The 112,843-nt window shown below is 63.2% G+C and carries 106 protein-coding genes, 1 tRNA gene and 2 pseudogenes (1 of these 109 cut by a window edge); 71 read left to right on the forward strand and 38 right to left on the reverse strand.

Translation table 11 applies throughout. The annotated features are described in order from the left end of the window. Window positions 1–258: 258 nt before the first annotated feature. From FJ946_RS21810 to FJ946_RS21825, 4 genes are all read left to right on the forward strand, one after another. The gene (locus FJ946_RS21810) at window positions 259–1,005 is read left to right on the forward strand and encodes a cytochrome c biogenesis CcdA family protein (protein WP_140498969.1); all 747 of its coding nucleotides are present in this window, start codon (window positions 259–261) and stop codon (window positions 1,003–1,005) included. Window positions 1,006–1,162: 157 nt separating this feature from the next. Next, a complete protein-coding gene (gene glmU / locus FJ946_RS21815) occupies window positions 1,163–2,521 on the forward strand; it encodes a bifunctional UDP-N-acetylglucosamine diphosphorylase/glucosamine-1-phosphate N-acetyltransferase GlmU (RefSeq protein ID WP_140557818.1) in 1,359 nt (452 codons plus the stop codon). A 174-nt stretch (window positions 2,522–2,695) separates the two neighbouring features. After that, a complete protein-coding gene (gene glmS / locus FJ946_RS21820; RefSeq protein ID WP_140560900.1) occupies window positions 2,696–4,519 on the forward strand; it encodes a glutamine--fructose-6-phosphate transaminase (isomerizing) in 1,824 nt (607 codons plus the stop codon). A 93-nt stretch (window positions 4,520–4,612) separates the two neighbouring features. Further along, the gene (locus tag FJ946_RS21825) at window positions 4,613–5,365 is read left to right on the forward strand and encodes a DUF502 domain-containing protein (protein ID WP_140498963.1); all 753 of its coding nucleotides are present in this window, start codon (window positions 4,613–4,615) and stop codon (window positions 5,363–5,365) included. On the opposite strand, the gene recG is transcribed toward FJ946_RS21825, so the two are convergent. Further along, a complete protein-coding gene (recG, locus tag FJ946_RS21830; RefSeq protein ID WP_140564469.1) occupies window positions 5,317–7,425 on the reverse strand; it encodes an ATP-dependent DNA helicase RecG in 2,109 nt (702 codons plus the stop codon). The genes FJ946_RS21825 and recG overlap by 49 nt on opposite strands. 92 nt (window positions 7,426–7,517) lie before the next feature. Between recG and FJ946_RS21835 the strand changes: the two genes are divergently transcribed. From FJ946_RS21835 to FJ946_RS21845, 3 genes are all read left to right on the forward strand, one after another. Next, a complete protein-coding gene (locus FJ946_RS21835) occupies window positions 7,518–7,805 on the forward strand; it encodes a succinate dehydrogenase assembly factor 2 (protein ID WP_140498959.1) in 288 nt (95 codons plus the stop codon). Window positions 7,806–7,816: 11 nt separating this feature from the next. Next, window positions 7,817–11,314, forward strand: coding sequence for a transcription-repair coupling factor (mfd, locus tag FJ946_RS21840; protein ID WP_140564470.1), 3,498 nt, complete (start codon window positions 7,817–7,819; stop codon window positions 11,312–11,314). A 136-nt stretch (window positions 11,315–11,450) separates the two neighbouring features. Continuing rightward, window positions 11,451–12,824 carry a 3-deoxy-7-phosphoheptulonate synthase class II gene (locus tag FJ946_RS21845; protein ID WP_140515265.1) on the forward strand — a complete coding sequence of 458 codons (1,374 nt, stop codon included), beginning with the start codon at window positions 11,451–11,453 and terminating at the stop codon, window positions 12,822–12,824. A gap of 44 nt (window positions 12,825–12,868) precedes the next feature. Here FJ946_RS21845 and FJ946_RS21850 read toward each other — a convergent pair whose 3' ends face one another. Then, a complete protein-coding gene (locus tag FJ946_RS21850) occupies window positions 12,869–13,939 on the reverse strand; it encodes a GGDEF domain-containing protein (protein ID WP_140564471.1) in 1,071 nt (356 codons plus the stop codon). 326 nt (window positions 13,940–14,265) lie between these two features. Between FJ946_RS21850 and FJ946_RS21855 the strand changes: the two genes are divergently transcribed. Further along, the gene (locus tag FJ946_RS21855; RefSeq protein WP_140560904.1) at window positions 14,266–14,685 is read left to right on the forward strand and encodes a GFA family protein; all 420 of its coding nucleotides are present in this window, start codon (window positions 14,266–14,268) and stop codon (window positions 14,683–14,685) included. 77 nt (window positions 14,686–14,762) lie between these two features. Next, window positions 14,763–15,122, forward strand: coding sequence for a diacylglycerol kinase (locus FJ946_RS21860; protein ID WP_140557810.1), 360 nt, complete (start codon window positions 14,763–14,765; stop codon window positions 15,120–15,122). A gap of 22 nt (window positions 15,123–15,144) precedes the next feature. Here the strand turns inward: FJ946_RS21860 and FJ946_RS21865 are convergent, their stop codons facing one another. Continuing rightward, window positions 15,145–15,732 carry a DedA family protein gene (locus tag FJ946_RS21865; RefSeq protein ID WP_140498949.1) on the reverse strand — a complete coding sequence of 196 codons (588 nt, stop codon included), beginning with the start codon at window positions 15,730–15,732 and terminating at the stop codon, window positions 15,145–15,147. Continuing rightward, on the reverse strand, window positions 15,729–16,289 hold the full coding sequence (locus FJ946_RS21870) for a DUF1003 domain-containing protein (protein WP_140498947.1): 561 nt from the start codon (window positions 16,287–16,289) through the stop codon (window positions 15,729–15,731). Before FJ946_RS21870 ends, FJ946_RS21865 begins: the two co-directional genes overlap by 4 nt. Window positions 16,290–16,378: 89 nt before the next feature. On the opposite strand from FJ946_RS21870, the gene FJ946_RS21875 reads away from it, so the two are divergent. The 3 genes from FJ946_RS21875 (at window position 16,379) to FJ946_RS21885 (ending at window position 19,297) form a co-directional block, all read left to right on the forward strand. Then, window positions 16,379–17,095 (forward strand): DNA-3-methyladenine glycosylase I, encoded by a 717-nt coding sequence (locus FJ946_RS21875; protein WP_140560905.1) that lies wholly within the window; start codon window positions 16,379–16,381, stop codon window positions 17,093–17,095. 62 nt (window positions 17,096–17,157) lie between these two features. After that, entirely contained in the window at window positions 17,158–18,834 is a 1,677-nt protein-coding gene (locus tag FJ946_RS21880) for an NAD+ synthase (protein WP_140498943.1), read from the forward strand. 49 nt (window positions 18,835–18,883) lie between these two features. Next, window positions 18,884–19,297, forward strand: a complete 414-nt coding sequence (locus FJ946_RS21885; protein WP_140564472.1) for a GNAT family N-acetyltransferase — start codon at window positions 18,884–18,886, stop codon at window positions 19,295–19,297. 328 nt (window positions 19,298–19,625) lie between these two features. Here FJ946_RS21885 and FJ946_RS31280 read toward each other — a convergent pair whose 3' ends face one another. Continuing rightward, the gene (locus FJ946_RS31280; protein WP_224518946.1) at window positions 19,626–19,778 is read right to left on the reverse strand and encodes a hypothetical protein; all 153 of its coding nucleotides are present in this window, start codon (window positions 19,776–19,778) and stop codon (window positions 19,626–19,628) included. On the opposite strand from FJ946_RS31280, the gene FJ946_RS21890 reads away from it, so the two are divergent. Beyond that, the gene (locus tag FJ946_RS21890) at window positions 19,777–21,480 is read left to right on the forward strand and encodes an ABC transporter ATP-binding protein (protein ID WP_224518947.1); all 1,704 of its coding nucleotides are present in this window, start codon (window positions 19,777–19,779) and stop codon (window positions 21,478–21,480) included. The genes FJ946_RS31280 and FJ946_RS21890 overlap by 2 nt on opposite strands. Before the next feature lie 199 nt (window positions 21,481–21,679). Further along, window positions 21,680–23,053: a glutamate--tRNA ligase gene (gene gltX, locus FJ946_RS21895; protein WP_140564473.1), complete on the forward strand. Its 1,374-nt coding sequence runs from the start codon at window positions 21,680–21,682 to the stop codon at window positions 23,051–23,053. On the opposite strand, the gene FJ946_RS21900 is transcribed toward gltX, so the two are convergent. The 3 genes from FJ946_RS21900 to FJ946_RS21910 form a co-directional block, all read right to left on the reverse strand. Continuing rightward, window positions 22,971–24,167, reverse strand: a complete 1,197-nt coding sequence (locus tag FJ946_RS21900; protein WP_140564474.1) for a DUF2865 domain-containing protein — start codon at window positions 24,165–24,167, stop codon at window positions 22,971–22,973. The two genes, gltX and FJ946_RS21900, sit on opposite strands and share 83 nt — an antisense overlap. A 77-nt stretch (window positions 24,168–24,244) precedes the next feature. Beyond that, complete coding sequence (locus FJ946_RS21905) at window positions 24,245–26,569, reverse strand: NADP-dependent malic enzyme (protein ID WP_140498933.1); 2,325 nt, start codon at window positions 26,567–26,569, stop codon at window positions 24,245–24,247. 161 nt (window positions 26,570–26,730) lie between these two features. Continuing rightward, the gene (locus FJ946_RS21910) at window positions 26,731–27,510 is read right to left on the reverse strand and encodes an SDR family oxidoreductase (protein ID WP_140557802.1); all 780 of its coding nucleotides are present in this window, start codon (window positions 27,508–27,510) and stop codon (window positions 26,731–26,733) included. Window positions 27,511–27,626: 116 nt separating this feature from the next. Between FJ946_RS21910 and FJ946_RS21915 the strand changes: the two genes are divergently transcribed. Together FJ946_RS21915 and FJ946_RS21920 are read left to right on the forward strand one after the other, a co-directional pair. Beyond that, window positions 27,627–28,442, forward strand: coding sequence for a UDP-2,3-diacylglucosamine diphosphatase (locus FJ946_RS21915; RefSeq protein WP_140525384.1), 816 nt, complete (start codon window positions 27,627–27,629; stop codon window positions 28,440–28,442). A 129-nt stretch (window positions 28,443–28,571) separates the two neighbouring features. Continuing rightward, complete coding sequence (locus FJ946_RS21920; RefSeq protein ID WP_140564475.1) at window positions 28,572–29,786, forward strand: MFS transporter; 1,215 nt, start codon at window positions 28,572–28,574, stop codon at window positions 29,784–29,786. Here the strand turns inward: FJ946_RS21920 and dgcA are convergent. Beyond that, window positions 29,757–30,740, reverse strand: a complete 984-nt coding sequence (gene dgcA / locus FJ946_RS21925; protein WP_140564476.1) for an N-acetyl-D-Glu racemase DgcA — start codon at window positions 30,738–30,740, stop codon at window positions 29,757–29,759. The two genes, FJ946_RS21920 and dgcA, sit on opposite strands and share 30 nt — an antisense overlap. Before the next feature lie 77 nt (window positions 30,741–30,817). On the opposite strand from dgcA, the gene FJ946_RS21930 reads away from it, so the two are divergent. From FJ946_RS21930 to FJ946_RS21945, 4 genes are all read left to right on the forward strand, one after another. Further along, entirely contained in the window at window positions 30,818–32,005 is a 1,188-nt protein-coding gene (locus FJ946_RS21930; protein WP_140525381.1) for an ABC transporter permease, read from the forward strand. 1 nt (window position 32,006) lies between these two features. Further along, entirely contained in the window at window positions 32,007–32,825 is an 819-nt protein-coding gene (locus tag FJ946_RS21935; protein ID WP_140498922.1) for an ABC transporter ATP-binding protein, read from the forward strand. Between the two features lie 14 nt (window positions 32,826–32,839). Further along, window positions 32,840–34,213, forward strand: coding sequence for an MlaD family protein (locus FJ946_RS21940; protein ID WP_140564477.1), 1,374 nt, complete (start codon window positions 32,840–32,842; stop codon window positions 34,211–34,213). Window positions 34,214–34,307: 94 nt separating this feature from the next. Next, a complete protein-coding gene (locus FJ946_RS21945) occupies window positions 34,308–34,907 on the forward strand; it encodes an ABC-type transport auxiliary lipoprotein family protein (RefSeq protein ID WP_224618578.1) in 600 nt (199 codons plus the stop codon). Between the two features lie 32 nt (window positions 34,908–34,939). Here FJ946_RS21945 and FJ946_RS21950 read toward each other — a convergent pair whose 3' ends face one another. Both FJ946_RS21950 and FJ946_RS21955 read right to left on the reverse strand, forming a co-directional pair. Next, window positions 34,940–35,554 carry a 3'-5' exonuclease gene (locus FJ946_RS21950; protein ID WP_140515280.1) on the reverse strand — a complete coding sequence of 205 codons (615 nt, stop codon included), beginning with the start codon at window positions 35,552–35,554 and terminating at the stop codon, window positions 34,940–34,942. A 97-nt stretch (window positions 35,555–35,651) separates the two neighbouring features. Continuing rightward, a complete protein-coding gene (locus FJ946_RS21955) occupies window positions 35,652–41,804 on the reverse strand; it encodes a kinesin (RefSeq protein ID WP_140564478.1) in 6,153 nt (2,050 codons plus the stop codon). A 272-nt stretch (window positions 41,805–42,076) separates the two neighbouring features. Between FJ946_RS21955 and FJ946_RS21960 the strand changes: the two genes are divergently transcribed. The 3 genes from FJ946_RS21960 to FJ946_RS21970 all read left to right on the forward strand — a co-directional run bounded on the left by FJ946_RS21960 (window position 42,077) and on the right by FJ946_RS21970 (window position 44,229). Beyond that, complete coding sequence (locus FJ946_RS21960; protein WP_140525377.1) at window positions 42,077–42,445, forward strand: Hpt domain-containing protein; 369 nt, start codon at window positions 42,077–42,079, stop codon at window positions 42,443–42,445. Between the two features lie 98 nt (window positions 42,446–42,543). Next, window positions 42,544–42,864, forward strand: coding sequence for a 2Fe-2S iron-sulfur cluster-binding protein (locus tag FJ946_RS21965; protein WP_137931040.1), 321 nt, complete (start codon window positions 42,544–42,546; stop codon window positions 42,862–42,864). A gap of 330 nt (window positions 42,865–43,194) precedes the next feature. Beyond that, window positions 43,195–44,229 (forward strand): NAD(P)/FAD-dependent oxidoreductase, encoded by a 1,035-nt coding sequence (locus FJ946_RS21970; protein WP_140498912.1) that lies wholly within the window; start codon window positions 43,195–43,197, stop codon window positions 44,227–44,229. An 11-nt stretch (window positions 44,230–44,240) separates the two neighbouring features. On the opposite strand, the gene FJ946_RS21975 is transcribed toward FJ946_RS21970, so the two are convergent. Both FJ946_RS21975 and FJ946_RS21980 read right to left on the reverse strand, forming a co-directional pair. Then, a complete protein-coding gene (locus FJ946_RS21975; RefSeq protein ID WP_140498910.1) occupies window positions 44,241–45,716 on the reverse strand; it encodes an MDR family MFS transporter in 1,476 nt (491 codons plus the stop codon). 241 nt (window positions 45,717–45,957) lie between these two features. After that, on the reverse strand, window positions 45,958–46,575 hold the full coding sequence (locus FJ946_RS21980; RefSeq protein ID WP_181167580.1) for a DUF922 domain-containing protein: 618 nt from the start codon (window positions 46,573–46,575) through the stop codon (window positions 45,958–45,960). Window positions 46,576–46,678: 103 nt separating this feature from the next. Here FJ946_RS21980 and folP point away from each other — a divergent pair, with 103 nt between their 5' ends. The 3 genes from folP to folK are packed head-to-tail and all read left to right on the forward strand — an operon-like array spanning window position 46,679 to window position 48,404. Beyond that, entirely contained in the window at window positions 46,679–47,530 is an 852-nt protein-coding gene (folP, locus tag FJ946_RS21985) for a dihydropteroate synthase (protein WP_140498907.1), read from the forward strand. Between the two features lie 3 nt (window positions 47,531–47,533). Next, window positions 47,534–47,893, forward strand: a complete 360-nt coding sequence (gene folB / locus FJ946_RS21990) for a dihydroneopterin aldolase (protein WP_140498905.1) — start codon at window positions 47,534–47,536, stop codon at window positions 47,891–47,893. After that, window positions 47,877–48,404 carry a 2-amino-4-hydroxy-6-hydroxymethyldihydropteridine diphosphokinase gene (gene folK / locus FJ946_RS21995; RefSeq protein WP_140498903.1) on the forward strand — a complete coding sequence of 176 codons (528 nt, stop codon included), beginning with the start codon at window positions 47,877–47,879 and terminating at the stop codon, window positions 48,402–48,404. Before folB ends, folK begins: the two co-directional genes overlap by 17 nt. Here folK and FJ946_RS22000 read toward each other — a convergent pair. Together FJ946_RS22000 and FJ946_RS22005 are read right to left on the reverse strand one after the other, a co-directional pair. Continuing rightward, complete coding sequence (locus FJ946_RS22000) at window positions 48,396–48,941, reverse strand: DUF924 family protein (RefSeq protein ID WP_140525372.1); 546 nt, start codon at window positions 48,939–48,941, stop codon at window positions 48,396–48,398. The two genes, folK and FJ946_RS22000, sit on opposite strands and share 9 nt — an antisense overlap. A gap of 12 nt (window positions 48,942–48,953) precedes the next feature. Next, complete coding sequence (locus FJ946_RS22005) at window positions 48,954–50,789, reverse strand: monovalent cation:proton antiporter-2 (CPA2) family protein (RefSeq protein WP_140525371.1); 1,836 nt, start codon at window positions 50,787–50,789, stop codon at window positions 48,954–48,956. 263 nt (window positions 50,790–51,052) lie between these two features. Here FJ946_RS22005 and FJ946_RS22010 point away from each other — a divergent pair, with 263 nt between their 5' ends. Beyond that, window positions 51,053–51,319, forward strand: a complete 267-nt coding sequence (locus tag FJ946_RS22010) for a hypothetical protein (RefSeq protein WP_140547541.1) — start codon at window positions 51,053–51,055, stop codon at window positions 51,317–51,319. Window positions 51,320–51,405: 86 nt separating this feature from the next. Here FJ946_RS22010 and FJ946_RS22015 read toward each other — a convergent pair whose 3' ends face one another. From FJ946_RS22015 to FJ946_RS22030, 4 genes are all read right to left on the reverse strand, one after another. Continuing rightward, window positions 51,406–51,957: a hypothetical protein gene (locus FJ946_RS22015; protein WP_140498896.1), complete on the reverse strand. Its 552-nt coding sequence runs from the start codon at window positions 51,955–51,957 to the stop codon at window positions 51,406–51,408. A 90-nt stretch (window positions 51,958–52,047) separates the two neighbouring features. Then, on the reverse strand, window positions 52,048–53,169 hold the full coding sequence (locus FJ946_RS22020; RefSeq protein WP_140498894.1) for a YcjF family protein: 1,122 nt from the start codon (window positions 53,167–53,169) through the stop codon (window positions 52,048–52,050). Next, complete coding sequence (locus FJ946_RS22025) at window positions 53,166–54,644, reverse strand: YcjX family protein (protein ID WP_140564480.1); 1,479 nt, start codon at window positions 54,642–54,644, stop codon at window positions 53,166–53,168. The genes FJ946_RS22020 and FJ946_RS22025 overlap by 4 nt, the downstream gene beginning before the upstream one ends. A 62-nt stretch (window positions 54,645–54,706) precedes the next feature. Continuing rightward, on the reverse strand, window positions 54,707–55,210 hold the full coding sequence (locus tag FJ946_RS22030; RefSeq protein WP_140498890.1) for a histidine phosphatase family protein: 504 nt from the start codon (window positions 55,208–55,210) through the stop codon (window positions 54,707–54,709). Between the two features lie 271 nt (window positions 55,211–55,481). Between FJ946_RS22030 and dksA the strand changes: the two genes are divergently transcribed. Further along, a complete protein-coding gene (gene dksA / locus FJ946_RS22035; RefSeq protein ID WP_140498888.1) occupies window positions 55,482–55,898 on the forward strand; it encodes an RNA polymerase-binding protein DksA in 417 nt (138 codons plus the stop codon). A gap of 135 nt (window positions 55,899–56,033) precedes the next feature. On the opposite strand, the gene FJ946_RS22040 is transcribed toward dksA, so the two are convergent. Continuing rightward, window positions 56,034–56,771, reverse strand: a complete 738-nt coding sequence (locus tag FJ946_RS22040; protein ID WP_181167579.1) for a flagellar biosynthetic protein FliO — start codon at window positions 56,769–56,771, stop codon at window positions 56,034–56,036. A 244-nt stretch (window positions 56,772–57,015) separates the two neighbouring features. On the opposite strand from FJ946_RS22040, the gene FJ946_RS22045 reads away from it, so the two are divergent. Then, window positions 57,016–59,592, forward strand: a complete 2,577-nt coding sequence (locus tag FJ946_RS22045) for a response regulator (RefSeq protein WP_140564481.1) — start codon at window positions 57,016–57,018, stop codon at window positions 59,590–59,592. Between the two features lie 55 nt (window positions 59,593–59,647). On the opposite strand, the gene FJ946_RS22050 is transcribed toward FJ946_RS22045, so the two are convergent. Next, window positions 59,648–60,274, reverse strand: coding sequence for a TetR/AcrR family transcriptional regulator (locus FJ946_RS22050; RefSeq protein WP_140498884.1), 627 nt, complete (start codon window positions 60,272–60,274; stop codon window positions 59,648–59,650). 49 nt (window positions 60,275–60,323) lie between these two features. Between FJ946_RS22050 and FJ946_RS22055 the strand changes: the two genes are divergently transcribed. The 3 genes and pseudogenes from FJ946_RS22055 (at window position 60,324) to FJ946_RS22065 (ending at window position 62,247) form a co-directional block, all read left to right on the forward strand. Then, a complete protein-coding gene (locus FJ946_RS22055; protein WP_140564482.1) occupies window positions 60,324–61,166 on the forward strand; it encodes an oxidoreductase in 843 nt (280 codons plus the stop codon). 82 nt (window positions 61,167–61,248) lie between these two features. Next, a pseudogene (locus FJ946_RS22060) lies at window positions 61,249–61,368 on the forward strand (IS5/IS1182 family transposase); the annotation flags it as partial. Between the two features lie 156 nt (window positions 61,369–61,524). Next, window positions 61,525–62,247 (forward strand): DeoD-type purine-nucleoside phosphorylase, encoded by a 723-nt coding sequence (locus FJ946_RS22065; RefSeq protein WP_140515295.1) that lies wholly within the window; start codon window positions 61,525–61,527, stop codon window positions 62,245–62,247. Window positions 62,248–62,317: 70 nt separating this feature from the next. Here FJ946_RS22065 and FJ946_RS22070 read toward each other — a convergent pair whose 3' ends face one another. After that, window positions 62,318–62,623 (reverse strand): ribbon-helix-helix domain-containing protein, encoded by a 306-nt coding sequence (locus FJ946_RS22070; protein WP_140498878.1) that lies wholly within the window; start codon window positions 62,621–62,623, stop codon window positions 62,318–62,320. A 246-nt stretch (window positions 62,624–62,869) separates the two neighbouring features. Between FJ946_RS22070 and FJ946_RS22075 the strand changes: the two genes are divergently transcribed. The 3 genes from FJ946_RS22075 to FJ946_RS22085 all read left to right on the forward strand — a co-directional run bounded on the left by FJ946_RS22075 (window position 62,870) and on the right by FJ946_RS22085 (window position 65,487). Then, window positions 62,870–63,265 (forward strand): VOC family protein, encoded by a 396-nt coding sequence (locus FJ946_RS22075; protein WP_140564483.1) that lies wholly within the window; start codon window positions 62,870–62,872, stop codon window positions 63,263–63,265. A 72-nt stretch (window positions 63,266–63,337) separates the two neighbouring features. Beyond that, on the forward strand, window positions 63,338–63,868 hold the full coding sequence (locus FJ946_RS22080; protein ID WP_140515296.1) for a gluconate 2-dehydrogenase subunit 3 family protein: 531 nt from the start codon (window positions 63,338–63,340) through the stop codon (window positions 63,866–63,868). Between the two features lie 47 nt (window positions 63,869–63,915). Next, a complete protein-coding gene (locus tag FJ946_RS22085) occupies window positions 63,916–65,487 on the forward strand; it encodes a GMC family oxidoreductase (protein WP_140564484.1) in 1,572 nt (523 codons plus the stop codon). 66 nt (window positions 65,488–65,553) lie between these two features. On the opposite strand, the gene FJ946_RS22090 is transcribed toward FJ946_RS22085, so the two are convergent. Beyond that, window positions 65,554–65,952, reverse strand: a complete 399-nt coding sequence (locus FJ946_RS22090) for a hypothetical protein (RefSeq protein WP_140498872.1) — start codon at window positions 65,950–65,952, stop codon at window positions 65,554–65,556. Between the two features lie 313 nt (window positions 65,953–66,265). On the opposite strand from FJ946_RS22090, the gene urtA reads away from it, so the two are divergent. The 6 genes from urtA (at window position 66,266) to FJ946_RS22120 (ending at window position 72,450) form a co-directional block, all read left to right on the forward strand. Beyond that, window positions 66,266–67,576 (forward strand): urea ABC transporter substrate-binding protein, encoded by a 1,311-nt coding sequence (gene urtA / locus FJ946_RS22095; protein WP_140515298.1) that lies wholly within the window; start codon window positions 66,266–66,268, stop codon window positions 67,574–67,576. A gap of 106 nt (window positions 67,577–67,682) precedes the next feature. Beyond that, window positions 67,683–69,299, forward strand: coding sequence for an urea ABC transporter permease subunit UrtB (urtB, locus tag FJ946_RS22100; protein WP_140564485.1), 1,617 nt, complete (start codon window positions 67,683–67,685; stop codon window positions 69,297–69,299). Next, on the forward strand, window positions 69,296–70,525 hold the full coding sequence (gene urtC / locus FJ946_RS22105) for an urea ABC transporter permease subunit UrtC (RefSeq protein WP_140564486.1): 1,230 nt from the start codon (window positions 69,296–69,298) through the stop codon (window positions 70,523–70,525). Before urtB ends, urtC begins: the two co-directional genes overlap by 4 nt. Before the next feature lie 6 nt (window positions 70,526–70,531). After that, window positions 70,532–71,278, forward strand: coding sequence for an urea ABC transporter ATP-binding protein UrtD (gene urtD / locus FJ946_RS22110; protein ID WP_140564487.1), 747 nt, complete (start codon window positions 70,532–70,534; stop codon window positions 71,276–71,278). Window positions 71,279–71,347: 69 nt separating this feature from the next. After that, entirely contained in the window at window positions 71,348–72,043 is a 696-nt protein-coding gene (gene urtE / locus FJ946_RS22115) for an urea ABC transporter ATP-binding subunit UrtE (protein WP_140557767.1), read from the forward strand. Window positions 72,044–72,273: 230 nt separating this feature from the next. After that, window positions 72,274–72,450 carry a hypothetical protein gene (locus tag FJ946_RS22120; RefSeq protein WP_140498860.1) on the forward strand — a complete coding sequence of 59 codons (177 nt, stop codon included), beginning with the start codon at window positions 72,274–72,276 and terminating at the stop codon, window positions 72,448–72,450. A gap of 51 nt (window positions 72,451–72,501) precedes the next feature. On the opposite strand, the pseudogene FJ946_RS22125 reads toward FJ946_RS22120, so the two are convergent. From FJ946_RS22125 to FJ946_RS22165, 9 genes and pseudogenes are all read right to left on the reverse strand, one after another. Beyond that, a pseudogene (locus FJ946_RS22125) lies at window positions 72,502–73,652 on the reverse strand (GGDEF domain-containing protein). Between the two features lie 112 nt (window positions 73,653–73,764). Continuing rightward, the gene (locus tag FJ946_RS31285) at window positions 73,765–74,022 is read right to left on the reverse strand and encodes a hypothetical protein (protein ID WP_140564488.1); all 258 of its coding nucleotides are present in this window, start codon (window positions 74,020–74,022) and stop codon (window positions 73,765–73,767) included. 138 nt (window positions 74,023–74,160) lie between these two features. Next, window positions 74,161–74,973 carry a DUF72 domain-containing protein gene (locus FJ946_RS22135; protein ID WP_140515303.1) on the reverse strand — a complete coding sequence of 271 codons (813 nt, stop codon included), beginning with the start codon at window positions 74,971–74,973 and terminating at the stop codon, window positions 74,161–74,163. Window positions 74,974–75,015: 42 nt separating this feature from the next. After that, entirely contained in the window at window positions 75,016–75,486 is a 471-nt protein-coding gene (locus FJ946_RS22140; protein WP_140564489.1) for a GNAT family N-acetyltransferase, read from the reverse strand. Between the two features lie 28 nt (window positions 75,487–75,514). Continuing rightward, the gene (gene uvrA / locus FJ946_RS22145; protein ID WP_140498850.1) at window positions 75,515–78,436 is read right to left on the reverse strand and encodes an excinuclease ABC subunit UvrA; all 2,922 of its coding nucleotides are present in this window, start codon (window positions 78,434–78,436) and stop codon (window positions 75,515–75,517) included. A gap of 709 nt (window positions 78,437–79,145) precedes the next feature. Beyond that, window positions 79,146–79,427, reverse strand: a complete 282-nt coding sequence (locus FJ946_RS22150; RefSeq protein ID WP_140564719.1) for a hypothetical protein — start codon at window positions 79,425–79,427, stop codon at window positions 79,146–79,148. Between the two features lie 97 nt (window positions 79,428–79,524). Next, the gene (locus FJ946_RS22155; RefSeq protein ID WP_140498846.1) at window positions 79,525–80,130 is read right to left on the reverse strand and encodes an ATP-dependent Clp protease proteolytic subunit; all 606 of its coding nucleotides are present in this window, start codon (window positions 80,128–80,130) and stop codon (window positions 79,525–79,527) included. A gap of 31 nt (window positions 80,131–80,161) precedes the next feature. After that, a complete protein-coding gene (locus FJ946_RS22160) occupies window positions 80,162–80,665 on the reverse strand; it encodes an SRPBCC domain-containing protein (RefSeq protein ID WP_140515306.1) in 504 nt (167 codons plus the stop codon). Further along, entirely contained in the window at window positions 80,662–80,976 is a 315-nt protein-coding gene (locus tag FJ946_RS22165) for a metalloregulator ArsR/SmtB family transcription factor (RefSeq protein ID WP_140515307.1), read from the reverse strand. Before FJ946_RS22165 ends, FJ946_RS22160 begins: the two co-directional genes overlap by 4 nt. 236 nt (window positions 80,977–81,212) lie before the next feature. Between FJ946_RS22165 and FJ946_RS22170 the strand changes: the two genes are divergently transcribed. Genes FJ946_RS22170 through FJ946_RS22180 form a run of 3 tightly spaced genes read left to right on the forward strand, consistent with a single transcriptional unit; the run spans window position 81,213 to window position 82,627 of the window. Next, on the forward strand, window positions 81,213–81,725 hold the full coding sequence (locus tag FJ946_RS22170) for a single-stranded DNA-binding protein (protein WP_140498840.1): 513 nt from the start codon (window positions 81,213–81,215) through the stop codon (window positions 81,723–81,725). 40 nt (window positions 81,726–81,765) lie between these two features. Then, a complete protein-coding gene (locus tag FJ946_RS22175; protein ID WP_140525355.1) occupies window positions 81,766–82,179 on the forward strand; it encodes a DUF2306 domain-containing protein in 414 nt (137 codons plus the stop codon). Window positions 82,180–82,201: 22 nt separating this feature from the next. After that, window positions 82,202–82,627, forward strand: a complete 426-nt coding sequence (locus FJ946_RS22180; protein ID WP_140498836.1) for an OsmC family protein — start codon at window positions 82,202–82,204, stop codon at window positions 82,625–82,627. A gap of 5 nt (window positions 82,628–82,632) precedes the next feature. Here the strand turns inward: FJ946_RS22180 and FJ946_RS22185 are convergent, their stop codons facing one another. Together FJ946_RS22185 and FJ946_RS22190 are read right to left on the reverse strand one after the other, a co-directional pair. Continuing rightward, window positions 82,633–83,262 carry a MarC family protein gene (locus FJ946_RS22185; protein ID WP_140498833.1) on the reverse strand — a complete coding sequence of 210 codons (630 nt, stop codon included), beginning with the start codon at window positions 83,260–83,262 and terminating at the stop codon, window positions 82,633–82,635. A 173-nt stretch (window positions 83,263–83,435) separates the two neighbouring features. Further along, complete coding sequence (locus FJ946_RS22190) at window positions 83,436–83,972, reverse strand: hypothetical protein (protein ID WP_140564490.1); 537 nt, start codon at window positions 83,970–83,972, stop codon at window positions 83,436–83,438. An 87-nt stretch (window positions 83,973–84,059) separates the two neighbouring features. Here FJ946_RS22190 and FJ946_RS22195 point away from each other — a divergent pair, with 87 nt between their 5' ends. Both FJ946_RS22195 and gyrA read left to right on the forward strand, forming a co-directional pair. Next, complete coding sequence (locus FJ946_RS22195) at window positions 84,060–84,890, forward strand: AraC family transcriptional regulator (protein ID WP_140564720.1); 831 nt, start codon at window positions 84,060–84,062, stop codon at window positions 84,888–84,890. 183 nt (window positions 84,891–85,073) lie between these two features. Next, the gene (gene gyrA / locus FJ946_RS22200) at window positions 85,074–87,872 is read left to right on the forward strand and encodes a DNA gyrase subunit A (protein WP_140498829.1); all 2,799 of its coding nucleotides are present in this window, start codon (window positions 85,074–85,076) and stop codon (window positions 87,870–87,872) included. A gap of 67 nt (window positions 87,873–87,939) precedes the next feature. On the opposite strand, the gene FJ946_RS22205 is transcribed toward gyrA, so the two are convergent. Continuing rightward, complete coding sequence (locus FJ946_RS22205; RefSeq protein ID WP_140498827.1) at window positions 87,940–88,092, reverse strand: hypothetical protein; 153 nt, start codon at window positions 88,090–88,092, stop codon at window positions 87,940–87,942. 194 nt (window positions 88,093–88,286) lie between these two features. Here FJ946_RS22205 and coaD point away from each other — a divergent pair, with 194 nt between their 5' ends. The 7 genes from coaD to tgt all read left to right on the forward strand — a co-directional run bounded on the left by coaD (window position 88,287) and on the right by tgt (window position 92,864). Continuing rightward, the gene (coaD, locus tag FJ946_RS22210) at window positions 88,287–88,787 is read left to right on the forward strand and encodes a pantetheine-phosphate adenylyltransferase (RefSeq protein WP_140498825.1); all 501 of its coding nucleotides are present in this window, start codon (window positions 88,287–88,289) and stop codon (window positions 88,785–88,787) included. A gap of 110 nt (window positions 88,788–88,897) precedes the next feature. Continuing rightward, on the forward strand, window positions 88,898–89,392 hold the full coding sequence (locus FJ946_RS22215; RefSeq protein WP_224518951.1) for a peptidylprolyl isomerase: 495 nt from the start codon (window positions 88,898–88,900) through the stop codon (window positions 89,390–89,392). Between the two features lie 27 nt (window positions 89,393–89,419). Then, entirely contained in the window at window positions 89,420–89,932 is a 513-nt protein-coding gene (locus tag FJ946_RS22220; protein WP_140498821.1) for a peptidylprolyl isomerase, read from the forward strand. 12 nt (window positions 89,933–89,944) lie between these two features. After that, window positions 89,945–90,394, forward strand: a complete 450-nt coding sequence (locus FJ946_RS22225) for a DMT family transporter (protein ID WP_140515312.1) — start codon at window positions 89,945–89,947, stop codon at window positions 90,392–90,394. Then, entirely contained in the window at window positions 90,394–91,482 is a 1,089-nt protein-coding gene (queA, locus tag FJ946_RS22230; RefSeq protein ID WP_140564491.1) for a tRNA preQ1(34) S-adenosylmethionine ribosyltransferase-isomerase QueA, read from the forward strand. The genes FJ946_RS22225 and queA overlap by 1 nt, the downstream gene beginning before the upstream one ends. Next, a complete protein-coding gene (locus tag FJ946_RS22235; RefSeq protein ID WP_140525349.1) occupies window positions 91,472–91,741 on the forward strand; it encodes a hypothetical protein in 270 nt (89 codons plus the stop codon). The genes queA and FJ946_RS22235 overlap by 11 nt, the downstream gene beginning before the upstream one ends. Next, window positions 91,734–92,864, forward strand: coding sequence for a tRNA guanosine(34) transglycosylase Tgt (tgt, locus tag FJ946_RS22240; RefSeq protein WP_140564492.1), 1,131 nt, complete (start codon window positions 91,734–91,736; stop codon window positions 92,862–92,864). The genes FJ946_RS22235 and tgt overlap by 8 nt, the downstream gene beginning before the upstream one ends. A 4-nt stretch (window positions 92,865–92,868) precedes the next feature. Here tgt and FJ946_RS22245 read toward each other — a convergent pair whose 3' ends face one another. Further along, window positions 92,869–93,288, reverse strand: a complete 420-nt coding sequence (locus tag FJ946_RS22245; RefSeq protein WP_140498811.1) for a DUF4864 domain-containing protein — start codon at window positions 93,286–93,288, stop codon at window positions 92,869–92,871. Window positions 93,289–93,552: 264 nt separating this feature from the next. On the opposite strand from FJ946_RS22245, the gene FJ946_RS22250 reads away from it, so the two are divergent. The 16 genes from FJ946_RS22250 (at window position 93,553) to FJ946_RS22325 (ending at window position 110,386) form a co-directional block, all read left to right on the forward strand. Next, window positions 93,553–93,789 carry an Lrp/AsnC family transcriptional regulator gene (locus tag FJ946_RS22250; protein WP_010909609.1) on the forward strand — a complete coding sequence of 79 codons (237 nt, stop codon included), beginning with the start codon at window positions 93,553–93,555 and terminating at the stop codon, window positions 93,787–93,789. Window positions 93,790–93,959: 170 nt separating this feature from the next. Continuing rightward, entirely contained in the window at window positions 93,960–95,372 is a 1,413-nt protein-coding gene (locus FJ946_RS22255) for a circularly permuted type 2 ATP-grasp protein (protein WP_181165357.1), read from the forward strand. 188 nt (window positions 95,373–95,560) lie between these two features. Then, on the forward strand, window positions 95,561–96,502 hold the full coding sequence (locus FJ946_RS22260) for an alpha-E domain-containing protein (RefSeq protein ID WP_140525347.1): 942 nt from the start codon (window positions 95,561–95,563) through the stop codon (window positions 96,500–96,502). Between the two features lie 7 nt (window positions 96,503–96,509). Further along, a complete protein-coding gene (locus FJ946_RS22265) occupies window positions 96,510–97,304 on the forward strand; it encodes a transglutaminase family protein (RefSeq protein WP_140498806.1) in 795 nt (264 codons plus the stop codon). A 133-nt stretch (window positions 97,305–97,437) separates the two neighbouring features. Next, entirely contained in the window at window positions 97,438–98,169 is a 732-nt protein-coding gene (locus FJ946_RS22270; RefSeq protein ID WP_140498804.1) for a peptidase, read from the forward strand. 99 nt (window positions 98,170–98,268) lie between these two features. Next, window positions 98,269–99,678: an aspartate aminotransferase family protein gene (locus FJ946_RS22275; protein WP_140564493.1), complete on the forward strand. Its 1,410-nt coding sequence runs from the start codon at window positions 98,269–98,271 to the stop codon at window positions 99,676–99,678. 128 nt (window positions 99,679–99,806) lie between these two features. Then, window positions 99,807–100,574, forward strand: a complete 768-nt coding sequence (locus FJ946_RS22280) for a DeoR/GlpR family DNA-binding transcription regulator (RefSeq protein ID WP_140515319.1) — start codon at window positions 99,807–99,809, stop codon at window positions 100,572–100,574. 124 nt (window positions 100,575–100,698) lie between these two features. Beyond that, window positions 100,699–102,225 carry a glycerol-3-phosphate dehydrogenase gene (glpD, locus tag FJ946_RS22285; protein ID WP_140564494.1) on the forward strand — a complete coding sequence of 509 codons (1,527 nt, stop codon included), beginning with the start codon at window positions 100,699–100,701 and terminating at the stop codon, window positions 102,223–102,225. Between the two features lie 36 nt (window positions 102,226–102,261). After that, the gene (locus tag FJ946_RS22290) at window positions 102,262–103,341 is read left to right on the forward strand and encodes an ABC transporter ATP-binding protein (RefSeq protein ID WP_140564495.1); all 1,080 of its coding nucleotides are present in this window, start codon (window positions 102,262–102,264) and stop codon (window positions 103,339–103,341) included. Window positions 103,342–103,351: 10 nt separating this feature from the next. Continuing rightward, window positions 103,352–104,419 (forward strand): ABC transporter ATP-binding protein, encoded by a 1,068-nt coding sequence (locus FJ946_RS22295; RefSeq protein WP_140564496.1) that lies wholly within the window; start codon window positions 103,352–103,354, stop codon window positions 104,417–104,419. Then, window positions 104,420–105,286, forward strand: coding sequence for a sugar ABC transporter permease (locus FJ946_RS22300; RefSeq protein WP_140498792.1), 867 nt, complete (start codon window positions 104,420–104,422; stop codon window positions 105,284–105,286). It abuts the gene before it with no gap. 1 nt (window position 105,287) lies between these two features. Beyond that, on the forward strand, window positions 105,288–106,208 hold the full coding sequence (locus tag FJ946_RS22305; RefSeq protein ID WP_140498790.1) for a carbohydrate ABC transporter permease: 921 nt from the start codon (window positions 105,288–105,290) through the stop codon (window positions 106,206–106,208). Between the two features lie 2 nt (window positions 106,209–106,210). Continuing rightward, window positions 106,211–106,498: a DUF2160 domain-containing protein gene (locus tag FJ946_RS22310; protein ID WP_140498788.1), complete on the forward strand. Its 288-nt coding sequence runs from the start codon at window positions 106,211–106,213 to the stop codon at window positions 106,496–106,498. A gap of 82 nt (window positions 106,499–106,580) precedes the next feature. Beyond that, window positions 106,581–108,305 carry an ABC transporter substrate-binding protein gene (locus FJ946_RS22315; RefSeq protein WP_140498786.1) on the forward strand — a complete coding sequence of 575 codons (1,725 nt, stop codon included), beginning with the start codon at window positions 106,581–106,583 and terminating at the stop codon, window positions 108,303–108,305. 93 nt (window positions 108,306–108,398) lie between these two features. Then, window positions 108,399–109,892 carry a glycerol kinase GlpK gene (glpK, locus tag FJ946_RS22320; protein ID WP_140564497.1) on the forward strand — a complete coding sequence of 498 codons (1,494 nt, stop codon included), beginning with the start codon at window positions 108,399–108,401 and terminating at the stop codon, window positions 109,890–109,892. Window positions 109,893–109,918: 26 nt separating this feature from the next. Beyond that, window positions 109,919–110,386, forward strand: a complete 468-nt coding sequence (locus FJ946_RS22325; RefSeq protein ID WP_140564498.1) for a DUF6882 domain-containing protein — start codon at window positions 109,919–109,921, stop codon at window positions 110,384–110,386. A gap of 99 nt (window positions 110,387–110,485) precedes the next feature. On the opposite strand, the gene FJ946_RS22330 is transcribed toward FJ946_RS22325, so the two are convergent. After that, window positions 110,486–110,956, reverse strand: a complete 471-nt coding sequence (locus FJ946_RS22330; protein WP_181167578.1) for a BA14K family protein — start codon at window positions 110,954–110,956, stop codon at window positions 110,486–110,488. A 300-nt stretch (window positions 110,957–111,256) separates the two neighbouring features. Between FJ946_RS22330 and FJ946_RS22335 the strand changes: the two genes are divergently transcribed. Beyond that, window positions 111,257–111,332 (forward strand) — tRNA-Lys (locus FJ946_RS22335). Between the two features lies 1 nt (window position 111,333). On the opposite strand, the gene FJ946_RS22340 is transcribed toward FJ946_RS22335, so the two are convergent. Continuing rightward, entirely contained in the window at window positions 111,334–111,819 is a 486-nt protein-coding gene (locus tag FJ946_RS22340; protein ID WP_140564500.1) for a hypothetical protein, read from the reverse strand. Between the two features lie 167 nt (window positions 111,820–111,986). Between FJ946_RS22340 and FJ946_RS22345 the strand changes: the two genes are divergently transcribed. Then, window positions 111,987–112,843 carry the 5' portion of a glycosyltransferase family 4 protein gene (locus FJ946_RS22345; RefSeq protein WP_140564501.1) on the forward strand. It continues 202 nt past the right edge of the window, so only the first 857 of its 1,059 coding nucleotides appear in the window; the start codon lies at window positions 111,987–111,989; its stop codon lies off the right edge, out of view.

Consider the following 112,843-nt stretch of genomic DNA (forward strand, 5'->3'; position numbering starts at 1 on the left):
GATCTTGGTGCCGCCGACCTCGGCCTCCTTCCAGGCCTCTGCTGCGAAAGACGCGGCGGTGCTGAGCAAAAGCGCGGCCAACCCTAGTGTCACGGTTTTCATCGAAATCTCCCTGCTGATCCGAGGATGCGCGGCAATCGCGGCCTCGCTCGATCAACGCGCAGGTACCGACGTTTATTCCCGGGCATGCCAACACAATGGTGATTGGCAGAGGGGCCCGGGCGTCGCTATATCGGCCCGTAAAGTCGGAGTTCTGGAATGGCACTGGATATAGGCTATGTCAGCGCGGTCGGGGCAGGGGCGATCTCGTTCCTGTCGCCTTGCGTGCTGCCGCTGGTGCCGCCCTATCTCTGCTACATGGCCGGGGTGTCGGTCGACGATTTTCGCGGCAATGCCGGGGCAGCCGCCAAAGCCGGCGCCCGTACCGCGCTGCTTTATTCCTCGATTGCCTTCGTGCTCGGCTTCTCGACCGTGTTCGTCGCGCTGGGCGCCGGCGCCTCGAGCATCGGCCGCCTCCTGCGCGTCTGGCAGGAGCCGCTGGCAATGGGCGCCGGCGTGCTGATCATCCTGATGGGGCTGAATTTCCTCGGCATCCTGCGCATTCCGCTTTTATCGCGCGAGGCGCGTTTCCAGTCGCAGGGCAAACCGGCAAGCGCGGTTGCGGCCTATGTCATGGGACTGGCCTTCGCCTTCGGCTGGACGCCGTGCATCGGCCCGGTGCTGGGGCCGATCCTGACGCTGGCCGGCGGCCGCGAGACAGTGGGCGAAGGCGCATTGCTGCTCGCCGCCTATTCGCTCGGCCTCGGTATCCCATTCCTGATCGCGGCACTGTTTTCCGGCGCCTTCATGCGTTTCCTCGGCAAATTCCGCGTTCATCTCGGCCGCGTCGAGAAGGCGATCGGCGCATTGCTGGTCGTCGCCGGCGTGTTTTTCCTCACCGGCGGGGTGCAGGCCGTGTCGTATTGGCTGCTGGAGAATTTTCCGCTGCTGGGCCGGCTGGGATAAGGCTGTCGGTATCGGGTGCGCACAAGATTGAACCTGTGACCCGCTGATTAAGAGTCGGCTGCTCACCATCTCACCGGAATTTAACCGCATTGGTGCAGCATGGCGCCCACTGCTAGCATGATTTGATTCCCAACGCTTTTCCTATGGTTGTCCTTCCATGAACCAGAGAACATGCCTATCCGTCATCCTCGCCGCCGGCGAAGGCACGCGCATGAAGAGCGCGCTGCCCAAGGTGCTGCACCAGATCGCCGGGCTGCCGATGGTCGCGCATGTGGTCAAGGCGGCCGAGGCAGCGGGCGCCGGCGACCTTGCGCTGGTGATCGGCCACGGCGCCGAGGAGATGCGCAAGGCGGCGCAGAAATTCGCGCCGGAGGTAGAGGCTTTCGTGCAGGAAAAGCGCCTCGGCACTGCGCATGCGGTGCTTGCCGCGCGCGCTGCTATATCAAAAGGTTACGACGATATCCTCGTCATGTTCGGCGATACGCCGCTGATCGATCCGGACGCCCTCACGGCCGCGCGCCTGAAGCTGGCGCAAGGTGCTGCCGTCGTGGTCATCGGCTTCCGCACGGCGAACCCCACCGGCTATGGCCGCCTGATCGAAAAAGGTGGCAAGCTCGTCGCCATCCGCGAGGAAAAGGACTGCTCCGACGAGGAGAAGAAGATCACCTTCTGCAATGGCGGGCTGATGGCGATTGCCGGCAGCCAGGCGATGAAACTGCTCGACGCCGTCGGCAACAGGAACGCCAAGGGCGAATACTATCTCACCGATATCGTCGAGCTTGCCAGTAACCAGGGCCTCGATGTCGTCGCCACGGAAGCCAGCTTCGAGAATGCGCTCGGCATCAACAACCGCGCCGAGCTGGCGCAGGCCGAAGGCATCTGGCAGGCACGCCGCCGGCAGGAAGCGATGCTTTCGGGCGTGACGCTGATCGCACCAGAAACGGTGTATTTCTCGCACGACACCGAGATCGGCGCCGATACTATTGTCGAGCCGAACGTCTGGTTCGGGCCCGGTGTGAAGATTGCAGGCGGCGCCAGGATTCACGCCTTCAGCCATATCGAAGGCGCCATCGTCGCCGCTCATTGCGATGTCGGCCCCTTCGCGCGGCTGCGGCCGGGCGCCGATCTCAAACAGAAAGCCAAGGTCGGCAATTTCTGCGAGGTCAAGCAGGCCGTCATCGAGGAGGGCGCCAAGGTCAACCATTTGACCTATATCGGCGACGCGCGGGTGGGCGCCGGGGCCAACATCGGCGCCGGCACGATCACCTGCAATTATGACGGCTATCTGAAGCACTTCACCGATATCGGCGAGGGCGCCTTTGTCGGATCGAATTCCTCGCTTGTCGCGCCGGTCACCATTGGCAAGGGCGGCTATATCGCCTCGGGCAGCGTCATCACCGAAAGCGTGCCCGACGATGCGCTGGCCTTCGGGCGTGCCCGCCAGAAGACGATCCCCGGCAAAGGCAAGGAATTGCGCGAGCGCTTCGCGTCGGCCGCGGTTGCCAAAAAGAGGTAAAACCGGTCTTCAAAAACTGAACGATTGCAGTAACTGGATTGCAAGTGCGCTGTGTCATGATGCATGCGTACGAGACTGTTCCCATTACACGGAACGAAACGCAAAGTAACTTTCGCGAGAGCCCGGCAATCCGTAGATAGCGCCGGGTTCTGCCGGGGATTGGGGACTGTCTGCATGTGCGGTATCGTTGGAATTGTCGGCCATTCGCAGGTTGCGCCGCTCATCGTCGATGCGCTGAAGCGGCTTGAATATCGAGGCTACGATTCGGCCGGCGTCGCCACCATAGAGAAGGGGGCGCTTGGCCGCCGCCGCGCCGAAGGCAAGCTGGTCAATCTCGAGCGCAGGCTGAAGGACGAGCCGCTCGACGGCACGATCGGCATCGGTCACACCCGCTGGGCCACGCATGGCGTGCCGAACGAGACCAACGCGCATCCGCATTTCTCCAATGGCGTCGCCATCGTCCACAACGGCATCATCGAAAATTTCGCCGAGCTGCGCGACGAACTGATCCGCGACGGCTATTCCTTCTCGTCGCAGACCGACACCGAGGTCGTCGCGCATCTGGTGGCGCGGGAAGTCGCGAAAGGCTTGAAGCCGGTCGATGCCGCGCACAAGGCGCTCAAGCGGCTGGAAGGCGCCTTTGCGCTGGCGATCATGTTCACGGGCGACGAGGACCTCATCGTTGGCGCTCGCAACGGCCCACCGCTGGCGGTCGGCCATGGCGACGGCGAGATGTTCCTGGGCTCCGACGCCATCGCGCTTGCCCCGTTCACCAATTCGATCACCTATCTGGAAGACGGCGACTGGGCGGTGGTGCGCCGCAGCGGTGTCGCCATCTTCGACATTGACGGCGAAAAGGTCGACCGCAAGCGCCAGCAGTCGCTCTCGACCAGCTTCATGGTCGACAAGGGCAATCGCCGCCACTTCATGGAGAAGGAAATCCATGAGCAGCCGGAGGTGATCTCGCACACGCTGGCGCATTATGTCGATTTTGTTTCCGGCGTCTCCAAGCCGCTCGACCTGCCGTTCGACTTTGCTACGATTAACCGGCTGGCGATTTCGGCCTGCGGTACCGCCTATCTCGCCGGGCTGATCAGCAAATACTGGTTCGAGCGCTACGCTCGGCTCCCGGTCGACATCGATGTCGCCTCTGAATTTCGCTACCGCGAAATGCCGCTGTCGAAGAACGACGCCGCCTTCTTCATCTCGCAATCGGGCGAGACCGCCGACACGCTGGCCTCGCTGCGCTATTGCCGCAAGGCCGGCATGAAGATCGGCGCCGTCGTCAACGTGCGGGAATCGACCATGGCGCGCGAATCCGACGTCATCTTGCCGACGCTGGCCGGGCCGGAGATCGGTGTCGCCTCGACCAAGGCCTTCACCTGCCAGTTGTCGGTGCTGGCTTCGCTCGCCGTCCGGGCAGGCGTGGCGCGCGGCACGATTTCGCGGGACGAGGAAAAGTCGCTGGTGCGGGCGCTTTCCGAGGCGCCGCGCTATGCCAACCAGGTGCTCAAGCTCGAAGAGCAGATCGAACGGATCGCGCGGGACCTGTCGCGCTACAAGGACGTGCTCTATCTCGGACGCGACACCAATTTCCCGCTCGCCATGGAAGGCGCGCTGAAGCTCAAGGAGATCTCCTACATCCACGCCGAAGGCTATGCCGCGGGCGAGTTGAAGCATGGCCCGATCGCGCTTATCGACGAGAACATGCCGGTCATCGTCATCGCACCGCATGACCGCATCTTCGAGAAGACGGTGTCCAACATGCAGGAAGTGGCGGCGCGCGGCGGCAAGATCATCCTGATCACCGACGCCAAGGGCGCCGCGCAGGCGAGCGTGAAGACGATGGAGACGATCATCCTTCCGGACGTGCCGGAAATCATCTCGCCGATCATCTACGCGCTGCCGATCCAGATGCTGGCCTATTTCGCCGCCGTTTTCATGGGCACCGACGTCGACCAGCCGCGCAATCTGGCGAAATCGGTGACGGTGGAGTAGGCGTTTTTTAAACAGGTGCTTTAAAAACTTCGCAGTTCCAAAGCGCCTTCCGGTTCACTAGTGTTTGCGCTGCAACTCGCGCCCCGGTGAACCATGTCAGATGCTCTCAAGACCTCCGGCATGACCCGGCTGAGGAACTATTTCCTCACAGGCTTCGTCGTCTGCGCGCCGCTGGCGATCACCGCCTATATCGCGTGGTCCTTCATCGGTTGGGTGGATTCCTGGGTCAAACCCTATATTCCGGCACGCTACAGTCCCGATACCTATCTGCCGTTCCAGGTTCCGGGGTTCGGGCTGATCGTGGCGCTCGTCCTGATCACGCTGATCGGGTTCATGACCGCCAATATCGTCGGCCGTGCCATCGTCAATTTCGGCGAGCGCCTGCTTGGCCGCATGCCGCTGGTGCGGGGCATCTATCGCTCGCTGAAGCAGATTTTCGAAACCGTGCTGTCGAACAAAGGTGACATGTTCCGCCAGGTCGGCTTGGTCGAATATCCGCGCAAGGGGGTCTGGTCGCTGGTGTTCGTGGCCAGCGAAAAGGAAACCGAGATCAACCAGAAGCTTGACCAGGAAGGCGATCCGCTGACCGCTGTCTTCATGCCTTGCACGCCCAATCCGACGACGGGCTTCCTGATGTATGTGCCGAAATCGGACATCGTGCTGCTCGACATGACGATCGAGGATGGCGCCAAGCTGATCGTCTCGGCCGGGCTGGTGGCGCCGGAGGTGAAAACGAAGCTGGTGATGCTGAATGGCGAGCCGATCACGGGCACCCTGGCCAATCCGCCGCTCGGGCCTTATCCCGCCCGCAGGAGCCGCACCGCCTCGTCGCGGCCGAACAAGTAGAGCAGCAGGCGCAGCGCTTCGCCGCGCTCGGTCTGCAGGTCCGGATCACGCGACAGGATCAGTCTTGCGTCATCGCGGGCCGCTTCGAGCAGGTCCGCATGCGCCTCGATGCGCGCGACCTGGAAGCCCGGCGTGCCGGACTGACGGGTGCCAAGCAATTCGCCTTCGCCGCGCAGCTTCAGGTCCTCCTCGGCGATCACGAAGCCATCCTCGGTCTCGCGCATCACCGACAGGCGCCGCTTGGCCGTTTCGCCGAGCGGATCCTTGTAGAGCAATACACAGGACGAAGGCTTGTCGCCGCGCCCGACGCGGCCGCGCAACTGGTGCAGCTGGGCGAGGCCGAAACGTTCGGCGTGTTCGATGACCATGATGGTCGCGTCCGGCACGTCGACGCCGACCTCGATGACGGTTGTGGCAATCAGGATGCGCGTCTCGCCTTGCTTGAAGGCGCGCATCGCTTCGTCCTTCTCGGCGCCCTTCATGCGGCCATGGACAAGGCCGATCCGGTCGCCGAACAGCGGCTTCAAGGAAGCAAAGCGGTCTTCGGCCGACATCAGCTTTATCTCTTCGGATTCTTCCACGAGCGGGCATATCCAGTAGATTTTCTGGCCGCCGGCCACCGCTTCCACCATGCGATCGACGAGTTCGTCCAGCCGCTCAAGCGGCAGCGTGACGGTGCGGATCGGCTGGCGGCCGGCCGGCTTTTCCGTCAGCTTGGAGACGTCCATGTCGCCGAAGGCGGTCAGCACCAGCGTGCGCGGAATGGGGGTTGCCGTCATCACCAGCATGTCTGGCGCGTCGCCCTTGGCGGTGATGGCAAGCCGCTGGTGAACGCCGAAGCGATGCTGCTCGTCCACGACGGCAAGGACAAGATCGTGGAACGCCACCGTTTCCTGGAACAGCGCGTGCGTGCCGATGACGATGTCGATCTCGCCGCCGGCCAGTCCCGCCAGCGTTTCGGCGCGTTCGCGGCCCTTTTCGCGACCGGTGAGGATGGCCGTGCGCATGCCTGCCCGTTCCGCCAAAGGGGCGATCGTCGCCAGATGCTGGCGCGCCAGGATTTCGGTCGGCGCCATCAGGGCAGCCTGGCCGCCAGCCTCGACGGCACGCGCCATGGCCAGCAGCGCGACGACCGTCTTGCCGGAGCCGACGTCGCCTTGCAGGAGGCGCAGCATGCGCTCGGGGTCGGCGAGGTCTGCATTGATTTCGGCGAGCGCGAATTCCTGGGACGCGGTCAATGTGTAGGGCAGGGCCGCGCGCAGCTTGTCGACGATCCGGCTGTCGCCGGTGAGCGGCCGGCCGGACAGCCTGCGGACCCTCGACCGGACCAGGGCGAGCGACACCTGGCCCGCCAGCAACTCGTCATAGGCGAGGCGCCGCCATGCGGCGCCTTCGATGGCGACATCGATCGGGTCCGCGGGATGATGGATGCGGGCCAGCGCGTCACCGAAAGACGGGAAACTCTGGCGGCGCATGAAAGCACCATCCTGCCACTCAGGCAGTTCCGGCAGACGGCCGAGCGCCTGGCCGATGGCGCGGCGCAGCACCTTGGCGGACAGCCCCGCCGTGAGCGGATAGACCGGCTCGACCAGCGGCAGGTTTTCGGCGTCGCCGGCCAAGGCGATATGATCCGGGTGGACCATGGTCGGGCGCCCGTTGAACCATTCCATGCGTCCGGAGACCACGACATGCTCGCCCACAGGCATCGATTTTTCCAGATAGGCAGCATGGGCGTGGAAGAAGGTCAGCGCCACTTCGCCGGTATCGTCATGGGCGTAGACCCGGTAAGGCACCGACCTGTTGCCGCGCGGCGGCGGCTGGTGGCGGTCGATGCGCAGGTCGAGCGTGACAATGGCGCCTTCGGCCGAGCCGGCAATGCCCGGCCGGTTGCGGCGGTCGATGACGGTATGCGGCAGCACGAACAGAAGATCGCCGGCGCGCGCCGCTCGGTCGCCGAGATCGGCCGCGACGACTTTTTCGATCAGCGCACCGACCTTCGGCCCGACACCGGCGAGCGACGTGATCGGGACGAAAAGCGGGTCAAGGATGGAAGGACGCATGATGTCAGCTTATGTCGCGACGGCTGCAGCGCAAGGCTGACAGCCTCTTCTATCCACGCTATATGCGCCGCAGCAAGCGAGGATGCGGCACAATGACGGGAACGAAACGATCAAGCGAGGGGCTCGACGCCCGCCGCCGCAAGCTCTTGTTTCGCTCCTGGCACCGCGGCATGCGCGAGATGGACCTTATCCTTGGCACCTTCGCCGATGCTGAGATCGGCGCCTTGACCGGCGATGAAATCGACCAATATGAAAAGCTCCTCGATATTCCCGACACCGAGTTCCTGCCCTTGATCACCGGCGAACGTCCTGTTCCCGCCGAAATTGATTGTGCGGTCCTGCAAAAAATCATGGCTTCACGCCGGACAATGACCTTTTGAAGAACGCTTCCATGAGCCTCATTCCCACCATCGGCTTGCCGAAAGGCCGTGCCGGCCAGTTCATCGTCGACGGCGTCGCCGACGGCTATGAAGCCTTCGCGCTGGTGCAGGCGGCGCGCGAGATCGCGCCCGACAAGCCGGTGCTGTTCGTGGCGCGCGACGGGCAGCGCCTGCCGGCAATCACAGAGGCGCTGGCCTTTGCCGCTCCCGGCCTGCCCGTGCTGGAACTGCCCGCCTGGGACTGCCTGCCCTATGACCGCGTCTCGCCCGGCTCGGATGCGGCCGCCCGGCGGCTCGACGCGCTCGCCGCCATGATCGCGCTGGCGAGGAAGCCGCATCGCGCCGTCATTCTCACCACCGCCAATGCGCTGCTCCAGCGCATTCCGCCCGCGGATCTCATCGAGGCGCAGACCTTTCACGCCAAACCTGGCAACCAGATCGATATGAACGCGCTGGTGTCGCGGCTGGAGACATCGGGCTTCGAGCGGGTGCCGACGGTGCGCGGCATCGGCGAGTTCGCCGTGCGCGGCGGCATCCTTGACCTGTTCGCGCCTGGCTGGACCGAGGCGCTGAGGCTGGATTTTTTCGGCGATACGCTGGAATCGATCCGCGTCTTCGACGTGGCCACGCAGCGCACCACCGGGCAGCGCAAGTCCATGGCGCTGCAGGCGATGAGCGAGGTGGCGCTGACGCCCGAGACGATCAGCCGCTTCCGCCGCGCCTATATCGAAGCGTTCGGCGCGCCGTCGCGGGACGATGGGCTTTACGCCGCGGTCAGCGAAGGCCGGCGCTTCGCGGGCATGGAACATTGGCTGCCGTTCTTCTACGAGCGGTTGGAGACCGTGTTCGACTATCTGCCGGACACGCCTGTCGTTTTCGACCATCTGGCGCATGAAGCGCTTGCCGAACGCCACACGCTGATCCTCGATCATTACGAAGCGCGCAAGAAGCAGGCCGAAGGTGCGCTGAAGGACGCGGTGCCCTACAAGCCGGTGGCGCCGGACCTGCTTTACCTCTCGCCGGAAAATCTCGTCGCTTCTCTCGGACCGCGCGAAGCGATCGACTTCACCGCCTTCGACGCACCGGATGCGGGAGCAAGAAAGGTCTTCCACGCCGGCTCGCGCCATGGCCGCAGCTTCGCGGAAGAGCGCGCCGACCCCAACGTCAATGTCTTCGACGTCGTGGTGAAGCACATCGCCGACGAACGCGCGGCACGCCGCCGTGTCATCGTCGCCGGCTGGACGGAGGGCTCGCTCGACCGGCTCGGCCAGATTCTCACTGAACATCGTCTGGGCAATCTTGCGCCGGTGGCGACCTTGGCGGAGGCGGAGAAACTCGAGCCGGGGCAAGCGGCGTTGGCGGTGCTGCCGCTGGAATCCGGTTTCGAGACCGAAAGACTGGTCGTCGTCGCCGAACAGGACATTTTGGGCGACCGGCTGATCCGGCGCTCCAAGCGCAAGAAGCGCGCGTCCGACTTCATTGCCGAAGCCTCGGCCCTGTCGGCTGGCGACATCGTCGTCCATGCCGACCACGGCATTGGCCGCTTCATCGGCCTGCGCACAATCGAAGCCGTCGGGGCGCCGCATGATTGCCTGGAAATCCACTATGCCGGCGACGACCGGCTGTTCCTGCCGGTGGAAAACATCGAGCTCCTGTCGCGCTACGGTTCTGACACAGCCGAGGCGACACTCGACAAACTCGGCGGCGGCGCCTGGCAATCGCGCAAGGCGCGGCTGAAGAAACGCCTGCTCGACATGGCCGGGCAGTTGATCCGCATCGCCGCCGAACGGCAGATGCGCGCTGCACCCCCGCTGGTGCCGGCGGAAGGCCTCTATGGCGAGTTCGCCGCGCGCTTCCCCTATGAGGAGACCGATGACCAGCAGACGGCGATCGATTCCGTCAGGGACGATCTGGCGGCCGGCAAGCCGATGGACCGGCTGATCTGCGGCGATGTCGGTTTCGGCAAGACCGAGGTGGCGCTGCGCGCCGCCTTCATCGCGGCGATGGAAGGGTTCCAGGTGGCGGTCGTCGTGCCGACAACCCTGTTGTCCCGCCAGCATTTCAAGACCTTCTCGCAGCGCTTTTCCGGCCTGCCGATCCGCGTCGCCCAGGCATCGCGGCTGGTCGGCGCAAAGGATCTGGCAGAGACCAAGAAGGGCATTGCCGAAGGGACGGTGGATATCGTGGTCGGCACCCACGCGCTGCTCGGCAGCGCGATCTCGTTCAAGAATCTCGGCCTACTGATCATCGATGAAGAGCAGCATTTTGGCGTCAAGCACAAGGAACGGCTGAAGGACCTGAAGACCGACGTCCACGTGCTGACGCTGTCGGCGACGCCTATCCCGCGCACGCTGCAACTGGCATTGACCGGCGTGCGCGAACTGTCGCTGATCGCCACGCCGCCGGTCGACCGCATGGCGGTGCGCACCTTCATCTCGCCCTTCGATCCGCTGGTCATTCGCGAGACGTTGTTGCGCGAGCGTTATCGCGGCGGCCATTCCTTCTATGTCGTGCCGCGCATCAGCGATCTGGCGGAAATCCATGATTTCCTGAACCAATCCGTGCCGGAACTGAAGGTGGCGGTGGCCCATGGCCAGATGCCGCCGGGCGAACTCGACGACATCATGAACGCCTTCTACGACGGCCAGTACGACGTTCTCTTGTCGACCACCATCGTCGAATCCGGCCTCGACATCCCGACCGCCAACACGCTGATCGTCCATCGCGCCGACATGTTCGGCCTGTCGCAGCTCTATCAGTTGCGCGGCCGTGTCGGGCGCTCGAAGGTGCGCGCCTACGCACTGCTCACACTGCCGGCCAACCGCAAGCTGACCGACACCGCCGAACGTCGACTGAAAGTGCTGCAGTCGCTCGACACGCTGGGCGCCGGCTTCCAGCTCGCCAGCCACGATCTCGATATCAGAGGCGCAGGCAATCTGCTCGGCGAAGAGCAGTCCGGCCACATCAAGGAAGTCGGCTTCGAGCTCTACCAGCAGATGCTGGAGGAGGCGGTCGCGGAGGTGAAGGATTCCGGCGAGGTGCTGGATGGCGGCTGGTCGCCGCAGATCGCCGTCGGCACGGCGGTGATGATCCCGGAGAGCTATGTGCCGGACCTGCAGCTCAGGCTGGCGCTCTATCGGCGCCTCGGCGACCTCGAGAGCACCGAGGAAATCGATGCTTTCGGCGCCGAGCTGATCGACCGTTTCGGCCCGCTGCCGGAGGAGGTGAAGCATCTGCTCAAGATCGTCTTCATCAAAGCCCTCTGCCGCAAGGCCAATGTCGAGAAGCTCGATGCCGGGCCGAAGGGCGTGGTCATCCATTTCCGCAAGCGCGAGTTTTCCAACCCGGTCGGACTGGTCAAATTTATCGGCGAGCAAGGCTCGCTGGCAAAGATCCGGCCGGACCAAAGTGTCGTCTTCACCCGCGACTGGCCAACGGCGGAAAAGCGTTTGGCGGGCTCGGCTGTCGTCATGACGCAACTGGCGCGGCTGGTAGAGAAGGCGGCGTAGCCAGCCCGGCCCATTCGCCAGCGCTGAAATTCCGGTCTAGAATAGGAAATCGGCTTCGTGTATGGAGCCGCCACCCCACATGGGGGCTGGAAATGGCGGGCGAGGGTGCTTGCCGGAAAGAGCGTTGGGTGCAGCGATGACGAAATGGTCGCCGAATTCGTGGAGGGCAAAGCCGATCAAGCAGGTCCCTGCTTATCCGGACCTTGCCGCGCTGAAGAACACGGAGGCCCAGCTCGCCACCTTTCCGCCGCTGGTTTTTGCCGGCGAGGCGCGCAAGCTGAAGAAGCAACTGGCCAGCGTCGCTGCCGGCGAGGCATTCCTGCTCCAGGGCGGCGATTGCGCCGAAAGCTTTGCCGAACATGGCGCGGACAACATCCGCGACTTCTTCCGCGTGTTCCTGCAAATGTCGGTGGTGCTGACCTTCGCCGGTGCGCAGCCGGTGGTGAAGATCGGCCGCGTTGCGGGCCAGTTCGCCAAGCCGCGCTCGTCCGACAACGAGACCAAGGGCGAGGTGACGCTGCCGAGCTATCGCGGCGACATCATCAATGGCATCGAATTCGACCTCAAGTCGCGCATTCCCGATCCTGCCCGCCAGGAAATGGCGTACCGTCAGTCGGCGGCAACGCTCAATCTTTTGCGCGCCTTCGCGCAGGGCGGCTACGCCAGCCTGGAGAATGTGCATCGCTGGATGCTCGGTTTCGTCTCCGACAGCCCGCAGGCCGAAAAATACGAGTCGCTCGCCAATCGCATCACCGAGACGATGGATTTCATGCGCGCGGTCGGCATCACCTCCGAAACCAATTTCGCGCTGCGCGAGACTGATTTCTATACCAGCCATGAGGCGCTGCTGCTCGGCTATGAGGAAGCGCTGACGCGTGTCGATTCCACCTCCGGCGACTGGTACGCGACGTCTGGCCACATGATCTGGATCGGCGACCGCACCCGCCAGCCGGACCATGCGCATGTCGAATATTGCCGCGGCATCAAGAACCCGCTCGGCCTGAAATGCGGCCCGTCGCTGACGCCGGACGGCTTGCTGGAACTGATCGACCTGCTCAACCCCGAGAACGAGCCAGGCAGGCTGACGCTGATCGCGCGCTTCGGTTCCGACAAGGTCGCCGAGCATCTGCCGAAGCTGGTGCGGGCGGTGCAGAAGGAAGGCCGCAGCGTCGTCTGGTCGTCAGACCCGATGCACGGCAACACGATCGAGGCGGCCGGCTACAAGACGCGGCCGTTCGACCGCATCCTGAAGGAGGTGCAGACGTTCTTCGAGGTGCACCGCGCCGAAGGCACGCATCCGGGCGGCATCCATGTCGAGATGACCGGCAAGAACGTGACTGAATGCACCGGCGGCGCCCGCGCCATCACCGCCGAGGAATTGCAGGACCGCTATCACACCCATTGCGACCCGCGCCTCAATGCCGACCAGGCCATCGAACTGGCGTTCCTGGTGTCGGACCTGCTCAAGAAAAGCCACCCGGTGCAACACAAGCAGGTCGCCAACGGCTGACCCGTCCAAAGCAGTTCACAGGAAAAGCGCTTCCTGCCGAAAAATCAGTCTTGCTTGTAGAGCAGCCAGCTCTTGCCGGCGCGGCCCGCCATTGCCGAATGCCTGGTCACGCGGTTACGGCCGCTGACCTTTGAGCGGTAAAGCGCCCGGTCTGCCTTGCTGTAGAGGTCTTCAGGGCCCTCGGCTTCGGATGCCATGCAGATTCCCATCGAGACGGTGACGGTGCCGTAATTCATGCCGGTCTGGCTGCTGGTGAAAGGCGACTGCTCGATCAGCGCGCGAATGCGTTCGGCGATTTCGTAGGTGGCGTCCTCGCTTGCGCCCTCGACGATCAGCGCGAATTCCTCGCCGCCGGTGCGGGCGACGAACATGTCGGCGCGAATGCTGGTCTGGAATATATCGGCGATGATCTGGAGGATCTTGTCGCCGACGGGATGGCCGTACCTGTCGTTGATGTCCTTGAACCGATCGATGTCGGCGAGGATCAATGCATTGAACAGGATGCCTTTGTTGCTGTTGTAGATCCTGGTGATTTCCTTGTCGAAGGCGCGACGGTTCCAGATTTGCGTCAGGGGGTCGGTGTCGGCCAGGCGCTTGTATTCCTCGAGCTTCGACTTGACGCTTTCCAGTTCCGCGGTCTTGTCGCTGAGCGTCGAGGCAACTTGCCGGCCATGATCGATCGTCGAATGGGTGGCGACCGCCATGGCGTTGACGATCTTCTGCAGAACATCCGGCGACAGCAGGCTGTTTCTGCCGAGTCCGCTCGACGTTTCGTTGAGGATCCTGCCGTATTTCTCGATGTGGCTGCGCTCGCTCCTCAGCAGCGAAGCGATGTCCTCGAGTTCGTTGGCGATGACTTCCCTGGCATGCTCGACGATGCCGGAGCCATGGTTCTGGGCAAAGAAGGCGCGTCCGATCTGGTCGATGTCGTCCTGTGTCGGTCGGCCGCTCAGCGACACGACGGCAAGGCTGAGCTCGCGATTGGATCCGCTCAAGGCCTCGTAGAAGATCTCGTAGTTGCGTGGCAGGCCGAGCACGCCGAGCTGGCGCATTGTGGCCAGGACAGTGCTCGCAATATCGGTGCTTCGTTCGCTCTGGGCGGCTGCCGGCTGCATGTTCTGTTCACTCTTCCCCGGGAACACGCTGCGGCATTCGCAGGCATCCAATGTCGCCGACCTGGGGAACGCTGGCCATTCCAGTCCATCTTGCGAAGAAGGCGCGTCCCCACTCACGACTTTCGCTTGCGAGGATCATAGATGCAGCAGCGCTAAAGTTTCCTTAATCCGCTGAATCCGGCCTGTTTTTCGCTGATTCCGGCTTTACACGCCTTCATCCGTGAACAAACAATTCCCGAGCGCGCCAAATGCATGTCGCATTTTCTTGCGCGCAGCCACCGAAAAGCTGGGATCCTGTCAGCAGCGATTTCTTTTGGGATGGTGCGATGAGTGAAAATCATACGGGATCGTGTCTCTGCGGAGCGGTTCGCTTCAGGACACGAGGGCCGTTGCGCGGCGTCATCTATTGCCATTGCTCGCAATGTCGCAAGCAGAGTGGACATTTCTATGCCGCAACCAATGTCCCGGACGCCAATATCGATATCGACGGCGCCGACAACATCACCTGGTATGAGGCGTCCGCCTTCGCCGGGCGCGGTTTTTGCAAGACATGCGGATCGCTGCTTTTCTGGAAACCGCGGGACGACGCCTATGTTTCGGTTCTGGCGGGATCGTTCGATGAACCGACAGGCCTCAAGGGCCAATGCCACATATTCGTGGGTGACAAGGGCGATTATTATTCGATCGACGACGCGCTGCCTCAATTCGAGAAGTCGACCCCATCGGTGAAGGTCGCCGACGAATGAATTTTGGGCGAGCCAGCTTATTCCATTGATCGGGCCATTGCTTTATCCCGTGCCGGTGATTCGCAAAGGGGTTTGGCATGCAGCGGCTGATCGACGCTTATTTCAACTCGCTGCGGGCGTTCCGCAAGCTGGCTGCAACTGAAAAAGCTTTCCAGCAGGAGCTGGCGCTGCTCGCCCTTGCCCTTCCGATCGGCTGGTTCGTTTCGGTGTCGTGGCGCGGCTACGCGCTGCTGATCGGCGCGGTGCTGCTCCTGATCATGGTCGAGGTGCTGAACACCGGCATCGAAGCGGCCTGCGATGCCTTTAGCCGCGAATTCAATGTCGACATCCAGCTGGCCAAGGACTGCGGTTCGCTGGCGGTACTGATCTCCGTGGCGATCGTCGCCGGCGTCTGGGGCATCGCGATCATCGAGCGTATCGTCGGGCTGCCGATCTGAGCTTTCGACCGCCGGCCGGCGGTCAGTTTTCCCTGGCGCGTTCCTTTCGGGCGAAATGGCGGGCGATGAGCCAGGCGAGTACGGCCACGGCCAGGCCGATAGCCAGGCCCACCAATATCCGCTCATGGCGAAGCAGCGCCTGGCCGATGAAATGCTCGGCGCCCAACCCGAAGACATAGCCGATGGTGCTGAACAGCACCGCCCAGACTGCCGAGGAAATGGCGTTCAAGACGATGAAGCGGGGTGCGGCGATGTTCGACAGGCCGGCCGCGATGCCACCGACCAGGCGCATGCCATAGACGTAGCGGTTCGACAGCACGAAGATGTTGGGATGGGTGTTGAGCAGACGATAGGCGCGGCGGAAGCCGGGCCGCTTGCGCAACCCGACGACATAGCGATGGTCCGCGAAACTTCTCCCCAGGATGAAGAAGCAGGTGTCGCCGGCGAAGGCCCCAAGCGCTGCCACGACGACAGTCTGCCAGAGGACGAAGATATGCTGATGGGCGAAGAAGCCGCCGAGTATGGCGGCACTCTCGCCCTCCGCGACACAGCCCAGAAAAACGGCGATCAGCCCGTATTGTTCGATGAAATGATGGATCGCGTCGCTCATGACGGCGATTGCTGCGACAGCCTCTCGTCGATCCGCTTGACCAGTTCGGTCAGCCGCACGATCTCGTCGCGCATGCCGATGATCTGGCCGTGGCGCATTTCGTCCAGCTTTTCATGCAGCGCCATGATCTCGATCTCGGCCTTCAGATTGACCTCGTAGTCGTGGGCGGCATCGATGCGGTCGCGCTCGGTCTGGCGGTTCTGCGCCATCATGATCACCGGCGCCTGCAGCGCCGCGACCATGGACAGGACGAGATTGAGGAAGATGAACGGGTAGGGGTCGAAGGCGTCGCGCGCCAGAAGCCAGGCATTGGCTGATGTCCAGACGATCAGGAAGGCAATGAAGCCAAGGATGAACGACCAGGAACCGCCAATGCGGGCGATGCTATCGGCAAGGCGGTCGCCAAAGGTCTGGTGGAAGGCGACGGCCTTGTTGGTGTCCCTGGAGATCGTTGTGCGCTCGAGCGTCGACTGCAGCACCCGGTTCTCCAGGGCGCTGAGACCGTCCGGCTTTCGTCTCAGCCAGCGGTTCGCCAGATCGTCGATTGTCTTGTTCATGGCCGTCTCCAAGGGCTTGGCTGGCGATAGACGTAGAGGCTGCCGGCCCGCGCGGGAAGTGCTAGATTTGATGGGAACCGGAGGGACTTATGGTCGACTTCATGAAAATTCGCGCTCGCGCCGCAAAGCGCAAGGGCGGCGAGGAGGAACTGGTCTCGCTGCTCGGGCCGATTCCCGACAACGCCGCCGTGGCCGACATCGGCGATGACCGTATCCTGTCGACGATGGCCGAGCGCGTCTTCGCCGCCGGTTTCGTCTGGCGCGTCATCGAGCAGAAATGGCCCGGATTCGAAGAGGCGTTCCTGCGCTTCGAGCCGAAGCGGTTGCTGTTCCAGCCTGACGATTTCTGGCATGAACTGGCATCCGACCAGCGCATCGTGCGCAATCCGCAGAAGATCAAATCTGTTCGCGACAACGCTGCCTTCGTCGAGCGCGTGTCAAAAGAGCATGGCGGCTTCGGCACATTCCTCGCCGAGTGGCCCGCCGACGACCAGGTCGGGCTGATGGCCTATCTCGGCAAGCATGGGAGCCGGCTCGGCGGCAATACCGGCCAGTATTTCCTGCGCTGGCTGGGTTGGGACGCCTTCGTCATTTCGGCCGATATGGCGGCCGCCCTTCGCGATGCCGGGCTTGATATCGCCGAAAGCCCGACGTCGAAGAAGGATCTCGACAAGATCCAGGCCCAGGTCAACCGTTGGGTTGCGGATACCGGCCTGCCGCGCCGGCACATTTCGCGCATCCTGGCGATGTCGATCGGGGAGAACCATTCGCCGCAGGCGCTGCGCGACTATATGGGCAACGACTGATGTCGAAATTGGCCCAAGCAAACGCCATTGCGGGGCGAATTTTGCCGCGCTAAGTCAGCAGCATGACCAAGAAGCCCGACATACTGCGCATCGCCGTTGCCCAGCTCAATCCGACAGTCGGCGACGTCGCCGGCAATCTCGCCAAGGCCCGCGAGGCGAGGGCGGATGCCGCGCGTCAAGGCGCCGATCTCGTGCTCTACACCGAGCTTTTCCTCGCCGGCTATCCGCCTGAGGATCTGGTGCTGAAGCCGGCCTTCCTGAAGGCCTGCGAGCGGGCCGCGCAGGAGATTGCCGCCGACACCGCCGATGGCGGTCCCGGCGTCATCATCGGCACGCCGCTGAAGCGCAAGACCGGCACCCACAACTCGATCGTCTTCGCCGATGGCGGCAAGATCATCGCCGAGCGCTATAAGCTCGATCTGCCGAATTATGGCGAGTTCGACGAGAAGCGCGTCTTCCAGGCCGGACCGGAGATCCAGGGGCCCGTCAATTTCCGCGGCGTGCGTCTGGGAATCCCGATCTGCGAGGACATCTGGGGCGACATCGGCGTCTGCGAGACGCTGGCCGAGAGCGGCGCGGAAATCCTGCTGGTGCCGAACGGCTCGCCCTACTACCGCGCCAAGATCGATGTGCGCCACCAGGTCGTCATCCGCCAGGTCATCGAATGCGGGCTGCCGATGATCTATGCAAACCAGCTCGGCGGCCAGGACGAGCTGATCTTCGACGGCGCGTCGTTTGCCATAGGTGCCGACAAGCGGCTTGCTTTCCAGATGAGCCAGTTCGAGGAGGCGGTCGACATCACCACCTGGAGGAGACAGGGCGAAAACTGGGTCTGTTCGGAAGGACCGATGTCGAAGATCCCCGAACGGGAGGAGGCCGACTACCGCGCCTGCATGCTGGGCTTGCGCGACTACGTCAACAAGAACGGTTTCAAGAACGTCGTGCTCGGCCTGTCGGGCGGCATCGATTCGGCCATCTGCGCGGCCCTTGCCGTCGATGCGCTGGGCGAGGAGCGGCTGCGCGCGGTAATGATGCCTTACCGCTATACGTCGAAGGATTCGCTCAAGGATGCTGAAGACTGTGCCCGCGCACTCGGCTGCCGCTATGACATCGTGCCGATCTTCGAGCCGGTCGAAGGTTTCCTTCATGCGCTGACGCAGCTTTTCGAAGGCACCAAGGAAGGCATCACCGAGGAGAACTTGCAGAGCCGCGCGCGCGGCACCATCCTGATGGCGATTTCCAACAAATTCGGCTCGATGGTGGTTACGACAGGCAACAAGAGCGAGATGTCGGTCGGCTATGCAACGCTCTATGGCGACATGAATGGGGGCTTCAATCCGATCAAGGACCTGTACAAGATGCAGGTCTATGCACTGTCGCGCTGGCGCAACAGCCACGTGCCGCCGGGCGCGCTCGGACCGTCGGGCGAGGTGATCCCGAAGAACATCATCGACAAGGCGCCGTCGGCGGAACTGCGCGAGAACCAGACCGATCAGGATTCGCTGCCGCCCTATCCGGTGCTGGACGACATCCTCGAATGCCTGGTCGAGAACGAGATGGGCGTCGACGACATCGTCGCGCGCGGCCATGACCGGGCGACGGTGACGCGCATCGAGCACCTGCTCTACGTCGCCGAATACAAACGCCGGCAGGCGGCGCCCGGCGTGAAGATCACTAGGAAGAATTTCGGCCGCGACCGCCGTTATCCCATCACCAACCGGTTTAGGGACCGCGGCTAGACACCGTTTCCGGCCGAAATTCGCGTCATGCCGCAGGCGAGGGGTAGCGATGCCTGACTGTGAGATCAGCTTCGATCTGTCACGGATCGACTTCAGGGCGACATCCGACCTGTTGATGGCAAGCTATTGGGGCGGCGGGCGCAGCGACGAAACGCACCGCCGCGCCTTTGCCAATTCGCTCTGCGCCGCGGCTTATATCGACGGCAGCCAGGTGGGATTCGGCAGGGCGATCACCGACCGCACGGTGTTCGCCTATCTGGCCGATATCATCGTCTGGCCGCAGCATCGCGGGCAGGGCATCGGCTCGCGGCTGGTGCAGGCACTGATCGATCACCCCGAGCTCCGCACCGTTTCGCACTGGAGCCTATCGACCAGCGACGCGCATGGGGTTTATGAAAGACTGGGATTCAAGGCATCGACCGATGGCCGGTACATGCGCCTCGATCGTAAGCCGATCCGCTGACCAAGCGCCTTTGCCGTTGTTGCAAATTTATCCCAGTGCTTGGACCAGATGCCGTTTTTGGTGACCGCCAGCCTTGGCGATGCGATGAGGCATCTCTATAAGGGCCTCTCCGCGATTCCCTTTAGGGAGGACCGAATGCCAGGATTTGACATCGTTATGCGAGGCCGCGAAGCCTAGGTCCCGACCGGCGCGCCGCAGGGTTTTCACCCTCGGAACGGAGCCGGATCGAGAACAGGCCTTTGCCGATGCCGGTCGCCGCCTTCGGGCAAGTGGCCATTCATAACCGAACCTCCGCATTCCCGGGCATTGAGCCCCTTGCGCGGTTTTTTCAATTTTCGACCTTACCGGGATCGGGCTTTTTGCGCCCGAATGACATCATGGCTCGTTTTCGAATCGATTTGCGCGCAAGCGCCTTTCGCAGCGTTCTTGGCTTTACTTTCACCCACTGGCGGCGCCAGCCCTGGCGGCTTTCGCTGATCATGGCTGGTTTCCTGCTGTCGACGCTGGCCGATGTGCTGACGCCGCTCTATTCCGGCCGGCTGGTCGATGCCGTCGCCAGCAGCGCCGGCGCCGACGAGATCGCCTGGAATGCCGCGATGACCGCGTTTTCCATGCTGATGGCGTTGGCGCTGGCGGGTGTCGTCCTGCGCAATTTGGCCTTCATGGGGATCGTCGAACTGACGCTGAAGATGATGGCCGACATCGCCGCCGCCGCCTTCCACCGTGTCCAGCGCTTTTCCACCGACTGGCACGCCAACAGCTTCGCCGGATCGACCGTGCGCAAGGTGACGCGCGGCATGTGGGCGTTGGACCTGCTCAACGACACGATCCTGATCGCGCTGCTGCCGTCGATCGTCATGCTCGTCGGCTCGACGCTGCTGCTGGGCTGGTTCTGGCCGCTGATGGGAGCGGTTGTCGCCGCCGGCTCGGTGCTGTTCATCGCTGTCACGGCGATGCTGTCGCTTGGTTATGTCGCGCCGGCGGCCAGGCTCGCCAACACCTGGGACACGCGCCTTGGCGGCTCGCTGGCCGACGCGGTGAGCTGCAACGCCGTGGTCAAGGGGTTTGGCGCCGAGGAGCGCGAGGAGAACCGGCTTGCGAAGGTCGTCGCCAAATGGCGTGCCCGCACGCGGCGCACCTGGGTGCGCGGCACCATCAACGGTACCACGCAAGGGGTGCTGCTGCTGGTGATGAGAGCGGCGGTCATCGGCCTGGCGCTGATGCTGTGGTCGTGGGGGCAGGCAACGGCCGGCGACGTCGCCTTCGTGCTGACTTCTTTCTTCGTCCTGCAAGGCTATCTCAGGGATATCGGAACGCATATCCGCAACCTGCAGCGCTCGATCAACGACATGGAGGAACTGGTCGATTTCCAGTCCGAACCGCTCGGCATCGAGGATCGGCCCGGCGCCGGACCGATCCGCATCACGCAAGGGGGCATCGCCTTCGACGACGTCACCTTCCATTATGGCAGTCACCGTTCGCCGCTCTATCGCGATTTCTCGGTCGATATCGCGCCGGGCGAGCGGGTCGGGCTGGTCGGCCATTCCGGGTCGGGCAAGACGACTTTCGTCAAGCTGATCCAGAGGCTCTATGACGTGAACGCCGGCCGGATCCTGATCGACGGCCAGGACATTTCGGAGGTGACGCAGGCGTCGCTGCGCGCGCAGATCGCCATCGTGCAGCAGGAGCCGATCCTGTTCCACCGCTCGCTGGCCGAAAACATCGCCTATGCCCGGCCTGGCGCCACGCAGGCCGAGATCGAGCACGCCGCGAAGCTGGCGAGCGCGCACGACTTCATCGCCAACCTGCCGAAGGGCTACGGCACGCTCGTCGGCGAGCGCGGCGTGAAGCTGTCGGGCGGCGAGCGCCAGCGCGTGGCGATCGCGCGCGCGTTCCTCGCCGATGCGCGCATCCTGATCCTGGACGAGGCGACGTCGAGCCTCGATTCAGAATCGGAGGTGCTGATCCAGCAGGCGATGGAGCGGCTGATGGTCGGCCGCACCACGCTGGTCATCGCGCACCGGCTTTCGACGGTGCGGGCGCTCGACAGGCTGTTGGTCTTCGATCGCGGCAAGATCGCCGAGGAAGGCTCGCATGACGCGCTGATCCGGCTGCCGGGCGGCATCTACCGCCGCCTGTTCGAGCGCCAGGCGCTCGAATTGACCAAGGGACTTGTCACCTGATCGGGGATGGCCTCCGGCTCTGGCCCGGAGGCCATCCCATCAGGCGCCGGCGGCTTGACGGGCGGGCGGCGCGGGACATGTGATCGCGGGCGGAGCCGCGTCCGCCAAGTCTTTTCATTGCTTGCGCCATGTTCTATGTCTGCGGCACGGCACGGGGGCGCGTCTTGTCAATCACAAAAGCATCCGGTACGCCCCGCTCATGACAGTTACCGTTCGTTTCGCCCCTTCACCGACAGGCCGCATCCATATCGGCAATGCGCGCACCGCCCTGTTCAACTGGCTGTTCGCCATGAACCATAAGGGGCGCTTCATCCAGCGCTTCGACGACACCGATGTCGCGCGCTCGAAGCAGGAATTTTCCGACGCCATCCTTTACGACCTGCATTGGCTTGGCATCTTTCCCGACACCACCGAATACCAGTCGCGTCGCTTCGAGATCTATGACGCGGCGGTCGAGCGGCTGAAGGCGGCGGGCGTTCTCTATGCCTGCTATGAAACACCGGAGGAGCTCGACCTCAGGCGCAAGGTGCGCCGTACGCGCGGCCTGCCGCCGGTCTATGGCCGCGAAGCGCTGACGCTGACGTCGGAACAGATCGCCGAATATCAGGCCGATGGCCGCCGGCCGCACTGGCGCTTCCTGCTGCCCAATTTCACCGGCGATCCGCAGCAGCCGGAGCGCACCGAAATCCATTGGAACGACCTGGTGCGCGGGCAGGAAACCGTCGATCTCGCCTCGCTGTCGGACCCGGTGCTGGTGCGCGAGGACGGCACCTATCTCTATACGCTGCCATCCGTCGTCGACGATATCGAGATGGGCGTCAGCCATGTCATCCGCGGCGACGACCACGTCACCAACACCGGCGTGCAGATCGCGCTGTTCCGGGCGCTGGGTGCCGAGCCGCCGGAATTCGGCCACCACAATCTGCTGACCACCGTTTCGGGCGAGGGGCTGTCGAAGCGCACCGGCGCACTCTCCATCGAAAGCCTGCGCGAGGACGGCATCGAGCCGATGGCGGTCGCATCGCTGGCCGTGCTCGTCGGCACGTCGGAGAATGTCGCCGCCGCGCACGACCTGGCCGAACTCGCCAGCCGTTTCGACCCGGCTGCGACTTCGAAGTCGGCGGCAAAGTTCGACCCGGACGAGCTTTTCGTGCTCAACCGGACGCTGCTGCACCAAATGCCGTTCTCCGAAGCGCAGAATCGGCTGGTGGTGCTCGGCATATCGGGCGAGCAGGCGGAACCGTTCTGGCTGGCTGTGCGCGGCAATCTCGACAGGCTGGCCGATGCTGTCGGCTGGTGGCGCATCCTGCGCGAAGGGCCGCAGGAGAAGCTGGAATTTTCCGACGCCGATCGAGATTTTCTTCACCAGGCCATCGATCTGCTGCCCGAGGAGCCTTGGAACGGGACCGTCTGGAAGGACTGGACGGCCAAGATCAGGGAAGCGACCGGCCGCAAGGGCAAGGCGCTGTTCATGCCGCTGAGGCTCGCCCTTACCGGACTGACCTCGGGACCGGAGCTTGCAGATCTATTGCCGCTGATGGGTCGGGAAGGAACGTTGGCCCGACGACCCTGACCTTCCGCTGTTCCGGCGGCAACACCGAGACCGGCGATGTGACCGGTTTGACCGCAAGCCGCTTGATTGCGTCGCGGTCCAGCCCGCCTGCGGCGTTTGCCAGCGTCTCGGGATCGGCACCTGGATCGGGTTTGGAGGCAGGCACCGGAATGAACGGGGCGCCCTCCGTTTGCGGCCGCGACTGTTGCTGGCTTGGCGGATTGCCGCCGATGATCTGGAAGTTCTGCGCGGCGTTGCAGCCGCAGGCCGGCGGCCGCGACAGGTTGGGCTGCTTGTAAAGATAAGCCGTCGGCAGTTCGCTGTAGGGTCGGCCGGTGACCGACGATGTCATGTCGGCTGAATCGTCGCCCATGCCGCGCGAATAGAAGACCTGGATCTCGGTGCCGGGACAGCTCGATTCGCAGTTCTTCTGGTCGCGCTCGAAATCGCCGACCGAGGCGGCATTCGACATCGGGAAGAAGTAGCCGTCGCAGGTGCGCACGCAGGTGGTACGGAACTCGCCGCCGACGCCCGGAAAATCCGGTATGCCGGACCGGCCCGGCACGCGGCGGATATTGCGCTCCTCGTCGGGATCGTCAGATTGGTCGAGCGTATCGAGCCGGCGCGTGTCGCCGCCGAACAGCTGGTCGAACAGATTGCCGTTGCCTTGTTCCCGTTTCGCTTCGCGCAAGAGTTCGCGGCGGGGCGCCACCGCGTCCTCGCGGCAGCCATTGGTGTCGAGCGCGGCCAGGATGCGTGCGCGATCGCGCCGCGAACCGCCGCCGGCGAGGCGGGCGCGCTTGGCCTGCAAGCTATCGAGATTGGCGTTCATGCGCTCGATGGTGGCGTTGAACCCAGCGCATTGGCTGACATTGCGGCTGAATAGAGAGAAGCCGCAGCCGGCGCTGCTGGACTGGCCGCGCACCTTTGAAATCTGCTCGCGTTGCCGGTCGATCGCGGCGTCATATTTCCGGATCAGGGCCGGGCCGCCACTGCCGCGCGAGGTCGCGGCAAGATCGGTCTCGAGCTGGCGGCAGACACGCGAGGCGGCCTGCGGCTCGGAGACGGCGGCGCCCGAAAGCAGCAGGCCAAGCAGCACGGCAAGATGCGCCTGCTTCCACCCTTTGCCCATCATCCGCCGAAACCCGCCTGATTGTTCCGCCGTACGCTACGTGCTCGTGGTTAAACGGCAGTTTACCCCCGAATCGGCGTTCAGCCCAGATCGACGACAGCCTGCGCCTTGTGGGCGGCCTCGACCACCGCAAGCGCTGTCATGTTGACGACGCCGCGCGAGGTCACCGAGGGCGTCAGGATATGCGCCGGCTTGTCGGTGCCGAGCAGGATCGGGCCGACATGCAGGGCATCCATCATGGTCCTGAGCGCGGTCAGCGTGATGTTGGCGGAATCGAGGTTAGGGAATACCAGGAGATTGGCTTCGCCCTTCAGACGCGAATGCGGATAGACGCGCTGGCGCAGATGTTCCGACAGCGCGGAATCGGCATGCATCTCGCCGTCGCATTGCAGCTCGGGCGCGATGCGCGCCAGGATCGCCGCCGCCTGCCGCATCTTGAGCGCACTCGGCGAATCGCGCGAGCCGAAATCCGAATGCGACAGCAGCGCCGCCTTGGGCTCGATGCCGAAGCGCTGGATCTCCTCGGCCGCCAGCACGGTCATTTCGGCGATCTCGTCGGCGGTGGGGTCGACAGAAACATGGGTGTCGGTCAGGAAGATGATGCCGCGTTGCGAGATCAGCATGGACAGCGTCGACAGATCCCGGTCCTTGATGCCGGTTCGTGGCCCGATGATCAGCGTGACGTTGCGCAGGTGCCGCTCGAAACGCCCTTCGAGGCCGCAGACCATGGCGTCGGCGTCGCCGCGCTTCAATGCGAGGGCCGCGATCACCGTGTTGTCGGTGCGCACCATGGTGCGCGCGGCCTCCGTCGTCACGCCGCGCCGGCCGGCCAGCTCGATCAGGAGGTCGACGTAATGGCGGTAGCGCGGATCGTCCTCCGGGTTGATCAGGCCGAAGTCGACGCCGGGCTTGATGCGCAGTCCGTAGCGCTTCAATCGCACCTCGATGACGTGCGGACGGCCGATCAGGATCGGCTCGGCGATGCCTTCCTCCAAAACCACCTGCGCGGCGCGCAGCACGCGCTCGTCCTCGCCGTCGGCATAGATGACGCGCTTGGCGCTCGACGCCTTGGCCGACGAGAACACCGGCTTCATCACCAGGCCGGAGCGGAAGACGAAGCGGTTGAGCTTGTCGATATAGGCGGAGAAGTCGCTGATCGGCCTTGTCGCGACACCGGTGTCGCAGGCCGCCTTGGCGACGGCCGGGGCGATGCGCAGGATGAGCCGCGGATCGAAGGGCGAGGGGATCAGGAATTCGGGTCCGAACACCGGCGTCTCGCCGGAATAGGCGCGCGCGGCGACATCCGAAGGTTCTTCGCGGGCAAGGGCGGCGATGGCCCGCACCGCGGCCATCTTCATCTCCTCATTGATGGCGCTGGCGCCACAGTCCAGCGCGCCGCGGAAGATGTAAGGAAAACACAGTACGTTGTTGACCTGATTTGGAAAATCGGACCGGCCCGTGCAGATCATCGCGTCGGGGCGCGCCGCCCGCGCCACTTCCGGCATGATTTCCGGATTGGGATTGGCCAGCGCCAGGATCAATGGCTTCGGCGCCATGTGCTGGAGCAATTCCGGCTTCAGCACGCCGGCGGCCGAAAGCCCGAGGAACACGTCTGCGCCCGATATGACGTCGGCCAGCGTGCGCGCCTCCGTGTCCTTCACATAAGGGTCTTTCCAGCGGTCCATCTCATCCGTGCGCCCCTTATAGGCGACGCCGAAACGGTCGGTGACCCAGATGTTCTCGACCTTGGCGCCGAGCGAGACCAGCAGGTTGAGGCAGGCCAATGCCGCCGCACCCGCGCCCGAAGTGACGATCTTGATGTCGGCAATGGTTTTGCCGGCGAATTCCAGGCCGTTGAGCACTGCGGCGGCGACGATGATGGCGGTGCCGTGCTGGTCGTCATGGAAAACCGGTATGCCCATCCGGGCCTTCAGTCGCTCTTCGACCTCGAAGCATTCCGGCGCCTTGATGTCCTCGAGGTTGATGCCGCCGAAGGTCGGTTCCAGCGCCGCCACCGTTTCGACCATGCGCTCGATCTCGGGCGCGTCGATCTCGATGTCGAAGACGTCGATGCCTGCGAATTTCTTGAACAGGACCGCCTTGCCTTCCATGACCGGCTTGGAAGCGAGCGGGCCGATATTGCCCAGGCCGAGCACGGCCGAGCCGTTGGAAACGACGCCGACCAGATTGGCGCGCGCCGTGTAGTCGGCCGCGGTCGCCGGATCGTCGCGGATTTCGAGGCAAGGGGCCGCCACGCCGGGCGAATAGGCGAGCGCCAGGTCGCGCTGGTTGCCAAGCGGCTTGGTGGCCTGGATTTCGAGCTTGCCCGGCGTCGGGTGCTTGTGGAAGTAGAGCGCGGCTTCGTCGAGGTCCGAACGTGCCGTTTTCTTGCTCTCGCCGTTCATTCCGGGCCTCCCTGCGATCCTGCGTGCCGCCTTCTTAGCATGCGGCCGAGATTTTTCGCGACGCCAAATGACGCAATCGCCATTCACATCGACGAAGCCGGGATAAGCGATCTATTTCAACGGTTTGAGCGGAATTTCTTCGGCGCCGGCGCTACCGGGTCTCAGAAGGCGCTGACATAGAGGCCGCCGTCCACCGGTATGTTCTGGCCGGTCAGGTAGCCGGCATGGACCGAGCACAGGAAGGCACAGATCTGGCCGAACTCCTCCGGCGTGCCGAGCCGCTTGGCCGGCACGTCGGCACTGATGCGCGCCTTGCGGGCGGCTGCCGCGGTCGGGTCTTCAACGCTGCCGGCCTCGTGCGGACCGCGCAGCCGGTCGGTATCCAGCTTGCCGGGCAGCAGGCTGTTGATGGTCACGTTGCGGTCGATCACCGTGCGCGCCACGCCGGCAAGAAAGGAGGTCAGGCCGGCGCGCGCGCCGGACGACAGATCAAGGCCGGGGATGGGGACATAGACCGATAGCGAAGTGATGTTGACGATGCGGCCAAAACCGCGCACGGCCATGCCGTCGATCACTGCCTGCACCAGCTCGATCGGCGTCACCATGTTCTGGGTCACGCCTTCGAGCATCTTGGCACGATCGAGCTCGCGGAAATCGCGCAGCGGCGGGCCGCCATTATTGTTGACCAGTATGTCGGGTTCGGGGCAAGCGGCGAGAAGCGCCTTCTGCACCTCGGGCTTCGATACGTCGCCGACGACTTCCGTGACGGTCACGCCGTAACGCTCGCGCAGCTCCGCAGCGGTTTTGGCCACCAGCTCGGCGTTGCGCCCGTTGACGACGACGTCGCAACCAGCCTCGGCCAGCGCCATGGCGCAGCCTTTTCCGAGCCCCTTGCTCGAAGCGCAGACGATGGCCTTCTTTCCGCGGATGCCGAGATCCATGACGATTCTCCTGTGATTCGCCGGCAGGCTAGCTCTTGGGCTGGACCAATCGCAACCGTCATACGGTTGTTGCATGAATCGGGGCATAGGCTCGCGAAAGCAACGGTGAATTCGCGATGTCCGGCCAAGAGCCCCGCACGTTCCGCAGCATGTTCATCTCCGACGTCCATCTCGGGTCGAAGGCGGCAAAGGCCGATTTCCTGATCGATTTCCTTAGACATCACGATGCCGACATCATTTATCTCGTCGGCGATATCGTCGATGGCTGGCGCCTGAGGCGCAGTTGGCACTGGCCGCAGAGCCACAATGACGTCGTGCAGAAATTGCTGCGCAAGGCGCGCAAGGGCGCCACCATCACCTACATCGCCGGCAACCACGACGAATTCGCCCGCCAGTTCCAGGGCGTGCATTTCGGCGGCATCGTCGTAGCCGACCGCGCCATTCACGAAACCGCCGACGGCAGGCGGCTGCTCGTTATTCATGGCGACCAGTTCGACACGGTCGTGCACAATCAGCGCTGGCTCGCCTATCTCGGCGACCATGCCTACGACGCCGCCATGCAGGTCAACCGTGTGATCACCCGGCTGCGCCAGCTGCTCGGCCTGCCTTACTGGTCGTTTTCGTCCTGGGCCAAGGTCAAGGTCAAGAAGGCGGTGAACTTCATCGGCTCGTTCCAGATGGTGCTCAGCGACGAGGCGCGGCGCTCCCATGTCGACGGCGTCATATGCGGCCATATCCATCATGCCGCGATCGAAAGCTATGGCGACGTCCAGTACATCAACACCGGCGACTGGGTGGAAAGCTGCACGGCGGTGGTCGAACATTTCGACGGCCGGATGGAAATCCTGACCTGGGCGCATGTCTTGCCCGAGGCGCCGGACGAACCCTTCATCCCGATGCTGATCGAGGACCGGGTGGTGCAGGCCGCCTGACTGCCGGTGCCAGGCACAGATTCCGGTGTTAATCGATTAGGCCAATCGGTTTCGTCCGGTTTTTCCTCATGTTAAGGGTCAATCCACACTGCTCGCCGTTCGTGGGCGGCAGCGTTATTGGATCGATTCATGCCGCTGCCGCCGCTTTCACCCGAACAGCTCGTCAAACCACGCCATTTCGAACTGCGCATGAGCCTGATCTTCGCGACATTGTTCGTGTCGCAGGGCACGCATCTGCCCTACTTCCCGCTGTGGCTGCAGGCGAAAGGTTTTCACGCCGAGCAGATCGCCGTCATCCTGGCGGCTCCGATGTTCCTGCGCGTCGTGACGACGCCGCTGCTCACCGCGCTCGCGGACCGGGCGAGGGACCGCGCCGACGTCTATATCGCGCTCGTCGCGGCATCGATGATCATTTCCGCCGGCTATTTTCTGCCGGCCTCCTACGCCGTCGTGCTTGCGGTGTCGCTGGCGCTGACGATCGTATGGACACCGCATTCGCCGATGGCCGATTCGCTCGCGCTTTCGGGCGTGCGCCGCTTCGGCTCCAACTACACCAGCATGCGCAAGTGGGGTTCGATCTCGTATCTCTGCGCCAACGTGGCCGGTGGTTTCATCCTGACCGCGGCAGGGGCGCAAGCCGTCCCGGCGATCATTTTCGCGGCACTGGGTGCCGCGCTCTTTGCCGCGCTGCTTGCGCCGCGTCTTGGCCGGCCGCGCCTTGCCTCACCGCTTTCGGCCGCGGAGATCCAGCACTCGGCACCAAGTCTCTTCAATGCCTATTTCGTCTATTTCACCCTGGGTGTCGGCATCCTCACCGCCAGCCACGCCTTCCTTTACGGCTTCGTGTCGATCTACTGGAAGTCGATCGGCATCGGCGACACCGTCGTCGGGCTTCTGTGGGCGTGGGGCGTGGTGGCCGAAGTCTGCATGTTCGTGTTTTTCAACCGCATATTCGCCTCCGTGTCGGTCGTCAGGGTGATGGTGATTGCCGGCATCGGCGCGGTCGTGCGCTGGATCGCCTTTCCGCTGATCTGGCCGCTTGGCCTCGGCGTCGCCGGGTTTTTCGGCGTCCAGACCCTGCATTCGGTGTCGGTGGCCATGGTGCTGATCGGCCTGCAGAAAATGATCGGCGAAACGGTCTCGGAAGAGCGCACCGGTGCCGCACAGGGCATCGCCTATTTCTTCAACGGCTTCTTCATGGCCGCCGTGACGCTCGCCTCCGGCCCGCTCTACGACCGTTTCGGGGTCGACGGCTTCCTGGCCATGATCCCGATCGCGATCATCGGCCTGGTGCTGGTCGGACTCGCGGCGCGCTCAGCCCCAAAGCGCCGGATCGGGCGGTGAAACCAAGGATCCCTCATAGGCGAGGCCGGGCACACGATCCCGCGCAAGCAGCAGCGGTCCGTCGAGGTCTACGAAATCGGCGTCCTGGGCGAGCAGCACCGCCGGCGCCATCGCCAGCGACGTGCCGACCATGCAGCCGACCATGACGCCGAAACCCAGTTCGCGGGCGCGGTCGCGCAGCACGAGCGCCGCCGTCAGCCCGCCCGACTTGTCGAGCTTGATGTTGACGGCATCGTAGAGACCGGCGAGCGCGGCCAGATCCCCCGCCTCATGCACGCTCTCGTCCGCGCAGATCGGCACCGGATGCGCGATGTGGCGCAGGATGCCGTCATGGCCCGCCGGCAGCGGCTGTTCGATAAGCGCGATGCCTTGCTCGGCGGCAAAGGCGAGGTTCGCGGCGATGGTGTCGTCGTTCCAGCCCTCGTTGGCGTCGAGGATGATGCGGCTGTCGGGCGCGGCCTGCCGGACGGCGCGGATGCGCGCAATGTCGTTGTCGCCGCCGATCTTGACTTTGAGCAGCGGGCGCGCCGCGTTGGCACGGGCCTGCGCCGCCATCGCCTCGGGTTCGCCCAGCGACAGCGTGTAGGCCGTCTCGAGCTGATGCAAAGGAGCCGGCCAGACCGCGTCAGCCACCGCCTTGCCGCTGATCTTGGCTTCCAGGTCCCACAAGGCGCAATCGATAGCGTTGCGCGCCGCGCCCGCCGGCATGGCGCCGAGCAGGGCTGTCCGGTCCATGCCAGCAGAGATTTGCCCGCGCATGGCCTCTATCGCGGCGCGAACCCCGTCCATGGTCTCGCCATAGCGTTTGTACGGCACGCATTCGCCACGGCCCGTGTAATCGCCTTCGCTGATCGTGCAGGTGATCACTTCGGCTTCGGTCTTCGAACCACGCGAAATGGTGAAGGTGCCGGCGATTGGAAAACGCTCGGCCTCGACCGAAATGACACGCGCCATAATTTTCTGCTCCGGCTGTGCGAGAAGGGTCGTCGGCAAATCGACAAGGCCGGACCCGTCAGGCTAAACAGGACGCCATGTTGACCATCGGCAAGCGCGACGCAAGCGGCAAGACCGCCTCGGAGGCTGACCACGAACCGCGCGTGTCGGTCGGTGAGGAAGCAGGCGTTCTCGGCTGCGCCTTCTCGGGAATCTGGACGACGCGCACCGTGGCCGCGATCGACGCAGAGATGCGCAAAATCGAGAAACGGAGCGGTTTCAAGACTTTGGCGCTCGATCTTTCGCACATCGAGAAGATCGACACCGCCGGCGCCTGGCTGATCGACCGCCTGGTCAGCGCTTTCGAGAAGAAAGGTGTCGAGGTCAGGCTGCAGGGCCAGAGCGACGTCGCCTCGATCCTGCTCGGCGCGGTCGGCGATGCGGTGCGGCGCGAGCCCGAATCGGGGCCGGTCGGGCCGCCCAACATCGTCATTCGCACGCTGGAGGCGGTCGGCCGCCGCGTCTACGAAATGCGCGACGATTTTCTCGCCTCGATGAACATACTGGGCGCCACGATCCGTGGCGCGCAGATGAAGCTCGGCCGCGGCCATGCCGTCAATCCGGCGGCGATCTTCAACCAGATCGACCGCATGGGCGTCGGAGCCATTCCGGTGGTGGTGCTGATGTCGGCGATCGTCGGCGCCATCGTTGCCCAGCAGGGCGCCTACCAGCTCAGCTATTTCGGCGCCGACATCTTCGTCGTCGACCTCGTCGGCGTGTTGATCCTGCGCGAACTCGGCGTGCTGATGACGGCAATCATGATCGCCGGCCGCTCGGGCAGCGCCATCACCGCCGAAATCGGCTCGATGAAGATGCGCGAGGAAGTGGATGCGCTGAAGGTCATCGGGCTTAACCCCATCGGCGTGCTGGTCTTTCCGCGCCTGGTGGCGCTGGTGATCGCCCTGCCTTGCCTGACCATCATCGCCAATTTTGCCGCACTCGGCGGCGGTATCCTCGCGGCTTGGCTCTATTCCGACATCGCACCCGCCGCCTTCATCGATCGGCTGCGCGTTGCCATCGACCTCAGCACCATTTTCGCCGGCCTGATCAAGGCGCCGTTCATGGCCATGATCATCGGCACCATCGCCTCGGTCGAGGGCATGAAGGTCGGCGGCAGCGCCGAATCGCTTGGTCAGCACGTGACCGCCTCGGTGGTGAAATCGATCTTCGTCGTCATCATCCTCGACGGGCTTTTCGCCATGTTCTATGCAGCGATCGAGTTCTGAAATGGCGATGGGAAACGGCATCGAGACCAGGGCCAAGGAGGGCGCGGATGACAGCGAGGTCGTGCTTTCGGCGCATGACATCACCGTTTCCTTCGGCGACAACCTGATCCTCGACAAACTGTCGCTCGATATCTGGCGCGGCGAGATCCTCGGTTTCGTCGGCGCTTCGGGCGCCGGCAAATCAGTTCTGCTGCGCACCATCCTTGGTTTGACGCGCAAGCAGTCCGGCACGATCAAGCTGTTCGGCGTGGATATCGAAAAGGCCGACGATGCCGAACGGCTGCGCATCGACATGCGCCTTGGGGTGCTGTTCCAGCACGGCGCGCTGTTCTCGGCGCTGACGGTGCTGGAAAACGTCCAGGTGCCGATGCGCGAATATCTCGACCTGCCGCGCAAGTTGATGGACGAACTGGCGATGCTCAAGGTCGAACTGGTCGGGCTGCCGCCGGACGCGGCGCAGAAATTCCCGTCCGAGCTGTCGGGCGGCATGATCAAGCGCGCGGCACTGGCTCGCGCGCTGGCGCTCGATCCCGACATCGTCTTCCTCGACGAGCCGACCTCGGGCCTCGATCCGATCAGCGCGGCGGAATTCGACGAGCTGGTGGTCAAGCTGCGCGATACGATGGACCTGACCGTCTACATGGTGACCCACGATCTCGACACGCTTTTCACCGCCTGCGACCGCGTCGCCGTGCTCGGCAAGAAGAAAGTGCTGGTCGAAGGCACCATAGACGACATGCTGAAGAGTGAAGAACCGTGGGTAAAATCGTATTTCCGCGGAAAACGAGCCCGGCAACTTGATCTTGCCGCGCGCGCATAGCCATAAGTGAAGCAATGGAAACCAGAGCCAACTACGTTATTGTCGGCATCTTCACGCTGGTGGCGATCCTGGCGGCGTTCGGCTTCGTCTATTGGACGGCGGCGATCGGCGACAAAGGCGAGACCACATTGTTGCGCGTGCGCATCCCTGGCTCGGCTTCCGGACTTGGCCGCGGCAGCTTCGTGCTGTTCAACGGCGTCAAGGTCGGCGACGTCAGGCGCGTCTATATCGATGTCGACAATCCGACGGTCGCAATCGCCGACACCGAGATCGACCGCATGACGCCGATCACCAAATCGACGCAGGCCGATATCGGCCTGGCCGGCCTGACCGGACAGGCCAATATCGAACTCAAAGGGGCCGACCCCAAGGAAGTAAAACTTCTCGACCAGGCCGAAAAGGAAGGCAAGGTCGCCGAGATCGTGGCCAACCCGTCGGCGGTGACCAATCTTTTGCAGACGGCGCAGAACATCTTCACGCGCGCCGACACGGTGCTGACGCAGCTGGAGGGGTTCACCAAGGATGTGCGCGGGCCGCTGACGCAGACCGTGCAGAATGTGCAGACGTTCTCCGACGCGCTGGCCAGGAATTCCGATGGCGTCGACAAGTTCCTGTCCGCGGTCAGCGCGCTGTCCGATGAGCTGAAGGGCGTCTCGGGCAAGCTCGACGGCACGCTGAAGGCGGCCGAAGGGCTGCTCAATGCCGTCGACAAGGACAAGATCAAGAGCATCGTCGCCAATGTCGATACGGTGACCGGCAACCTCAAGGAAACGTCCAAACAGCTCGATGGCGTGATCAGGAATGTCGATACGGCCGTGGGATCGGTCAATGATTTCGCCAAGCAGACACAAGGTACGCTGGCCAAGGTCGACGGCGTGCTCGACGGCATCGATCCGGCGCAAGTGCGCACGGCGCTGGCGAACATCCAGAAGGCAAGCGAAAGCGCCGACAAGGCCGCCTCGGACATCGCCGAGGTGACCGGCAAATTCGCGAACCGGGCGGACGACATAGACGAGACGATCAAGGATGCAAGGCAGCTCGCGCAACGGCTCAACGACGCCTCGGTGCGCGTCGACGGCATCCTGGCCAAAGTCGACAAGCTGCTCGGTTCGGGGCAGGCGGACGGCGTGATGGCGGACGCCAGGGACACGCTGAGGTCGTTCAAGCAGGTTGCCGATACGCTGAATTCGCGGCTTGGCGTCATCACCGACAATATAGCCCGGTTCTCCGGCCAGGGCCTTTCGAATGTCGAGGCGCTGGTTCAGGACAGCCGCCGTTCAATCAGCCGCATCGAGGAGGCGGTTACCGACCTCAGCCGCAATCCGCAGCGCATCCTGTCGGGCGGCGAGGGCGAGGTTCGGCAGTACGATGGCAGGGCGCGGCGTTGACTTCGGTCTCGGCTCGCCGCAGAAACAGTGTCTGCATCCGCGGGTTGTTGTTACAATCCAGGGATAGTGAGGCCGGGGACAGCAGGGATCGCGCGTGAAGTCGACGATTGTGTTCAGATCGGGCGTGGCCTTGCTTGCCTTGACCCTTGCCGGTTGTGCCGCGCTGCCGGGCGGCGGGCCTGCGCCGCTTGACACGTTCGAACTGTCGGCGCCGTCGGTCGAGGCGCATGGCCACAGCCGCCGCCAGATCCTGATCGCCCAGCCATCCGCGCTCAAGGCGCTGGACAGCCAGAACATCGTCATAAAACCGTCCCCGCGCTCGATCCAGTACCTCAAGGGCGCGCAATGGGCGGACCGGCTGCCGCTGATCGTGCAGGCTCGGCTGGCCGAGACGTTCCAGCGCTCGGGCAGCTTCGCCGGCGTGGGCAAGCCGGGCGAGGGACTGGCGATCGACTACCAGGTCATCGTCGAGATTCGTTCGTTCGAAGTCCGTGTCGACGGCGGCGATCATGCCGAAGTCGACCTGTTCGTGCGCATCCTCAACGACCGCAACGGCGAGGTGCGTGCGTCCAAGAGCTTTACGGCGACCGCGCCCGTCTCGGGCAGCGGCAACCAAGGCTATGTCGGCGCGCTCGATGCTGCTTTCGGCGACGCGGCCAAACAGATCGTGCGCTGGACCGATTCGGCGGTCTGAGCGGCGATCCCGGGCGGGCGCCAGCCACCAGGCTACAAGCGGTCGAAGGCGTCCGGCCGCAGCTTTCCGGCCTTCATCAGGTGCTGCAGGGTGTAGGTTACGGACAGCGCGTCATCGAGCGCATCGTGTCCCTGCAATGGCGGGTGTTGAACGCCATAATAATCGGCAAGCTTGTTGCTCGGCGTCCTTGCCAGGTCCTCGATCGGCATCCCGGCCGAGATCAGCAGCTTTACGGTATTGTCAAAACGGGCGGCCGGGATGGAGGCGGGGATGCCTGCGATATAGCAGCTGATGGCTATCATGTTCAGTTCGTCCTTGCCCCAGGACCAAAATCGCGCCCCATTGGAGAAACGATCGACGTCAACAAGGGCTTCTCCTAGCGCGACCCCCTCGATCTCCAGCTTTTCTTCTGTGATGCCAGTCAGTTCGGTGAAGAAAGGGTCGAGCGCGTATCTCCTGCCAAACCGGTCGATCGGTCTGACATAGGCCTTGTGCGTGCCCAGGACGGGAAAGTCGTCTTCGAGCCCAAGCCTGACCGCGCCGATCTGCGCGATGACCGGGTCGGGATCGTGGGCCGCGCACCAGAATCTGCGTTGCGAGCCCTCAAGGCAAAGAAACTCGCAGTCGAATATGATCGCCGTCTTCACAAGTCAGAGATCCAGTCCCGGATGCGACGTCCACCCTTCCAAGCCAAAAGGCGGGAGACAAGTCCCCCGCCTTTTTTCATTGGCTGTCTGCCGCTGCCTAGTGCAGGCGGCCGCTGGCGTGGGCCAGCATGGTGTAGACCTTGCCCGTATCCGAGGTCAGGTAGGTCTGCGCCATGATGTTGTCGCGGTCGTTGCGCGACACGTCCTTCAGCAGCTTCTCGAAATCATCGCAGTAGCGGTCGACGGCGGCGCGGAACTCTGCCTCCGTCTGGTACTTGCGACGGATCTCGTCGAACGTCTGCTGGCCCTTCAGCGTATAGAGCCGCCGCGTGAACACGTCACGCTCGCCGCGCCGGTACCGATTCCACAGTTCGATCGACGCATCGTGATCGATGGCCCGTGCGATGTCGACGGACAGCGAGTTCAGTGATTCCACGACGTGAAGCGGCGAACGCTGGGCAGGGGCGGCGCGCGGTGCGTCGGCGGGTGTTGCCGGCTTGGCTTCGTCCTCGCGTGACGCCCCGCTCAGGAGATCGCGCACCCAGCCGCCCTGTTGCGTGCGGGCGCCGACGTCGGGACGCTGGCGCGGCGCCGTGTCGGCGGGGCGCTCCAGGTCAAGCGTGCCGCGTAGCGCCGTGCCGCCCGCCGGCGCCTGCGGCGCGCGAAGTTCCGGCTGTGGCGCGGGAGCGCGGCGCGGCGGCTCTGCCGCGCGGGGCGCTGCCGGGGCTTGCGGCGCCGGGCGCAGATTGCGCGATTCCGAGGGCTCTCCACCACTGCGGCCGGACTTCGCAACGATGTCCGAAAGCTCCTTCAGGGCGTTGATCTGCTCGGAAACCGCGCGGCGGATGGCCGATGTCGATTCCTTGGCCTCTTCCGGCATCTCGATGACGCCCTTCTTGAGCTCGGCGCGGGTGAGGTCGAGCTCGCTCTTGATGGCGCCGGCGGTGCGGCGCATCTCCTCGGTCGCGTCGGAGAAGCGCTTGGTTGCCGAATCGACGACGTCGGTGATGGCGTTGCGGATCTTGTCGGCCGATTCCAGCGTCCTGCCTTCCGCATTTTGCAGCGTCTGGCCGACCAGATTCTCGAACGAGCGCATGACCCTTTCGAGATCCTCCGACTTTTTGACCAGGCCGACAGCGAGATCCTCGAGTGAAGACTGCCTTTCGAGCGTGTGTTCGAGGTTGCTCTGGGCCGAGCTCAGGAGGTCCGAAGCACCGGCGAGCAGGCGGCTGTGTTCATCGAACTTGGTGGCGATCGACGCGACCTCGCGCAAGGTCGACGACGACAGTTCCGTCAGCCTTGTCGTGTTCGAATCGACCAGCCTTGCCGAGCTGGCGAAGGTCTGCGCCGCTTTCTCGGTGGTTGCCGCGAAGCTTTGCGTGCTGCCGGTCAGGCGTTCGTCGACCTGGCCGAGATTGGCCGCGGCCTGTTCGATCAGCTGACCGAGCTGCGCGCTCGACGTGGTCATTCGGCCGATCAGGTCGGCGACACTGTCGGATAGCGACGAGCGGGCACCTTCGACCGCCGAAAGGGTCTCGGCGGTGCGGCTGGCGAGCGCGTTGACGAGGGCTGCGTTTTCGCTGCGCAGCTTCTCGGCGGCACGTTCGGTGACCTCTTCCATGCTCTTTTGCAGTTCCGAGCCGCCCTGGGCGAAACGCTCGACCAGCGGCCGCGCGGTCTCGTCGAGGATCTTCGACATCTCCGCCGACCGTGCCGCGAGCATGGTGTTGAGCTCGCGGGTGTTGGCGCCGATCGTCTTGGCGGCGTCGTTGGTGCTCTGGCCGATATGCTGGCCGACCGCGGTGAAGGTCTCCGCGATGACATTGGCGCGCGACACGAGTTGCGCTTCGGCGCTCGACACCTGCTCGTTGAGCTTCTGGCCCATCGTCTCGGCGGTATGGGCTAGCCGGTTCTCGACGCTGGCGATCTGCTCTTCGACGCGGGCAGCAGCCGTTGCCGCGGTCGATGCGAGCCGCTCGTCGGCGCCGGCGAGCGCCTGCTCGATTTCACGGGCATGCGCGGCCAGCTCCTGGCCGGTCTGGCGCGCACGGTCGGCGACCCTCTGCTCTGTGCTGGTGAAGGCGCCGACGATGCTCTCAGCATGTTCGCCGATGGTCGAGGTGCTGGCGGCGATGCGGGAAACCAGTCGGTTGTCCGCATCATCGAAGATGCGGGCGATTTCGGAGGCGCGGCCTGACAGCGCTTCCGAACCTTCGGCGATGCGCGAGACCAGGTGCTGGTCGGCGGCGTCGAAGATGCGGCCGAGATCCGCTGCACGCGCGGCAAGAGCTTCGGCCGATTCGCCGATGCGCATGCCGAGCCGCTGATCGGCGCCTTCGAAATTGCGCAGGATATCGCCGGCGCGCGCGGCCAGCGACTGTGCCGTTTCGACGGCCCGGGCAACCAGCTTCTGGTCGGCCGCGTCGAAGGTGCCGGCAATCTCGCTCACCCGAGCCGCCAACTGGTCGGCGGTCTCCTGGGCGCGGGCGGCCAGCTTCTGGTCGGCCGCGTCGAACGTGCCGGCGATTTCGCTTGCACGGGCGGCAAGCTGATCGGCGGTTTCATGGGCTCGCGCCAGCAAGGAACTGGACGCATCGTCCGCGCGGGCAAGCAAGGCGCTCGACGTGTCTTCCGCACGGGCGTGGAGACGGCGATCCGCCTCCTCGAAGCTGCGGGCGATGTCTTCGGCCCGAGCCAGCAGGGCGGCCGAGGTCTGCTCGGCGCGCTCGGCGATCTTGCGATCCGCATCGGAGAAGGCCTGGCCCGCCTGCTCATGCAGGACGCTGGTGACTTCCAGGACCTTCTCGCGCAAGGCGCCGGCCACGAAGACGGCGCTCTTCTCGAGCACGTTGCGCACATTGTCGACGCCTGTCGACAGCGCACGCTCCATGGTGCCCGCACGCTCCTCGATGATGCCGGTCTGGCGACTGAACGCCTGCTCGATCTTGTCCACGTCGGCGGCGATCGCAGCGGAGATGTCGGTGCTCCTGGCCGCGATCTGGTCGATGTGACCCGACAGTGAACGATCGATATCCTTGCGGGTCTCGGCGAGCCTGCCGAGATCGTCTTCCAGCGCGCGGCTCAGCACGTCGCGGCCTTCGGCCAGCTTGCCGACATGTCCGGCGATGATGCCGTCGAGATCGCCACGGCTCTCCGACAGCCTCTGCAGATCGGCCTCCAGCGCGCGCTTGAGGATGTCGCGGCCTTCGGCCAGCTTTTCGACCTGGCCGGCGACAAGGCCATCGATGCTCGAGCGGCTTTCGGCCAGCTTGGCGAGATCGTCCTCGAGCGCCTTCGACAGCACCGAACGCTCCTGGACAAGCCTCTCGGAGTGGCTGTTGACCAGTCCGTTGACGTTTTCGAGATCGTCTTCGAGTGCCTTCGACAGCGCCGAACGGTCCTGGACAAGCCTTTCCGAGTGGCTGTTAACGAGACTGTTGACGTTTTCGAGGTCGGCTTCGAGCGCCCGGGCGAATTGTCCCCGATCTTCGACCAGTTTCTGGGACTGATCGGCGACGGTGCTCTTGATCGTGTTGAGATCGGCTTCCAGCGCACGGCGCAGGATGTCGCGGCCTTCGGCCAGCTTCTCGACCTGGCCGGCCACCAGCCCGTCGATGCTCGAACGGCTTTCGGCCAGCTTGGCGAGATCCTCCTCAAGCGCTTTCGACAAGGTCGAACGATCCTGGACCAGCTTGTTCATGTGGTCGGCAATGACGCTGTTCACATTCTGCAAGTCGGCCTCGAGAACCCGCGACAGCTGCCCGCGGTCCTCGGCCAGCCTTTCGGACTGGCTCGATATGACGCCCTTGATCGCGTTGAGATCGGATTCCAGCGCCCGCCTGAGAATATCGCGGCCTTCGGCCAGTTTCTCGACCTGACCGGCGACCAGGCCGTCGATGCTCGAGCGGCTCTCGGCGAGCTTGGCAAGGTCGGCTTCAAGGGTCTGCGACAGCAGGCTGCGATCTTCGGCCAGGCGGCCCGAATGGTCTTCGATCAGCCCGCGTATGCTGGACAGATCGTCCTCCAGCGAACGGCCGAGCTGCGAGCGGTCTTCCGCCAGTTTGGCCGAATGCGCCTCGATGAGGTCCTTGATGCCGGCGATGTCGTTCTCCAGCGCCCTGGCGAGTACCGCGCGGCCCTCGGCGATCTTCTCGACCTGACCGGCGACAAGGCCATCAATATCGGCGCGCGTGTCCACGAGCTTGCCGAGGTCGGTTTCGAGCGCGCGCGAGAGAATGTTGCGGCCCTCGGCCAGCTTGCCAACATGTCCAGCAACCATTTCGTCAATGATTGTACGGGCTTGCACCAGCTTTCCGGAGTCTTCGTTGAGAGCCTGGGAGAGCCGGTTGCGGCCTTCTTCCAGCCTTTCGAGGTGGCTGCCGAGCGAAGCGTCGATGGCAGCGCGCGATTCGTTGACCTTGCGCAGATCTTCTTCGAGAGCGCGCGCGATCAGGCTGCGGCCTTCGGCCAGCTTCTGCACCTGGTCGGTTACCGCAGCATCGATGCCGGCACGGCTCTCGGCGAACTTGGCCAGATCGGCCTGCATCGCGGCCGCCATGCGCTCGCGGCTCTCGGAAAGGCTGCGGCTGTGATTTTCGACCGCTTCCTCTATGCCCACGCGGGCATCGGCAAGCCGCTGGATATCGGCATCGAACGAGCGCGAGACGACGTGGCGCGCCGCTTCCATGCGTCCGGCGAAATCGCTGGCGCGCGCTTCGAGCATGGACGAGGTCGACGTGACGATATCGGCCATGTCGGCGCCGATCTGGGTCTTGCCCTGGTCGATCATCGCCGTCAGCGTGTCCTTGCTCTCGGCGAAGGTGTGGGCGATTTCGCGCGCGCGTTCGACCAGCGTTTCGTTGATCTGCCGGGCACGGGCTTCGAGTGCTGCGTTGAGCTTCTGCGTGCCGGTGTCGAGAGCCTCGGCGCGGGTCTGGAACTCGCTGATCAGCGCCTGGCCGCGCTCGGCGAGCGTGCGCTCGATGCCGTTGAGGCTGGCCTCGAATTCCGAATTGAGTGTGCGCGCGGCGCCACCAAGCAGCGACACCATGCCGTTGGTGCGATCGTCGAGCAGGTCGGTCAACGACCGGGTCAGGCCGTCTGTCGTGTCCGTCAGCTTGGCGATGCGCGTGTCGAGCAGGCTGGCGAAAGCCTCGCCGGAAGTCGAAAGCTTGTCGGTTATGGTGTCGAGCCGTCCTTCCACCGAATCGAAGATCGACAGCGAACTTTCGTTGATGCGGTCGATAAGCGTGTCGCCGGAATTGGTGATGGTCATCGACAGTTTGGTCGATGCATTGAGAATGCTGTCGCGGATGAGGTCGCTGGCAGCGCCGATTTCGTCCTTGAGGGTGTCGTGCGCGCCGGCGATCGAAGCGCGAACCCGCTCCGCATGGCTGACGACCGCCTCGCGCTCGCTGCCGAGCCCGTCGACGAGCGAGCGGATGCGGGTTTCGTTTTCCGAATAGGAGCGCTCGATCTGGTTGACCTCGCTGTGGACCAGCGTTTCCAGTTCGACGGCGCGGGCCAGCGTGCGTTCGATGCCTTCGCCCATGGCGGCCACCTCGCGGCGGACGGCCTGGCCGATCATCATGACGCGATCCTGGGCCATGTTTTCCGGCTCGGTGAGGCGGAAGGCCACTTCCGTCATCGACTGGGCGGCGATGCGCATGTCCTGCGCGCGGCGAATCATGGCGGCGAAGGCCCAGAACAGGATGACCGGCACGATGGCCGCGACAGCAAGGCCGATCAGTTCGGGACGGGCGAAGAACTGGTCGAGCGTGCGGATCCTCCAGATGCTCGGCCCGAAGAGGAGGTTGGCCAATCCGCCCGCGCCGGCGATCCAGGCCAGCGAAACGAAGGCGATAACCCAGTAGATCGTGTTCGAGGCGCGCCGGTTGAGGCTGTGCAGAAGCGTCTTGTAATCCTTCTGACGATCGTCATTGGCCGGCGAGAAGCCGGCGGGCTGACCGCCATTGCGTGTTTCGACGGGGCGCAGTTCGGCGGGTCTGGTCTTTGGCGCGGGATTCGCGGCCTGGGCTTGGTTGACGACGGGTGCCTGCGTCTGATTGCGTCCCTCGCGCGCCAATTCGTCGGCGGCCTGGGATATCTGCGCTTCCAGATCTTCCATCGAGGCCGCGATATCGAGGTCGCCGCTGCCGGTGTCGCCGCTGAGGTCGAGATCGAGTGCCTTCTCGAGTTCCCTGGCCACATCGTTGTCCAGAGATCTGGTCGTCGTTGTTTTCTTCGCCATGCCTTCGCTACCCTGTACTAGCTGCCGCGGGCTTATGATTTTGGTTGTCGCACCCACGCGCAGGAGGCTGAAAATGGACCCCTCGTATCGTAATGACACAGGGGGGTAAAGAAAACATGCATTCCGCGGGATACGTAAAACTTTAAATATAAGGTTAACGGAAGCGTGATTCCGGCGCCGCTTTCGCAACATTTTTTCCGGCCATCCATTAACCCGTTGTCCATTGGATTCGCCTAGTTTTTCAGGCGGCCGAAGAAGCGGAGTTCGAGTTCATGCGTGGCGAAAGCGGCATTGCCTTCTCAATGCCCGGGGGCGATGTATCGGGAACGAGGCGGTCCCGACCGGTCGATTTGGCACACCTTGCGCGGCAGACGATGGGCGACCGCGGCCTCGAACAGGAGGTGCTGGCGCTCTTTGTACAACAGGCGCTGTCGGTGCGCGACAGGATAGTCGATGCGGACATCAAGGACCGGCTGCTCCTGGCGCACGGCCTGAAGGGTTCGGCGCGTGGTGTCGGGGCCTTTGCCATTGCCGATTGCGCCACCGAGATAGAACGGCAGCCGGAAGACAGCCAGACGCTTACGCGGCTCGGCAAACTGATCGACGAAGTGCGCGATTTCATCGCCGCCATCAACCGCTAGACCCGTTTGCGGAAAAACGTCACCGAGCGGCGCTTTCTCGCCGCAGTTGACTTGTGTGCCCGAGTGATTATCTCGGCGGAAACTCCCTCAGGTGACAAATGACCAAACTGACCTTCATTGCCCATGACGGCACACATTTCGACGTGGATGCCGAGAACGGCTCGACGGTCATGGAAAACGCCATCCGCAATGCCGTGCCGGGTATCGAAGCGGAGTGCGGCGGCGCCTGCGCCTGTGCAACCTGCCACGTCTATGTCGACGAGGCCTGGACGGCGGAAGTCGGCGAGCCGGAAGCAATGGAAGAGGACATGCTGGACTTTGCCTACGACGTCCAGCCGAATTCGCGGCTATCGTGCCAGATCAAGGTGCGCGACGCGCTCGACGGACTGGTGGTGCGGGTGCCCGAGCGCCAAGGCTAAAAGCCGATTTTTGCCCGAGGCAATGAATCCGGGCAGGGGGGTCCTTGGGGGCCGGCTGTTGACGTCGCCTTGAATGGAAAACCCGCCTGTGCGGCGGGCCTCCGGCGCAACTCAACACCATAACCAAATATCTACCATAGTTGCGGGCACCCCCCTCAAGAAAAAATTCCTATCTTGGGAGATGCCGGCCATAAAAAATTGCCGGCGCAGCCGGACTGGCGGTCGTCCAGCCTTTCTTAATTCAGTTCGCAGCTCTGATTTTTGCCGCCACCGCTTGGCAGCAAGCCGATGGTCATGCAGTCTCACGCCAATCCAGCAGCGAGGCGCATCATGACCGGCATCACCAGGACAGACGTACTCATTGTCGGGGCAGGGCCGGTCGGGCTGTTCGCCGTGTTTGAGCTCGGCCTGTTCGACATGAAGTGCCACCTGATCGACATTCTCGACCGGCCCGGCGGCCAATGCGCGGAACTCTATCCGGAGAAGCCGATCTATGACATTCCCGGCTGGCCTTCGATCTCGGCGCAAGGCCTGGTCGACAAGCTGCTCGAGCAGATCGCGCCGTTCAAGCCTGATTTCACCTACAATCGCATGGTCTCCAGTCTCGAGAGACTGGAGGACGGCGGCTTTCGCGTCACCACCGACGAGAATGAGGTGTTCGAGGCCAAGGTGGTGGTGATCGCCGCCGGCGGCGGCTCCTTCCAGCCAAAACGCCCGCCCATCCCGGGCATCGAACCCTATGAGGGCAAGAGCGTCTTCTATTCGGTGCGCCGAATGGAAGATTTTCGCGGCCACGACCTCGTTATCGTTGGCGGCGGCGATTCAGCGCTGGACTGGACGCTCAATTTGCAGCCGGTGGCAAAAAGCGTGACGCTGGTCCACCGGCGCCCGGAGTTCCGCGCCGCGCCCGACAGCGTCAACAAGATGTACGCCATGCAGGAAATGAAGCAGCTGGATTTCCAGGTCGGGCAAGTGACCGGCTTGACCGGCGCCGACGGCCAACTGTCGTCCGCCCTGATCAGGGGGCCGGAGGGCGACATCGAAATTCCCTGCACGCGGATGCTGCCCTTCTTCGGCCTGACCATGAAGCTCGGACCGATCGCGGAATGGGGGATCAACCTTCACGAGAACCTGATTCCGGTCGACACCGAGAAGTTCCAGACGTCGGTCCCGGGCATCTTCGCGGTCGGCGACATCAATTGGTATCCCGGCAAGCTGAAGCTCATCCTGTCGGGCTTTCACGAGGTCGCGCTGATGGCCCAGGCCGCCAAGCGCATCGTCAGCCCGGGCGAACGCATCGTCTTCCAATACACGACCTCGTCGACCAGCCTGCAGAAGAAGCTCGGTGTGGCGGAGGCCTCCTGACGCGTATCGCTTCAGTCCGCCAGCACGGGGGCCTCGGGATGGCCGCGCAGCGGTTTTTCGGGCATCAGGCTGAGCGTCAGCAGCGCCATGATCAACATCACCACGGCGGCGACGAAGATCAGCCCGAAGGCGGCAGCTTCGGCACCGGCGCCGGTCGCCTGCGCGCCTTCGCCCGCCAGCGGCAGCCCGTTGCCCAGGGCGACCGCACCGAGGATAGCAACGCCGAGCGCACTGCCCAGCGAGCGCAGGAACGTCAGAACGCCGGTGGCGACGCCAAGGTGCCTAGGGTCGACTGCGTTCTGGACAGACACCGTGGCCACCGGAAAGGTGGTTCCGCTGCCGAGCCCGACGCATGTCGTCAGGATCTCGACAACCAGCAGCGAGGCGTGCCCCGCCACCAGGCTGAGGGCGCCGAGGCATAGAACGGCGAAGGCCAATCCGAAGATGGCGATCCGCTTGTAATGGACGAAACGCGGAATGGTGCGCCCGCTGAATGTCGCGCCGGCCACCGTGCCAAGCATCAGCCCCAGGAGGGCGGTGCCGGATTCGCTTGCCGACAGGCCGATGACCGACTGGAGATAGACCGGCAAGTAGACAGACAGGCCGATATTGGCCGCCTGCAGAAGGAACATGGAGAGCGTGCCGGCAAGGACGATCGGGTTGCTCAGTACCTCGAGCGAAATCAGCGGCTCGGTTGCGCGCAGCAGCCGCAGCGCAAAGGCGCCCCACAGGACCAAGGAACTGGCGACGAGCCCGAGGATCTCCGTCGATAGCCAGGGGTATTCGCTGCCACCCCAGTTCAGCGCCAGAAGCAGCAGGGCCGTGGCGGCGACGAGAAGCAGCGCGCCGAGCCCGTCGATGCGATGCCGTCTTGCCGCGACTGGCAGCTTGCGCAGCGGCTTGTTGATGATGGCCATGGCCAGGATGCCGAGCGGAATGTTGATCCAGAAGATCAGCGACCAATGGAGATGTTCAGCGAACGTGCCGCCGAGCAACGGCCCCGCGATGCTGGCGACTGCCCATGTGCCCGAGATCCAGGCCGCATAGCGTGCCCGCTCGCGTGGCGGCACGAGGTCGCCGATGACGGTCTGCGCCAGGGCGAAAAGCCCGCCGCCGCCGGCGCCCTGGATCGCGCGGCCGATCACCAGCACGAACATGTTGGGCGCCATCGCACTGACCAGCGAGCCGGCGAGGAAGATGAGGATCGCGCCATAGACGGTCGGCCGGCGGCCGTAGACGTCGGAGATCTTGCCGTAGAGCGGCGCCATGGCGGTTGCGGTCAGGAGATATCCGGTCACTATCCAGGGCAGGTACTCGGCGTGGCCGAGCGCTCGCGCGATGGTCGGCATGGCCGGCGCCACAATGGTCTGGTCAAGTGCTGCCAGCAGCATCGACAGGAGAACGCCGCCGATAATGGCGTTCTTCTCGCTTTCCGTCAGCGGCGCGCTCGCGGCCGCCACGGCCTGCTTGTCGACAGCCTGGTCCATAGTCTTTCGTCCATATGCTTGCGCGCGCCGTCCGCTGCGTCGGCTGGGCTAGCCGGGTTGCATCCGCGGCGCGATCGGTCGTGATGCTCGTGTTTGAAAGGTCGTGCCCTTGCCAACCCCTGATATGTCGTCCCGTATAGGCCGATTTCGACCGTTGCCCGAAAATTTTTCGAAGCTGGCACTACGCTTCGGCCCGGTTGGCTCGCACCGCCGCCCCTTTAGGCGACATGCATCAGGACATTCAGGTCGGCGGCAACCGGCCGTTGCCGATGCGCTCGACGCGATAGCGCAGGAGCCGCAGGATGCGGCTTTCGAAATTGACGCTTTCGACACGATCGAACTGCACCTGGGCACGGTCGTGTCTGGCGAGAATGGCGGCGGTGATCTGGGCGGCCTTGGCCTTCGCCGCATCGCAGTCCTTCTGCGGGTAAGCGGCTTTCAGCGCGTCTTCCAGTTCGCGGGCGTGATTCTTGGCGATCTCGACATGGCGTTCCTCATGGCGCTTGATGTCGGCCGACAGCGTGTCCCAGAACAGCCGCACATCCGCGTCGGCCTTGCGTGGACGGCGCCATTCGGGAAGGATAACCTTGACCTTGACGGTCACCGCGGCATCGGCGATCCGGCAGGAGCCGGACTGCCCGGCATAGCTGATGCGCGTGGTGAAGGCCATCTGTGTGGCGCCGGGATGCCGCGAGCCCGTGCTCTTCACCTGCGGACCACGTTTGGAAAGCTGTGCCTCGATGTCTTCTAGCGTCCTGCCGCCGACGGCGAAGTAGCTATATGTCTTGACGAGATTGGCCGCGCCCGCCGGAACGGCGGTGGCGGCAAGCAGCAATGCGCAAAGCCGGGTTCGTTTCATCAGGTTGCCTCTCGCCCTACCTTGCTTTACGGCCACTGCCGGCGCAACGGAATTGATCTGGTGCGGATCACACATGGTTGATGAGCCCCATGGTTGATGAGCAATGACGGCGAGGCGATGGCAGTTGGCGCACGGACGCCATCTCGACCTTGGCGACAAGGCCGTGGTGGTCGGCATTCTCAATGTCACGCCCGACAGTTTTTCCGACGGCGGTCTGTTCGATGCCGCCGAGACCGCGCTGGTCCAGGCGCGCCGCATGCTGGGCGAAGGCGCCCGGGTCGTCGATGTCGGCGGTGAATCGACAAGGCCGGGCGCGTCCGCGATCACGGCGGGCGAGGAGCAGGCGCGCATCCTGCCGGTGATCGAGGCGCTGGCGGGTTCCGGCGAGGTGCTGATTTCGGTCGACACCTATCGCGCCGAGACCGCGCGGCTTGCCGTCGCGGCCGGGGCGCATATCGTCAACGACGTCTGGGGCTTGCAGCGCGAGCCGGACATTGCGCGTATCGCAGCCGAAACCGGCGCGGGGCTCATCATCATGCATACCGGGCGGGATCGCCGAAAACTGCCCGACGTCATCGCCGACCAGTTCGCGTTCCTCGAAAAATCACTGGAAATCGCCCGCCGACACGGCATCGCCGACGATCATATCGTTCTCGATGCCGGCTTCGGCTTCGCCAAGGAGACGGCCGAGGATAACCTCGACCTGATGGCGCGGTTTTCCGAGCTCAACGCCCTCGGATTTCCGCTGATGGCCGGAACCTCGCGAAAACGCTTCATCGGCACCGTCACGGGCCGCGATGCCGCCGAAAGAGGGGCTGGGACTGCGGCGACGAGCGTCATACTGAGATTGAAGGGCGCCGACCTGTTTCGCGTCCACGATGTCGCAATCAACGTGGACGCGCTGGCCGTGGCGGATGCTATGCTGGCGCGCGAAACCGCAGTTTCGGAACGCTGAACCATGTATGTCATCCGCCTGAAGAATTGCGCCTTCTTTGCCCGGCACGGGGTGCTGGACGAGGAGGAGGCGCTCGGCCAGCGCTTCTATGTCGACGCCTCGCTCACCGTGGAGCCCGGGCGCGCGCTGGTCGACGATGCCATCGGGGAAACCGTCAACTACGGCGTTGCCTTCACGGTGATCGAGGAGATCATCACCGGACACAGGCGCTTCCTGATCGAGGCGCTGGCCCTGGAAGTCGCAAAAGCCCTGACGGAACGCTTCCCGCAGATCAGGAAAGCCGAAATCACGGTCCGCAAGCCGAATGCGCCGGTGCCCGGCGTGCTCGATTACGTCGAGGTGACCGTTGTCTGGCCGCAGTAACACCGTCTATCTCAGCCTTGGCGGCAATCTCGGCGATCCGGCGAGTTCGATGGCGGCGGCGCTGCGCCTGCTCGACGCCGATGCCGCCACTCGCGTGGCCGCGGTGTCCTCGCTCTACCGCACGCCGCCCTGGGGCAAGCTCGACCAGCCCGACTTCCTGAACGCCGCCGCGGAACTCTCGACACGGCTCTCGCCGCGGGCATTGCTCGACCTGTGCCTCGATGCAGAGCGCAAGCTGAAGCGCGTGCGCGAGGAGCGCTGGGGGCCGCGCCTGATCGATATCGACATCCTGGTTTTCGGCGACCGCGTCATCCACGAAACCGGCTTGGAAGTGCCGCATCCGCGCATGCTTGAACGTGCCTTCGTGCTGGCGCCGCTGGCCGAGATCGCGCCCGATCTTGCGGTAAGCGGGCGAAGCGTCTCGGAGCGGCTGGCCGCCGTCGATGCGGCCGGTATCGAACGCCTGCCGTCGGGCCGCGACTGGTGGCTGGATAGACCAGCGTCAGCCTGAGAACCCGCCATCGTCCAGAAAGGTTTTTTCCTCCGGCGTGGTCTCACGACCGAGCATCTTGTTGCGATGCGGAAAACGGCCGAAGCGCCGGATGATGTCGAGGTGTTCTTCGGCGTATTTGAGGTAGTCCGGCGCGTTGGCCGCGGTGAGCTCGACCGACCGTTCCTGGTCGGCGAGCAATTCCGAATGTTCGAACGGCAGATACAGGAACACCCGCAATTCCGGTTCGAGCGCCAGATCCTGGCCTGACGTTACGGCTTTTTGGGCAAAATGCTTCGCCAGCGGGTCCGTGGCGTACATGTGGCCGGTGCCGCGAAAGCAGTTGCGCGGAAACTGATCGAGCAGGATCATCAACGCCAGCGAGCCTTCGGCATGCTCCGACCAGCCGTCGCATTCGCGCCGTGCGGCCGCGTAATGCAGCTCAAGAAAGCGGTTGCGGAAATCGCCGTCGAAAACATCGCTTTTTTCGAACCATGCGTCCGCTCCGGCATCACGCCAGAATCTGGTGACCGACAGGGCTCTGCTGTCCAAATCCATGCTTTTCTCCTATCAGCCCGCCGGCTCGGACTTGTGCAGAACGCCGGCCGTTTCCTCGTTGAGCGCCTGGCCGGGGCGGCGCGGCGTGGAGAGCGGCGTCGGGATCGGCGTGCCGATATTGCCCTTCAGGAAACGCTGTCCGGAGCGGATGCCTTCGGCGAGCTGCGTCTCGAAGCGGGCGGTGTCGCGGCGGCGGACATCTTCGACCACCTCGGCGACGTCTTCCGGGTCGACGCCCAGGGCCTCCAGCGTCGAACCGCCAAAAACCAGCGCCGATTCGAATGTTTCACGCAGCTGATAGTCGACGCCTGTGCGGATGAGCTGTAGCGCGGTGCCTCGGTCGAAGGCGCGCGCCAGCACGGTGAGCAAGGGAAACTCGGCTTTGACGAGCTCGGCGATGCGTACGGCGGCATCGGGTTTGTCGACGCAGATGAGCACGGCGCGTGCGCGCCCGGCACCGGCAGCGTGCAGGATGTCCAGCCGCGTGCCGTCGCCGTAGTAGACCTTGAAGCCGAAATCGGCCGCCGCCTGGATCATCTCGACATCGTTGTCGATGATCGACACGTCGATGCCGCGCAGCAGCAATGGCTGGCTGGCGATCTGGCCGAAGCGGCCGAATCCGATGATCAGCACGCTGCCGGTCAGCCCTTCGGCGACGTCGACGCCATCCAGCGACAGCTCGTCGCGCGGCGTCAGATACCGCAACGCGACGATCGCCAGCGGCGTCAGCACCATGGAGATGATGACGATGGCCGTCAGCGTCGCGTTGGCCTGGCCGTCGATGATGCCGACGGAAGCGGCGGCCGAATAGAGGACGAAGGCGAATTCGCCGCCTTGCGCCATGAAGACGGCGCGTTCCAGCGCCTCGCGATGGCCCGACTTCAGGATGCGGGCGACGATGTAGATGCCGAGCGCCTTCATGACCATGTAGGCAACGACATAGACGGCGATCAGCCGCCAGTTCTGAACCACCACATGCAGGTCGAGCGACATGCCCACGGCGAGAAAGAACAGGCCGAGCAGGATGCCGCGAAACGGTTCGATATCGGCTTCGAGCTGGTGGCGGAAGGTCGATTCGGACAGCAGCACGCCGGCCAGGAACGCGCCCATCGCCATCGACAGGCCGCTGAGCTGCATGGCAAGGGCGGATCCGAGAACGACCAGAAGGGCGGCCGCCGTCATCACCTCGCGGGCGCGGGCATCCGCCAGGATACGGAAGAAAGGGTTGAGCAGAAAACGTCCGGCCAGCACCAGGCCGATGATCGCGGCAAGGCCGATACCGACCTCGGCCAACCGCTCCGACAGGCTGGTGTCGGTGCCGCCTGGCGCCAGGAACGCGATCAGGGCCAGCAGCGGCACGATCGCCAGATCCTCCAGCAGCAGGATGGAGACGATGCGCTGGCCCTTGGGCGAGGCGATTTCGCCGCGCTCTTCCAGAAGCTGCATGACGATCGCCGTCGAGGTCAGCACGAAGCCGGCTCCGGCGACGAAGGATTGCGCGATGGAAAAGCCTCCGGCTATTCCCACACCGGTCAGCAAGACCGCGCAGACCCCGACCTGAAGCGCGCCCAGGCCGAAGATCTCGCGGCGCAAGCCCCAGAGCCGCGACGGCTGCATCTCCAGCCCGATAATGAACAGGAACATCACGACGCCGAGCTCGGCGACGTGGAGGATGGCTCCCGATTCGGAAAACACACCGATGCCGAACGGGCCGATCACCACGCCCGCGGCCAGATAGCCGAGAATCGAACCCAGGCCCATACGTTTGAAGATCGGAACGGCGACAACACCCGCGGCGAGCAGCGCCACCACCTGAACAAGCTCGCTGCCCGCTGCCTCTGCCGCCATTCCCGCCATTCCGCTCGTTTGAGGACCGCAGCCTGTGCGGTCGGGTCAAGACGCCTCGGATCAGGCGCCAGCGCCCCAAGGATAGGGGCTTCGGCGGGCATGTAACAGCCCGAATCCTGCGGCGGGCAATGTTGCAGGCACGTTACACAAGTTGAGCGCGAGGCCGCGTTGCGTCTGGCTGCAATCGGAGGTTAAGCACGCTCGGCTTCGGCCAGTGGAGGGTGTGGCGATCAAGCCGCGCCCTTTTTGAGGAGATGACTGACATGAAGAAGTTTTTGCTCGTTGCCGTCGGCCTGGCGGTGCTCGCCGGCTCGGCTTGCTCCAAGGCGCCTGAGTGCACGGCCGAGGTCGCCACCAAGAAGGCGCAGGACATGGCCGCCGCGCTGCAGGAGGCGGTTACCAAGGATCCGTCCAAGGCGGCCGATCTGACGGCCAAGGTGCAAGAGGTGACGACCAAATATCAGGGCACCACGACCCTGGCCGACGCCTGCAAGGCCTATGATGAGGTGACGGCGGCGATCAAGGGCTGATCGTTCCTATCGACGTCTTCAAAAGGAGGCGGTGGCGATGGGCCGCCGTCTCTTTTTGTGTTTGGTTACAGGCGGTTGATACGCGCTCAGTTCGGCGCGATGGAGCCGACTTCGATCGCGTCGACCCGCTTCAGGCTCATGCCGATCACCGGCACCAGCTGGTCCGCGACGCGCACTGCAACCGTCACCGTCATCGAATTGTCGTCGGGGATGCGTGCCTGCATGACGCCGCGCAGCTGGTTGCGGTTGATGGTGAACACCACCTTGCGGGCATCGACCACATTGCCGCCGATGATATCGAGGCCGGCACCGGCCGCGCCGCCCATGAAGGAGCCCTTGTAATCGCGCCCCTTGCGCTCGATCTTGGCCGACATCGGCTGGGTGAACATGCCCACACGGCAGCCGCCGTCGAGCGTCATGCCCATCTTGCCGTCGGGCGTCGAGCCGGTGAAGCTGCAATTGAACTTCGTGCCCTTGTATTTGCCGGCGACGATCTCGCCCGGGCCCACCCACTTGCCTTCGGCGGACCGGAAGAACTGCTTGTCCGGCTCCGCCGCGGACGCCTGTGCGGCAATGCCGGCGACAGTGGTGATCGCAACCGCCAGGGGCAACAGGCTGGACAGAATTACGCTTTTCATCGACGACACCCGGCAACAAAGAGGCTGTTTTGGAACCAGTGCGACCATGAACAAGATTGGTTAATGCTTCGTCACTGCCAAGGTCGTCGTTCACTTGCCAGGCGGGGTGTTCTCGCTTTCCTTCCTGCTTGCGAACGATGTCAGCGCGGAGAGGAAATCACCCAGTCCCGGCCGTTTTGCCGCACTGAAGGGCAGGGGGCGCGCCGTCTCCATCGCGGCGATGCCGATGCGCGCCGTCATCATGCCGTTGACGACGCCTTCGCCGAGCTTGGCGGAGAGGCGCGCAGCCAGGCCGTGGCCGACGATCTGCTGGACGAAACTGTCGCCGACGGCGATCGAACCGGTGACCGCCAGATGCGCCAGCACGCTGCGCGCCAGGCGAAAGAAACCCAGTGTTCCCGGCCGCCCGCCATAGAGTTCCGAAAGGCGCCGGATGAGGCGCCCGGCCTCGAACACGACATAGGCTACGTCGACGAGCGCACGCGGACTGACGGCCGTCACCAGCGACACGCGTTTGGCGGCTTCCAGGATCATGATCTTGGCCCTGGCGTCGAGAGGGCCAAGGATCTCCGCCTCAGCGAGACGCACCAGATTGGCGCCATCGATGATCTCGTCGCGCAGATCGGCCAGCGCGCGCCTGCCCGCGGCCGTTTCGGGTTTGGCCGCGACGAAGGCCGACAGCTCGTCGACCACCAATCGCGCCGCCTTGGGATCGTCGCGTGCAATCGCATCGAGCGCACGTTTCTGCAGCTTTTCGACCTCGGCAAGCCGGGCGATCGCCAGGAACTCGCGAATCAGGATCACCACCAGCGCCAGCACGGCGACGGCAGCCATGCCGGCGGCCAGCCAACCCAGCCACTCGGCGCGCGCGAACAGATCGCGAATGAGCTGATCGGTCCACAGGCCGATGGCCAGCGAAACCAGCACCCCGAACGCGCCGAAGAAGATGGAGCCAAGCAATGAACGTTTCCTGCGAGCGACCGCCGGCGGCGGTTCGGCAGCGACGATGTCCGGCTCGTCGAACACGTCGATCTCCGACGGGATGACCAGCGCGACATCGCTCTTCACCGCGCGGGGCTTGCGCTGTGTGTCGGTCTGGACACGGCGCGCCTCCGGCGCCCCGGCCTGGGCACGGCGCGCCTGCGCCGCGTCCTGCTGCGATGTGGCCTCCGGTTCGATGCGGAATGCCGCCGGCTTGCGGGGCGCGGTCATGCCAGATGGTCTCCGATCAGGAACTGCAAGGCACGGTCGAGCCGGATATGCGGCAGTGACAGCATGACGCCCTCGGCCGTGCGCTCGAGTTTTGGCGGGCGAAAACGCACGAAGCGGATCGCCGGGTCGGTATTGTCCTGCCTGTGCGCTCCCCCGGGAGCTTCGAAGACAGCATCAATTTTCTCCGGTAAATCACCGGGAAATATGGCCGTTTCAGCTTTCCCGTCAAAGGTGTCGCCATTGATTGTCTCGCCCGCGAGCGGTGTGCCGATGATGACCGGCAATGTCTCGCGGCCCTGTTTGACGGTGCCTTCCCGTGTTGCGCGCACCGCCGCCATGGCGACGACGTCGACGCCGGCGCCGGTGAAATTCGCCCGCGCCACGGCGCGGTCTGCCAGCCGCCGCACGATCGCCTGCAAGCGGTCATGGCTGTCGTGATGCAGGTGGTCGGCCTTGGTGGCGGCGATCAGGATACGATCGATGCGCCGCGAGAAAAGATCGGTGAGGAAGCTGCCGCGTCCAGGACGGAAACAGGCGAGGATCTCGGTCACCGCGCGCTCCAGGTCGGCCATGGCTCCGGGGCCGGCGTTCAGCGCCTGCATGGCGTCGATCAGCACGATCTGGCGGTCGAGCCGGGTGATGTGTTCGCGGAAGAAGGGTTTGACGACATGGGTCTTGTAGGCCTCGTAGCGCCTTTCCATCATGGCGTGCAGCGAGCCGTTGCGCGGGCGCTTGTCGCCCAGGCCGGCCAGAGGCGCGAAGGTCAATGCGGGCGAGCCTTCGAGATCGCCCGGCATCAGGAAACGGCCCGGCGGCAAGGTCGAAAGCGCCCGCTCGTCGAGCTTGCAGGCTTTGAGATAAGCGGCGAAATCCTCGGCCAGGCGGCGCGCCGTCATCTCCTCGGCATCGGCGTTCGGGTCGATCTCGGCCGATAGCGCCCGCCAGGCGCGCGACAGGTCCTCGCGCACCGGCAACGCAGCCATTTCAAAGGCTTCGAGCGAAAAATCGGCGAAGGACTTGCCGAGCAGCGGCAGGTCGAGCAGCCATTCGCCGGGATAGTCGACGATGTCGACCGACAGTTTTCCGGAGGAAAACATCCTGTTCCAGCCGGAGGCCGATTCATATTCGATGGTCAGCCGCAATTCGGAGATGGCGCGTGTCGAATCGGGCCAGACGCGGTCGTTCACCAAGGCGGCGATATGGTCCTCGTACTGGAATCGCGGCACCGCGTCGTCGGGCTGCTCTTCGAGGAAAGCGCGCGCGATGCGCCCGGATTTCTGCGCCTCGAACAGCGGCAGGCGCCCGCCATGAATAAGATTGTGGACCAGGGCCGAGATGAAAACCGTCTTGCCCGCCCTGGAAAGGCCCGTGACGCCCAGCCGCAGCGACGGCGAAAAAAGCCCGCTGGCGCGGCCCGAAAGCGTGTCGAGGGCAATTCTCGCCTCGTCGGTGAAAGTGGTCAGCGATGATGCCAAAATTGTCTCTCGAGGCTGCGACAGGTCCGATATAGGCGTTGCCATGCTGGTTTGAAATGGCGTCAGAGGTCAGCCGGCGTCAGGAATGCCTCGAGATAGCCGGCACCCTGGGCGGCCCCGGCAAGATCGCCGCTGAAGCGCACGACCGCCAGGCCCGAGGTCGGGAAACCATGATTGAGCATGGCGCGGGCGCTTTCCTCGCCATCGCCGGACACCGCCATGGCGAGATCCTCCGTCATCGGATTGTGGCCGACGAGCAGCATCGAACCCACCCCACCATTGTCCCGGATGAGGCTGAGGTACGCGGCCGCGTCCTCGCTGTAGAGCGCGTCGACGAACAGAACCCGGCCGGTGTCGGCCCGACCGGCCACGCCTTCCAGCGTCTCCTTCGCGCGCCGGGCTGTGGAGCAAAGCGTCAGATCGGGCACATAGGAGCGCGACCGCATGGCGATGCCCATCGCCTCCGCATCAGCGCGGCCGGACGCATCGAGAGGGCGATCGAAATCACGCATGCCGGGCAGCGCCCATCCGGCTTTGGCGTGCCTCAACAGATAAAGCCTGCTCACCCAACCTCCACCGTGCCAACAGCCCGAACCGTGCCGTGATTAGCCATAAGAACGGCGTGGCGCACAATGGCAGTCGTTTTTCGGACATGACGAATCATCAGCCGGCGGCCGCCAGTTCGAAGGATCCGGTACCTAAGACCAGCCCGAATCACCTCAATCGCGCTCCTCGAGGCAGATTAACAATTGCGTGAATCGGTAATCGATTGCGCTTGTGCAGGCGTTTGACCGCGAATATATAGGCGCCAAATTTGGGGCTGTTTGGGTGAGTCGAATGAACGATGCCGTTACCGCCGATTACGTACCCTCCGAAGACGAGCCGTTCATGAACGAGCGGCAGAAATCCTACTTCCGCTCAAAGCTCGTCACCTGGAAGAATGACATATTGCGCGAAGCGCGCGAAACCCTCGAAATCCTACAGCAGGAAAACGCCAATCATCCCGATCTAGCCGACCGCGCCTCTTCGGAAACCGACCGCGCCATCGAACTCAGGGCGCGCGACCGCCAGCGGAAACTCATCGCAAAGATCGATTCGGCCTTGCAGCGCATCGAGGAAGGCACTTACGGCTATTGCGAGGAGACTGGCGAACCGATCGCGCTGAAGCGGCTGGATGCCCGCCCGATTGCAACCTTGTCGATCGAAGCGCAGGAGCGCCACGAGCGCCGCGAGAAGGTCTATCGCGACGATTAGCCTGCGGTCTGCATTCAAGAAGATTTCAGCGATATCGCTCTCGAAATGGCCGGTTTTCCGGCCATTTCTTTTTTCAGAACCCGGGCGATGCGCGCAAAACCCCGATCGGTTTTTCGGACCGGGCGCAAGCGCTGCTCATCTTTTCTGGCTGGAGAGTTCGCCCAGAAGCCTGGTCATCTCATCGTCGAGCGACGGCGGTGTTTTTGCCACCGGCTTGGTCGCCGGACTGCTCGAGCGGGGCTGGTCGAGCGAAACCTCGAGTTCCTTCATCAGCGTTTCATCGATGCTTTCCTGCCCCGGCGGTGGTGAAGCCGGCGGCGGGGCATGCCGGACGGCATTTACGTTTGCGGAGCCGTAGGAAGGCAGCGGCGTGACATTGGTCGGCTGATAACCCTGCGCCGCCGGCTTCGGCACCGGCTCCGGAGCGCGCTGGCGGGCGGGTGGCGCTGCACTCACCGGCTGCGGAGCAGGTGCCTGTCTCGCCGGCGCCGGGGTGGGCTGAGGCGCACGCGGCTTTGCCACCGCGACAGGCTGCTGCGAACCGCCATCTCCGGTCAGCGCGGGACGGCGTGGCGCAGAAAGGCGGATGTCACGCTCGACGACGACATCGGTCGGGCCGCCGATCAAAAGCAGATGCTCGATGTCGTCGCGGCGCACCAGCACCAGGCGGCGATGGCTGTCGACGGCGGTGGCGTCCATGACCGCAAGCCGCGTCTTGCGGTTCCGGCCGCCCGCGACAAAGGTGCCGAAGGTCAGGTTGCGAACGAGTTTGACGATGATGAGGACGATAACCAGCAGGACCAGCGCCGCGAAGGTCCACAGCAGTGCCGCTACATAGCCGGGGCCCGCTACGCTATCCAGCCATTGCAGCATTGGTTCCCCCTGATCGGTTTGGAAGTGACGCGACACTAGACCGTTGCGGCGGGCTACCGCAAGTTGCCTTTCACGCTTCATGAACAGCTTGAAACACTGGAGGGCCGGCCGACATCATTTTTATCTGACATTTGCCGCCCGGGCCTTTTCGGGACCAGGAGAATATGATTCAACCCGACAGGGGCGGGCGTCGGCACACATTGCGGCGAGTATCGGAACACCGGACTTCAAGAGCAGGGGGCACATGGCCAAGGAAACGCGCGGCGATTTCTATCCGGTACCGATCGTCGATCAGAACACGCGGCCGGGCGCCGTTACCCGGCTCGTCATCTTCATTGCCGTCCTGACGGGGGCCGCGATCGTTTTCGGCCTGTTTCGCGAGCGGCTCGGCGACCCTTTCCTGCTGGGCATGCTCGGCGTGCTGGCGATGATCGGCGTCGGCTTCCTGTTCGCCACGGCGATCGGCTTCGTGCAGATCACTCCACGCTCGACGGGCGACGAACTGTCGAAGGCATTCGTCGATTCGATGTCGCAGGGTCTTCTGGTCACGGACACCAAGGGCCGCGTGGTCTATGCCAACCGCGCCTATGCCGACATGACCGGAGCCTCTTCCGCGGCCGACCTGAAGACGGTCGAAGGGCTGCTTTCGGATGTTCCGGAAGCTTCGGTCACCATCTACCGACTGGCCTCCGGCCTGCGTGACGGCCAGCCGGGCGACGGCGAGTTCCGGCTCGCGCAGTCGATCAAGCCTGGCGCTGAGCCAGGCGCGCGCTGGTATCGCGCCCGCGCCCGCGCTTTCAGCGTGCCGGGCCAGCGGCCGCCGATGCTCGCCTGGCAACTTGCCGACATTTCGCAGGAACGCGCCGAGCAGGAGCGTTTCTTCCTGGACCTGCAGAAGGCGATCGATCATCTCGACCACGCGCCCGCCGGCTTCTTTTCCGCCGACCAGGAAGGCCGCGTCACCTATATCAACGCCACGCTCGCCGAATGGCTGGGCATCGACCTTGCCAGCTTCACGCCCGGCGCCGTCTCCCTGCCGGAGATCGTCGCCGGCGACGGCATGGCGCTGGTGCGCTCGGTCAAGGCCGACCCCGGTACGACGCGCAACGCGGTCATCGATCTCGACCTCACGACAATGACGGGCGAGGCGCTGCCGGTGCGCTTCATGCATCGCGTTTCAGCCAGCCGCGAAGGCCTCAACGGTCCGACGCGCACGATCGTGCTCAACCGCACGCAAGGCGAGGACGCCTCGGCGGACCTGCGCGCTTCGGAAGTGCGGTTCACCCGCTTCTTCAACTCGACGCCGATGGCGATCGCCGGCGTCGACGCCAGCGGGCGCATCCTGCGCACCAATGCGCCATTCCTTTCGCTGTTTTCGTCGGTCGTAGACCGGGACGCCGTCGACCGCCGCATGCGGCTCGACACGGTCATCCACGAACGTGACCGCCCGGCCTTTGCCGCGGCCTTCGAAAAGGCACGGCAGCGGCAGGCCGATATCGAGCCGATCGACACGCTCCTGCCCGGCAATGAGGAGCGCCACATCCGTTTTTACGTCAATGCGGTCGCCGACGGTACAGGCGGCGAGGGGGCCGAGGAGTCGGCCATCGTCTACGCCGTCGAGACGACGGAGCAGAAGGCGCTCGAAGGGCAGATGGCGCAAAGCCAGAAGATGCAGGCGGTCGGCCAGCTTGCCGGCGGCATCGCGCACGACTTCAACAATGTGCTGACCGCCATCATTATGGCGTCGGATCTGCTTCTGACCAACCATCGGCCGTCGGATCCATCCTTCCCCGACATCATGAACATCAAGCAGAATGCCAACCGGGCAGCCTCGCTGGTGCGGCAGTTGCTGGCCTTTTCGCGCAAGCAGACGCTGCGGCCGGAAGTGCTGAACCTCACCGACGTGCTCGCCGATCTCAGGATGTTGCTCGCCCGTCTGGTCGGCAACGACATCAAGCTGAAGATCGACCACGGTCGCGATCTTTGGCCGGTCAAGGTCGATATCGGCCAGTTCGAGCAGGTGGTGGTCAACCTGGCGGTCAACGCGCGCGATGCAATGCCGGCGGGCGGCGACCTCACGGTGCGCACCCGCAATGTGACCGCCGAGGAGTGCAAGACCTTCCCCTATCGCGAACTCACCCCAGCGGACTATGTGGTGGCCGAGGTCGAGGACACCGGCAGCGGCATCGCGCCCGACGTGCTGAAGAAGATATTCGAACCGTTCTTCACCACCAAGGAGGTCGGCAAGGGCACCGGCCTTGGCCTGTCCATGGTCTACGGCATCATCAAGCAGACCGGCGGCTTTATCTTCTGCGATTCCGAGGTCGGCAAGGGTTCGATCTTCCGCATCTTCCTGCCGCGCCACATCGCCGAGGCAAAGAAGGCAGGCGAACCCGGGGAAGCACCGGCAGCGGTACCTGCCAAGTCGGCCGAGACAGGCAAGGATTTGTCCGGGTCGGCCACGGTGCTGCTGGTCGAGGACGAGGATGCGGTGCGCATGGGCGGCATGCGGGCACTGACCTCGCGCGGCTATACCGTGCACGAGGCGTCCTCCGGGGTCGAGGCGCTGGAAGTGTTCGAAGCGCTCGGCGGCAAGGTGGACATCGTGGTCTCGGATGTGGTGATGCCGGAGATGGATGGGCCGACGCTGCTCGGCGAACTGCGCAAGCGCCAGCCGGACATCAAGTTCGTCTTCGTGTCCGGCTATGCCGAGGATGCATTCGCCAGGAACCTGCCGGCGGACGCGCATTTCGGATTCCTGCCGAAACCGTTTTCGCTCAAGCAGTTGGCAACGATCGTCAAGGACATGCTGGAGTCTTAGGCCGTGAACCCATAAATCGGGAAATGGCCTAGATTGGCGGTTCCCGAAGGGCAGCCTAGGAGGCGGAATCGCCGAATAGCGGCCGTTCAGCAAATCCGAGCAGCAAGGTTTTTGCGATCTCTCGCGCCTTCGAGGCAAGCGCCTCATCCGGCAGTTCGCCGGCGGTCCAGAACGACAGGACCCCACGAAAGGCAAATGCGAGCTGCTCCGGCAAACTGCGCAGCGCCTCCTGCCTGCCGGCCGCGATCAAGCCTTCGCCCGCTCCAAGGGCCAGCGACCACAAGGTTGTGGAGTGCGCCAGGACCTTTCCGGGGGACGGGCCGGCCGTGCCGATCCATCCCATCACGGCCCGGTTTATCTCCGGCTCCTCCAACATCACCTCGACCGCGGTATCGATGGCCAACAGCACGCGGCCTGCGGCATCGGCAGGCGGTGACATCCCGGCAAAGCGCTGGGCCATCGTATCGATCCGCCGCCGCGAAAGGGCATGCATGATCGCGGCCTTGCTCCCGAACTGATTGAACGGCGTCGCGAAACTGACTCCGGCTTCGGTGGCGAGGTCGCGCATCGAGAAATCGGCCTTACCCTGTCGGAGCAGTCGCTCCGCCGCATCGATCACACGCCGGCGAAGCGGCTCACCCCGCGTGGCGGTCGGAGCAACCTTGGTCTTGTTTGGTGTCATGCTGTTATCTATATCATGATATAGTTTCAATCATAGCCCGGAGTGAACCATGACTTCCACCTCTAAGACATTCCTCATCACCGGTGTCAGCTCCGGGCTGGGGCGAGCATTTGCAAGAGGCGCGCTTGAAGCGGGCCATCGGGTGATCGGCACCGTGCGGCGGGAAGCCGACGCCGAGATCTTCGCCGCGCTCGCGCCCGATCGCGCCCACCCGCTCTTGCTGGACGTGACCGATTTCGAGACGGTCCCGGCGGCTGTCACCGCGGCGGAACGGCAGGCGGGTCCAATCGACGTGCTGGTGAACAACGCCGGTTACGGCCATGAGGGCGTGCTGGAGGAGTCCTCCCTGGACGATCTCCAGCGCCAGTTCGCCGCCAACGTCTTCGGGCCCGTCGCGATGATCAAGGCGGTGCTGCCGGGCATGCGCGAGCGGCGTCGCGGCCATATCATCAACGTCACGTCCATGGGCGGCTTCATCACCATGCCCGGGATCACCTTCTATTGCGGAAGCAAATTCGCGCTCGAAGGCATTTCCGAAGCGCTCGGCAAGGAAGTAGCAGGCTTTGGAATTCGGGTGACGGCGCTCGCTCCCGGCCAATTCCGCACGGATTGGGCCGGACGCTCGATGGATCGCACGCCGCGCAGCATTGCCGACTATGACGCGGTCATGGACCCGATCCGCGGCGCGCGACAGGCCAAGAGCGGCAACCAACCGGGCGATCCGGCCAAGGCCGCGCAGGCGTTGCTCGTGCTGGTCGATGCCGCGAACCCGCCGGTACGGCTGTTCCTGGGCGACGATGCGCTGGGGCTGGTCGACCAGAAGCTCGACGCGATGCGGAGCGAAATCAGCGCGTGGGAGGAGCTTTCGCGATCAACCAGCTTCGCATCATGAGCGCTTGGAGTGCGTCGGCTGATGAAGACGCGCCGCGCGTTTTCATCAGCCTGCAATTGGGGCGGCTCGGCCTGACCGCCGGCCGAACATCCCGCCGAAGAGCAACCAAGTGAAGCCTTGCTTCAGCGGGCGGCTCTATCGCGAGCGCAACCTGATCGAGCGGTTCTCCTCCAAGCTGAAGCACTTCCGGCGTGTCGCCACCGCTACGACTTTGATAGAGTCGCCGACCGGTTTAACTCTTTGTTTTCGTGATATTGTCGTCCTGAAACGAAGTTTCCGTGTATTAGCGTTCCCGAATGCCTCTTGCGCAATACCGCGACAAGGCCATGATTGTGGATGAAACGGCAGGGACGAGCTGTTGACGCCACACATCGAAGCCAGCAAGGGTGACTACGCCGACATTGTGCTGTTGCCGGGCGACCCCCAGCGCGCCGAATGGATGGCCATGACATTCCTGGAGGCCCCACGCTGCATCAACCGCCGGCGCGGTGCCCTTGGCTTCACTGGCCTGTTTCGTGGTCAGCCGGTCAGCATCCAGGCGACCGGCATCGGCGTATCCTCCTTTCTGATCTATGCGCATGAGCTGCTGGACGGCTACGGTGTGCGGACTTTGATCCGTACCGGCACCTGCGGCGGGCTGACCGCTGAGGTAAAACTACGCAGCCTCGTCATCTCGCAATCGGTGCGGCCCGAAAGCGCCCGAAGCGGTCAGGTTTTCGGCCTCTATGACGCTGCAGCCGGGCCGGACCCGGCGCTGTTTGCTCGCGCATTGGCGAAGGCGGCCGAACTCGGCATCGACCATCGTGCCGGGCTGACGGCATGCAGCGACGTCTTCCACCATCCGCAGGGACGCGCCCGTTTTGCCGATGCGCAGGCAGCCGGCGCGCTGGCCGTGGACATGGAGACCAGTGCGCTCTATCGCATTTCCAGGCATTTCGGGGCCCGTGCGCTATCGATCTGCACGGTGGTCGACGATATCGACAGCGGCGAACAGACCCAATATGCGGAACGCCAGGATCTTTTTACCGACATGACGCGGCTGGCGCTGGAAATCGCCGCCGCCGATCGGCCCGGTGCGTGATAGGCCCGCCGAGCCGCCCCAGTTCCTGATGCATTCCGAACACAAAGCCGGGGGGCACTTTTCTGGATCTTCAGGCGGCTTCCCATTTCGGCGGCATCTGGTCTTCCATGCCCGGCCGGTGGCTGCGCAGATAGAGCGCGCAGGTGGTGCGCAGCATGGAGGCGAAGTTGGGAATCTCGCCATTGATCTCGATGGCCTCGTCATAGAGTTTCGAGATGAATTTCGGCGTCGTCAGGTCCTGGCTTTCGGCGATTTCGTCGAGCAGTGCCCAAAACGTCGCCTCAAGCTGGATGCTGGTCGAATATCCGTCGATGCGGATCGACCGGTTGATCTGACGATAACCTTCGGGGTCCTGGGCCGCAAATACCCTGCACATCCGACAACCTCCCACGTTCGTTGATTTTTGGCGTTGATTTTGGGTGGACAGATGCTTTTGCCGCCAGAGGCGACGCGGCCTTTGTCCCCGACAGCATTCTCCGGCAAAATCGGCTGAACAGCAATCGGACTTTCGTCCTTGCGATTGTCAGGCGAGTCGATCTTCGGAGCGTGGTAACCGGCTGCCACCATCTTTTGCCGTCGCCGCGCATAATCATCTTCGAAGCATCGAGTGGCGAGGACTGATTTGGCGAAGGCAATCCACACCATGATCCGGGTTCTCGACGAGACCCGCTCCGTCGATTTCTACAGAAATGCCTTCGGCCTCGATGTCGCCGAAAGGCTGGATTTCGACACGTTCACGCTCATCTACCTCAGCAATGCCAAGACGCAATTCGAAGTCGAACTGACCGTGAACAAGGGTCGGCAGGAGCCTTATGCGCTTGGCGATGGCTACGGCCATCTCGCGGTTTCGGTCGTCGATCTCGACGGCGAGCACGACCGGCTCGGCGCGCTCGGCCTCAACCCGAAGAAGATCGTCGAATTCAACCGTGACGGTTCGCTGATCGCACGCTTCTTCTTCATCGAGGATCCGGACGGCTACAGGATCGAGGTTCTGCAACGAGGAGGCAGGTTCCAGTAGAGATCGCGGCCGCGTGTGCGCGGCGCCAGCCAAGGCATCCCATGGATGCAACCAGCAAGCAGGGAGGAAAATATGGTCACGATCTATGAAAGCAGGCCCGGGCTTTCGCGGCGCGAGCTTCTGAAGCGCGGCGGCGTCGGAGCCTTGCTCGTCATTTCCGGCAGCGCGGTCATCAGCCCGGAACATGCCTGGGGCCTCGAAACGTCGGCGCTGAAGCCGGAGACGATGGCGACGCTGATCCAAATGGGGCGGGACGTCTACCCGCACGATCAGCTTCCCGACAAATATTACGCCATCGCGGTCAAGAGCCATGACGATCAGGCCGGCAAGGATGCCGCACATAGGGATCTCATCGAGAACGGCATCGCCGATCTCGACAAGAGGTCCGGCAAGGGCGGCTACCGGAACCTTGGTTGGGAGGATCAGCGTGTCGCAGTGCTGAAGCAGGTCGAAGCCACGCCTTTCTTCCAGGCGGTGCGCGGGGGCCTCGTCGTCAGCCTCTACAACCAGAAGGAGGTCTGGCCGGTCTTTGGCTATGAGGGCGAATCCTATTCCAAGGGCGGCTATATCGCGCGCGGCTTCGACGACATCGAGTGGCTCTGAGCCGCTCCTCTCGCCACCCAGCAAAATCGAAATCATGGGAGGAAACCATGGCAGCAGCATTTGATCTGAAAAACGACAATTTGGTCGTCATCATCGGCTCGGGAGCCGGCGGCGGCACACTCGGCAATGAACTCGCCCAGAAGGGCATCGACGTCGTGATCCTGGAGGCCGGCGCTCGCCACGAATTCGACGACTTCATCAATGACGAGTGGGACTCCTTTGCCCAACTCGCCTGGAAAGACAAGCGCACGACTTCGGGCGACTGGCGCGTAGCCAGGGATTTTCCGAACCTGCCGGCCTGGATCGTGAAATCGGTCGGCGGCTCGACCACGCACTGGGCCGGCGCTTCGCTGCGCTTCCAGGAGCATGAGTTCAAGACCGCCTCGACCTACGGCAAGGTGGAGGGCGCGAACCTGCTCGATTGGCCGGTGACACTGGCCGAGATGGAGCCTTATTACGCCAAGGCCGAAGCCAAGATGGGCGTCACCGGCACCAATGACTGGCCGAGGCTGCCGGGCAACAATAATTTCAAGCTGTTGAAGGCTGGCGCCGACAAGCTCGGCTACAAGGAATGCCACACCGGCAACATGGCGATCAATTCGGTCGAGCGTGACGACCGGATGTCCTGCCAGCAGACCGGCTTCTGCTTCCAGGGCTGCAAATGGGGCGCCAAATGGTCGACGCTCTACACCGAGATCCCGAAAGGCGAAGCGACAGGCCATCTCGAGGTGAGGCCGAACGCCATGGCCGTCAAGATCAACCATGACGCCTCGGGAAAGGTGACCGGCGTCGTCTATGCCGACAAGGACGGCAAGCTGCAGGAGCAGAAGGCCCGCATCGTCGCCGTCGCCGGCAATTCGATTGAAAGCCCGCGCCTGCTGCTCAATTCGGCTTCGAGCAAGTTCCCTGACGGCCTCGCCAATTCATCGGGGCAGGTGGGCAAGAACTACATGCGCCACACCACCGGCTCGGTTTATGCCATCTTCGACAAACCGGTGCACATGTATCGCGGCACCACGATGGCCGGCATCATCCGCGACGAGGCGCGGCATGATCCATCGCGCGGTTTCGTCGGCGGCTACGAATTCGAGACGCTTTCGCTCGGCCTGCCGTTTATGGCGGCCTTCCTCGATCCCGGCGCTTGGGGCCGCTCCTTCACCACCGCACTCGACCACTACGACCACATGGCAGGGCTGTGGATCGTCGGCGAGGACATGCCGCGCGAAGAAAACCGCATCACGCTGCATGCCGACGAAAAGGACGAGCACGGCATGCCGATCGCCGATGTGCATTTCGACGATCATCCCAACGATACGGCGATGCGCGATCATGCCTACAAACAGGCCACGGCGCTCTACGATGTGGTTGGAGCGACGCGTACTTTCCCGACGCCGCCTTATCCTTCCACCCATAATCTCGGCACAAACCGGATGAGCGAGAAGGCGGCCGAAGGCGTCGTCAACAAGCACGGCCAGACGCACGACATCAAGAACCTGTTCGTTTCCGACGGCAGCCAGTTCACGACAGGCGCGGCCGAGAACCCGACGCTGACGATCGTCTCGCTGGCGATCCGGCAGGCCGATTACATCGCCAGCCAAATGTCAGCGAGAAGCATCTAGTTCCACCTCCCGACTGCCTGCTGGCGCGGAGCCCCGACCGGGGTTCCGCGCCATTTTTCTCGACTTTCAGCCCTTGGTGCAGGTCGAGGCGGTGAAGGCGCCGTCGGGCTGTCTCATGATGATGTCGAACGAGGGCGGGCCCTGACCATCCAGAGTTGCCTGAGTGAGGGACAACGAGTTGCCGCCGGCGGTGTAGCCGCCGAGCGGTCCCAGCCAGGAGATCACCCCATTTGCGTCCATCTGGTAATTGTAGCCCTGCTGGGCGGTCCCGAAGGTGACTGGGCCGGTATAGACGTTTCCCTTGATGGTGATGTCGCCGAGGTTGAGGAACATGCCGAGCAGGTAGACCTCGCAATGATAAATGCCGTCGGGCATCTTGCCGTCGCTGAAGTCGGCTCGCGCCGCCCCGGTCGCCGCCGCCAGAAACAATAGGCCGGTAGAGATGCGTGAAATTCCGGATGCCATGACGTCGCTCGGTTAAGGGGCGAACTTGCCCCATTTGTGTGCCGTACCGCAATATTTGTCGCGTGCGGCCCGCGTCCGGAGATCAAAATCTAGGCATTTGGAGAAATTGGACGAAAATTAGGCAAAAACCGTGTGCGCTGCGCAAATTTCCCTCAACCAATTTTTAACCGGCCCTCACGCTTTCTCTAAGCACGATATGTCAACCCACTGATAATATTGAGCATTAACTCCTTCCACGAAACCGCCTCGGCGATTGGCATGGGGGTTGCTTCGTAGTGTTGCGTTGCAATCAATCAGCTTGGGAGTGTCAGGCATGAGGGGTAATTTCTCGACAATAACAAAAATGTTTTCGGCGGGCGTGGTCGCTGCCGGCCTGTCGATGTCGGCGCCCGCCAAGGCGGCCGACGACACGATCAAGGTCGGCATCCTCCATTCGCTGTCCGGCACGATGGCGATTTCGGAGACGACGCTGAAGGATGCCATGCTGATGCTCATCGACGAGCAGAATGCCAAGGGCGGCCTGCTCGGCAAGAAGCTCGAAGCGGTCGTCGTCGATCCGGCGTCCAACTGGCCGCTCTTCGCCGAGAAAGCGCGCGAGCTGATCTCCAAGGACAAGGTCGCGGCGGTGTTCGGCTGCTGGACCTCGGTGTCGCGCAAATCGGTGCTGCCGGTGTTCTCGGAACTCGACAACATCCTGTTCTATCCAGTCCAGTATGAGGGCGAGGAGAGCGAGCGCAACGTGTTCTATACGGGCGCGGCGCCGAACCAGCAGGCCATTCCGGCCGTCGACTATCTGATGAGCGAGGATGGCGGCTCGGTGAAGCGATGGGTGCTGGAAGGCACCGACTATGTCTATCCCCGCACCACCAACAAGATCCTCGAGGCCTATCTGAAGGCCAAGGGCGTCGCGGCGGAAGACATCATGGTCAACTACACGCCGTTCGGTTTCTCGGACTGGCAGACCGAAGTCTCGGCAATCAAGAAGTTCGGTTCGGCCGGCAAGAAGACCGCCGTCGTCTCCACCGTCAACGGCGACGCCAACGTGCCGTTCTACAAGGAACTGGGCAACCAGGGCATCAAGGCCGAGGACATCCCGGTCATGGCCTTCTCGGTCGGCGAGGAGGAGCTTGCCGGTCTCGACACGGCGCCGCTGGTCGGCCATCTCGCCGCCTGGAACTACTTCGAGAGCGTCGACACGCCCGAGAACAAGAAGTTCATCGCCGACTGGCACAAGTTCATCAAGAACGACAAGCGCACCACCAACGACCCGATGGAGGCCCACTATATCGGCTTCAACATGTGGGTGAAGGCGGTCGAGAAGGCCGGCACCACCGATCCGGACAAGGTGATTGACGCCATGGTCGGCGTCTCGGTGCCGAACCTGACCGGCGGCTATTCGACGATGATGCCGAACCATCACATCACCAAGCCGGTGCTGATCGGTGAAATCCAGGCCGACGGCCAGTTCGAGACGGTCTCGCGCACGGCGGGGCTGGTGATGGGCGACGAGTGGTCGGATTACCTGCCCGACTCCAAGGACTTGATCTCCGATTGGCGGGCGCCTCTGTCCTGCGGCAACTTCAATGTCGCCACCGGCAAATGCGGCGGCAAGGGCACAAACTGATCCTCCCGGGCTGGACCTTCAGGTCCATGCCCATGACCGCGAGCGTCCGGACGGTTCCTTCGCCGTCCGGACGTCCAACTCAACCCTGAAGAGTCGCCTGACGCCGATGAACCTTTTCCGCGCACTTGGCCTGACACTGCTGTTCTTGCTGGCGACGCTGTCGTCATCGGGCGCCGGCGAAGCCGATCTGCGTGGCATCATCGCCAAGTTCGCCGCCGCCAAGGGTTTTTCGGAGACGGGAGCTGTCGTTCACGACCTGGCGGCGACCGGCGATCCGGCAGTGGAGCGGCCTCTTGCGGCACTCGCCGATGGCAATCTTTACATCCGCAAGATCGATTCCCTGGTCTTCGTCGGCAAGGAAGGCGGCGAACGGGTCCAGCTTTTCGACCCGCTGAGCGGTGAGCCATCCGGTGAAGCAGCCAAGGACGACATCACCAAGATCAAGGTCAACAACACGCTGCGCCGCACCATCCGCGATGCGCTGGGCACGCTGACGCTTGGCGCCAGGGATCCGGCCGTGCGGCTCGCCGCCGCCGACACCATGTTCAAGACGCCCGATTCCGCAAACATCGAGCCGCTCGACGCTGCGATCGCCAATGAGACGGTCGCCAGTGTCAAGACCTTGCTGGAACAGGCTCGTGCCGCGTCGATCCTGAGCTCGGATCGGCCGGATGCCGACAAGCTCGCGGCAATCGCCCTGATCGGCGCGCGCGGCGACCGCGATGCGGTATCGCTGCTCACCTCGGCAGAGGCCAATGCGTCGGGCGCAGTGAAGGAAGCGGCGACAGCGGCAATCGCCAACATCAATTCGACGCTGGCCCTGTGGGACGCCGGACAGAACATCTGGTACGGCATTTCGCTGGGCTCGGTGCTGCTGCTGGCGGCGATCGGGCTTGCCATCACCTTCGGCGTCATGGGCGTCATCAACATGGCGCATGGCGAGATGGTGATGCTCGGCGCCTACACGACCTTCGTCGTCCAGCAGGTGATCCGTACATCCTTTCCCGGCCTGTTCGACTGGTCGCTGGTGATCGCGCTGCCGCTCGCCTTCCTGGTCGCGGGGCTTGTCGGCCTTGCCATCGAGCGCGGCGTTATCCGCTTCCTCTACGGGCGGCCGCTGGAGACGCTGCTGGCGACATGGGGCGTTTCGCTGATCCTGCAGCAGGCAGTGCGCTCGATCTTCGGGCCAACCAACCAGGAGGTCGGCAATCCCTCCTGGATGTCGGGTTCGTTCGATGTCGGCCAGCTTGCCATCACCTGGAACCGGCTCTGGATCCTGGTCTTCGCGCTTAGCGTCTTTGCCGTGCTGCTCTATGTGATGAAGCGCACCCCCTGGGGCCTACAGATGCGCGCCGTCACTGCCAACCGCCGCATGGCCGCCTCCATGGGCATCAGGACGCCATGGGTCGACGCGCTGACCTTCGCGCTCGGCTCCGGCATTGCCGGCATTGCCGGCGTGGCGCTCAGCCAGATCGACAATGTCTCGCCCAATCTCGGCCGTGGCTACATCATCGACAGTTTCATGGTCGTCGTCTTCGGCGGCGTCGGCAATCTGTGGGGCACGCTGGTCGGCGCCTTTTCGCTGGGCATCGTCAACAAGTTCCTGGAACCCTATGCCGGCGCCGTGCTCGGCAAGATCGTCGTGCTGGTGCTGATCATCCTGTTCATCCAGAAGCGTCCGCGCGGCCTGTTCGCGCTCAAGGGCAGGGCGGTGGAAGCATGATGTCGGGACGCTTCTTCGCCGCGGGCGCGGACCGCCGCATCGCCATCACCATTTTCATCCTGCTCGGGGCCGCGATCGTCGGCCCTCTGCTCAATCTTGCTGTGTCACCGACGAGCGCCTTCTACGTCCCGCCCTATATCGTGGCGCTGACCGGCAAATATCTCTGCTACGCGCTGCTTGCCTTGGCGCTCGATCTTGTCTGGGGCTATTGCGGCATCCTTTCGCTCGGCCACGGCGCCTTCTTCGCGCTCGGCGGCTACGCGATGGGCATGTATCTGATGCGCCAGATCGGCTCGCGCGGCGTCTATGGCAACCCGATCCTGCCTGATTTCATGGTATTCCTGAACTACAAGGAGCTGCCCTGGTTCTGGACCGGCTTCGACCATTTCTGGTTCGCCGGCCTCATGGTGCTCGCGGTGCCCGGCCTGCTCGCCTTCGTCTTCGGCTGGTTCGCCTTCCGCAGCCGCGTCACAGGCGTCTATCTCTCGATCATCACACAGGCGATGACCTATGCGCTGCTGCTCGCCTTCTTCCGCAACGACATGGGCTTCGGCGGCAACAACGGCCTGACCGATTTCAAGGACATTCTGGGCTTCAACATCCAGGCCGACGTGACCCGCTCGGCGCTGTTCGCGGCCAGCGCGGTGATGCTTGCGCTCGGCGTCTTCGTCACCTGGGCGATCGTCGGCTCCAAATACGGCAAGCTGCTGATGGCGGTGCGCGATGCCGAAAGCCGCACCCGCTTCCTCGGCTGGCGGGCTGAGAATGTGAAGTTGTTCGCCTTCACGGTTTCAGCTGTCATGGCCGGCGTCGCGGGCGCGCTTTACGTGCCGCAGGTCGGCATCATCAATCCGGGCGAATTCGAACCCTCCAATTCGATCGAGGTGGTGATCTGGGCCGCGGTCGGCGGGCGCGGCACCATCATCGGGCCGATCATCGGTGCGCTGCTGGTCAACGCCGGAAAATCCTGGTTCACCGGCGTGCTGCCTGAACTGTGGCTGTTCGCACTCGGCGGCGTGTTCGTCGCCGTGACGCTGCTCTTGCCGAAAGGCATCATCGGCATGTGGGATAGCTGGCGCGGCAACGCCAAGGCACTGCGCGCGGCATCGTTGGCCGAGGAGGCCGGCGCCGATGGTGAAATCGCGCCGTCCAAAGTCGTGCAGGCGGCGGCCAAAACACCCGGCGAATGGTCCTCGTCCAGCCTCGAACCACAGCCGGCGGAGTAACGAGCGATGTCGAAGTCGAACACCATTCTCTATCTCGACGGCGTCTCGGTTTCCTTCGACGGCTTTCGCGCCATCAACAATCTGTCGCTGGTGCTCGACAAGGGCGAGATGCGCGCCATCATCGGCCCCAACGGCGCCGGCAAGACCACGATGATGGACATCGTCACCGGCAAGACACGGCCCGACGAGGGCGAGGTGTTCTTCGACGGCCAGGTCGATCTCACCTGCCATGACGAGGCCGAGATCGCCATGATGGGCATCGGCCGCAAATTCCAGAAGCCGACGGTTTTCGAAAGCCATACGATCGAGGAAAATTTGATGCTGGCGCTGAAGGGGCCGCGCTCGATCTTTCCGGCGCTGTTCCATCGACGCTCGCCCGCCGAGACGCGGCGGATCGATGACATCCTCGGGACCATCCGGCTCGGCGACAAACGCGACGAGCTCGCCGCCAATCTCAGCCATGGGCAGAAGCAGTGGCTGGAGATCGGCATGCTCCTGGCGCAGGACCCGAAGCTGCTGCTGGTCGACGAGCCGGTCGCCGGCATGACCGACGCCGAAACCGAGGAAACCGCGCGCCTGCTCAAGGAGATCGCCCGCGACCATTCAGTGATCGTCGTCGAGCACGACATGCATTTCGTGCGCGAGCTCGGCGTCAAGGTCACCTGCCTGCATGAGGGCTCGGTGCTTTCCGAAGGCACACTCGATTTCGTATCCGCCGATGAACGCGTCGTCGAAGTCTATCTGGGGAGATGAGCATGGTTTGGCGGGTGCAATTCCATCGCTTCGATCTTGCCTTCCTTCGGTTCTGGAGAAGGCGCTGACATGCTCGAAGTTTCCGATGCCACGCTCCACTACGGCGCCGCCCAGGCGCTGCGCGGCGTGTCGCTGAAGGCGGGCGCCGGCAAGATCACTTGCGTGCTCGGCCGCAATGGCGTCGGCAAGACCAGTTTGATGAGATCGATCGTCGGCCACCACAGGCTGACGAGCGGAAGCGTTGCCTTCGAGGGGAAGGCGCTCGACCGGAGCGCGGCGTATGACCGCGCCCGGTCGGGCATCGCATTCGTGCCGCAGGGCAGGGAGATCTTTCCGCTGCTCAGCGTGCGGGAAAACCTTGAATCGGGATTCTCGCCCCTGAAACGGGCCGACCGCAACGTGCCGGCGCATGTCTTCGAATTGTTTCCGGTGCTCAAGCAGATGCTTGGCCGCCGCGGCGGCGATCTCTCCGGCGGCCAGCAGCAGCAGCTCGCCATCGGCAGGGCGCTGGTGATGCGGCCCAAGCTTCTGGTGCTCGATGAGCCGACGGAAGGTATCCAGCCGTCCGTTATCAAGGACATCGGCCGCGCCATCCGCTATTTGCGCGACCAGGCCGGCATTGCGGTTCTTCTCGTGGAGCAATATCTCGACTTCTGCCGCGAACTCGCCGACGAGGTCAACATCATGGACCGCGGCCAGATCGTCCATACTGGTCCTGCGGAAGATCTCGACCGGGCGGATGTCAGGAAGTTCCTGACGGTGTAAATCCATCTCCTGATGAAAGATTGCTCAATCTTTCTTCAACACCCGCTGGCACGCTCAATACTACATGCTAGTCTTCTGATGGCTTTGTGAGTCGGCCGCTTCCGTATCAGTCTGGTTTGTCGCAGATCGAGGTGGGCGACGGGCAAGTTCCGCGCAAGCATGCGTTCCTAGCATCCTCCCTGCGATCTCTGTCGTTCAACGCGTTTGGGCATACAGGCCAAGGGGCAGCCATGGAACGTTACGTCGAGGACTACCAGAAGCGGCGGCTCACAGAGCGCGTCGACATCATCACAGCCATCAACATTCTGAAGTCCCAGGGCTATGACCACGACGAGCTGATCGAGGAGATCACCAAGGTCTTCTATGTCGACCTCGATGCCTTCAATGAAATTGTCATGGCGGCGTAAAAGCCGCATTCGGCCATTCAACAATGATGGGCACGGCATTGATGCGCTTGGTCAGCTAGCGCGCCGGAATGGAGAGGCGGTGACGCGGTTGCGGCCGCCGCGCTTGGCGGCATAGAGCGCCTTGTCGGCGGCGCTGAGCACCTTGTCGAAGCTCAGGCCCTCTTTGGTGCCGAAAGCAAAGCCGGCGCTGACGGTGCACGTCAGGGGACCGTTCTCGGTGTCGATGCGGCGCGCGGCGAACGAGGTCCGTATCGTCTCGGCCGTGTTTTCCACTGTTTCGGGCAAAGTCCGCTTTAGCACCACCGCGAACTCCTCGCCGCCCATGCGCGCGGCGACATCGGTCGGGCGAAGGTTGCCGGCAAGCTCCTTGGCGAACACTTTCAGCACCTCATCGCCCGTCGCGTGGCCGAACTCGTCATTGATGGCCTTGAAGCTATCGAGGTCGAACACGACCACGGCGGTAAAGGCGCCCACGGGAGAATCGCCAAAGAGGTCGAACAGCGCGCGGCGGTTGAGCAGGCCGGTCAGCTGATCCGTCAGCGCGTTGCGGCGGTGATGCCCCGCCAGACGCCCCTGGTTGAGGGCCAGCGACAAGGCGCCGATGCCGGTCATGCTGGGATGACGACGATGAGGCTGAGATCCTCGGCCCAGTTCCTTGGCGCATGGCTCATGATCAGCTTGCCGTCCCATGCCAAAACCGTCGCGCAGAGCAGGAAGGACATGGCGGTCGCTGAATAGAGTGCGGCGGCGCCGATGGTAAGCGCTGGGGCCTCGGCGCGGCCCTTCCAGTATTCGGCGGCGGTTGCGAACAGGAGCAGGGCCGCGAACAGGTTCTCGAACATGAAGCCGAGCCCGTCATAGCCGAGAGCCATGGGCGGCAGCGCCACCGCCAGCGAAATGCCGCTGCCGATTAAAATCCTGGAGACCGGCGAGCCGCCGCTTCTGAATTGGTAGGCGGCGCCCAGCATCATGGAGAAGCCGACCAGCAGCAAGGTGAAGGTGGCGATGCCGAGGCCGCGCCTGGGCGCGTCGATATAGGCGTCATAGGTGAAGACCTCGCCCACCACCAGCAAGGCGCTGAGCGCCCAGGTGAGCAGGAACTTGTCGGTGCGGGCGGTGAGCCATGTGCCGAACAGCGTCAGGCTCAGGCAGGCAGCGGAGAAACCGACCGCCAGCAGAAGTGAGTTGTAGTCGAGCGACATGCCCCTCGTTCCTTGCCCGCGACGACCCTGCAGCCTGACGTTGCTGGAGTCATGACGCAAGGAAGTGTCGATAAGGTTACGATCGCGGCGAAAAAGCCAAGCTTGCACGGCGTTAGAGGACTACCGCCGACAGGAGCAGAACCGCACCGACCGCCATCATCAGCAGACCCGGCCAATTCTGTGACACGCCTAGGAAACCGAGGCCGCGCCGGCGTGGCTCAAGCGTCGGGGCCTGCGTTGCGAGATTGGGCATCCGTCGATCCGAAGCTGCAGGTGCCGGATCGCTGAGCCGTCCACGCCTGAGAGCTGCGCCCGCCATATACACAACGCCGGCGACGATGAGAAACGCACCGATAAGGATGACAGCCATCCTTCCTCGCTTTTCTGCTGGTTTTCCCGCGCGGGAACCCGCCACCAAGGCAAAACGACGATGACGCCTTGAGGTTCCGACAGAGGCTGTTGACGCCGGCAATTCATGCAAATGGAAATAGCCGCAGAGGCTTGCCGCTTAGCTGGTTTCTGTCACTCGCTTCATCAGCGCCATGGCGCCGAAGGGCGCGCGCACCTTGCCCTCGGTGATGAAGTAGACGAACACGTCGCGCGGTTGCACCGGCGCGTCGGTAGCAGGGTCGGCGCGCCGCAAATCGGCCGGCTGCTTGCCTTCCGCCCAGACCTTGGCCCGCGCCGCCCATTCATCGAGGCCTTTTGGCGTGTAGCAGTCGGGATTGTCATCCGAGCCGGTCTGCAGCCGCGCATAGATGAAATCGCCGGTGATATCGGCGATATCAGGATATTTTGCGTGATCGGCATAGACGATGGCCGCCTTGTATTTGCGCGCGAGCGCCGGGAATTCCGGCACGATGAAACTGTCGTTGCGAACTTCAAGCGCGTGGCGCAACGCGACACCGTCTTGGCTTTCCGGCAACAACTTCAGAAAAGCCTCGAAATCGTCGGGATCGAATTTCTTTGTCGGCGCGAACTGCCAAAGGATCGGCCCAAGCTTATCGCCGAGCGCGGCGACGCCGGAGCCAAGGAAACGCATCATCGATTCACCGGCTTCGCCCAGCACGCGGCGGTTGGTGACGAAGCGGTTGCCCTTCAGCGAATAGACGAAACCGTCGGGTGCCTCATTGGCCCATTTGACGAAGGTCGGTTCCTTGAAGCTGGAATAGTAGGTGCCGTTGACCTCGATGCTCGGTACCTGCCGGCTGGCGTATTGCAACTGCTTGGCCTTGGGGAGTTTTTCCGGGTAGAAGGACGTGTCCCACGGCTCGAAGGTCCAGCCGCCCATGCCGGCGCGGATCGTTCCCGATTTGCTCATTGTCGTCCTCCCGTTTCAGAAATCTGGCCGCGTTCAGAAAAATCAGGCCGCCGTGACCTCGTCGACCGGCTTGGCCATGTCGACGAGCACCCATCCTGGCCGATAGGGATTGGGCCGGCGACCCGTTTCGCGATAGCCGTAGGCCAAATAGAGCGCGATGTTGCGCTCCATTTTCGCATTGGTGTAGAGCCGCACCTCCGGCACGCCCCACAGGCGCGCCTGCTGATCCGCATGTTTCAACAATGCGATGCCGAAGCCCTTGCCCTGAAATCCTGGCGCCACCGCGACGGAGAAGATCATCGCGTGGTCTTCGTGCCGCTCCTGGACGATCAGCCCGGCCAGGTCATCGCCGCTCTCCAGCAGCCAGGCCTCGCCGCGTTCGATGCGTGGCGCATAGTCTTCGGTGACCGGGATCGGCGGCGCGCCCAACAGCGCGGTGTAGGGTGCGTAGGCATCCGTGGTCAGAGTCATGACGGCGGTGACATCCGGGGCGAGGGCTTTCCTGATCTTCATTCCGGAGATTCCCAACGCCAGCCCGCCATCACTCCGCTGCTTCGCGCTTGCCTCCGGGGCGTCGCTCCAGCAATTCCTTGAGGAATTGGCCGGTGTAGCTGCGTTTTTCGCGCACGATCGCTTCCGGCGTGCCGGAGGCGACCAGTTCGCCGCCGCCATCGCCACCCTCGGGGCCGAGGTCGAGCACCCAGTCGGCGGTCTTGATCACTTCGAGATTGTGCTCGATGACCACCACCGTGTTTCCCTGGTCGACCAGTTCGTGCAGCACTTCCAGCAGCTTGGCGACATCGTGGAAGTGCAGGCCGGTTGTCGGCTCGTCGAGAATGTAGAGCGTCTTGCCGGTCGCCTTGCGCGACAGCTCCTTGGCGAGTTTTATCCGCTGCGCCTCGCCGCCCGACAACGTGGTTGCCTGCTGGCCGATATGGATGTAGCCGAGGCCGACCTGCTTCAGCGTGTCGAGCTTGTCGCGCACACCGGGCACCGCGGCGAAGAAATCAACGCCTTCCTCGACTGTCATGTCGAGCACGTCGGCGATCGACTTACCCTTGAACAGCACGTCGAGCGTCTCTCTGTTATAGCGCTTGCCGTGGCAGACGTCGCAGGTGACGTAGACGTCGGGCAGGAAGTGCATCTCGATCTTGATGACGCCGTCGCCCTGGCAGGCCTCGCAGCGGCCGCCCTTGACGTTGAAGGAGAAGCGGCCCGGTTGGTAGCCGCGCGCCTTGGCTTCCGGCAGGCCCGCGAACCAGTCGCGGATCGGCGTGAAGGCGCCGGTATAGGTGGCGGGGTTGGAGCGCGGGGTCCGTCCGATCGGCGACTGGTCGATGTCGATGACCTTGTCGAGGAACTCCAGGCCCTCGATGCGGTCGTGCTCGGCCGGATGCTCGCGCGAGCCCATGATGCGGCGCGAGGCCGCCTTGAAAAGCGTTTCGATCAGGAAGGTCGATTTGCCGCCGCCCGATACGCCGGTGACGGCGGTGAAGGTGCCGAGCGGAATTTCGGCGGTGACGTTCTTCAGATTGTTGCCTCGCGCGCCGACGACTTTCAGGCGGCGGTTCTTCTTCGCCTCGCGGCGAACCGCTGGTGTCGCCACTTCGAGCTCGCCCGAAAGGTATTTGCCGGTGATCGAATTCGGGTTGGCCATCACCTGCTGAGGCGTGCCCTGGGCAATGATTTCGCCGCCATGGATGCCGGCGGCCGGGCCGATGTCGACGACGTAGTCGGCATGCAGGATGGCGTCCTCGTCATGCTCGACCACGATGACCGTGTTGCCGATGTCGCGCAGGTGCTTCAGCGTGTCGAGCAGGCGTGCATTATCGCGCTGGTGCAGGCCGATCGACGGTTCGTCCAGCACGTAGAGCACGCCGGTGAGGCCGGAGCCGATCTGCGATGCCAGCCGGATGCGCTGGCTCTCGCCGCCCGACAGCGTGCCGGAATTGCGCGACAGGGTGAGATAGTCGAGGCCGACGTCGTTGAGGAAGCGCAGCCGCTCGCGGATTTCCTTGAGCACGCGCACGGCGATCTCGTTCTGCTTGTCGTTGAGCTGCGCCGGCAGGTCGGTGAACCACTGGTCGGCCTTGCGGATCGACTGTTCGGTCACTTCGCCGATGTGCTTGCCGGCGATCTTCACCGCCAGCGCTTCCGGCTTCAGCCTGTAGCCACGACAGGCCGGGCAGGGGGTGGCCGACATGAAGCGCTCGATCTCCTCGCGCATCCAGGCGGATTCGGTCTCTTTCCAGCGCCGCTCGAGGTTGGGGATGACGCCCTCGAAGGTCTTGGTCGTCTTGTAGGAGCGCAGGCCGTCATCATACTGGAAGGTGATCTCGCGCTCGCCGGTGCCGCGCAGGATGGCTTCCTGGGCTTCCCTGCTCAAATCCTTGAACTTGTCGCCGAGCTTGAAGCCGTAAGCCTTGCCGAGCGCCTCCAGCGTCTGCACGTAGTAGGGCGAAGTCGATTTCGCCCATGGGCTGACGGCGCCATCGCGCAGCGAGACGTTCTCGTCGGGAACGACCAGATTGGGATCGATGGCGCGCTGGCTGCCCAGCCCGTCGCAGGTCGGGCAGGCGCCGAACGGGTTGTTGAACGAGAACAGCCTGGGCTCGATCTCGGGAATGGTGAAACCGGAGACCGGACAGGCGAATTTTTCCGAGAACAGGATGCGCTCATGCGTCTCGTTCTTCGACTTGTTGACCGAATCCTCGCCCGTCTGACTGGCATCGAGCGGCTTATCGGCGAACTCCGCCACCGCCAGCCCCTCCGCGAGCTTCAGCGCGGTCTCCATGGAATCGGCAAGGCGCGTTGCGAGGTCGCCACGCACGACGATGCGGTCCACGACCACGTCGATGTCGTGCTTGTATTTCTTGTCGAGTGGCGGCACATCAGCGATCTCATAGAAGACGCCGTCGACCTTGACGCGCTGAAATCCCTTTTTCTGCAGCTCGAGCAATTCCTTGCGGTACTCGCCTTTGCGGCCGCGCACGATCGGCGCCAGGATGAACAGGCGCGTGCCTTCCTCGACCGCCAGCACGCGATCAACCATCTGCGACACCGTCTGGCTCTCGATCGGCAGTCCGGTGGCGGGCGAATAGGGTACGCCGACACGCGCGAACAGAAGCCGCATGTAGTCGTATATCTCGGTGACGGTGCCGACCGTCGAGCGCGGGTTCTTCGAAGTGGTCTTCTGCTCGATGGAGATGGCCGGCGAAAGGCCGTCGATCTGGTCGACATCCGGCTTCTGCATCATTTCGAGGAATTGCCGCGCATAGGCCGACAGGCTCTCGACATAGCGGCGCTGGCCTTCGGCATAGATGGTGTCGAAGGCAAGCGACGATTTGCCGGAGCCCGACAGGCCCGTCATGACGATCAGGCTGTCACGCGGCAGGTCGAGATCGACATTCTTCAGATTGTGTTCGCGCGCCCCGCGAATGGAAAGATATTTATGGTCGGCCATTGCCGGTCGCCGCCTCAGATCTGGAATTTGTGGGATCGGCGGGTTTTCCCCGGCCGTCCCCTATGTAGGTATTTTTGCCGCCGCGTCGAGAGACGCCACAATTCTCGACCAAGTCGTTTAACCGTCTTTCGCACGAACGGGCAAGCGGAAAGAACAAAGACCGAACACGCTCCTGACAAAAGCGGTGGAGCAGGCGGCGTGGTTCCCATCAGGGGATATCTCGCTCGATCACATTTTTTCCGATCGGACATCGAGCGGTTGACGTCCCTGGCTGAGGGGAGCAGACTCCACACGTCAATGAAGCCGGCTGTCTTTCGATGGCCTCGCCGCCCAAAGGCGGTCTGCGAGACGCCGCGGGCTATTGCGATCAGTGCTTCTGACGACGATTGTCGCAATGGACACAGGAGTGGAGCATGACGCCACCGGACAGTCCCTTGAGGCTCCAGCAGTGACTGGAGCCGCGGCAGGCATGAATGCCAGGGAGACGCGAGCGCCTTCCGACGTGACCCTGCCGGATGCACCAAAATCAGAGACTACTGGTCGGATCGTCGGCTGAACGCCGCGAAGCATCCGAAATCCAAAGCCGGTAAAACATTCCCGGCGAAAGATTGGATTATAGATCCAGAAAAGCCCCGTCTGTTTGCTAAAAGCACGGCGGGGCTGCTCTTTTGGGGGAACGCGCAGGTACTGACGGCCCGCGACATGTCGGCTACCGCGGCGGTTTGATCCCGCCGGCGCCGACATCGACCGTGATGCTGCCAGAAATCCTGACATCGGTATCGCCGATCTTGAACTGGCCGTTTCCGTTGGCGGGGAAGGCGTCATCGGGTTCGGGCTGCGGGGCCGGCTTGGCGATGCGATAATCGCCGGCCACACCGGGCAGGCTGCCTTTCTGGCTGTCGTCGGCAAAGGCGCCGCCGGCCAGCATGAGCGCACCGGCGACGGCGGTGACGGCAAGGCGCCGAGGTCGGAATGAGCGGCTGTCGATCATCTGCCGGTTATAGCGTCGCCCCGTCGAGGTGGCCAGACCGGCGGTCATCAAATCGCCGGACGGCGGACCGTCGCTCAATTCATCGTGCTTGTGCCGGTCACGCCGCCTTTTTGCGGGTATCGTAGACATGATCGACGAGACCCCATGCCTTCGCTTCCTCGGCGGTCATGAAATAGTCCCGGTCGAGCGTGCGCTCGACCTCTTCATAGGTGCGGCCGCAATGGCGCGCATAGAGCTCAGTCATCTGCCGCTTGGTGCGCAGAATGCCTTCGGCGTGACGCTGGATGTCCGATGCCTGACCCTGGAAGCCGCCCAGCGGCTGGTGCAGGACGAGGCTGGCGTTGGGCAGCGCGATGCGCCGTCCCGGCGTGCCAGCCATCAGCAGGAACGAAGCCATCGAGGCGGCAAAGCCCATGCACACCGTCGACACCGGACAGCTGACATATTGCATCGTGTCGTAGATGGCGAAGCCGCTGGTCACCACGCCGCCAGGCGAGTTGATGTAAAGCGAGATCTCCTTGTCGGGATTATCCGATTCCAGCGACAGAAGCTGGGCGCAGACCAGCGCCGACATGCCGTCGTTGATCTCGCCGTTGATAAAGACGATGCGCTCGCGCAGCAGCCGCGAGAAAATGTCGAAGGCGCGCTCGCCGCGGCTCGACTGCTCGATCACCATCGGCACCAGATTGGCAAAACCGGTCATCGTCTCTCTCCGTTTTTCATGTGTCGGCCACTCAAGCGGCGCGCTGCAGAAGGCAAAATGAATTGGCTGCGGGGCGGCGGCCGGAGGCACGCGCAGCGAATGAAAGCCGGCAGCCGGCGCCTGCCATGGTCACCATGGGCCTGGCGGCGGATGTCGCCGCACGGGCAAAGCCTTCATGGATAATATGCAGATGCGTGCCGCCCGAAACGGTGCGGGCGAGCGTGAAGGTGACGATGCTGTCGAGCGGGTTCCGTTCCTCGTCGGGCCGCGGCTGTTCCCGCCAGGAATAGCGAAGCCTTTTTCCGGGCTCGGCATCGAGGATCTCGCATTCGATCGGCGCATCCGGCCCGGCAAAGGCGAAATTGCTGCCGATCTCAGGATTGATGTCGTTGGGCATCATCCAGGCCGCAAGCAATTCGGGCACGGTCAGCGCCCGCCATACCTTTTCCGGCGGCTCGGGGAGATCGCACTCGAACTCGATCGCGTCGGGGGCGGTCCGCGCAGGGCTTTCGTCGGTCACTGGTGCGTGCGTCATTGGTCCATGTCCTTGAGAACCGTCCTCAGTTTTTCGATGCGCTCGGGCCAGAACGTCCGGTAGCGTTCGATCCAGCCAAGCAGCGGGTCGAGCCCTTGCGGATCGGCGCGGTAATAGGCGTTGCGGCCCGCCCGCCGCTCGACCACCAGGCCTGCGCCGCGCAGCACCGCCAGGTGCTGCGACACAGCCGGCTGCGATACCGTCATGCCGGTGCGCAGCTGCGACACCGTCATCTCGCTGGTGGCGAGGCGTTCATAGACGGCGCGTCGGGTGGGGTCGGCCAGCGCCCGGAAAATTTCCGCTTCGATCATGGCGAAAGCATAAGTCGATACTTATCGATTTGGCAAGCGATGTTTTACGGCCCATATGAAGGGAAGCTGGCGGCTCCGGCATTGCTGCCATTCCTTGACAATGAGCGGCGATGCATATAGGAACGAAAAGAGAACAAAAACCTTGTGGGAAAAGGCAGCCACAGCAGGCAACGGGTGTGCGCAACCTGTAAGGTGCTGCGACAAAAATTTGTTTCGGACGAGCGCGGAGAAGTATCATGGCGGGTAGCGTCAACAAGGTCATTCTGGTCGGCAATCTCGGAGCGGACCCGGAGATCCGCCGCCTGAATTCTGGCGAGCCGGTCGTCAACATCCGCATCGCAACATCGGAAAGCTGGCGCGACAAGAATTCCGGCGAGCGCAAGGAAAAGACCGAGTGGCATAATGTCGTCATCTTCAATGAGGGCATCGCCAAGGTCGCCGAGCAGTATCTGAAGAAGGGCATGAAGGTTTATGTCGAGGGCCAGTTGCAGACACGCAAATGGCAAGACCAGACCGGTGCCGACAAATACACGACGGAAGTCGTGCTGCAGAGATTCCGCGGCGAGCTGCAGATGCTCGACGCGCGCGGCCAGGGCGAAGGCGGCCAGGTCGGCGGTTATTCCGGCGGCGGCAGCCGTGGTTCCGATTTCGGCCAGTCCGGCCCGAACGAAGGCTTCAATCGTGGCGGCGGCGCTCCCAAGGGCGGCGGCGGTTCGTCGCGCGAGCTGGACGACGAAATTCCGTTCTGAGCATCGACACGGCGTGACGGGCATTTGAGGAGAGGGCGCGATGTCGCTCGGACCGCTCCTATCGGCACGTCCTCCGATCCCATGGCATGCGCTCGCGGCCTTTGCCGCGCTGGCGATAGGCGGCGTGCAGCTGGCGCTGCCGAAAGGCACGCTGCGCCACCGCGCGATGGGCTATCTCTGGGCGGCGCTGATGCTGGCCGTCGCCATCTCGAGTTTCTGGATCCAGCAGATACGGCTTATTGGCCCTTTCAGCCCGATCCATCTCTTGTCGATCCTGGTGCTGGTCACGGTGCCGCTGGCGGTCTGGCATGCACGCAATCACCGCGTCGCCAAGCACCGCAAGGCGATGATTGCGTTGTATATCTTTGCACTGGTGGGTGCCGGTGTCTTTACGCTGGTGCCCGGCAGAATCTTGCACGACGTGGTCTTCGGCGTCGCGCAAGCCAGACCGTGATCCCGAGTGGAAGGAATATCAGTTGAAAGCACGCATCAAATGGGTCGAGGAACGCACCTTCGTCGGCGAGTCCGGCACAGGCCATAAGGTCGTACTGGGGACCGCGTTCGGCCCTGAAGGGAGAACGCCGGGGCCGAGCCCGATGGAACTGGTGCTGATCGGCACCGGCGGCTGCTCGGCCTATGATGTCGTCCATATCCTCGAAAAGGGGCGCGAGGCGATCGAGGACTGTGTGGTCGAGCTCGATTCCGACCGAGCCGAGACCGATCCCAAGGTGTTCACCCGCATTCATATGCATTTCATCGTCAAGGGCAGGGCGCTGTCGCCCGACAAGGTGAAGCGGGCGATCGATCTCTCGATCGAAAAATACTGTTCGGCTTCGGCCATGATGTCCAAGACCGCCGCCATTACCCACGATTTCGAAATTATCGACACGACGGCAAAATAAGCGGCCTATGAGGCCATCAGCGCCTTGATGCCGTCAGCCACGAACTGGACGGCAAGTGCCGCCAGGATAACGCCGAGCAGGCGGGTCAGGATCGAACGGCCGGTCTGGCCGAGGATGCGGTCTATGCGCTCCGACAGCACGAACACGAGATAGGTGATGGCGAGGCAGACGAAGATGATGCCGACCAGTGCCGCCTGGGCGCCAAAGCCCTGAAACGAGCCGGAGAGCAGCACAGTCGCCGAAATCGCGCCGGGGCCGGCGATCAGCGGGATCGCCAGCGGGAAAGCGGCGATGTTGTGGATCATGTCCTTGGTGATGGCCACGTCGCCGATCTTCTCCTTACGGTCCTGCCGGCGCTCGAACACCATTTCAAAAGCGATGAAGAAGAGCAAAAAGCCGCCGGCGACACGGAAGGCCGGCAGCGTGATGCCGAACACCGACAGGATCGAGGCGCCGGCAACCGCGAACAGCGCCATCACCAGGAAGCCTATGACCGAAGCGCGGACCGAGACCTGCTGGCGCTCCTCGCGGTTCATGCCGCGCGTTATCGCCAGAAACAGCGGCGCCAGCCCGGGCGGGTCGATGGTCACCAGAATGGTGACGAAGGCGTTGAACAGGCTGTCGAAACTCGGCATCTCTCACCCCTCCCGCCGGGCCGAGCCCGCATCCCGACATTGGTAGAGCAAAGCAGGGACGGAGGAAACCGGCTGGGGAGAGGCGGCTCGCGAACTCTGCGAAAGCCGGCTGGGCCGAGGGAGACGCGAAAGAACGCAGGGAATGCCTGAGTTTGCGTCGCGGGCTTGCTTGATCAGGTACGGCCAGAGCGCCGCGCCAGGAACTCCACTTCGAGCCGCCATGTCGCGCCATTGTCGTGCGAGCGCTCGCCGAGCCAGCGGAAGGAATTTTCGGTTATTCGTGAAAAGCTCCAACGTACGGAGGAACCGGTGCCGTCGGCGCCCACTTGGACAATCGTGTCGCCTTCGGCGCGACCGAGTTGGCGGCTGTAATACTGGTTGCGCGGATCGCTCCAAAAGATATGCCAGGCGTTTGCGCCGGGATCATAGACGCGCAAGGTCGTGCCATAAAAGGTCCATTTGCCGAGAGAGGGCGAGGGGCCGGCATCGCGCGCGGGCAGGATCCAGACGTCCTGGATCGCGCGGCCTTCCAGCACCCAGCCGAAATGCACCTCGCCACGTCCGGTCAACACCGTGCTGTCCTCGAGATGACGGCTGGCATCGAAAGTCCAGGCGCCGACGAAGCGGCCGTAGAGGTCAAGCTTCTCGGCAAAGCCGGGGGCTGGCCCGTCGCTATGCAGGGCTTCGGTAAAAGTGGGCTGGTTGGTCATGGCTGGTGCCTTCATGCTGTCAGGAGACCGCAAGCGATAGGCCGGGGCAGGGTTCTGCGCTTGGGAAAAATTGCTATCTTTCAGGCTATGACGACGAGCGACAGGATCATTGCCTCGGGGCCAGGCTGGCAGGTGTCGGACGTGGTGTGCACGGCCGGCGCCGGCGACCGGCCGTTCGAGGAGGAGCACCGGACGTTCTGCGTCGCCCCGGTGACCAGCGGCACCTTCCGCTATCGCGCCAGCCAGGGCACCGCGATGCTCGCGCCAGGCGCGGTGCTGCTTGGCAATCCCGGCACATGCTACGAATGCGGCCACGAGCACGGCGCCGGTGACCGCTGCCTCTCCTTCCATTTTGCTCCGGCCTATATGGAACGGATCGTTGAAGGCGTGCCGGGCGCCAGGGCGCTGGCCTTCGAGACGCCGCGCTTGCCGCCCTTGCCGGCGCTAATGCCGTTGCTGGCCGAAGCGGAGGCCGCGCGCGATGTGGGCGAAACCGCTGCTTTCGAGGAACTCGGCTTGCGCATTGCCGGCGCAGCTGTCGCCGCAAGCTCAGGGCACACCAAGGTGGCGCGGACACCTAGCGGCCGCGACCAGAAACGGATCGCGGAGGCGGTTCGGCGTATCGAGGTCGATGCCGATCAGCCGCTTTCGCTGGCCGTGCTTGCCCGGGAGACGGCGACCAGTCCGTATCATTTCCTGCGCACATTCCGCCAGATTGCCGGAATGACCCCCTACCGGTTTCTGCTGAGGACCAGGCTGCACCGGGCGGCGGTGCGGCTACGCATTTCGGACGAGGCGATCTCGACCGTCGCCTTCGAGGCCGGCTTCGGGGACCTTTCGACCTTCAATCGCCGCTTCCGGCGCGAAATGGGCGAGACGCCCGGCAGCTATCGCGCCCGCCGCGCGGGCCGCCGCTAACACGAGATGGCGGGCCTTTGCGTCGACGGCTTCGAAAAGCACATCGGCCATATCGTCGCAATCACCGGTATCCTTTTGAAATCACCGCCAAAATCGACACTGGAAAAGTGCCGTCGACATTGGAGTTTCGGCCCGGCTTCCTATATATACGGCAAGTGATTCCTGTTTAGATTGTGATCCGATTTGACCGACCAAAAAACACCGCGCGGCGCCGACGGCGGCCCCACCGGCATCGAGCCGATTTCGATCATCGAGGAGATGCAGCGCTCTTATCTCGATTACGCCATGAGCGTGATCGTCAGCCGCGCGCTGCCCGACGTGCGCGACGGCCTGAAGCCGGTGCATCGCCGCATTCTCTTCGCCGCGCATGAGAGCGGTTATCACTGGAACCGCAAATATGTGAAGTCGGCGCGCCCGGTCGCCGACGTGATGGGTAAATACCATCCGCATGGCGACGCCTCGATCTATGACGCCCTGGTGCGCATGGCGCAGGACTGGTCGCTGCGCGTGCCGCTCATCGACGGGCAAGGCAATTTCGGCTCGATCGATGGCGATCCGCCGGCGGCCATGCGCTACACCGAGTCGCGGCTAACCAAGGTCGCGCATGAGCTGCTGGAGGATATCGACAAGGATACGGTCGATTTCCAGGACACTTACGATGCTTCCGGCAGCGAGCCGAAGGTTCTGCCGGCGCGCTTTCCCAATCTGCTGGTCAATGGCTCGGGCGGCATCGCCGTCGGCATGGCCACCAACATCCCGCCGCACAATCTGGGCGAAGTCTGCAACGCCGCGATCGCCATCATCGACAACCCGGCCATCGACCTGCCGGCGCTGATGGAAATCATTCCGGGGCCGGATTTCCCGACCGGCGGCATCGTGCTCGGCCGCTCCGGCATCTACAGCGCCTATTCGACCGGCCGCGGCTCCATCGTCATGCGCGGCAAGGTCAACATCGAGGCGCGCGGCAATGACCGCGAATCGATCATCATCACCGAGGTTCCCTACCAGGTGAACAAGTCGTCGATGATCGAGAAGATGGCCGAACTGGTGCGCGACAAGCGCATCGAAGGCATTTCCGACATTCGCGACGAGAGCGACCGCCAGGGCTATCGGGTCGTCGTCGAGCTGAAGCGCGACGCCGTGGCCGACGTCATCCTCAACCAGCTCTATCGCTTCACGCCGCTGCAAACCTCTTTCGGCGCAAACATGGTGGCGCTGAATGGCGGCAAGCCCGAACTGCTGACGCTGACCGACATGCTGAGGGCATTCGTGTCCTTCCGCGAGGAGGTGGTCACCCGGCGCACGAAGTTCCTGCTGCGCAAGGCGCGCGACCGGGCCCACGTGCTGGTCGGCCTCGCAATCGCCGTCGCCAACATCGATGAAGTGATAAAGCTGATCCGCACCGCGCCGGACCCGCAGACGGCGCGCGAGCAGTTGATGGAGCGGCGCTGGCCGTCCGGCGACGTCGAATCTCTGATCCTCCTGATCGACGACCCGCGCCACCGTATCAACGAGGACGGCACCTACAATCTGTCCGAGGAACAGGCGCGCGCGATCCTGGAGTTGCGCCTGCAGCGCCTGACCGCTCTCGGCCGCGACGAAATCGCCGACGAGTTGAACACGATCGGCGCCGAGATCGTCGATTATCTCGATATCCTGTCGTCCCGCGCCCGCGTCCAGCAGATCGTCAAGGACGAGCTCGCGGCCGTGCGCGACGAATTCGGCACACCGCGCCGCACCGAGCTGAGCGAAGGCGGCGCGGATATGGAAGACGAGGACCTGATCCAGCGCGAGGACATGGTCGTGACGGTGAGCCATTCCGGCTACATCAAGCGCGTGCCGCTGTCGCTCTACCGGGCGCAACGCCGCGGCGGCAAGGGCCGCTCGGGCATGTCGACCAAGGAAGAGGATTTCGTCACCCGCCTGTTCGTGGCCAATACGCACACGCCGGTGCTGTTCTTCTCCTCGCGCGGCATCGTCTACAAGGAGAAGGTCTGGCGCCTGCCGATCGGCAATCCGCAGTCACGCGGCAAGGCGCTGATCAACATGCTGCCGCTGGAGCAGGGCGAGCGCATCACCACAATCATGCCGTTGCCGGAAGATGAGACGAGCTGGGGCGAGCTCGACGTGATGTTCGCCACCACGCGCGGCACGGTGCGCCGCAACAAGCTCTCTGACTTCGTCCAGGTCAACCGCAATGGCAAGATCGCCATGAAGCTGGAGGAGGAGGGCGACGAGATCCTCGGCGTCGAGACCTGCACCGACAATGACGACGTGCTTCTGACCGCCAGCTCCGGCCAGTGCATCCGCTTTTCCGTCGGCGATGTGCGCGTCTTCCAGAGCCGCAACTCGGTCGGCGTGCGCGGCATCGCCATGGCCGAAACCGATCGCGTCATTTCGATGGCTGTCATCGAGCATGTCGATGCGCCGCCGGCCGAACGCGCCGCCTATCTGAAGCGCGTGGTGGCCGAACGGCGCCTGGCCGCTGGCATCCCGGCAGGCGAGGAGGAAGAGATCGCGTTGACCAACGAAGAGGTCGGCGAGGAGGCGGAGCTGTCGGACGAGCGCTACGAGTTCCTCAAGGCGCATGAGCAGTTCGTGCTGACGGTGACGGAATACGGCTACGGCAAGCGCTCATCGTCCTATGATTTCCGTCTGACCGGACGCGGCGGCAAGGGCATTCGGGCCACCGACGTGTCGAAGACGGCCGAGATCGGCAGGCTGGTGGCAACCTTCCCGGTCGGCAATGACGACCAGATCATGCTGGTGTCCGACGGCGGTACCGTTATCCGGGTGCCGGTCAATGGCATCCGCTTCGCCAGCCGCGCCACCAAGGGCGTGACCATTTTCAACACGGCGGAAGGCGAGAAGGTGGTTTCGGTCGAGCGGATTTCCGAGCCGCAATCGGACGAGGAAGAAATCGTCGAGGTTGGTGCCGAGATCGATCCGGCGGCCGATGCCGGCCCGGATGATGCGCAATAAGTCTGGCTTGGACAGACATGGCAACGCCGGCCAATCGGCCGGCGCGTCGCAACAAATTCAGGCTAATTCAATAGTGACGGTGAGGCTTGCGGGGGCCGAACCCTTCGAAGCGTTTGGCGTTGGTCTTGATGCGGACGCGCTGGGCCTCCTGATGCAGCCCGAATACAGTGGCGATCAGCATGGCGACGGTCATTGCAGTGGCGAGCATGTAGATCAGCATGTGCGTGTTCTCCTGCGCTCTACAACGCTTACATGGGACTTTGGTTTCATCTTCTTAAAGGGGCAAGGTAGTGAACGCTGCGTGAAGCGTTCGTGATCGGCGCATTCATCTGTCGTTCATCCCTGCAAAAAGGTTCAAGGGGATCGCATCAATGAGATTTGCCTTCCGTCCGCGCGCCCGTTAGAAGCACCGGCATGACCGAGCGCATCGCCCTTTATGCCGGCTCCTTCGACCCGTTGACCAACGGCCATCTCGACGTGCTGAAGGCGTCGCTGGCCGTGGCGGACATCGTCTATGCGGCGATCGGTATCCATCCCGGCAAGAAGCCGCTGTTTTCCTTCGAGGAGCGGGTCGAACTCATCGAGGCCGCGACCAAGGCCGAATTCGGCCGCGACGGCACACGCATCAAGGTGGTCGCCTTTGACGGGCTGGTCATCGATGCGGCCAGGAAACAGGGAGCCTCGATCATGATCCGCGGCCTGCGCGACGGCACCGATCTCGACTACGAGATGCAGATGGCCGGCATGAATGAAACAATGGCGCCTGAGCTGCAGACGGTTTTTCTGCCCGCCAGCCCCTCGGTCAGAACCATTACCGCCACACTTGTGCGCCAGATTGCCTCGATGGGCGGCGACATTCGCCCCTTCGTGCCGGCCGCCGTTGCCGGTGCGCTCACCGCTAAATTCGCAAAATAGGTTTCTCGGAGAAGACCATGCAGCTGAAAAAGCTCGCCTCGTTCCTCGTCGTGCTTGCCGGTCTCGTGACCGCATCGGTCTCAGCCTATGCCGCCGACCCGGAAAACACCATGATCATAACGTTGAAGGACGGCGACGTGACCATTGCACTGCGTCCCGATCTCGCGCCCAAGCATGTCGCGCAGATCAAGAAGCTGGTGCGCGAGCATGCCTATGACAACGTCGCCTTCCACCGCGTCATCGACGGCTTCATGGCGCAGACAGGCGACGTCAAATTCGGCAACATGAACAAGGGCTTCAACGCCCAGGCTGTCGGTACCGGCGGCTCCGACCTGCCGGACCTGCCGGCGGAATTCTCGCAGACCGAGCACTACAAGCGCGGCGTGGTCGGCATGGCACGCTCGCAGGATCCGAACTCGGCAAACTCGCAGTTCTTTATCATGTTCGCGCCGGCGCCGCCGCTCGACGGCCAGTACACCATCGTGGGCAATGTCGTCAGCGGCATGGAACTCGTGGACCACATCAAGAAGGGCGACGAGGCCGACAACGGCACGGTCACCGATCCCGACCGGATGATCAAGGTGCGCATCGCCGCCGACAAATAGTTCTGTTTTTTGAAAAGGATATCAGACATGGCCGACATCAAGGATCGCGAAAACGCGCTCATCATGGAAACGACCAAGGGCAAGGTCGTCATCGAAATGCTTCCCGACCTGGCGCCCGGCCATGTCGCCCGCATCAAGGAACTGGCCCGCGAAGGCGCCTATGACGGCGTGGTCTTCCACCGCGTCATCGAGGGCTTCATGGCGCAGACCGGCGACGTCAAGTTCGGCAATTCGAGCAAGCCCTCTTTCGCGCCTTCCCGCGCTGGCATGGGCGGTTCCGACAAGCCGGATCTCAAGGCCGAATTCTCCAATGCCAACCACAGCCGCGGCACCTGCTCGATGGCGCGCTCGCAGAATCCGAACTCGGCCAATTCGCAGTTCTTCATCTGCTTCGACGATGCAGCCTTCCTCAATCGCCAGTACACGGTCTGGGGCCAGGTCATCGAAGGCATGGACAATGTCGACAAGATCAAGCGCGGCGAGCCGGTGCAGGATCCCGACAAGATCGTGTCGCTGAAGGTCGCGGCCGACGTCAAGTAGGGCGGCAGGACAATGATGGGCGTCGTCTGGTCGCTTCTCGGCATCTTGTCCGGCGCCTTCATTGCCATTCAGGCGCCGATCAATTCGCAGTTGGCGCGCGGCCTGGGGCTCCCGGTCGCGGCTGCCGCGTTTTCGTTCCTGTCGGGCGCCATCGTGCTCGGCATCATTGCCGTCGCGGTGGTGAGGCTGCAAGGCATCTCGCTCGACTGGAAGGCGCCCGCGCCGTGGCTGTTCATCGCCGGCGGCATGCTGGGCGGCTTCTACGTCACACTGTCCACCATCCTGACGCCACGCATCGGCGCCGCCGCGCTGATGGCGTTCCTGGTGGCGGGCCAGTTGCTGGCGGGCATGCTGATCGACCGCGTCGGATTCCTCGGCGTCGCGGTTCGCGAAATCTCGCTCGGCCGCGTGGCCGGCGCGGTGCTGCTTCTGGCCGGGGCGCTGCTTATCAGGCTCTTCTGATGCGTGTCGATCTGTTCGATTTCGACCTGCCGGAAGAGCGTATCGCGCTTCGCCCGGCAGAGCCGCGCGACAGCGCAAAGATGCTGGTGGTCAGGCCGGGCGAGGGGGTTTCGAACCGGGCGGTCAGCGACCTGCCTTCCCTGCTCCAGGCCGGCGACGTGCTGGTCTTCAACGACACCAAGGTTATCCCGGCGCAACTCAAAGGTATCAGGCGGCGCGGCGAGGCGGCGGCGCAGGTCGAAGCCACATTGCACATGCGGATGGCGCCGGACCGTTGGCTGGCCTTCATGCGGCCGGGCAAGCGCGTTGCCGTCGGCGACCGCATTCATTTCGGCCATGACGGCAATTCCTGCTTCCTCGGCCAGCTTGACGCCACGGTGATCGAAAAGGGCGAGGCGGGCGAGGCGCTGCTCGGCTTCGACCTGTCGGGCCCTTTCCTCGATGAGGCGCTGCATGCGGTCGGCCACATCCCACTGCCGCCCTACATCGCCTCGAAGCGGGATGACGACGAGCGCGATCGGGCCGATTATCAGACCATCTATGCCCGGGAGGAAGGTGCCGTAGCGGCGCCGACGGCCGGTCTGCATTTCACGCCGGAGCTGTTTGCCGCACTCGACGCAAAGGGGATCGAACGCCGCTTCGTCACGCTCCATGTCGGCGCCGGCACGTTCCTGCCAGTGAAGGTGGACGACACCGCCGACCACAAGATGCATGCGGAGATCGGCTCAGTCAGCGAGGCAACAGCCGACGCGTTGAATGCGGCAAAGGCGAGGGGCGGGCGCGTCATTGCCGTCGGTACGACCTCGCTGCGCCTGCTGGAAAGCGCCGCGCGAGAGGATGGCGTGCTGGCTGCATGGTCCGGCCCGACCGACATCTTTATCACGCCCGGCTACCGTTTTCGCACCGCCGACATGCTGATGACCAATTTCCATCTGCCGCGTTCGACGCTGTTCATGCTGGTTTCGGCCTTCAGCGGCCTCGATACGATGCGCGCCGCCTATGCGCATGCCATGGAGCACGATTACAGATTCTACTCCTACGGAGATGCAAGCCTGCTGTATCGAGCGGAGACGAGCGATGGACGATGACCTCGACAGGCTGGACCGCGACAGTTTGATCGCCGAAGTCAAAAAATTGCGCGCCGGCATTCGCCAGCATCGCGATGCATCGGGGCACGATCTTTGCTGGCATCATCCCGATTTGTGGGACCTGCTGCCCGAGAAGATCGATCCGGCAATCGCCGTGCCGCCCTGGCCAAAATTCATGCGCGGCTGCATCCACTATCGCCAGTCGCTGGACGAACAGGCTCCGGGCGCACCGGCACACGACAAGGAATTCAATGGCTGAGACGTTCACCTTCAAGGTGCTGGCGACCGAAGGCAAGGCGCGGCGCGGCTTGATCAGCATGCCGCGCGGCGAAATCCGCACGCCTGCCTTCATGCCGGTCGGCACCGGCGGCACGGTCAAGACGATGTACATGGATCAGGTGCGCGGCGTCGGCGCCGATATCATCCTGGGCAATACCTACCATCTGATGCTGCGGCCCGGCGCCGAACGCGTGGCGAAGCTTGGCGGCCTGCACGAATTCGCCCGCTGGCCGCATCCGATCCTGACCGACAGCGGTGGCTTCCAGGTGATGTCGCTGTCAAAGCTTCGGAAATTGACCGAGAAGGGCGTCACATTTCGCTCCCATATCGATGGCGCTGCATACGAAATGTCGCCGGAACGTTCGATCGAGATCCAGGGCCTGCTCGATTCAGACATCCAGATGCAACTCGACGAATGCACGGCGCTACCGGCCGCGCTCAAGGAGATTGAGCGCGCCATGGAATTGTCGCTGCGCTGGGCTGAGCGCTGCAAGACGGCGTTCGGCGACCAGCTCGGCAAGGCGATGTTCGGCATCGTGCAAGGCGGCGACAATGCGGATTTGCGCGTGCGTTCTGCGCAAGCGCTGAGCGCGATGGATCTGAAAGGCTATGCGGTTGGCGGCCTTGCCGTCGGTGAACCGCAGGCGGTCATGCTCGACATGCTCGACATCACCTGCCCGGAACTGCCCGATGACAAACCACGCTATCTCATGGGCGTCGGAACGCCGGACGACATCTTGAAATCGGTGGCGCGCGGCATCGACATGTTCGACTGCGTGATGCCGACGCGGGCCGGCCGGCATGGGCTTGCCTATACAAGGCGCGGCAAGGTCAATCTGCGCAACGCCCGCCATGCCGACGATCCGCGCCCCCTCGATGAGGAAAGCGACTGCCCGGCGGCACGCGATTATTCCCGCGCCTATCTGCACCATCTCGTGCGCTCGCAAGAGGCACTCGGTGCGATGCTTCTGACCTGGAACAATCTGTCCTATTATCAGAAGCTGATGCAGGACATACGCGCCGCGATAGAGACCGGCACTTTCGAGGCACGCGCTGCCGAAATTACCGAGGGCTGGGCGAGGGGCGATATCCCGGCGCTGTGACGGTTCAGGTGCTCAGCGAATTCGACGCGCGCAGGCTGCAGCCGGTGATTTGGAACGTGCCGTCGGGCTGTCGCTCCAACGTGTAGACAGCTTCATAGTCCTTGCCGTCAGGGCCGACGATCAGCACCTGCTGGATGATCGAGGTCGGACCCGTCTCCTCGACCTTGCCGAACGAGTAGCTCCGTGGGTTGCGCACCGGCGCGTAGCCGTTGGTCACCATGTTCATGAAGGTGTCGACGGTCGGGAAGATCCGCTTCACGTTCGGTGCGGCGAAGCTGTAGGCCGTGACGCCGTCATCGGCCAGGAACGCTCTCAGCTGGCCGTCAATGGCCGCTTGCGCCGCCTTGATCTCGGCCTCGCCGGCAAACGCCGACAAGGGCAGGAGGAGAGGAAGGAATGCGAATGCGAAAAGCGTGCGGCGCATAGCCTGTTTCCCTTGTCTTTCGAGAACTTGCCTTTCGAAAAATCCTGCCCGTGCAGGCATCCTAACATACGTTTGGTGGCGCTTCAGGGTTTCACCGGCGGCGAATATTCAGTGTTGTCGCGCGACGAAGTCCAGGCAGCCTTGGCGGAATTGCGGGAGGCGTGGCCAACGCTCGAACCGGCTAAGTACCGTTCCAGCGCTTGAAAGCCCGCCTCCAGTCTGCCAGAAGGGCCGCTTGGATTGGACGTTTAGCAGGGCGGAGCCATGAAGGCGTTTTTCGTGCAGATCAAATGCGAACTGGGCAAGTCGTATGAGGTTGCCAGCGCGCTCGCCGACGCCGAGATCGCCTCGGAAATCTACTCCACTGCCGGCAATTACGATCTGCTCGCCAAGTTCTATGTCGACGACGAGGAGGATGTCGGCCACTTCGTCAACGAGAAGGTGCAGATTCTTCCCGGCATCAAGGACACGTTCACCGTCGTCACTTTTCGCGCCTTCTAGCGTCGGAACCCATTGCCCGGGCATGAGGCAAAGCCTGACCAAGCTCATATTTCAGCTGCCTCAATTTTAGGCAGGGGCGACATACTGATCGTCCGCATCCCTCAAATCACCGATTACGCTTGATTTTCTCCAGCGGCGCCAGTGAAATGGCGTCACAGGGGAGTATGCGATTGGCAGCGTTCGATGAAATGCTTCCGGAGGTCTCCGGACTTAGAAGACCGTATTCGGCTTACGATCGCTGGCTGAAAGAGCAGGACCCGGCCAGGCTTACCGAGAAAATGCAGGACGCCGAACGCGTCTTCCGCAAAACCGGCATCACCTTCGCCGTCTATGGCGAGCAGGAAGCCTCCGAGCGGCTTATCCCCTTCGACATCGTTCCGCGCATCATTTCTGGCAATGAGTGGCGCCGCCTCACGCAAGGCATCGAGCAGCGCGTGCAGGCACTGAACGCCTTTCTCGACGACATCTATCACCGCCAGGAAATCCTGCGGGCCGGACGCGTTCCCCGCGACCTGATCGCCAGGAACGAAGCCTTCCTGCCCGAGATGATCGGGGTCAGGCCACCAGCCGGCGTCTACACCCACATCATCGGCGTCGACATCGTGCGCATCAGCGAAAACGAGTTCTACGTGCTGGAGGACAATGCGCGCACCCCATCGGGCGTTTCCTACATGCTGGAAAACCGCGAGACGATGATGCAGCTCTTCCCCGAGTTGTTCCAACAAATCAAGGTGCGGCCGGTGGAGAACTATCCGCAGCTTTTGCGCCAGTCGCTGGCGGCGGTGCGGCCGCAGAACGCCAAGGGCACGCCGACCATCGCCGTGCTGACGCCCGGCAGCTACAACTCCGCCTATTTCGAACATGCCTTCCTGGCCGATCAGATGGGGGTGCAACTGGTCGAGGGGCAGGATTTGCGCGTGGTGGACGGTCATGTCGCGATGCGCACGACCGAAGGCTACAAGCAGATCGACGTGCTCTATCGCCGGGTGGACGATGCCTTCCTCGATCCGCTGACTTTCCGGCCGGACTCCGCGCTCGGCGTGCCTGGCATCATGGATGTCTACCGGGCCGGCAACATTACGATCGCCAATGCGCCGGGAACCGGTATCGCCGACGACAAGGCGATCTATTCCTACATGCCCGAGATCGTCGAATTCTACACCGGCCGCAAGGCGATCCTCGGCAATATTCCGACCTGGCGCTGTTCGGAGCCGGACAGCCTGAAATATGTACTCGAACACATCGATGAGCTGGTGATCAAGGAAGTGCACGGTTCAGGCGGCTATGGCATGCTGGTCGGACCGGCGGCGACCAAGAACGAATGCCAGGATTTCGCCAAGAAGCTGCAGGCCAAGCCGTCCAATTACATCGCCCAGCCGACGTTGGCGCTCTCGACCTGTCCGATCCTGACCGAAAAGGGCCTGTCGCCGCGCCATGTCGATCTGAGACCCTATGTGCTGGTCTCCGACCGCATCCAGATCGTGCCGGGCGGGCTCACGCGCGTCGCGCTTAAGGAGGGCTCTCTGGTGGTCAATTCCTCGCAAGGCGGCGGCACGAAGGATACCTGGGTGCTGGATGATTGAGATGAGTAGTCAGTAGTCAGTAGGCAGTAGGCAGTAGGCAGTAGGCAGTAGGCAGTAGGCAGTAGGCAGTAGGCAGTAGGCAGTAGTTGGTATCAGAGGGGACAGAACGATGCCGTATCCAATCGAAATTCGAACATTCCCTACTCGCTACTCACTATTCCCTGCTCACTAGCCCGAAGGGCCACTCCATGCTTCTCGGCCGTACCGCCAACGGGCTCTACTGGATGAACCGCTATATCGAGCGTGCGGAAAACATGGCGCGCCTGGTCGATGCGGGCCTGCGCATGGCGCTGACGCGCACGCAGAGCGCGTCGGAAGAGTGGAATTCGGTGCTGCTCAGCGCCGGCTCCGACGTCGCCTACACGCAGAAGTATCAGGACTATACGGCGGCCGATGTAGCCGACTTCCTGTTGCGCGACACGTCGAACCCGTCGAGCACGATGTCGTCGATCGAGACGGCACGCCACAATGCCCGCATGGTGCGCACCGCGCTGACGCGCGAGACCTGGGAAAGCATCAACGAGGCTTGGATGGCGCTGAAACGCATGCTGGCAAGGCCGATCGACGAGCGTGACCTGCCAAACGTGCTCGATGCGATCAAGCGCGAAACGGCACTGATCCGCGGCTCGTTCTACGGCACCATGCTGCGCAACGAGATCTTCGATTTCTCGCAGCTCGGCACCTATGTCGAGCGCGCCGACAATACGGCGCGTATCCTCGACGTGAAGTACTACGTGCTCTTGCCGTCGATCTCCTGGGTCGGCTCGACGCTCGACAATTACCAGTGGGAATCGATCCTGCGCTCGGTATCGGCGCACCGTTCCTACCGCTGGGTCTACGACGCCGACTACAAGCCGACCAATATCGCCGACTATCTGATCCTCAATGTGCGCATGCCGCGATCGCTGACCTTCTGCTATCGCTTCCTGGCCGAGCACCTGAAGTTCCTCGGCGACGACTATGGCGGGCGCCATCCCTGCCATGCGACGGCGGAAAAGACCCAGGCCATGCTGCAGGCAGGCTCGATCAAGGATATTTTCGACGCCGGCCTGCATGAATTCCTTGCCGGCTTCATTCGCGACAACACCAGGCTTGGCGACGAGATCGCGCAGGATTACAGGTTCTATTGAGGAGGCCATGCGGCTCAAGATCACCCATCGGACCGAATACCGTTACGACGCACCGGTGCAGTACCTGCTGCAGCGGCTGCGGCTGCTTCCGGTGAGCGGGCGCACGCAGACCGTGCTGTCCTGGGCCCTGAAGGTAGAAGGCGCGCGCGAGGAAGTGCGATTTGCCGACCACTACGGCAATGACACCCGATTGTTGAGCGTCGAGGGTGACCATGATTTCATTACGGTCGAGGCGTCAGGCGAGGTGGTGACGCGCGATACATCGGGGGTTTGTGGGCCGCATCAGGGATTCGCGCCGCTCTGGCTGTTCGCACAGGAGACGCCTTTGACCATGATCGGCGATGGCATTCGCGCACTCGCCGAGGCAGCCGGCAAGGGCACCGATATCGAAAGACTGCACCGTCTGATGGCTATCATCTCCGAGCGGGTCGCCTATGCGCCGGGCACCACCAATGCGACGACCCCGGCTGAAGAGGCTCTCGCGCTGAAAACCGGGGTCTGCCAGGATCATAGCCATATCTTTGCCGCCACCGCCCGCGCCATGGGTTTCCCGGCACGCTATGTCAGCGGCTATCTGATGATGGACGCGGCCATCGAGCAGGCGGCAAGCCATGCCTGGGCCGAAGCGCATGTTCAGGGCCTCGGCTGGGTTGCCTTCGACCCCTCCAACGGTATCTCTCCTGATGAGCGCTATGTGAGAGTGGCGACGGGGCGCGACTATCGCGATGCGTCGCCGGTTTCGGGGATTCTGCTGGGAGAGGCGCAAGAGCGGCTTGCCGTCACCGTCACGGTGGAGCAGTAGTCACCCGATGCAGGTCGTCCAACGCCACCTTGGTTTGGGTGACGACATGCATGAAAACAAGGACCTGAGCGCGCCGCATGGATCCGTTCCGACGCGACGCGGTTTTTACGGTTCGCTGCCGGAAGAGTAAACCATGACCTATTGCGTCGGCCTCAAGATCGATCGCGGGCTCGTGTTCATGTCGGACACGCGCACCAATGCCGGCATGGACTCGATCTCCACCTTCAAGAAGATGCATGTCTGGGAAGATCCCGGTGAGCGCGTCATCGTGCTGATGTCGGCCGGCAATCTGGCGACGACGCAAGCCGTGATCAGCGTGCTCGACGAGCGCACCAAGGCGGTTGGCGACCGGCACGCGGCAGTGCTCGAAACGCCGTCCATGTACCAGACGGTGCGGCTGGTCGGCGAAACCGTCAAGGACGTCATCGCCCATTCCTCGCCCGCCGGCGACAAGGCCGATTCCTACTTCAACGCCTCCTTCATCCTGGGCGGCCAGATAAAGGGCAGCGCACCGCGCCTGTTCATGATCTATCCCGAGGGCAATTTCATCGAATCGACCGATGACACGCCCTTTTTCCAGATCGGCGAGACCAAATACGGCAAGCCGATCATCATTCGCGCTTATGACCGGTCGATGAGTCTCGCGGAGACCGTGAAGCTGCTTCTGGTATCGTTCGATTCCACGCTGAAGTCGAACCTGTCGGTCGGGCTGCCGCTGGATCTGCTTTTCCTGGAAAAGGATGCCTTCCAGGTCGGGTTGAAGAAACGGATCGGTCATGACGACCCGTACTACCGCACGATCTCCGAGGGATGGTCGAGCGCCTTGAAGACGGCGTTTGCCAGTCTGCCGGATTTTCCGGGATAAGGACGCGCCGGATTTCTCCGGTGGTTGCAAATGTTTAATAGTGGTTTTTGACAACCGGGGCGAAGGGCGCCGGTGAAGCGATCATGTCGGGAGGACAGGATGAACAGTGACGATTTCCGGCAATGGTCGCGGCGGGCCGCCGACTGGGCCGCCGACTACCGCGAAACGCTGCGCCAGCGCCCGGTGCGGCCGCTGGTCGAGCCCGGCGACATATTCAGGAGCATAGAAGCCTCGCCGCCCGAAGACGCGGAGCCGATGGACAGGATCTTCGCCGATTTCGAGGAGAAGATCCTGCCGGGCATGACGCATTGGCAGCATCCCCGCTTCTTCGCCTATTTTCCGGCCAACGCGGCACCAGTTTCTGTGGTGGCTGAGTATCTGGTCTCTGCGATGGCCGCGCAGTGCATGCTGTGGCAGACCTCGCCGGCGGCGACGGAGCTCGAAACGCGGACTGTCGATTGGATGCGCCAGGCGCTCGGCCTGCCGGAAGGCTTTTCCGGGGTCATCCAGGATTCTGCCTCCTCCGCGACGCTGGTGGCGGTGCTGACGATGCGCGAACGCGCGCTCGACTGGCAAGGCAACAAAAGGGGCCTGACGGGGCAGGCGCGGTTGCGCATCTATTCGTCGGATCAGGTGCATACTTCGATCGACCGGGCGATCTGGGTGGCCGGCATCGGTGAGGACAATCTCGTGCGCATTCCGGTCGCCGGCCGCTTTCGCGCCATGGACATAGCGGCCCTCGAGGCGGCGATCGTCGCCGACAAGAAGGCAGGCTTGCTGCCCGCGGGTATCATCGCCTGCGTCGGTGGCACCAGCACCGGTGGCACTGACGATATCGCCAGCGTCGCCGCGATCGCCAAACGCCACGGGGTCTATCTTCACGTGGATGCCGCCTGGGCGGGATCGGCGATGATCTGCCCGGAATACCGGCATTTCTGGGCCGGTGTGGAGCAGGCGGATTCTATCGTCTTCAACCCGCATAAATGGCTGGGCGCGCAGTTCGACTGCTCGATCCAGTTCCTGCGCGACCCCGAAAGCCATGTCAGGACGCTTGCCATCAAGCCGGATTATCTGAAGACGCACGGTCATGACGGCATCATCAACTATTCCGAATGGTCGGTGCCGCTCGGCCGCCGCTTCCGCGCGCTGAAACTGTGGTTCCTGCTGCGTGCCTATGGACTGGAAGGCCTGCGCACGATGATCCGCAACCATGTCGCCTGGAGCGAAGGCCTGGCAGCGCGCCTGGCCGACGAGCCGGATTTCGAGATCGTCACCGAGCCGATGCTGTCGCTGTTTTCGTTCCGGCACAAGGCGGAGGGAGCCGATGCCGACGAGCACAATCTCCGGCTTGTCAATGCGATCAATGATGACGGACGCATCTACCTGACACAGACCAGGGTGAACGGGCGCGTCGCCATCCGCTTCCAGGTCGGCCAGTTCGAGGCGACCGCGGCGGATGTCGATTCGGCTTTTGCCGCCATCACCGAAATCGCGCGCGGATTAACCTGAGGCTGCTGAGTCGGAACTGCGACCAAGTTTGCCTTTGCTATCATGCGGTTTCCATTAGCCGGCTTACGCCTTTTCATTGCTTTCGTTTTCGTCTATGATCAAGAAAAACGAAAGCAAAAGGTCTTCAGATGTATCTGTCGCCGCGCCATGCCGAAATCGTCCAAATGGCCAAGGATCACGGCCGCGTTCTGGTCGACGATCTGGCCACCCACTTCAACGTCACGCCGCAGACCATCCGCAAGGACCTCAACGATCTTTGCGACCAGCGGTTGCTGTCGCGCATCCATGGCGGCGCCTTGTTTCCTTCCGGCATCGAGAACATGGAATACGAAGCCAGGCGCAAGATCGCCGCCGAGGAGAAGGAGGCGATCGGCAGCGCGGCCGCCAGGCTGATTCCGGACAACGCCTCGTTGTTCATCAATATCGGCACCACGACGGAGTCGGTCAGCAAGGCGCTGCTGGATCACAGCGGCCTCATGGTCATCACCAATAACATCAATGTTGCCAACAGGATGCGCATCTATCCTTCGATCGAGGTGGTGATCGCGGGCGGGGTGGTTCGCGGCTCGGATGGCGGCGTCGTCGGCGAGGCGGCGGTGGATTTCATCAGGCAGTTCAAAGTCGACTACGCCGTCATCGGCGCCTCGGCGATCGACCATGACGGCGCCTTGCTCGATTTCGATTTCCGCGAGGTCAAGGTCGCGCAAGCCATTATCGCCAATGCCAGGCACGTCATCCTGGTCTCCGACCGGACCAAATTCGAGCGCACGGCGCCGGTTCGCATCGGCCATCTGTCGCAGGTCAACACCTTCATCACCGACCGCTGCGATATCCCCTCGGTGCGCAAGATCTGCCAGGAGGCCGAGGTTCAACTGATCGAAACTTCGCTCGATTGAGGACGTCGCAGCGCTTTCACGAGCTTGTGATATTTCGTTTGACATTCGTTATGAGTTCGAAATAATTCCGCCACGGTTTCGCAAAAGAGCCAAATGGTGCAATGCGAAATCGCTGGAGGAATTGGTGGACGCATCTTCGATCCGTGACATTTTCGTCATAGGCGGTGGCATCAATGGCTGCGGCATTGCCCGTGATGCCGCCGGCCGCGGGTTTTCGGTATTTCTGGCCGAGATGGACGATCTCGCCAGCGGAACCTCCTCAGGCTCGACCAAGCTGATCCATGGCGGCCTGCGCTATCTCGAATTCTACGAATTCCGCTTGGTGCGCGAAGCGCTGATGGAACGCGAGGTGCTGTGGAAGAACGCGCCGCACATCATCTGGCCGATGCGCTTCGTGCTGCCCTATGCCAAGGGCCTGCGTCCGGCCTGGCTGATCAGGCTCGGCCTTTTCCTTTACGATCATATTGGCGGGCGCAAATTGCTGCCGGCGACCAGGACCCTGGACATGGCTACCGACCCTGCCGGCAAGCCATTGAAACCATTGTTCAAGAAGGCCTTCGAATATTCCGACGGCTGGGTCAACGATGCGCGGCTGGTGACGCTGAACGCGCGTGACGCCGCCGACCGGGGCGCGACCATCCGCACCCGCACCAAGGTGGTCGGGGCGCGCCGCGAAGGCGGGCTGTGGACGATCAGGATCGAAAATCTGCGGACCGGCGAGACCGAAGAGGTCAAGGCGCGGCTGCTGGTCAATGCCGCCGGCCCCTGGGTCGATCATGTGCTTTCCGGCGTCGTCGGCCTCAACGATGTGCACAATGTCCGCCTCGTGCAGGGCAGTCACATCGTCATCGCGAAGAAATTCGACGATCCACGCGCCTACTTCTTCCAGAACAAGGATGGCCGCATCATCTTCGCCATTCCTTACGAGGACGAGTTCACGCTGATCGGCACCACCGACCAGGACTACCCCGGCGATCCGCACGATGTGAAGATCAGCGACACCGAGATCGACTATCTCTGCGCGGCGGCAAGCGAGTATTTCGCCCAACCCGTCAAGCGCTCGGATATCGTCTGGACCTATTCGGCCGTGCGTCCGCTCTATGACGATGGCGCTTCCAAGGCGCAGGAGGCGACACGCGACTATGTGCTGAAGGCCGATGGCGGCGAGGGCACAGCCCCGATCGTCAACACATTCGGCGGCAAGATCACCACCTATCGCCGGCTGTCGGAATCGATGCTGGAGAAGATCGAAGGCTTTCTCGGCAGGCGCGGAGAGCCGTGGACGGCAAATGCGCCGCTGCCGGGCGGCGATTTCGCGGCGACCGGTTTTGATGCGCAAGTGGCGAGGCTGAAGAGCGCCTATCCCTTTCTCGACCAGCGTTTGGCGCGCCGGCTCACGCGGCTCTACGGCACGCGCGCGCAGATGTTGCTTGGCCTTGCCAAATCGAATGCCGACCTCGGCCGCAATTTCGGCGCCGACCTTTACGAGGTCGAGGTGCGCTACCTCGTCGAGAACGAATGGGCCGTCACATCGCAAGATGTGCTGTGGCGCCGGACCAAGCGCGGCCTGCATTTCAGCCGCGAGCAGACGGCGGCGTTGGATGAATTCATGCGCGGCATAAGCCGCCGCCACGTCGCGGCCGCGGAATGAAGGGCTGCTGATGCACACGGCCTGGGAGGAGGCATCATGCTGGAACTGAGGAACGTCACCAAAACGGTCGGCGCGGTGGAGCATATCCGCGACGTGTCGCTGACGCTCCAGCATGGCTCGCTGAACGTGCTGCTCGGGCCGACGCTGTCCGGCAAGACCAGCCTGATGCGGCTGATGGCCGGCCTCGACGCGCCGACTTCCGGCTCGGTCTGGTTCGACGGCAAGGACGTCACCGGACAGCCTGTTCAAAAGCGCAAGATCGCCATGGTCTACCAGCAGTTCATCAACTACCCCGCGATGAGCGTCTACGAAAACATCGCTTCGCCACTGCGGGTGGCGGGAGTCGAGAAGGCCAGGATCGACAGCCAGGTACGTGAAGCCGCTGCCCTGCTCAAGCTGACGCCCTATCTCGACCGCACGCCGCTCAGCCTGTCCGGTGGCCAGCAACAGCGCACCGCACTGGCGCGCGCCATCGTCAAGAACGCAAGCCTGGTGCTGCTCGACGAGCCGCTCGCCAATCTCGACTACAAGCTGCGCGAGGAACTGCGCGCCGAACTGCCGAGGATTTTCGCCGCCGCCGGGACCATCTTCGTCTATGCCACGACCGAACCGCACGAGGCGCTGCTGCTCGGCGGCAACACGGCGACGCTGTCGCAAGGCCGCATCACCCAGTTCGGCCCGACCATCGAGGTGTTCCGCAAACCGGTCGACCTGGTGACGGCCAGGACCTTCGCCGATCCGCCGCTCAACACGATCGTGCTGGCCAAGAACGGGCCCGATTTCCTGCTGGAGGGCGGCGTCAAGCTGCCGGTGCCGCCGGAACTTGTCGGCATCGCCGACGGCAATTACACGATCGGCTTCCAGCCGCACCATCTGTCGCTCGAGCGGCCGGATGCGAGTGCCGTGCCGGTGCGGGCAAAGGTCACCATCACCGAGATCACCGGCTCGGAAAGCTTCATCCATCTTGATTTCGCCGACGCGCGCTGGGTGATGCTGACCCATGGCATCCGCGATTTCGAGACCGACGAAGCGGTCGAAGTGTTCATCGACCCGCGTCACATCATGGTTTTCGACCAACACGGCGTCGCCGTGGCCGCGGCAAAGCTGGCGGCCTGAGGAGAAAACGATGGCGCGCATCGACGTCAACCATGTCAGGCACTCATATCTGCCGAACCCGCGCACCGATGCGGATTTCGCGCTGCGGGAGGTGCACCACACTTTCGAGGACGGTGGCGCCTATGCGCTGCTAGGCCCATCCGGCTGCGGCAAGACCTCGCTGCTCAACATCATTTCCGGCCTGCTCCACCCCTCGCACGGCCAATTGCTGTTCAACGGCAGGGATGTCACGAGACTGTCGACGCAGGAGCGCAACATCGCGCAGGTGTTCCAGTTCCCGGTCATCTACGACACGATGACCGTCTACGACAACCTGGCTTTCCCGCTGCGCAACCGCGGCGTTCCGGAGGCCGATGTCGACCGCAAGGTGCGCGAGACACTCGACATGATCGACCTGGCAGACTGGGCCAGGAAGAAGGCGAGGGGCCTGACCGCCGACCAGAAGCAGAAGATCTCGCTCGGCCGCGGACTGGTGCGCTCGGATGTCAATGCGATCCTGTTCGACGAGCCGCTGACCGTCATCGACCCGCACATGAAGTGGGTGCTGCGCTCGCAATTGAAGCAGCTTCACCGCCGCTTCGGCTACACCATGGTCTATGTCACGCATGACCAGACAGAGGCGCTGACCTTCGCCGACCAGGTGGTCGTCATGTATGATGGCGGCATCGTGCAGATCGGCACGCCGGCCGAGCTGTTCGAGCGGCCGCGCCACACCTTCGTCGGCTACTTCATCGGCTCGCCCGGCATGAACGTCATGCCGGTAGCGATCGATGGCAAGACAGCGACGCTTGGTTCCCAGCGCATCCAATTGCCAGGCGCGCCGAAGGCCGGAAGCGGCGTCGTCGAACTCGGCATCCGTCCCGAATATGTCAGGCTCGGCCGCGATGGCATGGCCGTCCACGTCAGCAAGGTCGAGGATGTGGGCCGCCACAAGGTCGTGCGCGCCAGTCTGGAAGGCCGCGAGATCGCCGCCGTCGTCGGCGAGGACGAAACCGTTCCCGCCGATCCAAAAGTGCGGTTCGATCCAGCCGGCATCAACATCTATGCCGATTCCTGGCGTGTCGAGATGGGGGCGTAAATGGAAAAGCCCTGGAACAATAAGGCCTGGTTCCTCGTGCTGCCGATGCTCGTGCTGGTGGCGTTCTCGGCCGTTATCCCGCTGATGACCGTCGTCAACTACTCGGTACAGGACACGTTCGGCAATAACGTCTTCTTCTGGGCGGGGACCGAATGGTTCGAGGAGTTGCTGCATTCCGATCGCTTCTGGGAAGCCATGGTGCGCAACCTGATCTTCTCCTTCATCATCCTGGCGATCGAAGTGCCGCTCGGCATCTTCATTGCCCTCAACATGCCCAAAAAGGGCTGGGGCGTGCCGGTCTGCCTGGTGCTGATGGCGCTGCCGCTCTTGATCCCGTGGAATGTCGTCGGCACGATCTGGCAGGTGTTCGGCCGCAACGATATCGGCCTGCTCGGCTATTACGTCAACGCGCTCGGCATCGACTACAATTACGTGCAGGATCCGTTCGACGCCTGGGTCACCGTCATCATCATGGACGTCTGGCACTGGACCAGCCTCGTCGTGCTGCTCTGCTATGCCGGCCTGGTCTCGATCCCCGACGCCTTCTACCAGGCGGCCAAGATCGATGGCGCCTCGCGCTGGGCGGTGTTCCGCTACATCCAGTTGCCGAAGATGAAGCGCGTGCTTCTGATCGCGGTGCTGCTGCGTTTCATGGACAGTTTCATGATCTACACCGAGCCCTTCGTCGTCACCGGCGGCGGTCCGGGCAATTCGACGACCTTCCTGTCGATCGACCTCGTCAAGACCGCGCTCGGACAGTTCGACCTCGGTCCGGCGGCGGCGATGTCGCTGGTCTACTTCCTGATCATCCTGTTGTTGTCGTGGGTGTTCTACACCGTGATGACCAACTACGACGCGGAACGCTGATATGGCCGGCGCCAACGAACGTACCGAGCGCAACCTGGTGAACGGGACCGCCGCTTCGGAAAGACTCGCCAGTTCGCTGTCGCAGAGCGAGCTGGACAGGCGCATGCGCCGCCGTGGCGAGGAATCGCGCTGGTGGTGGATCGTGCCGACGCTCTACATCATCGTCCTGCTGCTGCCGATCTACTGGCTCATCAATATGAGCTTCAAGACCAATGCGGAGATCGTCAATTCGCTGACGCTCTATCCGCATGCGCCGACGCTGCGCAACTACACCATCATCTTCACCGATGCGTCGTGGTATTCGGGCTACATCAATTCGATCACCTATGTGGTGATGAACATGGTGATCTCGGTCGCCGTGGCGCTTCCGGCGGCTTACGCTTTCTCACGCTACCGCTTCCTCGGCGACAAGCATCTGTTCTTCTGGTTGTTGACCAACCGCATGGCGCCGCCGGCGGTATTCGCGCTGCCGTTCTTCCAGCTTTATTCGGCATTCGGCCTCATCGATACGCATATCGCGGTGGCGCTGGCGCACTGCCTGTTCAACGTGCCGCTGGCGGTGTGGATCCTTGAGGGCTTCATGTCCGGAGTGCCGAAGGAGATCGACGAAACGGCCTACATAGACGGCTATTCGTTTCCGCGTTTCTTCGTGAAGATATTCATGCCGCTGATCGCCAGCGGCATCGGCGTCGCCTGCTTCTTCTGCTTCATGTTCTCATGGGTGGAACTGCTCATCGCCCGCACGCTGACCACCACCGATGCCAAGCCGATCGCCGCTACCATGACCCGCACCGTGTCGGCGTCGGGAATGGACTGGGGGCTGCTGGCAGCCGCCGGGGTGCTGACGCTGATCCCCGGGGCGCTCGTCATCTGGTTCGTTCGCAACTACATCGCCAAGGGCTTCGCCCTGGGGAGGGTGTGACCATGAACCTCGACTTCTCCTGGATGGCGTGGACCTGGCCGACGGCCGCCTTCTTCGCCGTCATAGCGCTGCTGCTGGTCGGCATGGGTGTCTGGGAATATGCCTCGCCCGGCGGCGATCCGCGCATCGGCGTGCTGCGTTTCAAGACGACGCGCGGCGATCGTCTCTTCGTTTCGCTGCTTGGCAGCGCCTTCATCCATCTCGCTTGGCTGGGTCTTGTCGGACCCAGCCTGTGGTGGGCTCTCGCTCTCTCCGTGGTCTACGCCATCGGCGTCTTCCGCTACGTATAGAGGGGGAAACTGTTGGAGCGGCCGCTTGTTGGCGGCCTCTCCAGATCGCACTTGAAGTCTTTTCAAACGTGGAGGAAACACAATGCGACGGCAATTATTGACATCTACGACCGCCCTTGTCCTCTTGCTCGGCGTGGGCAACGCCTATGCCGGCATGGACGAGGCAAAAGCCTTTCTTGACAAGGAGATAGGCGATCTGTCGACGCTTTCGCGCGCCGATCAGGAAAAGGAAATGCAGTGGTTCGTCGACGCCGCCAAGCCGTTCGCCGGCATGGATATCAAGGTCGTGTCGGAAACGCTGACGACGCATCAATACGAGTCGCAGGTTCTGGCTCCGGCCTTCACCGCCATCACCGGCATCAAGGTCACGCACGACGTCATCCAGGAAGGCGACGTCGTTGAAAAGATCCAGACCCAGATGCAGACTGGCCAGAACCTCTATGACGGCTGGGTCAACGATTCCGACCTGATCGGCACCCACTGGCGTTACCAGCAGGTGCGCAACCTGACCGACTGGATGGCGGGCGAAGGCAAGGATGTCACCAATCCGAACCTCGATGTGAAGGATTTCATCGGCACCTCCTTCACCACCGCTCCGGACAAGAAGCTCTATCAGCTTCCCGACCAGCAGTTCGCCAACCTCTACTGGTTCCGCTACGACTGGTTCAACGACGAGAAGAACAAGGCCGACTTCAAGGCCAAGTACGGCTACGATCTCGGCGTTCCCGTCAACTGGTCGGCCTATGAGGACATTGCCGAGTTCTTCACCGGCCGAGACGTCGACGGCAAAAAAGTCTATGGGCACATGGACTACGGCAAGAAGGACCCGTCGCTCGGCTGGCGCTTCACCGATGCCTGGCTGTCGATGGCCGGCAATGGCGACAAGGGTATCCCGAACGGCCTGCCGGTCGACGAATGGGGCATCAAGGTCAACGAGAAATCGCAGCCGGTCGGCTCCTGCACGGCGCGGGGCGGCGACACCAACGGCCCGGCCGCCGTCTACTCGATCCAGAAATATCTCGATTGGCTGAAGGCCTACGCACCACAGGAAGCGCAGGGCATGACCTTCTCGGAATCCGGTCCGGTTCCCGCGCAGGGCAATGTTGCCCAGCAGATCTTCTGGTACACGGCCTTCACCGCCGACATGGTCAAGCCCGGCCTGCCCGTCATGAACGACGACGGCACGCCGAAATGGCGCATGGCTCCGTCGCCGCACGGTGTCTACTGGAAGGACGGCATGAAGCTCGGCTACCAGGATGTCGGTTCGTGGACGCTGATGAAGTCGACCCCGACCGACCGTGCCAAGGCCGCCTGGCTCTACGCCCAGTTCGTCACCTCGAAGACGGTGGACGTGAAGAAGAGCCATGTCGGCCTCACCTTCATCCGCGACTCCACCATTCACGACAAGAGCTTTACGGAGCGCGCGCCGAAGCTCGGCGGCCTGATCGAGTTCTATCGCTCGCCGGCCCGCGTGCAATGGTCGCCGACCGGCACCAACGTGCCGGACTATCCGAAGCTGGCACAGCTGTGGTGGCAGGCGATCGGCGATGCCTCGTCGGGCGCAAAGAGTGCGCAGGAAGCGATGGATTCGCTTTGCGCCGAGCAGGAGAAGGTCATGGGCCGCATCGAGAGGTCCGGCGTCCAGGGCGATATCGGGCCGAAGCTCGCCGAGGAACATGATCTCGCCTACTGGAATGCCGACGCGGTCAAGGCCGGCAATCTCGCTCCCCAGCTCAAGATCGAGAACGAGAAGGAGAAGCCCCAGACCATCAACTATGACGAGCTGGTCAAGAGCTGGCAGAAGTAGGACTGACCTATGCGGGCGTTCGCGCCCGTGTAAAATTCAGGGAGGCGGCACGTTGCCGTCTCCCTTCTTTGTGTCGTGACGGAGGAAGTGCGAATGAATGGCTTTGTCCTGGCAATCGACCAAGGCACCACGTCGAGCCGGTCGATTCTGTTCGACGGCGACATGAAAGTCGTCGGCAGCAGCCAGCAAGAATTCACCCAGCACTATCCTGCTTCCGGCTGGGTCGAGCATGACCCGGAAGATATCTGGGCCAGCGTCGTGGCGACCGTGAAGGGCGCATTGAAGAATGCCGGGCGGGAGGCATCGGACGTCGCCGCGGTCGGCATCACCAACCAGCGCGAGACCGTCGTCATTTGGGACAGGGCGACCGGCAAGCCGATCCACAACGCCATCGTCTGGCAGGACCGGCGCACCGCGCCGCTATGCCGGAAGCTGAAGAAGCAGGGATTGGAAAAGACCTTCACCAGGAAGACCGGCCTGCTGCTCGATCCGTATTTCTCCGGCACCAAGATCGCCTGGATCCTGGACAAGGTGAAAGGCGCCAGGAAACGCGCCGAGAAAGGTGAATTGCTGGCCGGCACCATCGACAGTTTCCTGATCTGGCGCCTGACCAGCGGCAAGGTGCATGCCACCGACGCCACAAACGCCTCCCGCACGCTGGTCTACAACATCGAGAAGAATGCGTGGGACGACGAGTTGCTGGCCATCCTGAACATCCCGGCAAGGATGCTCCCCGAGGTGAAGGACTGCGCCGATGATTTTGGAATCACGGAGAAAAATCTCTTTGGCGCCGAGATAAGGATCCTCGGCGTTGCCGGCGATCAGCATGCCGCGACCATCGGCCAGGCCTGTTTCGAGCCCGGCATGATGAAATCGACCTACGGCACCGGCTGTTTCGCGCTGCTCAACACCGGTGCCGATCTGGTGCGCTCGAAGAACCGGCTGTTGACCACGATTGCCTATCGGCTGAACGGCAAGACCACCTATGCGCTGGAAGGATCGATCTTCATCGCCGGCGCCGCCGTGCAGTGGTTGCGCGACGGCATCAAGGTGATCGGCAAGGCCGAACAGAGCGGCAAGCTGGCGGCCGAGGCCGATCCGACCCAGGACGTGTATCTGGTGCCGGCCTTTGTCGGGCTCGGCGCGCCCCACTGGGATGCCGAGGCGCGGGGCGCGATCTTTGGCCTGACCCGCAATTCGGGGCCGGCGGAGTTTGCCCGCGCCGCGCTCGAATCCGTGGCCTACCAGACCCGCGACCTGCTCGATGCCATGCGCAAGGATTGGAAAGGTACGGCGGCCAAGACGGTGCTTCGGGTCGACGGCGGCATGGTGGCGTCCGACTGGACCATGCAACGGCTGGCCGACATTCTCGACGCCCCGGTCGACCGTCCGACCATTCTGGAGACGACCGCGCTCGGTGCCGCCTGGCTCGCCGGCTCGAAGGCGGGCGTGTGGCCTAAGGCGCGGGAGTTCGCCAAGACATGGGCGCTCGACCGCCGCTTCAGACCAGACATGGAGCCTGCGGCGCGCTCGGCCAAGCTGGCGGGGTGGCGCGATGCTGTTCGCAGGACGCTGAGCGTGTCATAATCAACAGTCAGATTGGGCGAGGGGGAATGAAGCCAAACTGGTACTCTGCTTGGCGCGCCGAGGCTATCAAACAACTGAAGGCCAAGAATAAGCGCTTGGAGGAAGAATTCCGCATCGGCCACTGGTCGCGCTATGACTTGAGCAACGGAAAGCTCTTGTTTTCCAAGGACGGGGCGATCGAGGTGATCACCGAAATCCAGATCGCCGGTTCCACGAATGCCAAGGCACAGAACTGGCTCTGGGCGTGGGCAAATTCAAATTTGCCCGATAGTCTTCTCAGAGACGCAAAGCTGGTTCGGTCCTTCGGCGAGAAGAACGGCATTGACGAACTGGCTCAGGCTTACGTGATAGATGGGGATCAGCTGGAAGTGCTGGGTTGGGAATTGGCGGCCGTCACGGTTCGAATTTGCGATGCCGTCGGAGCGTACCGATCACCCCGTGGTGAAGGTAGCGCGCTTTATTATATCTTCAAGACCATTAATTGGGCCAGCTGATCACAGCCTGCCCGGGGACCGTCCTCGCACGACAGAAAGCCCGCGCCATTTCCGGCACGGGCTTTGACTTTCTATCCCTCTGACGAACACTGTCGCCCATCAGTAGGGTGAAATGCACTGCTGGCGCGGGCCGTTATACGGCTGGAACGTGTTGTCGGATGCGCGGTAGGAACGGTAACGGTCATAGCACCACTGCACATGCGAATTGCCTTCATAGACGCGGTTCCGGTGGTTGGCGATCGCGCCGGTTATCAGCGCGCCAGTGGCGAAAGCAGCCAGCGGGAACCAGAAATCGCCGTGACGGCGATAGCCCGGGCGATATTCACGGTAGCCGCGATGGCCGTTCCAGTAGGCTCCGCGGTTGTCGCGGTAGAAGTTGCGGTTGCCGCGAAACTCGCCGCGGAAGTTACGGCGCCGCTCCCAGGGCCTGTACTGCACGGTCTGGACATCGGACGAGACCGATGCAGGCTGCGGCACATAGGCCGGTGCGGCTTCGACCGGCATGGCCGCCGCCACTGCGAACGAAGCTGACAGTGTGGTCGCCAGCAAACCCGACAGGACTTTGTTCATGATCTTCTCCTTGAGAGGTTGACGTCCCTTGTGGCGGAGGAAACGGACACGCTCGCGAATTGTTCCTGGAAAAAAAGGCAAGTTGCTGATTTGTAATGTTTCTCCGGTTTGGGATCGATGGAGGCCACAGGGTCTTCGCCTGGCTGGCAAAGGTTCGGCATGTCCTTGCCGAAACCGTCGGCCGGGAGAGCCGGCACGGCGGGAACGCATGGCTTGGTGGCCCCGTTTTTTCCGGTTGACCGGTCGAGGCACTCTCCCTATGTTCCGCGCAATTTCGAGGGCGCCGTTTCCAGCCCACGGGAGCGCGTAGCTCAGCCGGTAGAGCAACTGACTTTTAATCAGTAGGTCTCGGGTTCGAACCCCGACGCGCTCACCACTCAGTCCCGTGACAAATGCACGTTCAGGACAGCGGCTTTTTTGGCGATCAGTCCTTCCAGATCCGCGTCCGATCGGGTGGTGCCGGTGCGTTGGCGCAGCAGGGAGATCATCGCGCTCATCGAAAGCGGGGCGGTTTTTTGCTGAATCAGGATCGCGTCCACCGCGCCGGCAACGTCGGGGCCTTCCGCTGGTGCTCTCATGGTCGGATCCTTTCTGTCCAGCTCCGCCTCGGTGCCGCCGACCGATCCTCTGATGCCGCGGTCAAAGACGACGGCCAACCCGTTCTTGACGGCGAGGGCCGCGACCATGTCGTCGAGTTCGTGGTCCGAAAAGCTGGGGTCGGAAGGCGTGGGTTTCAGGATTCTGTGAATCACCCTGGCGGCCTGGTCCGTCGAAACATAGCCGAAGCGCTGTTTTCTAGCTTCGACATATTGTTCGATGATCATGTCAAGCCGGCGGGCTGCAATGTCCTTTGATTGCTGCATCGGAACCTCCTCGGGTCGTCATGGCGCGCAGGAGCAGCACCTAAAGAGATAGGGCCGCCCGGAAGAACATCAAACATGAGAAATGACGCATCTGCCGATAGCGGAGGAACGATCGCGCCGCTGATGCATTTTTGCCTTTGACCAGCTTATTGAGGGAACGCAGGCCAATGAAGATCGCCCATATCGCGCCGCTGTATGAATCCGTGCCGCCAAGGCTCTATGGAGGCACCGAACGCATCATCTCCTATCTCACCGAAGCTCTGGTCGGGCTCGGCCACGATGTAACGTTGTTTGCCAGCGGCGATACCAGGACCTCCGCCCGGCTGGTCGCGTGTCGGGAACGGGCGCTGCGCCTCGATCCACGGCCGTTGAAGTCGGAGATCGCGGCGCATCTTTCGATGCTCGAGGAAGTCAGGAGACAGGCCGACGATTTCGACATTCTTCACTTCCATCTCAGCCACTTCCTGCATTTCCCGTTTTTCCGCCATATGCCGGAGCGAACGGTGACGACGCCGCATGGCAGGCTGGACTATGTGGATCTGGCACAGGCCTATGAGCGGTTCCCGCGTTTTCCGATGATTTCCATTTCACGCAGCCAGAGGACGAGGCTCGCGTCCGCCAACTGGTTGGCGACCATCCATCATGGGCTGCCGCTCGATCTCTATAGGCCGGATTTTGAAGCCGGCTCCGACGGCACATATCTGGCGTTCCTCGGCAGGATGTCGCGCGACAAGCGGCCGGACCGGGCGATCGAGATTGCCAGGCGCACGGGCCTGAGGCTCAAGCTCGCGGCCAAGGTGGGCGACGGCGACCGGGCCTATTTCGAGGAGGTCGTCCAGCCGCTGATCGATGGCGATCGCGTCGAATATGTCGGCGAGATCAGCGAGGACCAGAAGAGCAGGTTTCTCGGCAATGCCGCTGCCTTGCTGTTCCCCATCGACTGGCCCGAGCCTTTTGGTCTGGCGGTAATCGAGGCGATGGCCTGCGGAACCCCTGTCATGGCTTGGAGCTGCGGCGCCATGCC

It is taken from the genome of Mesorhizobium sp. B2-4-7 (assembly GCF_006442685.1).
Taxonomy (GTDB): domain Bacteria; phylum Pseudomonadota; class Alphaproteobacteria; order Rhizobiales; family Rhizobiaceae; genus Mesorhizobium.

Excerpts from the sequence above, each read along its gene's own strand:
- FJ946_RS21810 (WP_140498969.1), top strand. The coding sequence starts at position 259 with ATGGCACTGGATATAGGCTATGTCAGCGCGGTCGGGGCAGGGGCGATC.
- glmU (WP_140557818.1), top strand. The coding sequence starts at position 1,163 with ATGAACCAGAGAACATGCCTATCCGTCATCCTCGCCGCCGGCGAAGGC.
- glmS (WP_140560900.1), top strand. The coding sequence starts at position 2,696 with ATGTGCGGTATCGTTGGAATTGTCGGCCATTCGCAGGTTGCGCCGCTC.
- FJ946_RS21825 (WP_140498963.1), top strand. The coding sequence starts at position 4,613 with ATGTCAGATGCTCTCAAGACCTCCGGCATGACCCGGCTGAGGAACTAT.
- recG (WP_140564469.1), bottom strand. The coding sequence starts at position 7,425 with ATGCGTCCTTCCATCCTTGACCCGCTTTTCGTCCCGATCACGTCGCTC.
- FJ946_RS21835 (WP_140498959.1), top strand. The coding sequence starts at position 7,518 with ATGACGGGAACGAAACGATCAAGCGAGGGGCTCGACGCCCGCCGCCGC.
- mfd (WP_140564470.1), top strand. The coding sequence starts at position 7,817 with ATGAGCCTCATTCCCACCATCGGCTTGCCGAAAGGCCGTGCCGGCCAG.
- FJ946_RS21845 (WP_140515265.1), top strand. The coding sequence starts at position 11,451 with ATGACGAAATGGTCGCCGAATTCGTGGAGGGCAAAGCCGATCAAGCAG.
- FJ946_RS21850 (WP_140564471.1), bottom strand. The coding sequence starts at position 13,939 with ATGCAGCCGGCAGCCGCCCAGAGCGAACGAAGCACCGATATTGCGAGC.
- FJ946_RS21855 (WP_140560904.1), top strand. The coding sequence starts at position 14,266 with ATGAGTGAAAATCATACGGGATCGTGTCTCTGCGGAGCGGTTCGCTTC.
- FJ946_RS21860 (WP_140557810.1), top strand. The coding sequence starts at position 14,763 with ATGCAGCGGCTGATCGACGCTTATTTCAACTCGCTGCGGGCGTTCCGC.
- FJ946_RS21865 (WP_140498949.1), bottom strand. The coding sequence starts at position 15,732 with ATGAGCGACGCGATCCATCATTTCATCGAACAATACGGGCTGATCGCC.
- FJ946_RS21870 (WP_140498947.1), bottom strand. The coding sequence starts at position 16,289 with ATGAACAAGACAATCGACGATCTGGCGAACCGCTGGCTGAGACGAAAG.
- FJ946_RS21875 (WP_140560905.1), top strand. The coding sequence starts at position 16,379 with ATGGTCGACTTCATGAAAATTCGCGCTCGCGCCGCAAAGCGCAAGGGC.
- FJ946_RS21880 (WP_140498943.1), top strand. The coding sequence starts at position 17,158 with ATGACCAAGAAGCCCGACATACTGCGCATCGCCGTTGCCCAGCTCAAT.
- FJ946_RS21885 (WP_140564472.1), top strand. The coding sequence starts at position 18,884 with ATGCCTGACTGTGAGATCAGCTTCGATCTGTCACGGATCGACTTCAGG.
- FJ946_RS21890 (WP_224518947.1), top strand. The coding sequence starts at position 19,777 with ATGGCTGGTTTCCTGCTGTCGACGCTGGCCGATGTGCTGACGCCGCTC.
- FJ946_RS31280 (WP_224518946.1), bottom strand. The coding sequence starts at position 19,778 with ATGATCAGCGAAAGCCGCCAGGGCTGGCGCCGCCAGTGGGTGAAAGTA.
- gltX (WP_140564473.1), top strand. The coding sequence starts at position 21,680 with ATGACAGTTACCGTTCGTTTCGCCCCTTCACCGACAGGCCGCATCCAT.
- FJ946_RS21900 (WP_140564474.1), bottom strand. The coding sequence starts at position 24,167 with ATGATGGGCAAAGGGTGGAAGCAGGCGCATCTTGCCGTGCTGCTTGGC.
- FJ946_RS21905 (WP_140498933.1), bottom strand. The coding sequence starts at position 26,569 with ATGAACGGCGAGAGCAAGAAAACGGCACGTTCGGACCTCGACGAAGCC.
- FJ946_RS21910 (WP_140557802.1), bottom strand. The coding sequence starts at position 27,510 with ATGGATCTCGGCATCCGCGGAAAGAAGGCCATCGTCTGCGCTTCGAGC.
- FJ946_RS21915 (WP_140525384.1), top strand. The coding sequence starts at position 27,627 with ATGTCCGGCCAAGAGCCCCGCACGTTCCGCAGCATGTTCATCTCCGAC.
- FJ946_RS21920 (WP_140564475.1), top strand. The coding sequence starts at position 28,572 with ATGCCGCTGCCGCCGCTTTCACCCGAACAGCTCGTCAAACCACGCCAT.
- dgcA (WP_140564476.1), bottom strand. The coding sequence starts at position 30,740 with ATGGCGCGTGTCATTTCGGTCGAGGCCGAGCGTTTTCCAATCGCCGGC.
- FJ946_RS21930 (WP_140525381.1), top strand. The coding sequence starts at position 30,818 with ATGTTGACCATCGGCAAGCGCGACGCAAGCGGCAAGACCGCCTCGGAG.
- FJ946_RS21935 (WP_140498922.1), top strand. The coding sequence starts at position 32,007 with ATGGCGATGGGAAACGGCATCGAGACCAGGGCCAAGGAGGGCGCGGAT.
- FJ946_RS21940 (WP_140564477.1), top strand. The coding sequence starts at position 32,840 with ATGGAAACCAGAGCCAACTACGTTATTGTCGGCATCTTCACGCTGGTG.
- FJ946_RS21955 (WP_140564478.1), bottom strand. The coding sequence starts at position 41,804 with ATGGCGAAGAAAACAACGACGACCAGATCTCTGGACAACGATGTGGCC.
- FJ946_RS21960 (WP_140525377.1), top strand. The coding sequence starts at position 42,077 with ATGCGTGGCGAAAGCGGCATTGCCTTCTCAATGCCCGGGGGCGATGTA.
- FJ946_RS21965 (WP_137931040.1), top strand. The coding sequence starts at position 42,544 with ATGACCAAACTGACCTTCATTGCCCATGACGGCACACATTTCGACGTG.
- FJ946_RS21970 (WP_140498912.1), top strand. The coding sequence starts at position 43,195 with ATGACCGGCATCACCAGGACAGACGTACTCATTGTCGGGGCAGGGCCG.
- FJ946_RS21975 (WP_140498910.1), bottom strand. The coding sequence starts at position 45,716 with ATGGACCAGGCTGTCGACAAGCAGGCCGTGGCGGCCGCGAGCGCGCCG.
- FJ946_RS21980 (WP_181167580.1), bottom strand. The coding sequence starts at position 46,575 with ATGAAACGAACCCGGCTTTGCGCATTGCTGCTTGCCGCCACCGCCGTT.
- folP (WP_140498907.1), top strand. The coding sequence starts at position 46,679 with ATGACGGCGAGGCGATGGCAGTTGGCGCACGGACGCCATCTCGACCTT.
- folB (WP_140498905.1), top strand. The coding sequence starts at position 47,534 with ATGTATGTCATCCGCCTGAAGAATTGCGCCTTCTTTGCCCGGCACGGG.
- FJ946_RS22000 (WP_140525372.1), bottom strand. The coding sequence starts at position 48,941 with ATGGATTTGGACAGCAGAGCCCTGTCGGTCACCAGATTCTGGCGTGAT.
- FJ946_RS22005 (WP_140525371.1), bottom strand. The coding sequence starts at position 50,789 with ATGGCGGCAGAGGCAGCGGGCAGCGAGCTTGTTCAGGTGGTGGCGCTG.
- FJ946_RS22010 (WP_140547541.1), top strand. The coding sequence starts at position 51,053 with ATGAAGAAGTTTTTGCTCGTTGCCGTCGGCCTGGCGGTGCTCGCCGGC.
- FJ946_RS22015 (WP_140498896.1), bottom strand. The coding sequence starts at position 51,957 with ATGAAAAGCGTAATTCTGTCCAGCCTGTTGCCCCTGGCGGTTGCGATC.
- FJ946_RS22020 (WP_140498894.1), bottom strand. The coding sequence starts at position 53,169 with ATGACCGCGCCCCGCAAGCCGGCGGCATTCCGCATCGAACCGGAGGCC.
- dksA (WP_140498888.1), top strand. The coding sequence starts at position 55,482 with ATGAACGATGCCGTTACCGCCGATTACGTACCCTCCGAAGACGAGCCG.
- FJ946_RS22040 (WP_181167579.1), bottom strand. The coding sequence starts at position 56,771 with ATGCTGCAATGGCTGGATAGCGTAGCGGGCCCCGGCTATGTAGCGGCA.
- FJ946_RS22045 (WP_140564481.1), top strand. The coding sequence starts at position 57,016 with ATGGCCAAGGAAACGCGCGGCGATTTCTATCCGGTACCGATCGTCGAT.
- FJ946_RS22050 (WP_140498884.1), bottom strand. The coding sequence starts at position 60,274 with ATGACACCAAACAAGACCAAGGTTGCTCCGACCGCCACGCGGGGTGAG.
- FJ946_RS22055 (WP_140564482.1), top strand. The coding sequence starts at position 60,324 with ATGACTTCCACCTCTAAGACATTCCTCATCACCGGTGTCAGCTCCGGG.
- FJ946_RS22070 (WP_140498878.1), bottom strand. The coding sequence starts at position 62,623 with ATGTGCAGGGTATTTGCGGCCCAGGACCCCGAAGGTTATCGTCAGATC.
- FJ946_RS22080 (WP_140515296.1), top strand. The coding sequence starts at position 63,338 with ATGGTCACGATCTATGAAAGCAGGCCCGGGCTTTCGCGGCGCGAGCTT.
- FJ946_RS22085 (WP_140564484.1), top strand. The coding sequence starts at position 63,916 with ATGGCAGCAGCATTTGATCTGAAAAACGACAATTTGGTCGTCATCATC.
- FJ946_RS22090 (WP_140498872.1), bottom strand. The coding sequence starts at position 65,952 with ATGGCATCCGGAATTTCACGCATCTCTACCGGCCTATTGTTTCTGGCG.
- urtA (WP_140515298.1), top strand. The coding sequence starts at position 66,266 with ATGAGGGGTAATTTCTCGACAATAACAAAAATGTTTTCGGCGGGCGTG.
- urtB (WP_140564485.1), top strand. The coding sequence starts at position 67,683 with ATGAACCTTTTCCGCGCACTTGGCCTGACACTGCTGTTCTTGCTGGCG.
- urtC (WP_140564486.1), top strand. The coding sequence starts at position 69,296 with ATGATGTCGGGACGCTTCTTCGCCGCGGGCGCGGACCGCCGCATCGCC.
- urtD (WP_140564487.1), top strand. The coding sequence starts at position 70,532 with ATGTCGAAGTCGAACACCATTCTCTATCTCGACGGCGTCTCGGTTTCC.
- urtE (WP_140557767.1), top strand. The coding sequence starts at position 71,348 with ATGCTCGAAGTTTCCGATGCCACGCTCCACTACGGCGCCGCCCAGGCG.
- FJ946_RS22120 (WP_140498860.1), top strand. The coding sequence starts at position 72,274 with ATGGAACGTTACGTCGAGGACTACCAGAAGCGGCGGCTCACAGAGCGC.
- FJ946_RS31285 (WP_140564488.1), bottom strand. The coding sequence starts at position 74,022 with ATGGCTGTCATCCTTATCGGTGCGTTTCTCATCGTCGCCGGCGTTGTG.
- FJ946_RS22135 (WP_140515303.1), bottom strand. The coding sequence starts at position 74,973 with ATGAGCAAATCGGGAACGATCCGCGCCGGCATGGGCGGCTGGACCTTC.
- FJ946_RS22140 (WP_140564489.1), bottom strand. The coding sequence starts at position 75,486 with ATGAAGATCAGGAAAGCCCTCGCCCCGGATGTCACCGCCGTCATGACT.
- uvrA (WP_140498850.1), bottom strand. The coding sequence starts at position 78,436 with ATGGCCGACCATAAATATCTTTCCATTCGCGGGGCGCGCGAACACAAT.
- FJ946_RS22150 (WP_140564719.1), bottom strand. The coding sequence starts at position 79,427 with ATGATCGACAGCCGCTCATTCCGACCTCGGCGCCTTGCCGTCACCGCC.
- FJ946_RS22155 (WP_140498846.1), bottom strand. The coding sequence starts at position 80,130 with ATGACCGGTTTTGCCAATCTGGTGCCGATGGTGATCGAGCAGTCGAGC.
- FJ946_RS22160 (WP_140515306.1), bottom strand. The coding sequence starts at position 80,665 with ATGACGCACGCACCAGTGACCGACGAAAGCCCTGCGCGGACCGCCCCC.
- FJ946_RS22165 (WP_140515307.1), bottom strand. The coding sequence starts at position 80,976 with ATGATCGAAGCGGAAATTTTCCGGGCGCTGGCCGACCCCACCCGACGC.
- FJ946_RS22170 (WP_140498840.1), top strand. The coding sequence starts at position 81,213 with ATGGCGGGTAGCGTCAACAAGGTCATTCTGGTCGGCAATCTCGGAGCG.
- FJ946_RS22175 (WP_140525355.1), top strand. The coding sequence starts at position 81,766 with ATGTCGCTCGGACCGCTCCTATCGGCACGTCCTCCGATCCCATGGCAT.
- FJ946_RS22185 (WP_140498833.1), bottom strand. The coding sequence starts at position 83,262 with ATGCCGAGTTTCGACAGCCTGTTCAACGCCTTCGTCACCATTCTGGTG.
- FJ946_RS22190 (WP_140564490.1), bottom strand. The coding sequence starts at position 83,972 with ATGACCAACCAGCCCACTTTTACCGAAGCCCTGCATAGCGACGGGCCA.
- FJ946_RS22195 (WP_140564720.1), top strand. The coding sequence starts at position 84,060 with ATGACGACGAGCGACAGGATCATTGCCTCGGGGCCAGGCTGGCAGGTG.
- FJ946_RS22205 (WP_140498827.1), bottom strand. The coding sequence starts at position 88,092 with ATGCTGATCTACATGCTCGCCACTGCAATGACCGTCGCCATGCTGATC.
- coaD (WP_140498825.1), top strand. The coding sequence starts at position 88,287 with ATGACCGAGCGCATCGCCCTTTATGCCGGCTCCTTCGACCCGTTGACC.
- FJ946_RS22215 (WP_224518951.1), top strand. The coding sequence starts at position 88,898 with ATGATCATAACGTTGAAGGACGGCGACGTGACCATTGCACTGCGTCCC.
- FJ946_RS22220 (WP_140498821.1), top strand. The coding sequence starts at position 89,420 with ATGGCCGACATCAAGGATCGCGAAAACGCGCTCATCATGGAAACGACC.
- FJ946_RS22225 (WP_140515312.1), top strand. The coding sequence starts at position 89,945 with ATGATGGGCGTCGTCTGGTCGCTTCTCGGCATCTTGTCCGGCGCCTTC.
- queA (WP_140564491.1), top strand. The coding sequence starts at position 90,394 with ATGCGTGTCGATCTGTTCGATTTCGACCTGCCGGAAGAGCGTATCGCG.
- FJ946_RS22235 (WP_140525349.1), top strand. The coding sequence starts at position 91,472 with ATGGACGATGACCTCGACAGGCTGGACCGCGACAGTTTGATCGCCGAA.
- tgt (WP_140564492.1), top strand. The coding sequence starts at position 91,734 with ATGGCTGAGACGTTCACCTTCAAGGTGCTGGCGACCGAAGGCAAGGCG.
- FJ946_RS22245 (WP_140498811.1), bottom strand. The coding sequence starts at position 93,288 with ATGCGCCGCACGCTTTTCGCATTCGCATTCCTTCCTCTCCTCCTGCCC.
- FJ946_RS22250 (WP_010909609.1), top strand. The coding sequence starts at position 93,553 with ATGAAGGCGTTTTTCGTGCAGATCAAATGCGAACTGGGCAAGTCGTAT.
- FJ946_RS22260 (WP_140525347.1), top strand. The coding sequence starts at position 95,561 with ATGCTTCTCGGCCGTACCGCCAACGGGCTCTACTGGATGAACCGCTAT.
- FJ946_RS22265 (WP_140498806.1), top strand. The coding sequence starts at position 96,510 with ATGCGGCTCAAGATCACCCATCGGACCGAATACCGTTACGACGCACCG.
- FJ946_RS22270 (WP_140498804.1), top strand. The coding sequence starts at position 97,438 with ATGACCTATTGCGTCGGCCTCAAGATCGATCGCGGGCTCGTGTTCATG.
- FJ946_RS22275 (WP_140564493.1), top strand. The coding sequence starts at position 98,269 with ATGAACAGTGACGATTTCCGGCAATGGTCGCGGCGGGCCGCCGACTGG.
- FJ946_RS22280 (WP_140515319.1), top strand. The coding sequence starts at position 99,807 with ATGTATCTGTCGCCGCGCCATGCCGAAATCGTCCAAATGGCCAAGGAT.
- FJ946_RS22290 (WP_140564495.1), top strand. The coding sequence starts at position 102,262 with ATGCTGGAACTGAGGAACGTCACCAAAACGGTCGGCGCGGTGGAGCAT.
- FJ946_RS22295 (WP_140564496.1), top strand. The coding sequence starts at position 103,352 with ATGGCGCGCATCGACGTCAACCATGTCAGGCACTCATATCTGCCGAAC.
- FJ946_RS22300 (WP_140498792.1), top strand. The coding sequence starts at position 104,420 with ATGGAAAAGCCCTGGAACAATAAGGCCTGGTTCCTCGTGCTGCCGATG.
- FJ946_RS22305 (WP_140498790.1), top strand. The coding sequence starts at position 105,288 with ATGGCCGGCGCCAACGAACGTACCGAGCGCAACCTGGTGAACGGGACC.
- FJ946_RS22310 (WP_140498788.1), top strand. The coding sequence starts at position 106,211 with ATGAACCTCGACTTCTCCTGGATGGCGTGGACCTGGCCGACGGCCGCC.
- FJ946_RS22315 (WP_140498786.1), top strand. The coding sequence starts at position 106,581 with ATGCGACGGCAATTATTGACATCTACGACCGCCCTTGTCCTCTTGCTC.
- glpK (WP_140564497.1), top strand. The coding sequence starts at position 108,399 with ATGAATGGCTTTGTCCTGGCAATCGACCAAGGCACCACGTCGAGCCGG.
- FJ946_RS22325 (WP_140564498.1), top strand. The coding sequence starts at position 109,919 with ATGAAGCCAAACTGGTACTCTGCTTGGCGCGCCGAGGCTATCAAACAA.
- FJ946_RS22330 (WP_181167578.1), bottom strand. The coding sequence starts at position 110,956 with ATGAACAAAGTCCTGTCGGGTTTGCTGGCGACCACACTGTCAGCTTCG.
- FJ946_RS22340 (WP_140564500.1), bottom strand. The coding sequence starts at position 111,819 with ATGCAGCAATCAAAGGACATTGCAGCCCGCCGGCTTGACATGATCATC.